The organism is Streptomyces sp. NPDC020958 (assembly GCF_055562175.1).
In genome coordinates this window covers 1-113829 of sequence record NZ_JBVHFU010000006.1, presented here as the reverse complement: position 1 = coordinate 113829, position 113829 = coordinate 1, and the positions used below count along the sequence as shown (strand labels likewise).

The window sequence follows — 113829 nt, the reverse complement described above, 5'->3', positions numbered from 1 at the left end:
GCCCTGCTGGCGGGCAAGCGCTTCGTCGTGCTCGACCGGCCGAACCCGGTGACCGGCCGCACCGCCCAGGGCCCGGTGCTGCACGAGGAGTTCGCCAGTTTCGTCGGCAGGAAGCCGATCGCGCAGGCGCACGGCATGACGGTCGGCGAGCTCGCGCTGCTGTTCAACGCACGGTTCCTGGACCAGCCGGTCACCCTGGACGTGGTACCGATGACCGGCTGGCACCGCGACCGCTTCTACGACGCCTGCGGCCTGCCCTGGGTGCCGCCGAGCCCCAACATGCCGACCCCGGACACGGCGCTGGTGTACTCCGGAACCTGTCTCTTCGAGGGCACGAACCTCTCCGAGGGGCGGGGCACCACCCGCCCCTTCGAACTCCTCGGCGCCGAGGGCCTCGACGCCCGCTGGGCCGCCGCGGCGGGCGAACTCGTGCTGCCCGGCGTGCGGTTCAGGGAGGCGTACTTCGCGCCGACGTTCTCGAAGTTCCAGGGCAGGACCGTCGGCGGGGTGCAGATCCACGTGCACGACCGGGCCGCCTACGACCCCGTGCGCACCGGTGTCGCGCTGCTGGTCACCGCCAGGAAGGTGTGGAGCGGCTTCGCCTGGCGCGCCGACCACTGGATCGACACGCTCACCGGATCCACGACGGTCCGCACGATGGTCGACGCGGGTGCGGGTCCCGACGAGATCGTCGGGGCCTGGCAGGACGAACTGGCCGCCTTCCGCCGGGTGCGAAAGGATTTTCTCCTCTACAGGTGAGGCGCGGCGTATGGCCAATGATGCCCGGGAGCGGGACGATGCGCGCACATCGCACCGGTTCGGGCGGCGAGGAGCCTGTCATGGCTGACCCTGGGACGAGCGTGGCTCCCTACTGGGAGCTGACCTTCGACGCTGACGGCGATCCGGACGGCGCCGAACGCGACCGGCTGCTGGCCGAGGTCACCGGCCACGGCGTCCGTGACCTGATCGTCTTCGCGCACGGCTGGAACAACGACCGGTCCGGCGCGACCGCCCTGTACCGGCACTTCTTCGCCCCGGTGCCGGGGCTCGCCCCGAAGGCGAGGCTCGGGTACGCGGGGGTGATCTGGCCGTCGATGCGGTTCTGCGACGAGCCGATCCCGGACTTCCCGAAGTCGGTGGTGGCCGCGGAGGCCGAGGAGTCCCCGACCCCGGCCCTCGACAAGGACACCCGGCGCGCGCTCCTGGAGACGTTCCCGGGGCGGGCCACGGTGGTCGACCAGCTCGCCCGGATGCTGGACCAGCGGCCGGCCGGTGAGCTGGAGGAGTTCGGTCGCCTGGTGCGACTGCTGGTCGAGGTCCTGCCGGGCGGCCCGCAGCCGCTGTTCGCGGCGGACACGATCGCGGAGGGTGTCCCGCAGAGCGAGCCGGTGCTGTTCAGCGGGGAGGCGACGCGGCTGTGCGCGGAGTTCGCGGGGGCCGTCGCGTCCCTGCGGGAGGGCGGCAGCGCGGCCGGGTTCGCACTGCCGAACCCGTGGGACGGGGCGAAGGAGTTGCTGCGGCAGGCGACCTACTACGCGATGAAGAGGCGAGCGGGCACCGTCGGGGAGCGCGGCCTCGGGCGGGTGGTCGGGCAGTTGGCGCAGGCGGCGCCCGGCGTGCGGGTGCATCTGGTCGGGCACAGCTTCGGCGGCCGGCTGGTGTCCTTCGCGCTGCGCGGGCTGCCGGACGGGGTGCGCACGGTGAAGTCCGTGACCCTGCTGCAAGGTGCCTTCTCGCACTACGCGTTCGCCGCCCGGCTGCCCCAGGACCCGCGCACGAGCGGGGTGCTGCACGGCCGGCAGAACCGGATCGACGGCCCGCTGGTGTGCTGCTACTCCCACTTCGACGAGGCGCTCGGCACGCTGTACCCGCTGGCCTCCCGGATGGCGGACGACTGCGAGTCGGCCCTGGGCGCGGACGTGGCGCGGCTGCTGGGCGAGCGGTGGGGCGCGATGGGCCACGACGGCGTCCAGGCGGTGCCGGGCACCGGGTCGCTGGACCTGGCGGCGGCGCTGCGCGGACCGCTCGCCGCGTCGGGTTGTGTGAACGTCGACGCGGCGGCGGTGGTGAACCGGGGCGGTCCGCCGACCGGGGCGCACAGTGACATCGTGCACCCCGAGCTGGCGCGGTTGGTGCTGGCGGCGGGGCGCATCGGGTGACCCCGCCGCCGTGCGGGTGTCACCGGTGCGAGGTGTACTCCACCACCTGCTGGAAGGTGGGCCGGTTCTGCCAGCTGATGTTGTAGTGCTTGATGCCGCCCAGGGTGCGCTGGACGATCGAGTCGGCACACCACTGGTCGCCCGCCGAGCACAGCGAGTCCCCCGGGTAGACGGTGGACGCGCTGGTGCCGGCCGCCGTCTTCAGGGTGCTGATCAGGATGTCCCGGCAGGAGCTGAGGCTGCCGCCGCCGCAGTACTGCTCGGCCAGCGGCCCGGACACGCTCTGCCCGAGCACCGAGCGGATGTCCTTGTCGACATAGCTCCACCAGCCGTACTGGTAGGAGCTGCCGGCGTGTGAGCCGGTGGGTCCGTGTGCGGCCCACGGGGCTTCGTCGATGGGCAGGTTGGCGGTGAACGCGGTGTACAGGCCGGAACCGAGGCCGGGCTGGAACTCGGCCTTCACCAGCAGCGGCCACCAGGCGTCCAGGATCCGGATGGCGTCGGAGTTGGCGTAGGTCTTGGAGCCCGCCGACGTCTCCGTGCGCTTGCCGCCCGCGGCGAGCCAGGTCTGGATCTTGCTGACGGCCGCGGCTGCCGTGGAGTCGGTGACCGTACTGCTGTTGATCACCTTCAGCAGATCCGGCACCACGTCCTCGGCCCGCAGGTCCGTGAGTGACGCGTCTGCCATGGCCTTGACAAGCGAGGAGCGGGTGACGCCCCCGGCGGCCACGAGTTTCTTCACCCGGTCGTCGAGGAGGTTGCCTCGGTGGACCGAGCCGTCGCCCCAGCTGGCGGTCGTGTAGTCGAGGGCCTGCTTGTTGTTCCAGGAGACGTAGTAGTCCTGGTCGATGGACTGGGGGTGCTGCGAGGCCGGGGTGTAGTCGGCCGTGTTGGTGGTCGGGTCCCAGTTCTGCCACTCGTAGGCGGCCTGGCCCCAGACCGGGAACTCCGGGTCGACACCGCTCGCGCGCACCGGGTTGTCGCCGCTGTTGTAGTACGCGGTGTGCGAGGAGTCGGCGTAGAACCAGTTGAAGGTGTAGTTGATGTGCTGCACCGCGCCCTGGAAGGTCTGGGGGCTGTTCACGTAGCTCGGGTCGTTGAGCATCTGGAAGCCGATGATCGAGTCGGCCTCGTGCATGTAGGAGGAGCGCAGGGTGGTGTAGGCGACCTTCTTCCCGCCGACGGTGGCCCGGTATTCGACGGGCCCGTACTTCGTCTTCCAGACCCGCATGGTGTACGAGCCGGCTGCCGTGCCGTCGGCCGTGGTCGGCTTCCAGGAGTTCGTCTGCTCGACCTTGTCCATGGCCGTGCAGGTGCCGTGGTAGAGGTAGTGGTAGTCGTCCTGGCAGAGTTCGACCGCGAAGCTGTCGATGATGTCCTGGCCGGAGGTCGTGGCGGACCACGAGTAGTCCTGACCCCGGCCCAGTTCGACGTACATGCTCAGGCCGGCGAACGAGGCGCCGCGGGCGCTGATGCCCGGCCCCTGGATCTCCTGGAGCATGAGCAGCTGCGGGGCGAAGTAGCCGGTCTGCGGCCCGAAGACGGCGATCGGGTGGCCGCTCGCGGTGTACTTGCCGCTGACCACCAGTGCGTTGGACATGCCGCGCTTGGCCGAGCTGAGCGCGGTCGCGGTCGCCGCGGCGGAGGCGGCACCGGCGCTCTGGTCGGCTCCGGTGCCCGTGGCGTTGTAGACCAGCGGTTCGGTGGTCACCGATCCGGCGTCCGGCAGCGCCTCCCCCTGCGGGCTGGCGGGCTTGGTGCCGTACGGGAAGCTCTTGCCGTCGTGGACGGTGAGCACGGCCTCGGGGTCGTTGCGCTCGCGGAACGACTCCCAGACCTTGGTGCCCTCGGTCACCCCGTACTGCTCCTGGGCGGCCAGCAGGGAGATGGCGTTGTTGACCTCGCCCCCGCCGCCGGAGCCGAACAGCGTGCCGATCACGGAGGCCAGCGCCACCAGGTCGGTGATCTTGAAGTGGTCGATCGTGCCGGCGTTGGTGATCGAGTCCTTGTGGCCGGTCAGCACGTACTCGCCGGGGAAGTAACGGCCCTTGTCGGAGGCGTCGATGTAGGAGTTGATGCCGTCGAGGTAGGCGTTGGCGTCCGCGAGCGCCTGCTGGCCGCGGGCGCCGTTGGTCGCGACGGCGTTGTCTATCTGCGCCTGGAGGTCGGCCTCGGTGTAGGGCGCGTTGCGGTAGAACTCCTGCTCCAGGCCCTGGTTGGAGGCGACACCGCCGGCGAAGGAGGTGAGCTGGCCGCGCCCGACGTGCCGGAACACGTCCATGAGCCACAGCCGGTCCTCAGCGGCGGCATAACCGGCGCCGAACTCGGTGCCGTATCGGGTGGTACCGGTGATGTGGGGCACCCCGGTCGCCTTGTCGCGGACGATGGTCACGTCGCTGCGGCCGGCCGGGGTCTCGGTGGAGGCGACCTGACTCGACGCGACCCCGAACGACGCGTCGTTGAAGAAGGTGTTGATCTTCGCGTCGGTGAGGGTGGAGTAGCCGGTGGCCAGGTTGGCGTAGGGGCCGAGCTGGTCCTCGGCGTGGCTCGGCTGGGTGCCGAAGGCCTGGTTGAGCAGGATCTGGGCAAGAGTGGCGTTGCCGTTCTCGCCGGGCGGCAGGATGTCGGAACACTGCCCGCCGCAGTAGTCGTTGGAGGCCGCCGCGGCGGCGGGGGTCTGGGCGAGCGGGGAGAGCAGCCCGGCGATCAGCGCGCATACCGATGCGGCTTTCAGGAACCCGGGGAGCCTGTGGGGAGTTCTCAGTTTGTCGAACAACGCGTGATGTCTGGTGCGCCGTGGCATGGCGGCTCCTCAACGACGGGGGTGGGCCGGACGTTACCGCCGGTATCCCCGGGATTGAAGATGAACATGCGTCAAGTTTTCAACATGTCGCACGCGTCGGCGGTGCCACCGGCCGCCGGTCAAGACGGGCGGCCTTATGGGCGGCATCGGAAATCGGATGGAGCCGATTCGAGTGTCGATACGTCTATACGGCAACGTCGCGCGAAGCCCGTGCGGCGACGCCGAAGTGACCGAAGTGCAGGTACAGGTGTGACGGAGGTGCAGGGCGATGGCCGGTTTCCGGAGTATGGCGAGACAGGTGCGAGACCCACGGTGCGATCTGGCGCTGCGGCGTTATTCGCTGCGCAAGTGCCTGGAGCGGTTCGCTCCGTACGGGCACCGCGCGACCTGGGACCATCTGTGTGCGCGGGCCGGGTTCGGTCCTGAGGACCGGTCCCCCGATCCGGTGCGTCTCGTGGGCGCGCTGGACGAGTTGGAGGAGGCGCGGGCGGTCTGGCTCGCCTACGAGGTCGACTTCGCCTCCCGCCGCAAGAAGGAGAAGCACGACGGGCTGCGCCGCCCGGGCAGCGTGGACGACTGGCACCGGCTGACCTGGGGCGGATTCGGCGTGGCCTGGTGCGACGACCCGCGGGTCCATCCCGACGAACCGCTCGCCGAGGTGCTGCGACGGCTGATCGCCGCGCTGGAGCGCGAACCGGGCACGGTCTGCCCGGTGTGCGAAGGGGAGCGCCTCGTCTGGAAGTACGACCTGGACCACGAGCCCTCCGCCGGACCGGTCTGCGCGGACTGCGGGATCCTGGTGCCGCGTCCGGTGCTCACCGCCGAGGCCCTGGCCTACGCCAGGCGCGGGCGGCTGCTCATGTCGGCCTGACCACCGGGGGTGCGCCGGGGATGCCGCACCCCCCTACCGCCCCTCCTCCCGCGCTACGCCCTCTCCTCCGGCAGCAGGCGGGAGCCCGCCCGCCGTGCCCCGAAGGCATCGTGCGGGTTGGACAGGACGCATGTGGCCAGCGACAGGCAGCCGCAGCCGATGCAGTCGGTCAGGTGGTCGCGCAGCCGGTTGAGCTGCCGGATGCGTTCGTCGAGTTCCGCGCGCCACGCCCGCGAGAGACGGGCCCAGTCCTCCCTGGTCGGGGTGCGCTCCTCGGGGAGTTCCGCGAGCGCCTCGCGGATGGTGGCCAGCGGGATGCCGACGCGTTGCGCCGCCCTGACGAAGGCCACGCGGCGGAGTGTGTCGCGGGTGTAGCGGCGCTGGTTGCCGACGGTCCGCCGACTGCTGATGAGCCCCTTGGCCTCGTAGAAGTGCAGTGCGGAGACCGCGGCGCCGCTGCGCGCGGACAACTGGCCGACGCTCAGCTCGTGGATCTCCTCGGGAATCTGCGGCACCCGGCAGAGACTACCCATCGGACGCGGGCCGCGGTCCGTTGACAGCGGCCCCGCGGCCGACCATACTAAGCAGTTGCTTAGACACAGTGAGTGTGACCCGTGCGCGCGAGAGGGCCGGCAACATGGCAGAACCGAGGATCTTCGCTTCCCCCGACGAGCTGAAGGCGGCCGTGGGCGAGCAACTGGGCTTCACCGACTGGGTGGAGGTCGACCAGAAGCGGATCGACCTGTTCGCGGACGCGACGGGCGACCACCAGTGGATCCACGTCGACCCGGAGAAGGCGGCCGCGGGCCCGTTCGGCACGACCATCGCGCACGGCTACCTGACCCTGTCGCTGCTCCCGCTCTTCGGCCCCCAGCTGATCAAGGTCGAGGGCGTCACGATGGGCGTCAACTACGGCACCAACAAGGTCCGTTTCCCCGCCCCCGTGCCGGTCGGCTCGCGCCTGCGCGCCACCGCGACGATCACCGGCGCCGAGGAGGTCACCGGCGGTGTCCAGGTGACCGTCGCGTTCACCGTGGAGCGCGAGGGCGGCGACAAGCCGGTCTGCGTCGCGGAGTCGGTGTCCCGGTACTACGTCTGAGCGGCCCCGCGGCCAGGGCCTGTCTGACCATTCCCGTCGTCGCCCGGAGGGCGGCCTCGCGGCGTCAGGTGCGGCGAGAGTACGTGCATGGCGTCGCGAGGCAGGCGGGAATTTGACGACAGGGCCTAGTGGGCCCCGACCATCCGCAGCACGAGGTCGGCGTAGAGCGCGCCGACCTCCTCGGGGGTCCGGTGGCCGTTCACGTTGAACCAGCGGGCCACGTCGATGCACAGCGACAGCACCGCGAGGGTGGTGCCGTGGACGTCGATCACGTCGAACTCGCCGGCCGCGACGCCCTCCTTGATGATCCCGCGCACCTCCGCGTCCACCTGGCGGCGCAGCGCGAGGATCTCGGCGCGGGCGTCGGGGCCGAGGGCGTCCAGCTCGTACTGCACGACCCGGGCGGTGGTGCGCCGGCCGGCGTGCCAGCGGACGAAGGAGCTGACGGCGTCGGCGAGCCGCTCGGCGGCGGTGCCCTCGCGCCGGGCGGCCGTCCGCAGGATGTCCAGGGCCTTGTCGTGACCGATGCGGCTGATCCGGTGGAGCAGCTCTTCCTTGGTCTTGTAGTGGATGTAGAGCGCGGCCGGGCTCATACCGGCGCGGCCCGCGATGTCACGGGTGGTGGTGGCGTGGTAGCCGCGCTCGGCGAAGGCCTCCACGGCGGCGACCAGCAGGCGCCGGGCCGCGTCAGGGGTGACCTCTTCCCACGGCTCGATCTCGCCGCCGGTCGTGTCCTCCGCCGTACTCATCGCTCGCTCGCCCCTCTCGGTACCGGAGCTCCACCATACCGCCGAAGCTGAGCGAGCGCTTAGCGTGCCCGCTCAGAGCCGTGCGCCGCCCTCGGGGAGGTCAGAGCTTCTCGAAGGGGTCGTGTTCGGCGAGCAGCTTCTCCAGCCGCGCCTGGTCGACCCGGCTGACGATCTGGCCGGCCTCCTGGCGGTCCCGGACGACCTTCGCGAGCGTGAAGGCGGAGGTGACGAGGTAGAGGACGGCGATGCCGAGGAAGCCGCGCACCCAGGCGTCGGCGTGCAGCCTGAGGATGCCGATGAGGGTGGCCGCCATGGCGATGCCGAAGGAGGCGACGGCCTGGCCGTAGAAGGCGGCCGTGTTCTGGTTTCTGACCGGTGTGTCACTCATGGGACGAGCATCGGCGAACGTGGGCCGCGCCACATCCGCCGGGATACTCAGGACGTACTCAGAACGCCGAGACGCCCGTCAGCGCCCGCCCGATGAGCAGTTTCTGGATCTGGCTGGTGCCCTCGTAGAGGGTCATCACCCGGGCGTCGCGCAGGAGTTTGCCCACCGGATACTCGTCGATGTAGCCGTAGCCGCCGAAGACCTGGAGGGCGTTGTTGGCGGCGCGCACGGCGGCCTCCGAGGCGAACAGCTTGGCCTTGGAGGACTCGGTGGCGAACGGCAGCCCGCGGTCGACCAGGTCGGCGACGCGCCAGGTCAGCAGCCGGGCCGCGTCCACGTCGACGGCGATGTCGCTGATGAGTTCCTGGACCAGCTGGTGCCCGGCGATCGGCGTGCCGAACTGCTCCCGCTCCCCCGCGTGGCGCACGGCGGCGTCGAGCGCGGCCTGCGCTATGCCGACGCAGCCCGCGGCCACCGACATCCGCCCCTTGGCGAGCGCGGACATGGCGACCGAGAAACCCTTGCCCTCCGGGCCGAGCATCGCGGCGGCGGGCACCCGGACGTCCTGAAGGACCAGTTCGGCGGTGGCCTGGCCACGCAGACCGAGCTTGCCGTGGACGGCGCGGCGGGTGAGGCCGGGGGTGTCGGCCGGCACCAGGAAGGCGGAGACGCCCCGGTGTCCGGGGGCGTCGGTGGAGCGGGCGAAGAGCAGGACGACGTCGGCCCAGGTGCCGTTGGTGATGAACATCTTGGTGCCGTTGACCACGTAGTGGTCGCCTTCGCGAACGGCACGGGTGGTGAGGTTGCCCGCGTCGGAGCCGGTACCGGGTTCGGTGAGGCCGAAGCAGCCGAGGTGCGCACCGGAGGTCAGCCCCGGCAGCCAGCGCCGCTTCTGCTCCTCGTCGCCCCAGGCGGCGATCGACTTGGCGACGAGCCCGAGGGAGACGGAGACGATCCCGCGGACCGAGGAGTCGCCACGCCCCAGCTCCTCCGTCACCAGGCAGTACGACAGGTGGTCGCCGCCCGAGCCGCCGTACTCCTCGTCGATCGTCAGCCCGAGGAACCCGACCTCGCCGAGCTTCTTCACGATGCCCCGGTCGACCTCCTCGGCCCGGTCCCAGGCGACCACGTGCGGGGCGATCTCGCGCTCGACGAAGTCCCGGGCGAGCCGCCGTACGGCGGTCTGCTCCTCGCCGAGTCCCAGGTTCACCATGCGACCACCCTTTTAGTCATCATTTAATTAGCACTGCTAGTTTATTCGACCGGCCCTACTATGTGCGCCATGGCCCGACCACGCAAGCCCCTCCTCAGCACCGACCGGATCGTCCGGACGGCCCGGGAACTCGTGGACGCGGAGGGGCTGGCCGCCGTGTCCACCCGGCGGCTGGCCGCCGAACTGGGAGTGAGCGGGCCCTCGCTCTACAACCACTTCCGCACCAAGGACGAGATCCTGGAGGCGGTCGCGGACTCGGTCAGCGCACAGGTCGACCTGTCGATGTTCGAGCCCGGCGACGGCCGGGACTGGCGCACGGCCCTGCACGACTGGGCGGTGTCGTACCGGGCCGCGCTGCGCGACCACCCGAACATCGTCCCGGTGCTGGCCCGCGGGCCGGGCCGGCGCCCGGCCGGACTCCGGGTCGCCGACGCGGTGTACGGCGCGATGGTGGACGCGGGGTGGCCGGCGGCGCAGGCGACGTCGATCGGCGCGCTGATGCGGTACTTCGTCATGGGCTCGGCGCTGGGGTCGTTCGCCGGGGGGTTCGTGGACGACGCGAGCGCGTACGATCCGGCCGACTATCCGCATCTGGGCCAGGCCCATCTGCTGGCGGATCAGCAGGAGAAGATCGACGAGCGGGCGTTCGAGACGGGGTTGCGGGCGCTGCTGGACGGGTTGGGCGAGCAGTTCGCGCGGGGGAAGGGCACGACGGGATAGGGGCGGTCCGGCCCGGTCGGCGCCGGCTGCGGGCCGGCACCGAACCGGCCGCTCAGAACACCACCAGCGCCCGGCCGCCCTTGCCGGCGAGCATGTTCTCGAAGGCGTCCGGGATGTCCTCCAGGGTGATCCGTTCCGTGACCAGCGCGCCCAGGTCCAGGCGGCCCGCCCGGACGTGCTCGGCGAGCACCGGCAGATCGCGGGCGGGATCGGAGTTGCCGTAGACGCAGCCGGAGAGGGTGCGGCCCCAGTGGAAGAGCTCCAGGGCGTTGAAGGTGACCTGTTCCGTCCTGCCGCCGATGCCGACCACGGTCGTACGGCCGCCCCGGCGGGTGGACTCCCAGGCCGCGCGGATGCTGACCGCGCGGCCGGCGCACTCCACGGCGACGTCGACGCCCTGTTTCCCGGTGAGGGCGCGGATCGCGCGGGGCGTGGTGTCGGAGGCGACCACGTAGTCCGTGGCGCCCGCCGCCCGCGCCAGGTCCTCCTTCGCCGCCGACACGTCCACGGCGACGATCCTGGACGCGCCCGCGATCCGGGCCGCCTGGACGGTGGCCAGGCCGACCCCGCCGACGCCGAAGACGGCGACGGTCTCGCCCTCGCGCACGCGCGCCGCGTTGTGGACGGCGCCGTAGCCCGTGAGGACCGCGCAGCCGAGGAGGGCCGCGTCGGTGAGCGGGACGCCGGCCGGCAGCGGGAGGACACAGGACTCGGCGACCACGGTCTCCTCGGCGAAGGCCGCCACGTTCAGGCCGGGGTGCAGGTCGGTGCCGTCCGCCGTACGGGCGTGGATGTCGGCGGAGCCGTTCAGGGCGTTGGCGCAGAGCCAGACCTCGCCGAGCGTGCAGGCGTGGCAGCTCCCGCAGGAGGGCGCCCAGTTGAGGACGACGGGGTCGCCGGGTGCCAGCCGGGTGACACCCTCGCCCACGGCGGCCACGGTGCCCGCGCCCTCGTGGCCGAGGACCGCCGGGACCGGCACCCGCATGGTGCCGTCGGAGAGGGAGAGGTCGGAGTGGCAGACACCGGCGGCGGCGAGCCGGACGCGGACCTGTCCGGGGCCGGGGTCCGGGAGCTCGATCCCGGTGACCGTCAGCGGAGCGCCCACGGCGGGCAGTACGGCGGCGCGGACCTGGGAAGCCATCGGTGCGATCTCCTCAGAACTGCAGGGACTTGGTCTGGAGGTACTCGGTGAGACCGTGCGCGCCGAGTTCGCGGCCGACACCCGACTGCTTGTAACCGCCGAACGGGGCGAGGGGGTTGAACCGCCCGCCGTTGATGTCGACCTGCCCGGTCTCCATCCGCCGGGCGAAGGCCACCGCCTCCTCCTCGTCCCCGGCCCAGACCGCGCCCGCGAGGCCGTAGACCGTACCGTTGGCGATGCGCAGGGCGTCCTCCTCGTTCTCGTAGCGCAGGATCGACAGGACCGGGCCGAAGATCTCCTCCTGCGCGATCGTCATCTCGGGCGTGACGTCGGCGAAGACCGTCGGTTGCACGAAGTAACCCTGCTCGCGGGGGGATTCGGGGCCGCCCGCCACCAGCCGGGCGCCCTCCGCGATGCCCTTCTCGATGTAACCGCGCACCCGCGCCCGCTGCTCGGCACTGACGACGGGACCGATCCGCTCCCCGTAGGTGGTGGCGGCGGCCGCGGCCAGCTGCACCGCCTCGTCGTACTGTCCGGAGTGCACCAGCATCCGCGTCCAGGCGCTGCACGTCTGGCCCGAGTTGGACATCACGTTGGCCACCCCGACGTTGACGGCCCTGGCCAGGTCGGCGCTCGGGAGGATGACGTTCGCGGACTTGCCGCCCAGTTCCAGGGCCACCTTCTTGACCGCGGCCCCGGCGGTCGCGCCGATCCGCCTGCCGACGGCCGTGGAGCCGGTGAAGGAGACCAGGTCGACGCCGGGGTGCTCGGCGAGCGCCTGACCGGCGACCGGGCCGAGGCCGGTGACCAGGTTGAACACACCGGCGGGGAAGCCCGCTTCGTGCACCGCCTCCGCGAACAGCTGGGCGGTGAGCGGGGTGTTCTCGGCGGGCTTGAGGACGACCGTGCAGCCGGCGGCGAGCGCCGGGGCCGCCTTCGCGACGATCTGGTGCAGCGGGTAGTTCCAGGGGGTGATCGCGCCGACCACCCCGACCGGCTCCTGGTAGACGGTCGAGTTGCCGACCTTCTCCTCGAAGGTATGGGTGGCGGCCAGTTCGGCGTAGGAGCCCGCGACCGCGATCGGCACGGCCGCGTGCACGGCCCGGGAGAACTTCGGCGGCGCGCCCAGCTCCGCGCCGACCGTCTCGGCGATCTCGTCCTTGCGGGCCGCCAGGACGTCGCGCAGCGCTGCGAGCCGGGCGGCCCGGTCGGCGGGCGGGGTGGCGGCCCAGGCCGGCAGGGCGGCGCGGGCGGCGCGCACGGCGGTGTCGACGTCGAGCACACCACCCGCCGGGACCCGGCCGATGACCTGCTCGTCGGCCGGGTTGACGACCTCGATCACGTCCCGGCTCTCGGCGGCGCGCCACGCGCCGTCGATGTACAGGCCGTCGTGTGCCTTCATGCTGCTTCCTCCTGGCGGGCCGGATCTCCGCCTCACAAACTAGCGGCGATAGTTTTAGCGCGCCAGACATGGCCCGCGCAGACATGGCCCGGGCCGGGGCGGACGGCGTCAGAAGTCGACCCGGGCGTGGGCGTCCACCCTGCCCACGCTCTCCTGCGCGAAGGTCTTCTCGTAGGCCCGCCGGATCTCCTCGATCTTCCGGTCGCCGTCCTTCGCCGCCGACTCGGGATACAGCAGGATCAGTTCGTACGACCGTTCCTTCTCGATGGTCCCGTGCGCGTCCCGCCATTGTCCGCGCCCGTTCTGCACGGTGAGACCGTCGGGGAAGTCCGGGGTGACCTCCTTGTCGACGAAGGCGGTGAACTGCCGGTCGGTGACGGCCGGTCCACCGTCGGGGCGGGCGGTGCCGAAGAACAGCCGGGTCTCCAGGTACGGCTCGCCGCGCGCGGGCGCGGCGGCGGGGCGGCCGTCGGCCAGTGCCGTGTAGGCGGTGGGGGCGCCGGCGAGCAGCAGCCCGGCCAGGGCGAGGGCCGACCGGTCACGGAGAGGTTGCGTGCGCATCTCCCCTTCTTAGGGGGTTCGGTCGGCCCTGCCACCGGTTTCCCGCCGGGTTCACTCGTGGGGGCCCGTACCGCGTGGTCATTCCGTCGCGGTCAGGTGGGCGAAGACCACCACGTTGCTGGTGTAGCCGGTCCGGCGGCTGAAGAGGCCACCGCAGGTGATCACGCGGAGTTCCGGGCGGCGGGTCGGGCCGTACACCTCCTTGTCGGGGAACCCGGCCTTGTCGTAGACCTTCACCCGGTCCACCGTGTAGACGGCGGTCCGCCCGTCCGCGCGGCTGGCCTCGATCCGTTTGCCGGGCTGCACCTGGGCGAGCGCCGCGAAGACCGCGGGTCCGGTTCTGGTGTCGCGGTGGCCGACGGCGACCGCGAGGCCGGACTCGCCCGGCGTGGCGCCCCCCTGGTACCAGCCGATCAGCTTCGGCTTGTCGACGGGCGGGGTCTCCAGCTGCCGCCCCCTGTCGAGCCGGACGCCGGTGACCGGTGCGTCGACGCCCAGGGACGGGATGCGCATCGACGTCGGCCGGGACCTGGGCAGCGGGCGGGGCGGCGGCAGCGGCCTGGCCGCCGTGCGGGCCCCGTCGGACTGCGCGCCCGCCACGGCGTCCCGGCCGCCCGATCCGTCGTCGTGCCCCCCGCACCGGACCAGCGTCACCAAAGCCATCACCAACAGGGCCGTCCTGGCGAGGCGGTAGGCGCGGGTCCGGTACCAGGGCCTGCGTCTGCGCCTACGCGGCGCCATTGGGCCGACGGCGGATCAGCCGGACGTACGCCACGCCACTGGCCGCGACCAGACCCACGGCCGCGGCCGCGGCCACGGGCGAGAACGCGGCCGCCGTGTCGACGAGACCGCCGCCGCCGGCGTGCACACCGCCCTGCGGGCCGTTGTGGTCGTCGCCCTTGCCCCAGCTCGCGTCGTTGTGCTGGTTGTCCTCGATCTGGCCGTTGTGGCCGTTCTGATCGTTCTGACCGTTCTGCCCGTTGGGGCCGTTCTGCCCGTTGGGGCCGTTCTGGCCCGGCGCCCCGTCCTCCTTGCCGTCGTGGCAGTTGAGCCGGAAGACCTTCTCCTTCAACGCGCCGGCCACCACCCAGGTGAGCCGGTACTGCCCGTCCGCCAGCCCCAGCGGATCGGTGTGACCGGCGCCTCCGGCGAGCTGGATGGTGCCCGCGACGGTGGCGGCGGTGGGCAGTGGCGGCTGCGGGGTGATGGTGTAGGCGATGGCGGGCAGGACGTCGAAGTTGACGGCGTCGAGGTAGAACCGGCAGACCACCGGGTCGTCCTTGGAGACGCCGAAGGGCACGCCCACCCGGTGGATCCTGATGTCGCCGTTCTCCCCTTGGGCCACCGCGTTCGGCGCCGCCACCCAGGACGCGCCCGCCGCGGCGAGGGCGGTGAGGACGACGGTGGCACCCGCACGGGAACCGGCGGAGCGTGGAAGTGTGAGGGTGGGCATGCAAGCTCCTCCAAGTTAGACGATTTTCATACAAATCGACCTTTCGCCTGGACTATCACTCACCCACCCCGCGGCCCACGCCATCGAGGCCCGACGCGCCGTCAGATATCGCCCGGGCGGCGCAACACCGGGCGCCCGCGCGTCGTGCGCGGCATCGCACCCTCCTCCCCGGACGGCCCCACGGCTCCCGGAGAGCGCACCGCCACTCCCGCCGACAACAGCAGCAACGCCCCCAGCATCAGGAACGGCGCGGCCGCCCCCGTGACCCCCGCCACCAGACCCGCCGCGGCCGGCGCCGCCACCTGCCCCAGCCGGTTCCCGGTCAGCCGCAGGGCCAGCGCCGTGGACCGGGCACCGTCCGGCGCCGCCTGCACGACCGTCGTCATCGACAGCGGCTGCCCGACACCCAGGCAGAACCCGAGCACGCCGAGCATCAGCCCGAGCACCCACAACGGCACCGGCAGCGCGATCCCCGCACACAGCACCGCCGCCAGGAGACACGTCACGCTCAGCAGCACCGGCCGGCCCAGCCACCTCAGCAGCGGCGTGAGAACCAGCCGGCAGGCGATCGTGGCCCCGGCCCGCACGCTCAGCAGGGCGCCGATCACCGCCGGAGCGATCCCCCGGTGCTCGCCGACCACCGGGAGGTACGCCGTGAGGATGTCGGTCGCGGACAGCACCGAGAGACTGATCAGCATGCCCGCCGGGACCCCCCGGGCGCGCAGGATGCGGCCGACCGCGACGCGCTCGCCGCGCTCCGTACGGGAGGTGACCGCCGTACGGTCCTCGATGCGCCACAGCGACGTCAGCGCGACGGCCGCGCCCGCGCCCGCCACCACGAGTGCGAGCGCGCTGCTGCCCGCCATGTCGGGGGCGCCGATCAGCGCACCGGCCGCGATCGGGCCGACCAGCTGGCCGAGCGACGCCCCGATGGTGAAGTGACCGAAGTTGCGGTCCTGTTCGTGCGCGGCGGACTGGCGGGCCACCAGCGACTGGGCACCGATCACGAAACAGAGGTGGCCGAGGCCCATCACCCCGCTCCACAGGGCCATCGCCCCGAGGGAGCCGGCGAGGCCGCTGAGCGCACAGCCGCCGGATATCAGCACCACGCCGGCCGGCAGCAGGGGCGCGCAGCGGCCGAGGTCGGTACGGCGGCCGAGCGGCACGGCGGCGAACAGCGGGAGCAGCGCGTAGACACCCGCGATGACGCCGACCGCCCGCTCGTCGGCGCCGAGCGCGAGGGCCCGGTAGGAGACGGCGGGCCGGGCCATCGACACCGCCCCCTGCGCGAAGCCGAAGGCGATGACGAGACGGAGCAGCCAGCCGCGGTTCCTGCCAGGCGCCATGGTGAAGTCCTCCCGCCCTGGGTTGCCCGGGTGGCTCAGACGATTCCGAACAGGATCCCTGCCCCGAGCACCACCAGGGATGTCAGGGCGGCCCACTTCACGACGAAGCGGGTGTGGTCCCCGAACTCGACCTTGGCCATGCCGACCAGGACGTAGACGGCGGGGACGAGCGGGCTGGACATGTGCAGCGGCTGGCCGACGATCGAGGCGCGGGCGATCTCCACGGCGGGGACCCCGTGGGCCTGCCCGGCCTCGGCGAGGACCGGGAGGATGCCGAAGTAGAAGCCGTCGTTGGACATGAAGTAGGTCAGCGGGATGCTCAGCACGCCCGTGACGAGGGCCATGTGCGGGCCCATGCCGTCGGGGATGTTGCCGACCAGCCACTCGGCCATGTGGTCGACCATGCCGGTGCCCTGGAGGACGCCGGTGAAGACGGCGGCGGCGAAGACCATGCCGGAGACGTTGAGGACGTTCTCGGCGTGGGCGGCGATCCGGGCCTTCTGGTCCGGCATCTGCGGGAAGTTGACGGTCAGCGCCAGCGCGGCGCCGAGCAGGAACAGCACCGGGATCGGCAGCCACTCCATGATCATGGCGGTGAGCAGGACGACGGTGAGCGCCGCGTTGAACCAGTACAGCCGGGGGCGCAGCGTGTCGCGGTGCGGGTCCAGGCCCTGGAAGGCCTCGTCCTCCCCGGGCGGCTCCGCGTCGGTGCCGGAACCCGAACCGCCCCCGAGCGCCGGGGACTTCCCGGTGCCGGTCCCGGCGCCGACCAGCACGGTCTCCGTCTCCCGCTCCGCCACCAGCGCCTCGTCCAGGGTCAGCACGCCGAGCCGGTTGCGCTCGCGGCGGCCCAGGACGTAGGCGAGGGCGACGACGAAGAGCAGGCCGACGGCGAGCGCCGGGATCATCGGGACGAAGATGTCGCTCGCGTCCAGCTTCAGCGCGGTCGCGGCGCGGGCGGTGGGGCCGCCCCAGGGCAGGGTGTTCATCACGCCGTTGGCCATGGCGGCGACACCGGTCATCACGACCAGGCTCATCTTCAGCCGCTTGTACAGCGGGTACATCGCCGAGACGGTGATCATGAAGGTCGTGGAGCCGTCGCCGTCGAGGGAGACGATCGCGGCGAGCAGGGCCGTGCCGACGACGATCCGCAGCGGGTCGGCCTTGCAGAACCTCAGGATTCCCCTGACGACCGGGTCGAAGAGGCCGACGTCGATCATCACACCGAAGTAGACGATCGCGAACATGAGCATCGCCGCGGTCGGCGCGAGGCTCGTGACGCCGTCGATGACGTAGTCGCCGAGCTTGGCCCCCTTGCCGACGAACACGCAGAACAGCGCGGGGATCAGCACGAGCGCCGCGATCGGCGACATCTTCTTCAGCATGATCAGGACCAGGAAGGTCGCGATCATGGCGAAGCCGAGGATGGTCAGCATGAGTGGAACACCTAACGTTCGCCCTTGAACTCCCACCAGGGCCGGCGGTGCGGACGACGTTAGGTCGCGTCAAACGTCGTTAACAAGACGTTGACATGCGAGCAATAAGCGCAGAATTCCAGGTCACGGCGTTGCGGTCACCTCGACGGGGATGCCGTTGAGCACGGCGTTGCCGGACAGCGGGTCGAGCAGGCTGCCGTCGAGGAGCTGGTTGACGTTGACGCCGGGGACGGTCGCGGCGTGGCCGAGCCGGGTGCCGGGGCGGTCGTGGCCCCAGCCGTGCGGGAGGCTGACGACGCCCTTGCGGACGCCGTCGGTGACCTCGGCGGGGGCGACCACCTCTCCCCCGGCGCCCTTGACGCGCACGTCGGCCCCGTCGCGCACGCCGAGCCGCTCGGCGTCCTCGGGGTGGATCTGCAGGGTGCAGCGGTTGGAGCCGCCGGTGAGGGCGGGCACGTTGTGCATCCAGCTGTTGTTGGAGCGCAGGTGCCGACGGCCGACGAGGACGAGTCCGGCGGGGCGGTCGCCGAGCGCCGCGCGCAGCCGGGGCAGGTCCTCGGCGATGGGCCGCGGCAGCAGTTCGATCCTGCCGCTCCTCGTCTTCAGCGGCTGCGGCAGGCGGGACGCGAGGGGGCCGAGGTCGATGCCGTGCGGGTGGGCCAGCAGCCGCTGGAGGGTGAGCCCGTCGGGCCGGGCGCCGAAGCCGTCGCCGTAGGGGCCGAGGCGCAGCATCATGTCCAGCCGGCGCTCGGGGCCGGTGTCCCCGGTGAGCAGGGCGGCGAGTTCCCCCGGGTCGCGGCCGTGCGCGGGTGAGTGGGCCTCGGTGACCGCCTTGCCCAGGGTCTGGCCGATGACCAGGCCGTCGACGGCGGACGGTTCGGCGCCGTGCATGCCGCCGGCCGCCAGGATCAGCCGGGCCAGGATCTCGGTCTCCGCCATCCGGCCGGGTTCCAGCGGCACGGCGGGGCGGCTGTAGCGGACCTGGTTGCGGACGGCGAGGGTGTTGAAGGCGAAGTCGTGGTGCGGGCTCTGCGAGGGCGGCGGCGGGGGCAGCACGACGTCGGCGTGGCGCGCGGTCTCGTTGAGGTAGGGATCGACGCTGACCATGAAGTCGAGGGAGTCGAGGGCCTTGTCGAGACGGATGCCGTCGGGCGCGGAGAGCACCGGGTTGGTCGCGACGGCGATCAGTGCCCGGATCGGCTCCCCTTCGGCGGTCTCGGTGTCGATCTCCTCGGCGAGCGCGGAGAGCGGCAACTCGCCCTTGGCTTCCGGGTGCCCGCTCACCCGGGAGCGCCAGCGCCCGAGCGCGAAGCCGCGGCCGGGCCCCGCCGGGCGGGGGGTGCGGTCGGTGGCGGCCTGCGGGAAGAGCGCGCCGCCGGGCCGGTCGAGGTTGCCGGTGAGGATGTTGAGGACGTCGACCAGCCAGCTGGCGAGGGTGCCGTGCGGGACGGTGCAGCTGCCGATGCGGCCGTACACGGCGGCGGTGGGGGCGGCGGCGAGTTCACGGGCGAGGACCCGGATCGTGCCGGCGTCCACGTCACAGGCCGGGGCGACCGCGTCAGGGGTGAAGTCGCCCAGGGCCGCGCGGAGTTCGTCGAGGCCTTCGGCGTGCGGGGCGAGGTCGCCGAGGTCCACCAGGCCCTCCGTGAAGAGGACCTGGGCCAGCGCGGCGAGCAACAGGGCGTCCGCGCCGGGCCGGATCGCGATGTGCCGGTCGGCGAGCCGGGCGGTGCGGGTACGGCGCGGGTCGATGACGGTGAGGGTGCCGCCGCGGGCCCTGAGCGCCTTCAGCTTGCCGGGGAAGTCGGGGGCGGTGCACAGACTCCCGTTGGACTCCAGGGGGTTGGCGCCGATGAGGAGGAGGTGGTCGGTGCGGTCCAGGTCGGGCACCGGTATCGCGTTGGCGTCGCCGAAGAGCAGGCCGCTGGAGACGTGCTTGGGCATCTGGTCGACCGTGGACGCGGTGAAGACGCTGCGGGTGCCGAGGGTGGCGAGCAGCACCTGGGGGTAGAGGGCGCCGGCCACGGTGTGCACGTTGGGGTTGCCGAGGACGACGCCGACGGAGTGGGCGCCGTACCGCTCGACGACGGGCCTGATTCCGGCGGCGACCGCGTCGAAGGCCTCCGCCCAGGTGGCCTCGCGCAGTTCGCCGTCCCTGCGGACGAGGGGGGTGCGCAGGCGGTCGGGGTCGGCGTCCACGGCGCCGAAGGAGGCGCCCTTCGGGCAGATGAAGCCCTTGCTGAAGACGTCGTCGCGGTCGCCTCGGGCGCTGGTGACGCGGGTGCCCTCGATGGTGAGGGTGAGGCCGCAGGTCGCCTCGCAGAGGGGGCAGATACGCAGGGCGGTGCGGGGCATGCGGGGCCTCCGGGAGGCTGCGGCGACGGGGGGCGGCCGTACTCGGGGCGAGCATACCGGGCGGTATGCCGATGAGGGAGGGGTGTTGCGCTTCGGGCGCGGGGCGTTCGTGGGGACCGTCAGTCCAGGACTCGGGCGAGGTACGCCCGCAGCAGCTCCCGGGTTTCCGCGATGATCGCCTCGTCGCCCTCCGGGGCCATCCGGAAGGACAGGTGGACCAGGGTGTCGGCCGTCTCCACCGCGACCAGGAACGTGCGGCGCAGCACGTCGTCCGGGGAGCGGCCCAGGTAGGCGGCGAGCAGGTCGGTCAGGCGGTCCGCGACCCTGTGGTTCGGTTCCGCGTGGCGGTCGCCGACCGGGATCTGGTTGCCGAAGTCGACGAGCGAGAAGCCCGGGGCGGTGCGCTTCATCGCCAGGTACTCGTCGAGCACCGCGTCCATCGCGGTGCGCCAGTCGCCCCTCGGCGCGTCCTTCAGCCGCTCCGTGACCCGCTCGGTGTAGCGCTCCAGGTTGCGCAGCGCGAGGGCGTCGGCCATCTGCCGCTTGTTGCCGAAGAAGCGGTACACCGAGCCGATGGGCACCCCGGCGCGCACCGCGACGGCCCGGGTGCTCAGCTCGTCGTAGCCCACCTCGTCGAGGAGGTCGGCGCAGGCGTCGAGGATCCTGGTCAGCCGTTCGGCGCTGCGGCGCTGAACGGGCGCTTTACGGAGCGGGGTCGCTGGGGGCACGGCTTCATGATGCCCTTCCGTAAGAATCAGGTGAAGCTCGCCCCCCGCAACGGCGGCGGAACGCGGGGACGCTCATCCCGTGGGGGCGCCGTTCGCCGTGGGGGTCCCCGCCGACGGGGTCGTCGTCTCGGCGCCGGACGCCGTGACGTCCGCCGTGCTCTCCACCGGCTTGCCCTGCACCGCCCACACCGTGCCGTCGTCCGCGTAGAGCCGGGCGGTGACGTGGTGGGTGCCGTGCGGGACGAGTCCGGCCGGGAGGTGGTACGCCGAGGTGCGCAGCCGGGTCACCAGGCCGCCGTCCACGAAGAGGTAGGCGAGGCCGTGCCCGGCCACCGCGGCCGCCCCGGCGCCGGCCGGGGAGAGCCGGAAGCGGTGCAGGTCGAGCCGGACGTCCCAGCCGCCGGCCGGGTCCGGGGTGACCTCGGTGTCCACCTGGGGCGCCTGCTTCCTGCCGATCTCCCGGTAGTGGCGCCCGCTCTCGTCCGTGTCGTCCAGGATCTTGCCCACCGGTGCGGGCGACCCCGTCCCCGGCCGCTGGTGCGCCTCCCCGATCCCGCACCCCGCCGCCGCGACCAGCAGCAACGCGGGGACCGCGAGTCCGCCCGGCAGTCCACGCTTCGACCACATGCCGGGGAGCGTAGAACAGCGGGCCGCCGGCCGGATCCCCCTGAAGTCGGGTTCCCACCCTCCTCGGGGATGATCCCGGACCCTCTTGCACGGAGCTCCGCGCAATCCTACGGTGATGCATAGGAATCGACGGCCGGCAGGTTGAGGGAGCGATCATGGGCGACGGGGTCACCTCCGGCGCGGACGGGTCCGGGCGCGCGGAGGCCCGGAAGACCGCCGAGCAACTGGCGTACCTCTCCGGGTTCGGCAACGAGCACTCCTCGGAGGCGGTGCCGGGCGCCCTGCCCGAGGGCCGCAACTCCCCGCAGCGCGCCCCGCTCGGCCTGTACGCGGAACAGCTCAGCGGTACGGCCTTCACCGAGCCGCGGGCCCACAACCGCCGCTCCTGGCTCTACCGGATCCACCCCTCGGCCGCCCACCCGGCGTTCACCCGGGTCGCCGACAACGGGGCGGTGCGCACCGCCCCGTTCACGGACCTCGCGGCCGACCCGAACCGGCTGCGCTGGAACCCCCTGCCCCCGCCCCCGGAGGGCACGGACTTCCTCGCCGGCCTGTGGACCCTGGGCGGCAACGGCGACGCGACCCAGCGCACCGGCATGGCCGTGCACCTCTACCACGCCGACGCCTCGATGGAGCGGGTCTTCTCCGACGCGGACGGCGAACTGCTGATCGTCCCGGAGCACGGCGGCCTGCTGCTGCACACGGAGTTCGGTCTCCTGCGGGTGGAACCGGCCCACGTGGCGCTGATCCCCCGGGGTGTCCGCTTCCGTGTGGAGCTGCTGGACGCTTCGGCCCGGGGCTACGTGTGCGAGAACTACGGCGCCCCCTTCCGGCTCCCCGACCTCGGCCCGATCGGCGCCAACGGCCTCGCCAACGCCCGGGACTTCCTGGCCCCCGTCGCCGCCTACGAGGACGCGCCGGGCCCGGTGGAGGTGGTCAACAAGTTCTGCGGGAACCTGTGGACCGCCACCTACGACCACTCCCCCCTGGACGTGGTCGCCTGGCACGGCACCCATGTGCCCTATGTCTACGACCTCCGCCGTTTCAACGTGCTCGGCAGCATCTCGTACGACCACCCCGACCCGTCGATCTTCACCGTGCTGACCTCCCCGTCCGACACCCCCGGCCTGGCGGGCGTCGACTTCGTGGTCTTCGCCCCGCGTTGGCTGGTGGGCGAGAACACCTTCCGGCCGCCGTACTTCCACCGGAACGTGATGAGCGAGTACATGGGCCTGATCGAGGGCGCCTACGACGCGAAGGCGGAGGGCTTCGTGCCGGGCGGTGGCTCGCTGCACAACATGATGTCGGCGCACGGCCCGGACCGGGAGACCTTCGACCGGGCGAGCACGGCCGAGCTGCGGCCCCAGAAGGTGGCGGACGGCCTGGCGTTCATGTTCGAGACCCGCTGGCCGCTGACCCTCACCCCGCAGGCGGCGACCGCCGAACACCTCCAGCGGCGCTACGACGACGTCTGGCAGGGCCTGGAACGCCACTTCCGCCCCTTGCACTGAAGATCCGCCGACGGTACGGATGGCCCGTGACCTCCTTCGCCCCGGACTCGATCGTCCTGAACCGCAAGCTGCCGCTCTGGTACCAGGTGTCGCAGTCGCTGCGCGCCTCGATACTCGGCCGCTCGCCCCGGGACCCGCTCCGGCTGCCCACCGAGGAGAGGCTGGCGGAGCACTACGGCGTGAGCGTGCTGACCATGCGGCAGGCGCTGAAGGAGCTGGAGGACGAGGGCCTGATCAGCCGGCACCGCCGCCGCGGCACGTTCATCGAACCGGACGCCCGGCGGGGCTCCCCGGTCCGGCTCCTCGGCTCGGTGGACGCGATCGTGGCCCAGCAGTCGGGCATGACGGCGGAGCTGCTGGACCACGGCACGGTGCCGGTGACCGGCGAACTCGCCGAGTTCTTCCCGGATCTCGCGGAGGTGACGGCCTACCACCGGCTGCGCAGCGACGAACAGACGGGTGAGCCGACCAACCACGCCCGCAACCACGTCCGCCCCGAACTCGCCGAGCGCATCGCCCCGGAGGACCTGGTCCGGTGGCCGATGACCAAGGTGCTCCGGGACGTCGTGGGCGCGGAGATCAGCCGCATCACGGACACGGTCGAGGCGCGGCTGGCCGACCCGGAGACGGCCCGGCTGCTCCGAGTACCGCTCCTCAGCCCGATCCTGCACTACACGGGCGTCATCTACGACACCGCCGACCGGGTCCTGGACCTGGCGGTCATCCAGTACCGGGGGGACCGTTTCTCCTTCACGGTCACGCTCGACGCCCCCTGAAGTCGTCGTACGATGCCGGGCGTGACGCGCGACGACGCTCCGCCGCTCGCGGACCTCATGCCGTGGTCCGTCGCACCACTACGGCTCGGCCGGGGGTGGCCGACGGCCCCGGACCCGGCAACCCTGAAGAGCCGCTGGGAGACCCTCCTCAGAGCCGACGGCCCCGAACGGGAGACCCTGTTCGAGCCGACGCGCGCCCGGACGGTCCGCTCGGCGGTGCCCCAGCTCCCCGGGCAGCCGACCGGCACGGAGAGGCTGGCACAGGCCGCGGACCCGTTCCCGGACCCGGTCCGCGTCCTGTCCGCCCCCTTCGACGAACAGTGGCTGATCCCGGACCACCGCCTGCTCGACACGGCCCGTCCGGAGCTGTGGCGGGTGGCCGACGACCACCAGGTCTTCGCGGTGGAGTCGGCGGAGTCGGCGGACGGCCTGCCCCTGCTGGCGACCTCCCTGCTGCCGACCCTGCGCGCGGGCCGCATCCGCCCGCTGTACCGGCGCCCCGGCGGCGCGGAACCCAACCTGGCCCCCGGCCTGCTGGACCACCTGACCGGCCGGCTGGGCCGCACCGCCACTCCCCCGGACCTCCTCGCCTGGACCCTGGCGACGGTCCGCGCCGACCTCACCGTCCCGCTCACCGAGGACCCCGGCCTCTGGTCCCACGGCGTGGAGCTGGGCCACCGCGCCCTCTGGCTGCTCCGCCGGCACGGCGAGCGCCCCAAGCTCCCCGGCGGCCGCCGCCCCTACGTCCGGGCCCCGCTGCCGTCCCGCCCCCTCACGATCCGCTACGACCCCGAAGAGGAGGCCCTCCACATCGACGAGGGCCGCATCTCGCCGGTCCCCCCGGAGGCCTGGGACTTCCGGACGGGCGAAACTCGTGTCCTTCAGGCGTGGTTCGCGGCGCGGACGGCGGAGCCGGGCGCCCCCGGGACGCTGGCGGCGATCGTACCGGCGGCCTGGTCCCAGTCCTGGACGTCGGAACTCCTGGAACTGATCACGGTCCTGGCCCTGCTGACGGACGTGCGGTCCCGGCGGGACGAGTTGGAGACCGGCGCGCCGATCACGGCGACGGAACTGAGGGCGGCGGGCGTGCTCCCGCCCCCGGACGCGTCCCGGGGACCGGCGTCGGTCCTGGAGCACCCCGAGGAGGGTCCGGCGGGTCAGCTGACGCTGCTCTGACCGGTCCCGGATTCCTTTGCCGTCACGGGCGCTGCTGACAGATCGGCCGGTCGCGGGACATGATCCGGGCCATGGACCGTCTCCCGCTGCCCCTGGAGGGCATCACCGTCGTCGCCGTCGAGCAGGCCGTGGCCGCGCCGTTCGCCACCCGGCAGCTCGCCGACCTCGGCGCCCGCGTCATCAAGGTGGAACGCGTCGACGGCGGCGACTTCGCGCGCGCCTACGACACCGCCGCGCGCGGGCTCGCCTCGCACTTCGTGTGGTGCAACCGGGGCAAGGAGTCCATCGCGGTGGACCTGAAGGACCCGCGCGGCGCGGACGTCGTGCGCCGGCTCGTCGCGGATGCCGACGTCTTCGTGCAGAACCTGGCGCACGGTGCCGCGGCCCGGCTCGGGCTGGACGCGGCCACGCTGTGCGCCGCCCACCCCCGTCTGGTCGCCGTCGACATCTCGGGGTACGGCGCGTCGGGGCCGTACGCGGGCAGACGCGCGTACGACATGCTCGTGCAGTGCGAGGCGGGGCTGGTGTCGGTGACCGGGACGCCGGAGCAGCCGGTCAAGGCGGGGATCCCGGCGGCGGACATCGCGGCGGCCATGTACGCCTTCTCGGGCGTCCTCGCGGCACTGGTGCGGCGCGGTACGACCGGGCGGGGCGGGCCGGTGGAGGTGTCGATGCTGGAGGCGCTGGCCGAGTGGCTGGGGCATCCGCTGCACCACACGATCCACGACGGGACACCACCGGAGCGCACCGGCCTCGCGCACGCGGTGATCGCGCCGTACGACGCCTATCCGACCGCGGACGGCGCCCGGGTGCTGGTGTCGGTGCAGAACGACCGGGAGTGGCGGCGGCTGGCCGAGCGGGTTCTGGGGCGGCCGGAGCTGGGGGAGGATCCGGGGTTCGCGACGAACGCGGCGCGGGTGGCGAACCGGGCGCGCACCGACGAACTGGTGGGCAGGGCCCTCGGGGCGCTCGGCGCCGAGGAGGCGCTGGCGCGGCTGGAGGCGGCGGGCATCGCGTGCGCGCGGCTGCGGGACCTGACGGAGCTGGCGGAGCATCCGCAACTGGCGGCCCGGGAGCGGTGGCGGGAAGTGGGGTCACCGGTCGGGCCGCTGCGCGCGCTGCTGCCGCCCATCACGCTGCCCGGCGGGGACGGGGCACGGATGGGTGACGTGCCCGCGCTCGGGCAGCACACCGAGGCGCTGCTGCGTGCCGTGGGGATGACGGACGCCGAGTCAGCAGCGCTGCGCCGGGACGGTGTGGTCGCCTGAGCGCGGGCCTTGCGGTCAGTGCCGGTTGCCGCCGAACAGCGAACGGCGCAGCCTGCGCAGCGGTGCGAAGAGCGAGACACGGCTGACCCGTGCGCCCCGGTCGCTGCGCTGTGCGGGTGCCCGCGCGGTCAGCTCACGCATCAGAGACGTCGCCTCGACCGCCTGCTGCTGCGGTATGGCGGGACCCGCCAGCACCGACAGATGGCGGTCGAGGCGCGAACTGGTCGCGCTGCTCCCGCAGGTGATCGCAGGGACCCTCGCCCTGCTGCGTGTTATCTGCTCCATGTCACTCCCCACCCGTACGAGTCCACCCGGCCCGGGCAGGGTAACCCTATCGCCCCGTTGGGGCACCCGTGTATCGCGGTCACAGGATTCACCTTCCCCGCAAGGGTGTTGACGACCCCTCTTCGATCACTCTCCGAATCCGACCGATTTCAGGGCGAGTTGGACAACTGGCTGGCTGGTGGGTTGCGCTGACCCACCGGCAGGCTCGACGGTCACGGCGAGTGACGTCGCGGATTTGACCAGACCCGTGGCCACCAGGGGCGTGTCGGCCTGGAAAAGGCCCAGGGAGCGCGGTTGCGCACGGGGGCGCATCAGCCAGAGTTGATGCACGCGCCCGTTCGGCAGCGCGCCGTATCCGCTGAGCGTGACGATCACCTGCCCCTCCGAAACGGACGCGACCGCTCCGATACTTCGGCCCTGCGCGTCCTCGGCGCCGACCGCGCGGGCGTCGGGCGCGCTCAGAACGTGGGCGATCTCACGCGACTGGGCACGCTCGGCGTCGAGCCGGTCCTGCGTCCGCCCGGCCTGCACCGCGAACAGCGAGGCGACGACCAGCGCGGCGGCGGCCGTGGCGGTGGCGAACGGCACGAACACGGGGCGCGGCCGCCGGCGCTTCGGCGGCGGCTGCACGCCCCAGACGTGCGGCGGCAGACTGGGGACGCGCTCCCGGCCCGGGGCCGGCTCCTGCGGGGTGGCGCGGACGGCGGCCAGCACCCGGTCGCGCATCGCGAGGGGCGGCGGGGCGGCCGTCGACCAGGCGAGCCGTACCGCGTCCTCGGTCAGCGCCTGCACCTCCTCGGCGCACCGGTCGCAGCCCTTGAGGTGCTTCTCGAAGCGGCGCCGCTCGCCGGGCTCCAGGGCGTCCAGGGCGTAGGGCGCCGCCAGGGAGTGCAGGTCCTCGCGGTGCAGCAGGCGGCCGACCAGGCTCACGCCACACCTCCGAGGCAGTCGCGCAGCCGGCTGAGTCCGTCGCGCATCCGGGTCTTGACCGTGCCCAGCGGCAGCTTGAGCCGCTCGGCGACCTCACGGTACGTGTAGCCGTCGTAGTAGGCGAGGGTCACGGACTGGCGCTGCAGGGCGGTGAGCCGGTCCAGGCAGCGGCGCACCCATTCGCGTTCCAGACCGGCCTCCACCGTTTCGGCGACCTGGTCGAAGGCGGTTTCGCCGGCGCGCAGGGCCTCGCGCTGTTCGCGTTCGCCGGCCGCGCGGGCGCTGCGCACCCGGTCGACGGCGCGGCGGTGGGCGAGGGTGAGGATCCAGGAGAGGGCACTGCCCCGACCGGGATCGAACTTGGGTGCCGAGCGCCAGAGTTCGAGGAGCACCTCCTGGGCCACCTCCTCCGACTGGGCGGGATCGCGGACCACGCGCCGTACGAGTCCGAACACCGGACCGGAGACCAGACCGTAGAGGTCCTCGAACGCCTTCTGGTCGCCACCGGCGACGAGCACCAGCAGTTGGTCCGCCTCCACCCCGTCCCTCCTCCTGTGGCCGCACCCGGCCCGTCCTCCCGTATCACGCATTCGCACCTGGACGCACCTCCGGCAGAGGTACGTAAGCGGGGGGCAAAAACGCGGGTCGAGCAGGAAGAAAAGATTTTTTTCTTTCGACCAATCCAAACGGCCCTCCGGGTCCGTATACCCGTCCGTCAAGCAAGTTGGGACCGAGGGACGGACGGCATGACACCTCAAATCTCCAGGAGCGGTGCGCGGCGCAAGGGCCTTGTCACCCTCATCTGTGGGGCACTGGCCACCGGCGGAATCACAGCCGCCAGCGTCGCCGCGCTGGAACCGGGGGTGGCCGCTGCCTCCTCCCACCGGGAAGCCCCCCTCATCTCGGGGACCCCGCAGTACGACAACACGGACCTGTACGCGTTCGTCAGCCCGGACAAGCCCGACACCACCACGATCGTGTCGGACTACATCCCCTTCGAGGAGCCGGCGGGCGGCCCGAACTTCTACCAGTTCGCGGACGACGCCCAGTACGACATCCACATCGACAACAACGGTGACGCGAAGGACGACCTGATCTTCCGTTACACCTTCAAGACACAGATCAAGAACAAGAAGACGTTCCTCTACAACACGGGTGTGGTCGACAACCTGACCGACCCGGACCTGAACGTCACGCAGTCGTACAACCTCGACCTCATCAAGCTCAAGAACGGCAAGCAGCAGTACACGTCGAGGATCGCCAGCGACATCCCGGCGGCCCCGTCGGACGTCGGCAAGGCGTCGATGCCGGACTACGCGAAGCTGCGCTCCCAGGCCATCTACAAGACCACCAACGGCGGCGCGACCTTCGCTGGCCAGGCCGACGACCCGTTCTTCGCCGACCTGCGCGTCTTCGACCTGCTGTACGGCGGCAACCTCTCCGAGGTCGGCAACGACACCCTCAAGGGCTACAACGTCAACACGATCGCCCTCCAGGTGCCGAACGACCTGATCCGGCAGTCGGCGTCACGTCCGACCGTCGGCATCTACGCGACGACCCAGCGCCGGAACGCCCAGGGCTACTACACGCAGGTCTCGCGCCTGGGCAACCCGCTGGTCAACGAGGTCGTCAACCCGCAGAAGGACAAGGACAAGTTCAACGCGTCCCAGCCCAAGGACGACGCGCAGTTCCTGAAGAACGTCACCAACCCGGAACTGCCCAAGCTCATCGAGGCGATCTACCACATCAAGGCGCCGAAGGAACCCCGCAACGACCTCGTCAGCGTGTTCCTCACGGGCGTCAAGGGCCTCAACACCCTCCAGCCGTACGCCACTCCGTCGGAGATGCTCCGCCTGAACACGTCCATCAAGCCCACCGCCAAGCCCAAGCGGCTCGGTGTGCTGGACGGTGACAACGCGGGCTTCCCGAACGGGCGCCGCCTCACCGACGACGTCATCGACGAGGCGCTCCAGGTCATGGAGGGCGAACTGGTCGGTTCCAAGAACGACCTGGGCGACGCGGTCGACAAGAACGACAAGAACTTCGAGAAGTACTTCCCGTACGTGGCCGAGCCGACCTCCGGGTCGCGCGGTCCGCTCGCCAAGGGCACCGGCAGCGGCAGCGGCAGCACCACGAAGAGCGCGCTCGGTGACGCCCTGCCCGGCTCCGGCGGCAGCAACACGACGCTGATCGCGGGATCGGCGGCCGCGGGTGCGGCGGGCGTGCTGCTGATCGGCACCGGGTTCGGCTGGTGGCGCCGCCGGATGCAGCGCCCGTACTAGGGGACGCTTCCCCACCTCACAGACTGGCGCGGCCCGCTCCCTCCCCACCCCCCACGGAAGCGGGCCGCGCCGCCCCATGCGACAGCTACTAGGAGAGGGCATGGCCCCGGGTACGAACGACAAGCAGCCCGCCGACGCGAAGGACACGCCGGACGGCAACGCCGACGAGCGTGTCACCGCCCTGCGCCGGTTCGCCGCCGCGGGGCGGAACTGGCGGCGGGCCCGGCTCGCGGGTTCCGCCGTGCTGCTGGCCGTGGCGCTGACCGGCGGCGCCATCGCCTTCGGAGCGTCCCGGGACAGCGGTGCGACGCCGGTCGCCGCGTCGAGTGCCGTGTCACCGGCGCTGCTCGCGAGCGGCAGCCTCGACGCGAGCATCGCCTCTCTCCAGGCCCACCTGCGCACCCAGCCGAAGGACTCCGACAGCTGGGCCACCCTCGGCCTCGCCTACGTCGAGCAGGCCCGTACCAAGGGCGACCCGTCCCGCTATCCGCAGGCCGACAAAGCCCTCAGGCGCGCCCTGGAGATCACCCCGGGCAACGACCAGGCGCTGGCCGGGCAGGCCGCGCTCGCCGCCGCCCGGCACCAGTTCGCCGACGCGCTCGCCTACGCGGACCGGGCGCTGAAGCAGAACCCGTACAACGCGGGCGCCCTGGCCTCCCGGATCGACGCCCTGGTCGAACTCGGCCGGTACGCCGACGCGGCCGAGGCGGCCGACCTCGCCGACCAGCGCAAGCCGGGCGTACCGGTGTTCACCCGGTACGCGTACGTGCGCGAGCTGCGGGGTGACGTGAAGACCGCCCGCCGGGTCCTGCAGCAGGCGCTGTCCACGGCCACCTCGAAGGGCGACATCGCGTACGTGGCCGCGCAGCTCGGCCTGCTCGCCTGGAACCAGGGCGACTACAAGAGTGCGCTCGACTACTACGCCCGCGCCCTGACCGCCGACGAGAACTACCTCCCCGCGCTGGAGGGCCGGGCCCGCGCCCAGGCGGCGAGCGGCGACCGCGCCGACGCCATCAAGGGCATGGAGCTGGTCGTCTCCCGCTATCCGCTGCCCCAGCCCCTGGTGGAACTCGGTGAGCTGTACGAGGACCGGGGCGCCAAGGGCGACAAGGAGAAGGCCGAGAACCAGTACTCCCTCGTCGAGGCCTGGATCGCGCTGGCCCGCGCCAACGGCGTCAACGCCGACCTGGACACCGCGCTCGCCGCCGCCGACCACGGCGACAAGGCCGAGGCGCTGAAGGCCGCCCGTGCCGAGTGGGCCCGCCGCCACACCGTCCACACGGCGGACGCGCTGGCCTGGGCCCTGCACGTCAACGGCCACGACGAGGAAGCGCTGCCGTACGCCCGCCAGGCCACCGCCACCGGCTACCGCAACGCCTCCTTCAGCTACCACCTGGGCATGATCGAGCTGGCCGACGGCGAGCGGGCGGCCGGCCGCGCGGCCCTCACCAAGGCCCTCGAACTCAACCCGGGTTTCTCCCCGCTCGGCGCCCGCGCCGCCCGTAAGGCGCTGGAGGCCTCGAAGTGAACCTCCGCCGCCGCGCCGCGGCCCTCCTCGTCGTCGTCTGCGGCCTCACCCTCCTCCCGGCCACGGCCGCGAGCGCGCACCCGCTCGGCAACTTCACCGTCAACAAGTACGACGGTCTGGTCGCCGCCCCCGGACAGCTCCGGGTCGACCACTTCGAGGACCTCGCCGAGATCCCGGCGACCCAGGCCAAACCGGACCTGAAGCGGCTGGGCACGGCCGCGTGGGCGCGGCAGCGCTGTACGACGGCGGCGGACGGCAGCAGGCTCACCGTCGACGGCACGTCCACGCCCCTGACCGTCACCACCAGTCACGCCCGGCTCCGGCCCGGCCAGGCGGGACTGAACACCCTGCGGGTGTCCTGCCGGTTCACCGCGCCGCTCCCGAAGGGCGCCGACGTCACGCTCGGCTTCCACAGCGCGGGCACCGACTCCGGCCCCGGCTGGCGGGAGATCACGGCCCGCGGTGACCGGATGACGCTGACGAGGACGGACGTGCCGAGGACCTCGCTCTCGCACGAACTCACCAGCTATCCCAAGGACCTGCTCTCCTCCCCCGCCGACATCACGACCGCCGCGGTCCGGGTCCGGCCGGGCGGCCCGGCGCTCGCCGCGGAACGGCAGGACGCCCCGGGCTCGGAGATCCTCCCCCGGGGCATCGACCGCTGGACCCAGGCCCTGACCGACCTGGTCGCACGCAACCACCTCACCTTCGGCTTCGCCACGCTCGCGCTGTTCATCGCGATCGCCCTCGGCGCGATGCACGCCCTCGCGCCGGGCCACGGCAAGACCCTGATGGCGGCGACGGCGGCGGCCCGCGGCGGCCGCGCCCGGCTCCGCGACGTCCTCCCGCTGGCCGCGTCGGTCACGGTCACCCACACCCTCGGCGTGGTCGCCCTGGGCGTGCTGGTCACGGCGGGTTCGGCGGCCACCCCGTCGGTGATCGCCTGGCTGGGCATCGCCAGCGGCCTCATGGTCCTGGCGGCAGGCCTGAACCTGACGCGTAGGGCCTGGCGCACCAGGGTCCACCAGCACGCCCGGCACCACGAGCACGCTCGCGCCCGCGAGTTGGCACTGGCCGCAACGGCGCACACCCACGCCGACGGACACCCCCACCCCGCCGGCCACCCCCAGGACGACGAGCACCAACACAGCCACGGGCACGACCACGGTCACGAGCACGACCACGACCACGACCACGACCACGGTCACGGTCGCGAGCACGACCACGGTCACGAGCACGACCACGACCACGACCACGACCACGGTCACGGTCGCGAGCACGACCACGGTCACGGTCACGACCACGACCACGGGCACACCCACGGCCACACCCACACGCACACCCACGGCGGCCACACCCACACCCACGAGACGGCCCCCACGCTGCGCGGCACCCTCCTCCTCGGCTTCGCCGGCGGACTGGTCCCCAGCCCGTCCGCCGTCGTCGTCCTCGTCGGTGCCGCCGCCCTCGGACAGGCCTGGTTCGGTCTGCTCCTCGTCGTCGCCTACGGCATCGGCCTCGCGCTGACTCTGACCGCCGCCGGGTTCGCCGTCGTCAAGCTGGGTACGGGAATGACTCGGGTGCTGGACGGACGCCCTCGCCTGACCACCCACCCCCTGGCCACCCTTATCCGCAGGACGACCCCGCTCGCCTCGGCGCTCGTGGTCGTGGCCCTGGGTGTCGGACTGGTCCTCAAGGGCGCCGCCTCCGCCCTGCTCTGAGTTACGTTTGTGATGAGTTCGCGCGAGCTGCCGTGGGGGGCACCCGTGACCGATGAGCCCGGCCGAGAGCGAGTGATCGCCGGCCGCTACCGACTGCTGTCGCCGCTGGGCGAGGGCGGTATGGGCACCGTGTGGCGGGCCCGTGACGAGGTGCTGGGCCGTGAGGTCGCCGTCAAGGAGGTGCGCGCGCCGGCCGGGCTGCCCGGCCCCGACGTGGAGCGGATGTACGCCCGGCTGGAGCGCGAGGCCTGGGCCGCCGCCCGGATCGCCAACCGCAACGTGGTCACGGTGTACGACGTCGCGATGGAGGGCGGACGGCCCTGGGTCGTCATGGAGTTGGTCCGAGGGGTGTCGCTGGCCGACGCGCTGGAGGCGGAGGGCCCGATGTCCCCGCAGCGGGCCGCGGGCATCGGCGCCGAGGTGCTGTCCGCGCTGCGGTCCGCGCACGCCGCCGGGGTGCTGCACCGGGACGTGAAGCCGGCCAACGTGCTGCTGTCGAACGACGGCCGGGTGGTGCTCACCGACTTCGGCATCGCGACCGTCGAGGGCAGCTCGGCGCTGACCATGACCGGTGAGGTCATCGGCTCGCCCGAGTACCTCGCCCCGGAGCGGGCGCTCGGACGCGCGTTCGGCCCCGAGTCCGACCTGTGGTCGCTCGGAGTGCTGCTGTACGCGGCGGTCGAGGGAGCCTCGCCGTTCCGGCAGGACACCCCGCTGAGCACCCTGCGTGCCGTGGTGGACGAGGAGTTGCCGCCGCCGTACCGGGCGGGGCCGCTCGGCCCGGTCGTCGAGGGCCTGCTCCGCAAGGACCCGGCCGCCCGGCTCCCCGCCGAACAGGCCGAGCGGGACCTGCGGCTGATCGCGGCCGGCGGCACCCCGGGCACCGCGGTGACCGTTCCGGTCCCGGCGCCGTACGAAGCCCCGACCCAGGTCGCCCACCAGCCCTACCGGAGCTCCCCCACGCCTCCGTTGCCCACCCCGACGGGCCCCCGGCCGCCGGAGGAGGACAACCGCGGCGGCAACCGCAACGCCGGTACCGTCCTGCTCGTCGGCCTGGTCCTGGTCGCCCTCGCACTGGGCGGGCTGGTGTACGCCCTGCTCCACCACGACAACGGGGGCGGGAACGGCGGCGACGCCGGGGCGGGTCAGTCGGCCGGCAGTCTCAGTTCGCCCGCACCGAGCCGGAGCAGCGTCACGAAGTCCGCGTCGCCGTCGGCGTCGGCGTCCGCGAGCAGCAGTGCGGCCGCGCAGAGCGTGCAGGTGAGCGTGGCGGGGTCCGGTACCGACTACTCGGGGAGCTGCCCGCCGTCGACGGCGCAGGCGCCCTCGTTCACGGCGACGTTCACGGTCGGCAGGGTGCCCGCGCAGGTCGAGTACCGGTGGGTGCTGAAGAAGGGGTCGCTCGACGACCAGGGGTGGAAGACGCTGTCCTTCCCGGACGGCGGCGGGAAGACCCGGCAGACCAAGGTGACCGTCACGACCTGGTCCGACAGCGGGACCCTGAACGACGCGATCGCGGTCGAGGTGCGCAGCCCGGTGCGGACCACGTCCGACGCGGTGCCGTTCTCGGTCACGTGCACCTCGACGACGGAGACCCCGAGCGCCGGGGCCTCCGATTCGCCGTCACCTTCCAGCTCGTGACCGGGGGCTGAGGGACCGCCGGCTCACGCGTTGCTGGTCAGGACCGGCAGATAGCCGCCGGAGTGGCCGCCCGCGGTGGGGTGGTACGACTCGGTGATGTCCAGCAGGTTGAGGCTGTGCAGCCACGAGCTGCCGGAGCAGATCTCGTGGGCGGAGAACGCGCCGCGCACGTCGCCGAAGGTGAAACCGTGGTCGGCGGCGCGCTTGGCGATGGCGGTGTCGATGTAGTCGGCGGCGTTGTTGATGGCGGAGCGCTTGGTCGCGGAGAGGCCGAGGCAGGCGGTGCCCAGCTGGTAGAAGCGCGGGTAGCCGAGGACGACGACCCTGGCGTTGGGCGCCTTGGCACGGATCGCGTCGTACACGGCGTCGAGCTTGCCGGGGAGGGTGGAGTCGACGTACGCCTCGGCGGTGCTGATCCGGGACAGGCAGGTGCTGTCCGAGTTGAGCACACAGGTCGTCATGACGTCGGCGAAGCCCGCGTCGTTGCCGCCGATGGTGAGGGAGACCAGGGCGGTCGAGGAGCTGAGCGTGCCGAGCTGGCCGGAGAGCACGTCGTCGGTGGTGGCGCCGGAGCAGGCGAGGAACGAGAACGAGGACGGGCTGTGGGCGGCGTTCCACAGGTACGGATAGGCGTTGGTGCTGCGGTCGCAGCTGCCGCTCGAACCGATGTAGCTGCCGGCGCCGACGCCGGAGGAGTACGAGTCGCCGAGCGCCACGTAGCCCCCGGTCGCGGCCTGCGCCTGCGTCGCGGCCGCCCCGGTGAGGGTGAGGCCGGTGGCGAGGAGGAGTGAAGTCACGTATGCCGTAAATCGGGAACGTCTCATGGAACCTCCCTTTAGCAGGATCTCTGCCACAACTTTCGTACCAACCGCGCGTGTTGACGGGAAGTGTCCATGCCAAATCTTTTTCTGTCGCAACCAGCCGCTTCCGTGGCGATCCCGGATCACCTGTGACATCAAGGAACGGTCATGTCCAAAGACCCGCTTGACGCCCCCCGTTCGACTGCGCGACATTGAAGCCCGGCATCCGGCGCCTTGGGGGGCAAAGTCGGCCATGCAGACCATACGGCTCAAGTCATCGTCAACAGCGGACGAACGGGCACGACCAGGACCGGGGAGGGACCTGGGACCCGTGCTCGCGGGAGCGGCGACGGCCGTCGGAGCGAGCGGCGCGCTGCTCGCTCTGACCGACTCCGGCTCACCGCTGCGGGCACCGCTCGCCCTGCTGTTCCTGCTCGCCGCGCCGGCCACGGCGATCACCCTGGGGCTGCGTGGCCTCGACCCGTTCACCCGGGTCCTCACCGCGCTCGCGGGTGCCGTCGCCCTGGACATGCTGGTCGCCCAGGGCATGCTCGCCACCCACCGCTGGTCGTGGCGCGGCGGGATCGTCGCCGTCGCCGTGATCAGCCTTCTCCTGCTGCTGCTGGTACGAATGCGACCGGTGGAGCGAATTCACGAACGGGCGAGGAAAATCCGTTCGAGTAAATGAACAGGGTCGGCCAAAGTTGCGTAACGGCCAAACCAACAAAAACGTGAGGCCTGCTTCCAGGTCTTGCCATACCGGTCCAATCATCAATACCGTCGTACATCTCACCCGGGGGGGTGCCGTGCTCGGTGAACGCAGACGCAACAGCTGTGACACCTGCCGTTTCCGAGTCGTGCCGCGCGACCGGCTGCCGTTTTCCGGCAGACCGGCCAGCTTTGCCAGCTCATCCGCCGATACGGAGATCCTTTTTCCGCGCCGCGGCTGAGAACCCCCCTTTCGAACCGGGCACATAAGCGGGCCGCCCAGGGGCGGGCGGTCCACCGGACGAGAGGGACAGGACTCGTGAGTTCCGTTCTGCGCCAGCCGGCGTCGGGCCAGGATCCGTCGATGGCTGCCGAATACCGACCGATCTCCACTCATCTGGCGATCACACCGCCGGTGAGCGTGGTGATCCCCGCCATGAACGAGGCGGAGAATCTCCCCTACGTCTTCAAGACACTTCCCGGCTGGATACACGAAGTGGTCCTCGTGGACGGCAATTCGACCGACGACACCGTCGACGTGGCACGGGAGTTGTGGCCGGGGGTGAAAGTCGTCGAGCAGCGGGGCAAGGGCAAGGGGGATGCCCTGATCACCGGATTCGAGGCGTGCACCGGCGACATCGTCGTCATGGTGGACGCGGACGGCTCGGCCGACGGCCACGAAATCGTGTCGTACGTGTCCGCCCTGGTCTCGGGCGCCGACTTCGCCAAGGGCTCGCGCTTCGCCAACGGCGGTGGCACCGACGACATGACCTTCATCCGCAAGCTCGGCAACTGGGCGTTGTGCACTGTCGTCAACCGCAAGTTCGGCGCCCGCTACACCGACCTGTGCTACGGGTACAACGCGTTCTGGCGGCACTGCCTCGACAAGATCGACCTCGACTGCACCGGTTTCGAGATCGAGACCCTGATCAACATCCGGGTCGTCAAGGCGGGCCTGAAGGTGCAGGAGATCCCGAGCTACGAGTACCTCCGCATCCACGGCACCAGCAACCTGCGCGCCGTACGCGACGGCCTGCGGGTGCTCAAGGTGATCCTCAAGGAGCGCTCCAACCGGCGTGACCTGCGCCGGCAGGTGCGGCACTCGCCGATGCTCAGCACGGGCCGGGGAGAGTCGTCTTGAGAGATCCCGGCATCTCCGTCGTGATCTGCGTGTACACCGAGGACCGCTGGGAGGACATCCTCGCGGCGGTCGCCTCGGTGCGCGCCCAGTCGTACCCGGCGCTGGAGACCCTGCTGGTCGTCGACCACAACCCGGCACTCCTGGAACGGCTCACGAAGGAGTACAAGGAGGCCGCGGAGGTGCGGGTGCTCGCCAACGCGGGCCCCCGCGGACTGTCCGCGGGCCGCAACACCGGCATCGCCGCCTCGTACGGCGAGGTGCTCGCCTTCCTCGACGACGACGCCGTGGCCGAGCGGGACTGGCTGCGCCGCTTCGCCGAGGCGTACACCGACCCGCGCGTGATGGCGGTCGGCGGCCGGACCGTGCCGGTCTGGGCCTCGGGCCGCCGCCCCGACTGGTTCCCGCAGGAGTTCGACTGGGTGGTCGGCTGCACCTACCGGGGGCTGCCCGCCGGACGGGTCCGGGTCCGCAACGTCCTCGGGGGAAACGCTTCTTTCCGGCGTACGGCCTTCGACGCGGCGGGCGGCTTCGCCACCGGCATCGGCCGCGACGGCGACAAGCGCCCGCTGGGCTGCGAGGAGACCGAGCTGTGCATCCGGCTCACCCGGGCCCGCCCGGACGCCGTGCTGCTCATCGACGATCGCGCGGTGATCCACCACCGGGTACCGGAGGTGCGCGAGCACTTCGGCTACTTCCGCACCCGCGCCTACGCCGAGGGCCTCTCCAAGGCCCTGGTCGCCCGGAGCGTGGGCGCCGGCAAGGGCCTGGAGTCCGAACGCCGGTACGCCACGCGCGTGCTGCCCGCCGGGATCGCTCGTGGCCTGCGGGACGCGCTGCTGGCCCGGCCGGGCGGCGCGGGCCGCGCGGGCGCGATCGTCGCCGGGGTGCTGACGGCGGCCACCGGCTACGTGGTGGGCAGCGCCCGGGCCCGGCGAGGCGGCGCGGCCTTCACCGTCGCCGGGATCCGGCGTGAGGAGGACCGGCGATGACCTCGGCAGCGGCAGGGGCGGCCGCCGCCGAGGCGCCGGTGCCGATCCTCATGTACCACTCGGTCGCGACCGCGCCGAACGACGCCACCCGCGCCCTGTCGGTGGCGCCGGAGGCGTTCGCCGAACAGCTGGCGCTCATCGGCGAACTGGACCTGACCCCCGTCAGCACCGCCGAGCTGGCCGCGGGCTGGCGCTCCGGCGGCCCGCTGCCCGAGCGGCCCGTCCTGATCACCTTCGACGACGGCTACGAGGGCGTGCACCGGCACGCCCTGCCCGTTCTCGCCGAGCACGGCTACCCGGCCACCCTGTTCGTCTCGACGGGCTGGATCAGGGGCGCCCACGACACCGGAGGCGGCCTGGACACCATGCTCGACTGGCACCAGGTACGCGAACTGGCGGACGCCGGCTGCGAGATCGGCGGGCACAGCCACACCCACCCGGAGCTCGACCAGCTCGACGACGACCGGCTCCGCGAGGAGCTGGTCCGCTGCAAGGAGATCGTCACCGACGAGACGGGCACCGAACCGACCTCGTTCGCCTACCCGTACGGCTACTCCAGCCGCCGGGTGCGGACAGCCGTGCGGGCGGCCGGGTTCACCCAGGCGCTCGCCGTCGAGAACGGTCTCGCCCGCCGCCGCCAGGGCCCGTACGCCCTGCACCGCGTCACCGTCCGCCGCAGCACGGACGCCGAGGAGTTCACCCGGCTGCTGGAAGGCCGGGCGATCACCCGCACCTTCGCCAGGGACCGTGCCCTCACCAAGGGGTACGCCGTTCTCCGCAGAGCCCGACAGGTCCGCCGGAAGGCCAGCCGTTCCCGTGTCTGACACGACCACCACAACCGAGGCCGCGACCGCCGAGACGCCGGCGCCCGAGCAGTCGGGGCGCCGTCTTCGCCTGCCCGGACGCAGCGGTCCGCCCGGCGGCAGCCCCCTGTTCCGCAACGCCTACGCCCTGATGCTGAACACCGGCATCTCCGCCGTGCTCGGTCTCGGCTTCTGGCTGGCGGCGGCCCGCTACTACTCGGAGTCGGCGGTCGGCCAGGGCTCCGCCGCGATCGCCGCCATGAAGCTCCTCGCGGGCCTGACCGCGGTCACCCTGACCGGTGCGCTGGCCCGCTTCATCCCGGTCGCCGGACGCCGGACCGGTGCGTTCATCTTCCGCACCTACGCGGGCAGTTCGCTGGTCGTGGCGCTGGCGGCCGGCGTCTTCCTGACGACCCTCGGGGTGTGGGGTCCCTCGTACCGCTTCCTGCACGGGCCGCTGCCCGGGGCCGGGTTCGTGCTGGCCGTCGTCGCCTGGAACCTGCTCACCCTCCAGGACGGGGTGCTGACCGGGCTGCGCAACGCGCCCTGGGTACCGGTCGGCAACACCGTGTTCTCGGCGGTCAAGCTGGCGCTGCTGGTGGCCTTCGCGGCGGCGATCCCGACGGCCGGTGTCTTCGTCTCCTGGGTCGCCGCGATCGCCACCTCGTTCGTGCCGCTGGGCTGGCTGGTGTTCCGGCGGCTGGTGCCCCGGCACGTCAAGGCCACCGAGGACCACGCGAAACCGCCCACGCTGAGGGAGACCGGCAGGTTCCTGGCCGGCGACTACACCGGCTCGCTGTTCTCTCTCGCCGTGGTCTACCTGGTCCCGGTGATCATCGCCTCGCAGGTCAGCTCCGAGGACAACGCGTACTTCTACATCACCACCACCATCGGCGGCACCGTCAACCTGCTCGCCATCAACATGGGCGCCTCGCTCACCGTCGAGGGCTCGCACGACCCGGCGCGGCTGGCCGCCAACGCCCGGGCCGCCCTCAGACGGATGGCCCGGATCATGATCCCGCTGTGCGCGCTGCTGTTCTTCGGGGCGCCCTGGATCCTCGGTGTGTTCGGGCCCGGTTACGCGGACGCGGCGACGCCGCTGCTGCGCTGGTTCGCGGTCGGCGCGCTGCTGCGGGTCGTGATGGAGACCTACTTCGCCGTGCTGCGCGCCCAGAGCCGGACCGCGGGACTGGCCTGGCTGCAGGGCCTGTTGTGCGTCCTGGTGCTCGGTCTGACCCTGCTGCTCCTGCCCCGGATGGGGCTGACCGGCGCGGGCGTGGCCGAGATCTCCAGCCTGGCGGTGATCGTGACCGTCGCGGCGCCCCGGCTGTGGCGGACGCTACGGGCGGCCCCGGCCGAGATCCCCGAGGGCACCGCACCGGACGGCGACCTCGCCGACCTGGGCACGCGCGAAGCCCCGTCCGCGTCGGCCGTGCCGCGCAGGCGACGTCCGGCGTGGGCGCTGGACAGCGACACCCTCGCCCTCGGCGTCCACGTCGACTTCGACCATGTGGAGCGCCGGCCCGACGTGCGGCCGGGACCGGGAACCCCGCCCACGGGTACGCCCGTCGTACGGCCGGACGACCGTCCGACGTGGGCGCTGCGGCAGCCCCGGAACCCGGCGCTGCCGGTGGAGGGACACGAGCCGGAGTCGGAGGCCTCGCTCGGGCCGGCCGAGGTCTCGCTGCTGAAGGAGGCCGAGGTCGTCGACGGGCCCTTCGAGGACGGGGTCGTGCCGGACACCGCGGCGGGGGCCGCGGCGGTGCCGGCCGAGGCGCCGGAGGAACCCGCCCGGTCGCTGCGGGAGCGGCTGACGCCCACCCGGCCGGGCGTCGTCCTCGGCTGTCTGCTGGTCGCCGCGCTGCTCCTGTACTGGGTGCCGGTGGCCCGGCTCGACGACGCCGGCCTGGACCGGACGGGCGGGCTCGGGCTGGTCTCGGTGCTGCCGCCGCCGACGCTCATCGGGGCGGCGCTGCTGGTCGCGGTGTTCGCCGCGCTGCTGTGGCGGCGCCGGGAGCACAAGGCGCTGCTGCTCGTCACGTTGCTGGCGACGGTCGTGTCGCTGCACGCGCTGCCCGCCGTGATCGAGACGGAGCCGCGTTTCCCGACCGCCTGGCAGCACCTCGGGTTCATCGACTACATCGACCGCACCGGCTCGGCCGTGCCCGACCTGGACGCCCGCTGGAGCTGGCCGGGCTTCTTCGCGGCGGCCGCGTTCATCGGCAGGGCCTGCGGGGTCAGGGACTTCACCGAGGTCATCCGCTGGTGGCCGACCTTCATCGAACTCGCCTACCTGGCACCGATGTTCCTGCTCGTACGGTCGCTGCGGGCGAGCTGGCGGGCGAAGTGGACCGGCATCTGGTTCTTCGTGCTGTGCGGCTGGGTCGGCCAGGACTACTTCTCCCCGCAGGGCTTCACGTATCTGCTGTACCTGGTGTTCGTGGCGATCCTGCTCGTCTGGTTCCGCGCCCCGCACGTCGTGTGGACGAGGTTCCGGCCCGGCGAGGCGGAGGCCGAGCCCGCCGACCGCCGGCAGCAGGCCGTGCTGCTCATGGTGCTGATCGGCCTGTACGCGGCGACGGTCCCGGCGCACCAGCTCACCCCGTTCGTGATGCTGGGCGTGCTGGCGGTGCTGGTGCTGGTCGGCCGGTCCGAACTGCGCGGTCTGCCGATCCTGTTCGGGGTGGTCGCGGCCGTCTGGCTGGGGTTCATGGCCGAGCCGTACTGGTCCGGTCACTTCGACGAGTTGTTCGGCGGGGTCGGCGGGATCGGCAGCAATGTGTCGACATCGGTCTCCGGCCGTATCCAGGGCGGCAGTTCGACCCACAAGCTGGTGCTGTACGTCCGGGTCCTGCTGGCCGGGAGCATGCTGACGTTCGCCGTCTGGGGCTGGTGGCGGCGCCGCTTCCACCGGTACCGCGAGCGGTCCCTGCTGGTGCTGACCTTCGTGCCGTTCCTGGGCTTCGGCATGCAGTCCTACGGCGGCGAGATGGCGCTGCGGGTCTTCATGTTCGCCGTGCCGGGCGCGGCCCTGCTCGCCGCGCTCGCCCTGTTCCCGCGCACCGGCGCCACGGCGAAGGAGCGCGAGAAGGACCGGGTCAGTCTGGCGCCGGTGGCCGCGCTGCTGGCGGGTCTGCTGCTCATGGGCGGCTTCCTGGTGGCCCGTTGGGGCAACGAGTCGTTCGAGCGGGTGCGGCCCGGCGAGGTCGCCGCCATGGACTACGTCTACGCCCACGACCGGCCGACGGTACGGCTGCTGTGGCTGAGCAACGACACGGTCGACGACGTGACCCCGGCGATCCCGTGGGGTGCCAGGGACATGGAACGGGTGGACTACGTGCCGACGCTCGCGCCCACCGACCCGGTGCTGGTGTCGAGCCTGGTCAAGGCGCTCAGGGACGCCGGTCCGAACTCGTACCTGATGGTCAACAGGGGTCAGGTCGCGTTCCTGCGGATGGACGCCGGCTACTCGGCGACCTGGGCGGGCCGGCTGATCCGGAACCTGGACCACCGGCAGGAGCTGAAGAAGGTCCTGGTCAACGACGACGTGACCATGTACGCGCTGCGTACCCGGCCGGCGGGCGCGGTGCCGGGGCCGGATCCGGGGCCGATCGGGCCGCGGATCACCTGGACGCCGTGGTCGGTGATCGGCGGCCTCGCGGCCGCCCTGCTGGTCCTGCTGCTGACGGCGCGTGAGCTGGTCCGGGTCGCGGTGCGGCCGGGGGTGCGGCAACTGCGTTTGCTCCAGGGCGGTTTCTGGTTCTCGATGCCGTTGCTCGCGGTGCTGCTGGCGTCGTTGGTACAGCGGTTCCTGACGCTCAAGTGAGGGGGTGCGCGTGGCTCACCTGGTGAGCCACGCGACCTCGTACGCCGTCAGGTCGAGCCGCTTCCCGTCCACCCGGGCGCTGACCGGGCGGTCGAGGGTGTTGACGACCAGGACGGTCCGGTCACTGGCGAGGACCCGGACGCCGGACGCCTCGTCCGTCGCGACGGACACGGTCTGGTACCTGGTTCCGGGTGGGAAGGCCCGGGAGAAGCGGGACACCAGGTCGTACATGGGCTCGGGCCGGCCGCCGTCGTCGCTGTCGGTCGTGGTCCACAGACAGCCGGCGCAGTCCCCGCCCTTCTCGTCCTCCGGGTTCCAGTAGAAGCCGGAGTCGGCGCCGCCCTCGACCAGGGCGATCATCCCGGTGGCCTGGACGGCGACCCGGTGCGCCTCGGTCCAGCCGTCGCGGGCGTCGGTGCCGTCGGCGGGTTCCACGTAGTACTCGGCCCACCACAGCGGCAGGTCGTGCGTCTGCGCGCGCACCCATGCACTGACGTACGTCAGCTTCCGGGTGGCCGCGAACTCGTCGGGCAGCAGGTCCTCGTCGTTGGTGTAGCTGGATCCGTCGACGACCACGAAGTCGGCGCCCGCCTTGTGGGCGTTCCAGTAGGCGAAGGCGTCGACGACCCGCTGGTCCAGGACGCCCCAGGGGCCCTTGAGGGTGGCGGAGGCGTTGTCGGTCTCCCGTGGGTCGAAGCTGTCCATGACGAGGTAGGGGCCGCCGACCATGATGTCCTTGTCCACGGCCTTCAGCGCCTTGTAGACGAGGTTGTAGAGCTGGGTGTAGCCCTCGTAGTCCCAGCGGTCCTTGGAGTTGTTCCAGAAGCCCTTGAACTCGTTCCAGACGATGAAGTGCCGGACGTCCGGGTAGCGTCGGGCGACGGTCGCGGCGAGGTCCGCGTAGTCCTGGTAGTGGTCGGGGGTCGGCGCGGTCTCCAGGGCGGCCTGGCTCCAGTCGGTGTTGTTCACACCGGCCCTGCCGCCCTTCATCCAGTCCGGCGAGCAGCACAGGGTGATCACCGGGGTGGCGCCGGACCTGCGCATGAAGTCGACCCGGCGGTCGAGGGCGCCGAAGTCGTAACGCCCCTTCACGGGCTCGGGGTTGTCGGCACCCCAGCCCATGAGGGCCTGGTTCTGCGGCAGCCCGGCGTCCCTGGCCAGCAGGTGCGCCACCCGGTCGGTGGCGGTCGCGCTGCCCTCGTCGGCGCTGTACTGGGTGTGGGTGAAGCCCCAGCCCACGTACGGCTCGGCCGGGTCCTCGGGGGTCGCGGGGGTGCCGTGCACCTTGTCGCCGTCCCGGGTGGTGCCCGTGGTGGCGCTCCCGCCGCCGGGAAGCGTGTGGAACAGGGTCACGATCAGGGCGAGAGCGACCGCGCCCACGCCGAGCAGAGCGGTGAGCCGCCACCGCCCAGCCCCCGAATTCCACCCATGACGTCCCATCAAGGACAACAGTAACGGCGGGAGTCGCCCCCGGGGGAAGGTATCGGCGATCGGCGGCCGTGCGGCAGGTCCACGGGAGCACTCGGGACACTCCGGAAGCTCGGGGCACTTCCGACACACGCCGCCCACTTCGGAAAACGGGTGCGCGCCGGGCCCCGGTGACGGATCATGGCGGCATGTCTGCCAAGCCGCACGAGACGCTGCCGATCCGGCTCAACGTCGACGACTCCGACTCCCCGTCCGATGTCGTCGACGCGCTGTTCCTCGGCCGCTTCGCGACCGGCGAGCAGCCGTACTCGCACGCGGCGAACATCGACCGGGTGCGCTCCGGGGCGACCCTGCTGCCGGATCAGGCGCGGGTGCTGCGGGTGGCCCGCGACGACGACCGCAGCGCGACCCTGGCGGAGGGCGACGGCTGGACGCTGCTGGTCTCCCGCTGGAACCGGGGCGCGGACGTCACCGTCACCGCGACCACCGCCGAACTGGCGGCGAAGGTGCTGAGCGAGGCCACGGACGGCGCGGCGGACGAGCCGGAACCGCAGCCGGAGAACGTGACGATGGGCTTCTGGTACGTCTCACCGCGCCGCGGTCCGCACCGCACCACCCGGCAGATCTCCGCCGGTACGTGGGAGGAGGTCCGCGCCAACTACACGGCTCCGGTGGCGGACGCGATGGACCGTCTGATGAAGACGACCCCGGAGGACATCGCCGGCCGGCTCCTGCTGCTGCACGGTCCGCCCGGCACCGGCAAGACCTCCGCGCTGCGCACCCTCGCCCGGTCCTGGCGGGACTGGTGCCAGGTGGACTGCGTCCTCGACCCCGAGCGGCTCTTCTCCGACGTCGGTTACCTGATGGACATCGCGATCGGCGAGGAGGACGGCGCCGGCAAGGGGCGCTGGCGGCTGCTCCTGCTGGAGGACTGCGACGAACTGATCCGTGGCGAGGCCAAGCACACGGCAGGTCAGGCGCTGTCGCGGCTGCTGAACCTGACCGACGGTCTGCTCGGCCAGGGCCGCAACGTCCTGGTCGGGGTCACCACCAACGAGGACCTGGAGCGGCTGCACCCCGCCGTGGTCCGTCCCGGCCGCTGCCTCGCCCGGATCGAGGTGGGACCGCTGACCCGGCCCGAGGCGGTGAACTGGCTCGGCACGGAGGAGGGCGTCGGCCGTGAGGGGGCCACCCTGGCGGAGCTGTACGCCCTGCGCAGGGGCACGGCGCCGACGTCGGTACCGGGGGCCCGGGAGGGCGCGGACGCGGGGCTGTACCTGTAGTGCTTTGATGGGGGTATGCCCCTGTTCATCGGGACCTCGGGCTGGCAGTACAAGGACTGGCGGGACGTCCTGTACCCGGCCGGCGTGCCCGTGCGTGCGTGGCTGGAGGAGTACGCGAGGCACTTCACGACGGTCGAGCTGAACAACGCGTTCTACCGCCTGCCCAGCCGGGAGAACTTCGAATCGTGGCGGGACCGGGTCCCCGGGGACTTCGTGATCGCGGTGAAGGCCAGTCGCTACCTCACCCACATCAAACGTCTGAAGGACCCCCGGGAGCCGGTCGACCGCCTGATGACCCACGCGGCGGGCCTCGGCGACCGGCTGGGTCCGGTCCTCCTCCAACTCCCGCCGACGCTCAGGGCCGACCCGCCGCTGCTGGACGCGTGCCTGTCCTGCTTCCCGCGCGGCACGCGGGTGGCGGTGGAACCCCGCCACGACTCCTGGTGGAGCCGGGAGACCCGCGAGGTCCTGGAGTCCCGGGGCGCCGCGCTGTGCTGGGCCGACATCCGGGCCCGCCCCATGAGCCCGCTGTGGCGCACCACCGACTGGGCCTACGTCCGGTTCCACCAGGGCCGGGCGACACCGTGGCCGCGCTACGGCCGCCGTTCCCTGGAGACCTGGGTCGACCGCATCGCCACGGCCTGTCCGGAGAAGGCCGACGTCTACGCGTACTTCAACAACGACCCGGGCGGAGCGGCGGTACGGGACGCGGCGCTCTTCGGGAGAGCGGCGGCACGGGCGGGCCTGACGGTGACGAGGACGCCGCAACTGACCACGAGCAGCTGACCGACGCCACAGGTCCTTTCACCCCGGCGCGACGGCGTCAGCCACGACGGGGGAATCCGGCGGTGCCGAGCCCTGCTCGGCCGAACCCGAAGTCCCCTACTCCCCGTAAGCCGCCCGCAGGGCGTCGCGCACCGCGGACAGCGCCTCCTCCTCGGCCAGCCCCAGCCGCCGGGCCCGGTCGGCGTAGGCCTGTGCGGCGGCCGACGCCTCGCGTTGCGCCGCCGACCCCGCCGCCGCGACGAACGTCCCGTTGCGCCCCCGGGTCTCGATCACCCCGTCCGTCTCCAGCGCCCGGTACGCCTTGGCCACCGTGTTCACCGCCAGCCCCAGCGACTCGGCCAGCCCACGCACCGTCGGCAGCCGGTACCCCACCGGCAGCACCCCGCCCCGCGCCTGCTCGGAAATCTGCGCCCGCACCTGCTCGTACGGCGGCGCGCTGTCATCGATGCGGATCTTCAAGGTCACGGCCCGATTCTCCCGCACCCGCCGGGAAAACAAGAGGCGCCCCGCACCCGTCCGGCATAGCGTGCGCCTCATGACAGTGATCGTGCGCGACCTGCGCCCCGACGTCCGCTCCGACGCCGAGGGCTTCGTCCGGGTCCGGCGTCTGGCCCTCCCCTTCATGCTGTTCACCCCCGAGTCCGTGGTCCACGACCTGACCCGCACGCACCCGGACGCCCGCTTCCGGCAGCTGCTCGCCGAGCAGGACGGCGAGATCATCGGCACGGCCCAGGTCGGCCTCGCCCACGAGAGCACGGAGCCCGGCCAGGGCTTCGCCAACGTCTACGTGCATCCGGAGCGCACCGGCCGGGGCGCCGGCACCCTCCTCGCCCGTACGGCGGAGGAACACCTGTCGGCGGCGGGCGCGACCACGTCGTACGCCTGGGTGCTGGACGCCCCGTCCCACTGCGCCTTCGCCGAGCGGCGCGGCTACACCCGGAGCCGCTCGGCGCACTTCCTCCGTCTCGACCTCGCGCACGGCGCGCTCCCCCCGCTGCGGACCCCGCCCCCGGGTGTCGAGCTGCGCACCGGCGCCGACTTCGCCGACGACCCGCGCCCGCTGTTCGACCTCGACGCGGAGACGATGCGGGACGAACCGAGCGACATCGGGACCGAGTTCACCGACTACGAGGCCTGGCTGGACGAGACCTGGCGGCACCCGCTGTTCAGCCGGGAGCTGACCTCGGTCGTCCTGGTGGACGGCCGCCCCGCGGCGTTCAGTGCGGCCCGCACCGACGGCGGCACCCGGTACGGCACCGTCATGACGGGTACGGCCCGGGCGTTCCGGGGCCGGGGCCTCGCCAAACTCGCCAAGAACGCCTCCCTGCACCGGGCCCGCGCGGCCGGCTGCACCGAGGCGTTCACGGGCAACGACAGCGGCAACGGGCCGATGCTGGCGATCAACAAGTGGTTCGGGTACGACATCTGCGCGACGGAGGTCAGGTATGTCAGGGAACTCGGCTGAGCCGACCGCGGTGGTGGACGTCGTGCTGGTCAAGGCGGGCCGCACGAAGATCCGTTATCCGGCGGAGCTGCTGCACGACGACGGCACCCGGATCACCGTGCGCGCCCCCTGGGCCGGTGACGTGGCCCGCGACTTCGGTTTCGTCCGCTTCGAGCAGGGCGACGTCTTCACCGAGTTCTACTGGCGGGACCGCTGGTACGCGGTGAAGGAGGTGCGCGCCGCCGACGGGGCGCTGAAGGGCTGGTACTGCGACGTGACCCGGCCGGCGACGCTCAGCGGCGGCCGGCTGGTCGTCGAGGACCTCGACCTGGACCTGTGGCGCTCCGCCGACGGCACGGACGTACGCCGCCTGGACGAGGACGAGTTCGCCGAGAGCGGGCTGACGGAGCGGGACCCGGCGGCCGCGTCGGCGGCCGCGGCCGCGCTCGACGCGCTGGAGGCCCTGGCACAGGGTCCGGACTTCACCGCCCTGCTGTCGCCGTAACCTGTCACACCGTCGCCACCACCGCGTACCGCTCGTCGCTCACCTCCTTGCCCCACAGGACCGTCGCCTCCGACAGCCGCTCCACACGTATGTCCGCGGCCAGCGGTGCGAGGAGGCCGGTGAGCCGGTCGGCGGGTATGCCGACCGGGGTCACCTTCCCCCACACGCCCTCCACCAGCACGAAGCGCCCCGCGGGGCGCAGCAGCGCACGCCAGTGCCGCAGGACGCGCGCGGGGTCGGGCAGTGCCCAGAGCACATGGCGTACGAGCACGGTGTCGAAGAGCCGCTCGCCCACCGGTGGTGCCGCGGCGTCACCCAGCAGGAACGCCGCGTCACGGCCGGCGAGCTTGGCGCGGGCCCGCGCCACCATCTCCGGGGAGCCGTCCACGCCGGTGACCCGGTGTCCCTGTTCGGCGGCGAGGAGGGAGAGGCTGCCGGTGCCGCAGCCGAGGTCGAGGACGTCGGCGGGACGCCCGGGCAGCCAGCTGCGCAGCCGCTCGGCCCAGGCCGCCCGCACCTCGGGCGCTCCCAGGCCGTGATCAGGCTCGTCGTCGAACCGGGCGGCTTCGGCATCCCAGTCGATACGCACAGCAAGGGTTCGGTCACTCTCGTTCGTCATGCCCCAAGAGTGACACCTGCCACTGACACTTGATCCGTGTGACAGCGACCACTGACAGACCGGCACCGATGAGGAACTCTCGCCAAAAGGGTCTACCTCCGTGACAACGCGGAACTCGGTAGGCGCTGAAGGAGGCAGTTATGCGCCGCACCACCGTGCAGAAGCCCCTGAAGAGGACGGACAGCCGCCGGATCCGCGAGGAGGCCGACGAGCGCCCCGCCGGACGCCCGGAGGTGCGGAAGGACATCGCACGCACCTGGTGGCCGGACGGCTGACCGCGCGTTTCCGCGCGCCCCCACTCCCCGACGACCTCGTACCCGTACGTCGGGTAGATCTCCCGGTTCTCCCCCATCATCGCGTTCGTGTAGAGCCTCACCTCGGGCAGGCCGAGCACACGCGCACGTGCGTCCACGAACTCCAGCAGCCGCCGCCGCTGGCGAGTCCGATCACCGGCTCCCCGACGACGAAGACACGGCCTTCACGGCGGGTACGTCGGCGGCCCGGGCGGGCCGGATGTCGTTGTTCGGCATGAGCTGAACGTTTACCACCTCAGCGGAGTCTGAGCACTCCCTTAAGGCGACCATAAGGATCTCCGTCACCCGCTCCCAGCAGGCGATTCCACGGTTTCCTGGGGTGGTTCCCCGATCGCCCACGACTCCGGGGCCTGACCGGCGGCTCAGGCCGGACAGGCCCCGGCGGGGTGCGGCCGGGCTGCGGCTCAGCTCAGCGCCGACGCGCAGGTGGTGGCGGTGGCGTGGGCCGGGTCGAGCGCGTTGGCCACCTCGTGGAAGGCGATCCGGTCGAAGAGGCCGATCGCCACGTGCTCGGAGAGGTCCAGCGGGCACAGGTCCTGGAGCAGGACGTTGGTGACGTCGGAGCCGCTCAGGTACTGGCTCTGCCAGGGCGTGGCCACCTCGTCGTACTTGGTGGCGATGACCGTGTAGTGCACCCCGGGGACGGTGTCGCCGCCCGCGTTGAGCTGGGTGAGGAAGGCGGAGCCGGGGATCTGGTCGGCGAGGCCGGGGGTGGTGGCCTTGACCAGGTCCGAGGCGCCGGGGAAGTACGGCAGCAGGTTGGTGAGGCCGCTGAGGGTGGCGCCGTGATTGTCGGGGGCGAGGCCGACGAGGGCGTTCACCTTGGCGGCGCCGCCGAGGAACCTCAGGTAGTAGCGGGGCATCAGGCCGCCCTGGGAGTGGCCGACGAGGTCGGCCTTGGCCGCGCCGGTGGCGGTGAGCACCTTGTCGACGAAGGCGGAGAGCTGCTGCGCCGACGCGGCGATGGGGCCGAGGCCGTAGAAGACGGGGACGCCGTTCAGTTGGCCGTAGTCGAGGGAGAAGACGCAGTAGCCGCGGTCCTCCAGGTACGGGGCGAGGGACAGCCAGTTGTCGACAGAGTTGCCGAGGGTGCCGTGGACCAGGATCACGGGCCGGGGATGGGCGGCCGACGGGTGGCACGAGTAGTCGTTCCAGCCGGTGCTGGGGGCGCTGGACGCATGGGCGGTGGCGGCGGGGACGGTGGCGACGGCGGCGGCGAGGAGCAGCGCGGTCAGGGGTCTGAGCACTCGCTTCCAGGGCAGCATCGTGTGATCTCCTTGCGGCTCAAGGGAGTTGCGACGGCCTTACGCCCTGTGATCCGGATCACGAGGATGCTGTTCATCCATCAAGTTACGGAGGAGTAGTGAAAGCGTGAAGTTACGTGTCAGTAAAACTTTCCAGTAACTTCAGCCAGGGTGCTGATCATGCGACATGGATCGCCGCCGCTCCTGCCGGTTGCACCGCCTCCGTACCGAACCGGTCTCGGGCGCGATCGGCGGCGGCCTCGATACGGCGGGCCTTCTCGTCGGCCGGCTCGAAGAGGAGTTGACGGGAGGCGCGTTCGGCGGCGATCAGGTTCTCCGCCCGCAGGGAGACGGTGCGCACGCGGGCACGCTGAAGAGCCAGTCGGTCGTGGAGGTCGTAGGCGAGTGCCGTCAGAGAGCGCGTGTGGGCAGTGGGTTCGTGCAGCTTGCGGGTGCGCGTCGTCGTCGAGCGGTCCGCGTAGCGGACGGTGAGCGTGAGGGCGCAGGCCACCTGGGACTCGCCGCGCAGTCGCAGGCCGAGACGGTCGGTGAGCGCCAGCAGGGCAGCACGCTGCCGGTCGCGGTCCAACTCGTCCTGAGCGAAGCGGTGTTCGACGCTCAGCGAGCGGGGCGGGGCCGAGGGGATCACCGGCGTCGGGTCGAGACCGCGGGCCGCGTCGTGGAGGTTGCGGCCGGCGGTGACGCCCAGGATGCGTTGCAGTGTGCCGAGTGGTGCGGCGGCGATCCTGCCGACGCTGTCCAGGCCGTACGAGGACAGGGTGCGGGCGGTCGCCGGTCCCACGCCTTGCAGGGCCGCGGTGGGTTTCGCCGCGAGGAAGTCGGTGACCGTGTCGATGTCGTCGGGCAGGGTGCGGACCGCCGAGGGCGGGCCGTCGGCCGCGACCATGCGGGCAAGGAGCGGGTTCGAGGCGACACCGACCGTCGAACGGAGTCCGTACAGCCCACCCGTGCGGGCGCGGATGCGCTCGGCCAGTGCCGTGGCGTCCGTGCCGAAGTAGCGCAGGCTGCCGGAGACATCGGCCAGTGCGGCATCCGGTGGCAGCGCCTGCACCAGGGGGGTGTACTCGGCCAGCAGGGCGAGCAGACGGCTGTGGAGCTGCTCGTCCCGCAGGTCGTGGAAGTGGATGTAGAGGATGCTCATCCTGCGCTCCCGGGGCTCTGGTGCCACAGCTTGCGGCTCTGTTTGACGGACTCGCCGGGCGGCTGCAGATCCGCCCAGGGGTGCAGTGCGTAACCGGTCTCCAGTCGGAGGCTGCGGCTGTCCGCGGCTCTGCCCGGTGGCGGATCGGCCTGGGTGAGCCGCTCCGTCACCGCTGACAGGCCGCCTTCGCGGCGCAGCTCGGCCAGTTCGCTGAGGTCCCAGGCGGCGGCGCCGGTCACCGACAGCGCCTTTCCGCCGCCTCCGCCACGGCGCTGCACCACTCCGCGCACGAGCAGCAGCCAGGAATGGAAGACGGTGCGCGCGCAGGCCTCGTGACTGTCCTCGAAGAACGCGCAGTCCACCAGGCCTGTCGTGTCGTCGAGCGTGGTGAAGATGACGCGCCTGCCGGAGCGGACCGGCGGGGTCTGAACGGCTCCTTTCGCCCCGGCGACCAGCACGACCTGGCCGTGCGGCAGGTCGTTCAGCCGCTTCGCGGGGATGACGCCGAGTTCTTCCAGCAACTCACGATGATCACCCATGAGATGGCGGGAGGTGTCCATGCCGAGCACTCCGAGCTCGGCTCCGAGCCGTTCGGCGTCGTCCAGGTCGGGCAGGCCGGCGGGGGCGACCGTACGGTGGTCCGCGTCGGCCTCCCCCAGTGTCAACTGGCCCTGTGCGGAGCCCCGTCGGCCGTGATGCAGCTCGGTGAGGTGCAGCAGCAGGTCGCGGCGGTTGCGGCCGAAGACGTCCAACGCGCCGACCTGGGCGAGCCGTTCGGCGACAGGCCGGGACGGCCGGGCCCGGGAGGCGAAGTCCTGGAGCGAGCTGTAGGGGCGCCCTGCGACGATCCGCGCCGCCTCGCCCTCACTGATCCCCCGCACGTCACACAGGGCGAGCCGGATCCCATGGACGGGCCGATCACCCTCCCCATCAGACACCAGTTCGATTCGATAACCGGCATCCGACGCGTTCACATCGAGCGGCAGGATCGGCACGCCGCGCCGTCGGGCATCCGCGAGCAGCAGCCGCTTCGGATACATCCCCGGGTCATGGGTGAGAAGCCCCGCATAGAAGGCGGCGGGATGATGAGCCTTCAGCCACGCGGACTGATACGAGGGCACCGCGAAGGCCACCGCGTGCGCCTTGCAGAAGCCGTACGCTCCGAACGCCTCGACGATCTCCCAGGTCCGCTCCACGACCTCCGCCTCGTATCCCCGCCTGCGGGCCTCCTGCGCGAACCACGCCCGTACCCGTCCGACCTGGTCCCCGTCGGACAGCGCCCGCCGCGTGTAGTCGCCGAAGGCCAGGGTGCAGCCGGTCATGACCGACAGGATCCGGATGATCTGTTCATGGAAGACCACCACGCCGTACGTCTCCCGCAGCGCGGGCTCCAGGTCGGGGTGCGGACAGCGGGGTGCCTGGCGCCCGTGTCTGGCCTTGATGAACGGATCGACCATGTTGGCCGCGACAGGTCCTGGCCTGAAAAGCGAGATGTCGACCACGAGGTCGTGGAAGGTCTCGGGCTGCAACCGGGCGATGAGGTCGCGCTGACCAGGTGATTCGGTCTGGAAGCAGCCCAGCGTCTGCGAGGACTTGATCAGCTGGAACGTCTTCGGGTCGTCCGGTGGCACCTGGGCGGCGTCGTCCAGGTCGATACGGTGCCCGGTGGTCCGCTCGATCTCGGCGACGGCGTGCGCCATGGCCGACTGCATCCGCACGCCCAGCACATCCAGCTTGAGCAGCCCGAGGTCCTCCACGTCCTCCTTGTCGAACTGCGACATGGGGAAGCCCTCGCCGCTGGTCGGCATCACCGGGGTGCGGTGCAGCAGCGTCGCGTCGGAGAGCAGGACACCGCACGGGTGCATGGCGATACCGCGCGGCAGCGCGTCCAGAGCCTCGACCAGGTCCCACATGTGCGGGCCGTACGCCTCCGGGTCGATACCACGCAGTTCCGGCAACTCCTGCAGAGCGGCACGGGCATCCCGGGCCCGGATGTGAGGGAACGATTTTGCAAGGCGGTCGACCTCGGCCGGATCCAGACCGAGGGCAAGACCGACATCGCGTACGGCGTGCCGCACCCGGTAGGTCTCCGGCATGGACACGGTGGCCACCCGTTCCGGGCCGAAGCGGCCGATGATCGCCCGGTAGACCTCAAGGCGGCGGGCGGACTCCACGTCGATGTCGATGTCGGGCAGCTCCGCGCGCCGGTCGGACAGGAAGCGCTCCATGAGCAGGCCGTGCTCGACGGGATCGGCGGTGGCGATCCCGAGGAGATGATTGACCAGGGAACCGGCGCCGGAGCCGCGGGCGGCGACCCGGATGCCGAGTTCACGGGTGTCGGCGACGACCTGGGCGACGGTCAGGAAGTACGAGGCGTATCCCAGTCTCTCGATCAGGCGCAGTTCGTCCTCGAGGCGCTCCCAGCGGCGGCGGTCACGGTCGTAACGGTGCAGCAGCATGGCGGCGGCGCACTTCGAACGCAGCACCCGCTCGGGCGTGCGCCGGTGGCCGCCGACGAGTTCCGGCTCGGGGAAGTGCACGCGGCCCAGTCCCAGGTCGTCCTCGGGGTCGACACGGCATGCGGCGGCCGTCTCCTCGGTGACCTCAAGCAGCCGACGGGCCGTGTTCGCGCGGTATCCGGCGGCTTCAGCGACCTGCTCGGCGATGCGCGCCATGTCTGTTGCCGGCTTCAGCCACCGCTCGCCACCGTCGCGCTCGCCGCGTGGGTCGATCGGCACCAGGCGACGGGCGGAATCCAGGACATCCGCGACCGGGCCCTGGCCGGGGTCGGCGTAGCGTACGGCATTGCTCAGGACAGGCGTGATCCTCTGATCCGCGGCGAAGCCGAGGGCGCGGGCCGCGAGCCGGAGCGAGCCGGTGCCCGTACCGCTACGGCCGTGAGAGACGACCTCGATGCGCAGCGCCGCGTCCCCGTACCGCTCCCGCCAGGGCGTGAGCAGCTGGGCGGCGCGGTCCGGCCGCCCCGCGGCCAGCGCGCGGCCGACGTCCGAGGTGGGGCCGAGCAGCACAGTGAGGTGGTCACCGCCCAGCGCTTCCCAGGGCAGCAGGGGGCGCCGGTCTCCCACGGTGTCCGCATGCGCCGCACTCACCAGCCGGCACAGCTCGGCCCAGCCTCGGGCCCCGTCCCGGGCAAGGAAAACCACCCGCTGGGCCGACTCGTCGACATAGGCGCCGCCGCGAGCCGGTGCCCGTCGCCGCTCCGTGCGTCCAGCGGTTTCGCGGGGCGCCGCCACCGCGAGATCCACTCCGAACAGGGGCCGGATACCGGCCTGGCCTGCAGCCTTGGCGAAACGGACGGCACCGCCGAGGGTGTCCCGGTCTGTCAGGGCGACCGCGTCCATCCCCCGCTCGGCCGCCCGCTCCGCAAGCTGCTCGGGGTGCGAGGCGCCGTACCGCAGGGAGAACCCGGAGACGGCGTGCAGATGCGTAAATCCGCGCACCTGGACCACCTCGCCACTGACTGCCCCCTGCCTTCACGTCGCCACTCCGGCACATCCGGGGTGATGACACCACCCTAGACCAGCATCGAACGTTTATGCGATTCGAGGAGTGTGCCGCGGCAGGGCTGTCAGGCGAACACGGACAGCAGGAGCGCCATCCCGAGGCCGAGCACGCTCACCAGGGTCTGCACCACGGTCTGTGTCTTCGTGGCCTGGGTGAGATCCATGCCGAAGGATTCCTTGACCAGCCAGAAGCCGGCGTGGTTCACGTAGTTCAGGCCGAGGGAGCCTGCCCCGATGGCCACCACGAGCAGCGACGCCTCCAGGCCGCCTCCGCTGACCATGGGGGCGATGATGCCGGTGGCGGAGACGATGCCGACGGTGGCGGAACCGGTGGTCAGCGACAGCAGGAGTGCGATCAGCCAGCCCAGCACGATGACGTTCAGATGCGCCCCCTTGGCGGCGGAGGCGATCGCGTCGCCGATGCCGGAGTCCTGGAGAACCTGCTTGAACGCGCCACCGCCACCGATGATGAGCAGGATGGCGGCGATGGACTTCAGGCTGTCCGTCAGGGATGCGCGGACCTCCTCGCCGGAGCGGCCCGTGCCCAGAGCGGTCACGCCGAGAGCGAAGAGCAGCCCGGCGAGCATCGCCACGACGGGCTCGCCCAGGAAGGTCAGCGCGGAACCCAGGGTGCTCGTCTCGTCGAGCACCGTTTCGGCGAGGGTACGCAGCAGCATGAGGGCGACAGGGACGAGCACCGCGGCGACGGCCAGCCCGGTCGGTATCCCGGAACGGGACGTGACGTCCGTATCCCCCGACGACACGTTCGAAGCGCCGGCCGTCACGCTGACAGGCGACGTCGCTCGGACGGACTGCGACGCACCCGTGAACTGCGCGACAAGAGCCTCGTCCGGGCGGACCTCGGCAAGGCGCGGCGCGATCCACCGGGCGTAGACGGGGCCGGCCAGGATCACGGTGGGGACGGCGCAGACGAAGCCGACGACCATGGTGAGGCCCAGGTCGGCGTGGAGGCCGGTCATGGCGGTGAGCGGCCCCGGGTGCGGCGGCAGCATGCCGTGCAGGGTGGACAGCGCGGCGATGGCCGGTACGCCGAGCAGGACGTACGGGGAGCCCTTCGTGCCGCCCTGGGCCTCCAGCCTGCGCGCCACGCTGAAGATCAGCGGCAGCAGCACGATCAGGCCGACCTCGAAGAACATCGGGATGCCGATCACGAACGCCGCGGCCGTGACCAGCCAGGGCAGCCCGCGGGTGCCGGAGCGGTCGATCAGGGCGTGGGCGAGGGCGTCGGTGGCGCCCGAGTCGGACAGCAGGCGCCCGAGCATGGCGCCCAGGGCCAGTGTGATGCCCACGTCCCCGAGGGTGCCGCCGGCGCCGTCCTCGAGGGACCCCAGCAGTTTGGCGACGGGCTCACCGGCGGCGAGGCCGGTGCCGACCGCGACGACGATGAGCGCGACGAACGGATGGATGCGCAAGCGGGAGTTGATGAGGTAGATCAGGGCCGTGACCGCGATGGTGAGGATGAGCAGCAACCACCAGGTGTGCGTGGTCATGCGGGTGCCTTTCGATGGACGGGTGAGGGGCATGGCGAAGTGAGCCGCAGCGCAGCAGGGTGGTGGTGCGGCTCGTGTCAGCAGGGGCGGGCGGCAGCCCGGTCAGTCCAGTCCGAGATCCCTGACGAGACGGGCCACTGATGTGTCCTGTTGGGACAGGTACGCGGCGAAGGCGTCGCCGGTGGTGAACGCGTCGGTCCAGCCATGGCGGCGGAGTTCCGCTTTCCATTGCCGGGACCGGTGCATCGCTGTCAGCGCTTCGATCCACCGCTTCCGGTCGGCGCCTTTGATGCCGGGCGGCGCCACGACTCCCCGCCAGTTGCTGAAGACCAGGTCGATGCCGGACGCCTTGAGGGTCGGTACTCCGGGGAGTGCGTCGATCGGTCGTGGGCTGGTCACCGCCAGGACCCTGAGCTGACTGGCGTCGATCTGGTCGAGGAACTCGCCGAAGCCGGTGGTGGCGAAGTCGACCTTGCCGTCGAGGAGAGCGGGCAGCAGGTCGCCGCCACCGCCGTCGTAGGCAACGTAGCCGACCCGGTGCGGGCCGATACCGACGGCCTTGGCCAACTCCATGGCCAGCAGGTGGTCCGGTCCGCCGAGTGAGGATCCGCCCCCGACCTTCAGGCGCGCGGGGTTCCTTCTCCAGGCGGCGATCAGATCGTCGATCGACCGGTAGGGCGAGTCACGGCGCACGACCACCGCACCGGCCTCCTCGACCAGCCGGGCCAGCGCAGTGGTCCCGGTGACGGACGCCTTCGCGTGTGCCACGTGCGACGCCCCGATCACGCCGAGACCCATCTGCAGGACGAGCCTGCCGTTGCCCCGCTCGTTCACGATGCGCTGCAGGCCGACCGTGCCGCCGGCTCCCGGCAGGTTGAAGACCTGCACGCCGGAGTCCACGCCGGTCTCCTGCAGCACGCGGGCCACTGTGCGGGCCGTGGTGTCGTATCCGCCACCGGGGGTGTTCGGAACCATGATCCGCAGCCCGGTGTCGGCCGGTTCCCCGCCGGGCAGCACCTGGCACCCGGTGACGAGAGACAGGGACAGGGCGAGGAGGGCGCCGCGAACGGCGTGCGAGCGACCTCTCATGGCACCTCTCTTCCGCAGCCGTCGCGATCGACGTCATGATTGTGCGGCCCGTGGTGCGAGCCGCCCAGTTTGTGTCAGCAGTAGAGATTGAGTTCGTTGTGGTCACCAGTTTTCGGCGTCATACCCTCGCGGGCGAGATGCTGGCGCTGCAGCTCGCCATCGTGGTGGTCGTGCTGCTGGCGGTCGCGGCGCTCTCGCTCGCCCAGTCGGAGGCCACCTTCAGCCGGGTCGAGGGCCGCCGCGTGAGTGCGCTGGCCGAGCAGTTGGCTGCCAATCCACTGGTGCGGGGCCAGCTCCCGCGTCCGGCGCCGGAGGAGACGCTGGCCCCGCTGACGCATTCCACGCTGGTGCAGTCCGGGGTCACCTCCGTGACGATCGCCGACTCCTCCGGGCGCATCGTCAGTTCGACCAACCCGACGGTCATCGGTGACCGGCTGCGGCTCGGACCGGGGGTGGCCCGTGGACGAGGCTGGTCCGGCTCGCTCACCTGGGACGGCAGCCGCGAACTGGTGGCGCAGGTGCCGGTGCTCGGCGCGGCGAGCGGGGACCTGGGGCGGACCCTGGGCATCGTCATGATCGGGGAGGCCTCCCCGACGGTGTGGCAGCGGCTCAGTGGTGCGTCTTCCTATCTCCTCGCCTACCTGGGCATCGCCAGCGGGCTCGGTCTGGCCGGCTCCTGGCTGCTGGCCCGCCGGGTCAAACGGCAGACGCTCGGCCTGGAGCCGCGCGAGATCACCGGGCTCGCCGAGCACCGCGAGGCCATGCTGTACGGGATCGCCGAGGGCGTGGTCGCCCTGGATCCCCAGCGGCGCCTCACCCTGGTGAACGAGGTGGGCAGACGGCTGCTCGACCTGCCCGAGGAGTGCGTGGGCCGGACGCTGGACGACCTCGGCATCGACGGCCGTCTGCACGACGTGCTCACCGGCACCCGGCCCGAAGCGGAGCACGGACCCGACGAAGTGGTCATACGGCACGGCCGCGTACTGGTGATGAACAGGATGACCGTCACGAAGAACGACCGCCCGCTCGGCTCGGTCACCACGCTGCGGGACCGCACCGAACTGGCGCGGCTGGAACGCGAGATCGGCTCCTTCCGCAGCACGTCCGAGCTGCTACGGGCCCAGACGCACGAGTTCGCCAACCAGCTGCACACCATCTCCGGACTCATCCAGATCGGCGAGCAGGACGAGGTCGTACGCTACGTCCGTGCGCTCACCCGGCGCCGCCAGTCCCTGGACATGACCATCGGCCGCCGCATCCACGATCCCGCCGTCGCCGCCCTCCTCATGGCGAAGGACTCCCTCGCGGCCGAACGCAGGATCACCCTGAGGATCTCGGACGTCACCTCCCTCGGCCGGCTCGCCCCGGAGGACGCCGCCGACGTGGCGACCGTGGTCGGCAACCTGGTCGACAACGCCATCGACGCCGCGGCCGGAAGCGACCTCGACGACCGGGAACCCTGGATCGAGGTCGAACTCCGGCAGGACGCGTCCAGCGTGGAGATCGTGGTGTGCGACTCGGGCCCGGGCGTGGCTCCCGAACTCGCCCAGGAGGTCTTCCACCACGGTTTCACCACCAAGGCCGCCGCGGAGGGCGAGCGCGGCATCGGCCTCGCACTCACCCGGCTCGTCTGTGAACGACGTGGCGGGGAGATCAGGGTGACCAACACCGCCGAAGGCGCCCGGTTCACCGCGCGCATGTCCGTGAGCCACTCGACGGAAGCGCTCGAGGAAGGAGCAGCACGTTGACGGACGCCTCCGGCACGATCGACGTTCTCGTCGTCGACGACGACTTCATGGTGGCCCGGGTCCACCGCACCTTCGTCGAGAGGGTGCCTCCGTTCAGGGTCGTCGGCACCGCGGGCACGGGTGAGCAGGCCATCACCGCGGTCGACGAACTGCGCCCGGATCTGGTTCTCCTCGATCTCTATCTGCCCGATGTCTTCGGCCTGGACGTCATCCCGCGGCTGCGCACCGCGGGACACGACTGCGACATCATGGTCATCAGTGCCGCGCGCGAGGCCGACACCGTGCGCGGCGCGGTCCGCCACGGTGTCGTGGACTACCTGCTCAAACCCTTCGACTACGAGGACATGAAGCCCCGCCTGGACCGGTACGCCGCACGGCGCGGCCGGCTTCTCACCACGGTGGTGCGCGGCCAGGCCGACATCGACCGGGCGCTGTCCGCAGGGTCGGTCCCCGCTGTCGTCGCCAGACTCCCGAAGGGGCTCAGCGTGGAGACCGCCGACCTCGTCCAAAGCGCGCTCCGCGCCGCGGACGGCACCCTGTCGGCCGCCGAATGCGCGGCCGCCACCGGTATCTCCCGTGTCAGCGCCCGCCGTTACCTGGAGCACTTCCACACCACCGGCACGGCGGACGTCTCCCTGCGTTACGGCGCCGCCGGCCGGCCCGAGCGGCGCTACGGCTGGCGAGACTGAGAGAGGGGTGCAGCTCGTCGGCGCTCAAGAGGGAGCCCCCGTACACGGTCGCGTACGGGGGCCCGGTGCCGGGAGCCGATCCGGGTGGATCGTCAGCCGATGCTCACGCCGTAGTAGCTCAGCGCCTCGGTGACCGGCTGGAAGAAGGTCGTACCGCCGGAGGTGCAGTCGCCGCTGCCGCCGGAGGTCAGGCCGTAGGCCACGGAACCGCCGTAGAGCGGGCCGCCGCTGTCGCCGCCCTCGGCGCAGACCGTGGTCTGGATCAGACCGGAGACAATGTCACCGCTGCCGTAGTTGACGGTGGCGTTGAGCGCGGTGACGCGGCCGCTGTGCGTGCCGGTGGTCGAACCGCGGCGGTACACCGTGGTCCCGACGCTCGGCGTGGCGGCGCTGGAGATGGTCTGGCTGCCGACCGTGCTCGGGTGCGCGATCGAGCTGTTGGTGTACCTCACCAGCGCGAAGTCGTTGCCCGGGAAGCTGTAACCGACGTTGGTGCCCAGGACCGTGCTGTGACTGGAGTTGCTGTACCAGGTGGAGGCCACCTCACCGCAGTGCCCGGCGGTCAGGAAGTAGTACGTGCTGCCGCTGTGCACGTTGAAGCCGAGCGAGCAGCGGTAGGAGCCGCCGTAGATGGCGTCGCCGCCGCTGATCAGCTTCTTGAAGGTGCCGGGGGTGCGCTTGATGGTGAGCGCGCCGGAGTTCGCACCCGCCTGCCGCTTGATCTTGGCGATCTCGGCGTTGGAGACCGTGGAGTCGGCGGTGACGACGACACGGCCGGTCTTGCTGTCGACGGACCAGGCGGTGCCGGGCACGTCGGCCTTCAGGACTGAGCTGTTCACGGCCTTCAACTGGGTTGCGCTGAAGGTGTGGACGTCACTCGCGCTCGCGGTGGGGACGGCGAACGCTGCCGCGGCCAGGAAGCCGGTGCCCACGGCGATCAGCCGGGTCCGTCTCGAGATACCGCTGCGGGGGGTCGTGCGCTTGATCCTCACTTGTCGTTCCCTCCCAGGGGACGTCGGGGGCCCGCGTGGGGTCGGGGCCCGTGAGGCGCAGCCAGGGGGATGACCGGATTCCGGACACGCAATGCCCCTGACAAGCGCTGTGGGGGAGTATTCGGGCGATCGACCGCCAGCCGCAAGGGCGCCTTTCGGCCGTGCGACCGCGAGTGAACTGTGGTGCGTTTGGGCGACCTTGCCCCGGTCGGCCCCCGCAGTCTCCCTCAGCCCAGCCGGCGCTCCCCCGCCTCGACGGCGACGCCCAGGGTGTTCCCCGGGGGCGGGAAGGGGCAGATGAAGTGGTCCGCGAAGGCGCACGGCGGCAGTTGGGCCCGGTTGAGGTCGACGGTGGTGGAGCCGTCGGCGGCCGGGGCGGCCGAATAGAGGAACCTGAACCGGAAACTGCTGTGGCCGCTGGTGCGGTCGGCGAACACCGCCCACAGCCGCCCGTCGGCCTGTTCGGCGACCTGGAGCGTCAATTCCTCACCCCCCAGGGTGAAGGCGAGTTCCCCGGCGAGCACCAGTGCGCGCTCCCGTCCGTCCGCGTTGCCGACCCGGACGGAGCGCCGGTCGTCGTACGGCGTGAAGCGGCCGGGGACCGACCAGCGCGGGTCGTAGGGGGTAGCGTCGATGCCCCGGAACGCACGGCGCGCCTCGGCGGCCGGGTCGTAGTCCCGGATCCCCCAGACGTCTTCGCGGACCAGCACCACCAGGTGGCGCTCGCCGAGCGTGACCCGGGCCGCCGGTTCGCGGTCGGCGGCGAGCCTGATCTCCCCGGTGAAGGGCTCGTCGTCCAGGGCGAGGCCGTCGTCCTCGGCCGCGGTGAGGACCACTCCGTCACCGTCGGCCCTCCAGATCCCGGGAACGTTCGGAAGGCGCCCGTCCGGATGGTCCTCGATCCAGTGCGTGCCGACGAGGGCGAGCGGCCCGTAGGGCGCCGACACCTGCTCCACGCGCTGCTCGTGCCAGCGCTTCCAGTCCCCGGACGCGTCGTCAGTGGTCATATCTGCCATATCCGTCATATGAAGAGCCCTTTCACTTCGGTGGCCATGCTTCGGGCGAGGCCCAGGTGCTCGCGCAGGGTGCTGCCCGGATAGAAGGTGCGGAACAGACCGCGGTGCTGGAGGAGGGCCACGGTGCCGTTGACCAGGCGCTCCAGGTCCCGGCGGGGTTCGGCGGGGACGAGGTGGAAGCCGTCGGTGGCGTCCTCGCCGTGCCAGCTCGCGATCAGCTCCGCCAGGTCCACCGGACCGCCCCGGTACAGCGGACCCTGCACGGTCTGCCGGGGGCCGCCGCCGCCGTGCCCCGGCTCGGCCGCCCGCTCCCCGTCCCCCAGATCCACCATGAGACTCACCAGCACCCGCAGCGCTTCCGGGTCCCGCCCGAACTCCTGTGCCCGGGAGCGCAGTTCGTCTCGTACGAGGGCGGCCTGCGCGGAGCTCGCGGCCCGCACCAGGGCCACATCGGCGTACCGGGCGGCCGGGCGCCGGGCGGCCTCCTCGGTGGCGTCGGCCACCCGCACCGGGAACGCCCCGGCGGGTCCCGGCTCCGGCTGCTCGCTCCACCAGCCGGCCCGGCCCCCGCTCACCCGGTCGAGGTCGGCAGCGGCCCCCGGCGGGGCGGTCACCAGGGGCACCAGCCCGATCCGCCGGGTGGCCGGGGCCACCCGCGACAGCACGGTCACCGGGTCGCCCTCCGCCCACCCGAACCTGCCGTCGAGCGTCACGAAGTCCAGCCCGCCGCTCTCGGCCAGCCGCACCAGCTCGACGTAACGCTCGGCGTCGAACACGCCGACCTGGTCCACGGCGGCGGCCAGATGCAGCAGCCCCCGCCCGTACGAGCCGGTCACAGGACACCAACTTCTCCGAGAACCACGAAAACTCCTCCTTCTCGCCGGACGGCGGGACGTCGCAACGGGCTCTACGCGGCGGCCTGTTCGGACAGGCCGCGCAGGAAGGCCAGGGCCGCGCGGGCCGTGGCGTCGTTCTGCCGGAACGCGGGCCCTCCGGTACGGGGCCGGGTGAAGGCGCCGGGGGTGCGGCTGTCGGTGAAGGGGCCGAGGGCGAACCGCCGGGGATGCGGTCGCCCGTCCCCGTCGAGGATCCGCCCGTCGGCGGGGTCGACCGCGAGCAGTCCGCCGGGCGTCTCCACGGCGCCGTCGGCGTGCAGGGTGCGCAGCAGCGGGTCCCGGGCGCGGCCGAGGGTGGGTTCGGGCAGCCGTGCCTCGACGAGCGCCCGTGCCTCGACGGTGAAACCGGGCACGGTGTCGGCGGCGGCCCGGAACACCTGGTCCGCCGCGGTCACCGTCATCCCGGCGCCGAGGAACCTCAGCACGCCCGCCCGGGACAGCGCGAGCATCTGCCGCAGCCGGGGTCCGGGCGGCCCGGAGGCGAGGTAGCTGAAGAACCCGTGCCACCAGGAACCGATGTTCCCGAGCTGCGTCAACTGCCCGTAGACGGACAGCAGTCCGAGGAACACGGCGAGGTCGGGGCTGTACGCCGGGTCGTGCCGGCGGTCCAGGTCCGCCTCGATGTATCCACGCAGCCCGTCCTGGAACTCCTCGTGCGACCCGTAGCGCACCCCGTCCAGCGGATGGTCGAGCGCCGTCAGGTCGAGCCGGTCGGCGGGGTCCGGTACGGCGGCGGCGACCAGCGCCCGTATCTCGGCGTCCTCGTCGGCGGCGGCGTACTTCTCCTCGAAGTCCGGCCAGGCGACCGCCGTCCGCTCGGGGTGGACGGTGAAGAGACGGTGGTAGTGCGCGAACCCCAGCTCCTTGGCCACCAGCGGCCACACGTCCCGCCGGAAGTCGAAGCCGGCCGGCCGGGCGAGCAGTTCGGCGATCTCGGCGGGCCCGAGGAAGCGCGGCAGCGGCGGGCGTTCGCCGGTCCAGTCGTAGCCGATCTTCGAGTGGTACGGCACTCCGCGCCGCGATCCCACGTAGAGGACCGGTTCCTGCCCGGAGGGCAGGTAGGTGTCCCCGTCGTAGCGGCCGCCCCGTCCCTCGGTGAGCAGCACCATGAGGTCGACGAAGGCGAGCCCGAACCCGCGCACCAGCACCGGCTCGCCGGGCCGCAGTGCGGACAGGTCGCTGTCGGCGGTGAAGTCGGGCGGCAGGTGGACCAGGTGGTGGGCGTCGGCGTACGCGGCCAACTCCGCCTGTTCCTCGTCCAGTTCCGCATCGAGGTGGCCGAGGGCGAGGACGACGAGGTCGGCCGCCAGGGGGCGCGGGCGGCCCTCCAGCCACACCTGCTGGCGGCCCTCGCGCGGCCCGCTCACCCGCAGGGCCCGGCGACAGTGGTGGTGGACGGTCACGCCGTCGGGCAGGCCGGCGACGGCTTGGTCGTGGACGTGGCGCAGGTAGCGGCCCTGGATCTGCCGGTCGGCGAAGGTACGGCCGTCCAGGCCCGCCCACTCGTGCAGGGTGGGCCCCTCCATCACCGGGCCGGTCATCCGCACCGTCTCGTCGGTGAACATGGTGACGTCCTCGGCATGCGAGTTCATCCACAGCAGCGGCGACTGGGCGGCCCGCCAGATGCGGCCCGCGCCCGGCGGGTGCGGGTCGACCAGATGGATGTCGAGGCCCGAACCGGCGTACAGCTCCGGCGCGTTGGCGGCGATGCGTTCCAGGAGACCGGTCCCCCGCGGCCCGGCCCCCACGATCACGAGCTGGGGTCTCATCGGGCCGCTCCCGTGCGGCGCGCGGGGCGCTCGGGTGTGCGGGGGCCGGCAGGGGCGTGCGACAGAGAGTCGTATGGCATGGGAAGGCTCCGTGACGGACAGCGAGAACACGGTGATTGCCTTCACACGGGAACACCGCTGTGCGGTGCCCTACGGCCGAACCCCTCAGCAGGGCCGTCCGTCGACTCTACGGCGGTGTTTCCCCTCGCTGTCAAGGCTGTCCAGAGTGTGGGCGTCGCGTCTCACGTCAGTTGACGGAAAACCGGAGACCTGTTCCACTTGGCCCATGCATCCGCAGCAGTGGCTGGTCACCCGCTCCCACATCGACTTCGGTCGCGTGTGGTCCTGTTCCTGTTGAGCTGACCCACTGCGCGCCCCGCCGTCGGCGGGGATCCCGCGTTCTCTTTCGCGTACCGCCCTTCGCCTTCACACGCGCACCCCTCCCCTCGCGTTCCCCGCCCCTGCCGACCCCAGGAGACCGCCGCTGCCCGTCACCCGGTCCACCAGTCGTCCAGCACATCCCGGACCGGGACGACCGGCCTGCTCAGCAACCGTCGCACGGACAGCAGCAGTCGCACCCGTCACAGCCGTCGCACCCGTCACAGCCGTCGCAGCCGTCGCACGGGCAGTCGCAGTCCCGGCAGCAGCCCTCGCGCTTCTTGCGCGACCAGGGCCCCTCGTACTCCTCCGCGCAGCACATCTGGCAGGTGCAGCACAGCAGCGCGAACATCCCGCAGCCCGCGAGGAGGTCCCGTTTCTCCGGCGGGGCCTTCGGCTCCGGCCCGTGGGCCGAGCAGGCCGACACGGTCCCGAACGCCCGGTCCACCGAACGCCCCAGTTCGTGCACGAGCAGCAGATGGGCCAGCCCGCCGTCGGCGAACTGCGCGTCCCGCAGCGCCAGCCGGATCCCGTGCAGCGCGTCGTCGGCGAGCCGCCGCGCCTCGGGCAGGGGGGTGCCGGTCGCGGCGAGCGGGTTCCAGGCGCCCGTCGCGGCGTCGGCCGCCCGGTCCTCGACGGCGTCCAACAGATGCGCGAGCCGTCCGAAGAGCCGGCCGGCCTCGGCGAGCGGTGCGGCGTTGCCCGGCCGGCCGGCCAGGACGGCGGTGTGCGCGAAGGCCGCGGCGGTGGCGGTCTCGGTCGGTTCGGTGACCGTCAGCAGCGGCGTGCCCGGCCCGGCGAGCGCCTCGACGGCGAGTTGCCGGTCGACGGCGTCGACCAGGATCCCGGTGTCGAACCCGACGGCCGCGCCGCTCCGGGCCCCGGCCCGTCCCCAGTCGGCGGCGACCCGGCGGGCGACCGCCGCGACCGGCCGGCGGGCCAGCAGCCCGTCCCGGTCGGCGACATGGTCGCGCACCTTGGCCGAGGCGAGCACCAGGGAGACCGCGGCGGCGAGCCGCGCACCCTCGCCGCGCGCCACCGAGGCGGTCCGCATCCCGCGCAGCGGGCACGGTCCCGCCGTGCGCCGGCCGTCGGCCGGCCGCTCGGCCTGAGCCTCCGTCAGAACGGATATCAGCAGCCCGTCGTAGTTCGTGACGACGCGTGCGAGCTGTCCGTGGTCGCCGCGGAGCGCGAGACACAGCCCGCACAGGTGCGCCAGCCACTGCGCGCGGAACCTGTCCCCGAGTCGATGACCACATGGTCTGACCATCCCGAACATGCGCGAATTCCCCCCGTGCCCCTTCACCCTGACGCACTGTTCATCACCCGTACGCCGTGAACAATCATATTTCACTCTCAGTCAGCAGAGGTGTGAGTCAGGGCCCTTGGGGCACCTGGGCTCTCGACGGATCGGCTCTGCACCAGTACCGTCACAAACCCCCCGTGCGGCGTCTATCCACTTGGCGCACCATCCGCATCATGGACGACCATAGGGATGCGGAAGCAAGCAAGACCGCTGTGAGAGGAGGCGTCCATGGGATCGGTACGCAAGGCGAGTGCCTGGCTTGGCCTCGTCGACGACAACGATGACGAGCGCTACTACGACGACGACTACTCCGAAGGGACCGAGCAGCCCGGGGACGCCTGGGTCACCGACCCCCGGGTCAAGGTGGCCTCGGACACCGCCGAGGAGAAGGGCCGCCGGATCGGCACGGTCACCCCGGACAGCTTCCGGGACGCCCGCGCGATCGGCGAGCTGTTCCGTGAGGGCGTGCCGGTCATCGTGAACCTCACGGCCATGGAGTCCGGCGACGCCAAGCGGGTCGTCGACTTCGCGGCCGGGCTGATCTTCGGCCTGCGCGGCTCGATCGAGCGGGTCTCCAACCGGGTCTTCCTGCTGACCCCCGCCCACACGGAGATCGTCAGCGGCGAGCCGGCCGCGCGCCGCGAGGACGGCTTCTACAACCAGAGCTGAGGCAGGGCCGTTCACCGGCCCTGCCCCCGCGCGGGGTTCACCGGAAGGCGTCGAGTCCGGTGAGCGCCTTGCCCAGCACCAGCTGGTGCATCTCGACCGTGCCCTCGTAGGTGAGCACGGACTCCAGGTTGGTCGCGTGCCGCATCACGGGATATTCCAGCGAGATCCCGTTCGCCCCGAGAATCGTCCGCGCCGTACGGCAGATCTCGATCGCCTCCCGTACGTTGAGTTTGCCGAAGCTGACCTGCTCGGGACGCAGGCGGCCGGCATCCATCCGCCGCCCCAGATGATGGGCGAGCAGGATCCCCTTGTGCAGTTCGACCGCCATGTCGGCGAGCTTGGCCTGGGTGAGCTGGAAGCCGCCGATGGGCCGGCCGAACTGCTCCCGCGACCTCGCGTAGCCGAGGGCGGCCTCGAAGCAGCTGCGCGCCGCACCCATGGCTCCCCACACGATCCCGTACCGGGCGTGCGACAGGCAGCTGAGCGGTCCCTTGAGCCCGGTGACCTCCGGCAGCACCGCGTCCGCCGGCAGCCGTACGTCGTCGAGGACCAGCTCACTGGTGACACTGGCCCGCAGCGACCACTTGTGCTTGATCTCGGGCGCCGAGAACCCGGGCGTGTCCGTGGGCACGACGAACCCCCGGATCCCGTGGTCGCTCTGCGCCCATACGACGGCCACCCCGGCCACCGACCCGTTGGTGATCCACATCTTGCGGCCGCTCAGCACCCAGTCGCCGCCCGCGTCGCGCTTGGCGTACGTCCGCATGGCGGCCGGGTCGGACCCGTGATCCGGCTCGGTGAGCCCGAAGCAGCCGATGACCTCGCCCGCCGCCATGCCCGGCAGCCACCGCTGCTTCTGCGCCTCGCTCCCGAACCGGTGGACGGCGTACATGGCGAGCGAACCCTGCACGGACACCAGCGAGCGGATCCCCGAGTCGGCGGCCTCCAGCTCCAGACAGGCGAGCCCGTACTGCACGGCGGAGGCGCCGGCACAGCCGTATCCGCTGAGCGACATCCCGAGCGCCCCGATGGACCCCAGCTCCCTGGCGAGCTCCCTGATCCCGGGCAGTTCCCCGCTCTCGTACCACTCGGCGACGAAGGGCAGCACCCGATCCGCCGCCCACCTGCGCACCGTCTCCCGCACGGCGAGATCCTCCGGCTCCAGAAGATCGTCGAGCCCGAGCGGATCCCCGGCGTCGAACGGAGGCGACTTCACGGACGCGGACATGAGAACCCTCCCGAAAACTAGCACCGCTAGTTGCGACAGACTACCCCGCCGCCCGCCTCGCGGGCGGTGCGCTACGCCGAGACGCGCGAGCGGGCCGGCTCCCTGGGGGCCGGGACCTCCACCGGATTCTGCTCGCACTGCATGACCCGGGGCAGCCGCAGTGCCATCACCGCGCCCAGGAGCAGCAGGCCCGCGCTGACCAGGAGGGTCGCGTGCAGCCCGTGCACGAAGGAGTCACGGGCCGCCCGGCGCAGGGCCGCGCCCGCCGGTCCGCCGAGGCGCCCGGCGACGTCGTACGCCTCGCCCAGCGAATGCCCCGCCGCGGCCGAGGCCGACTCCGGTACGCCCGGCACCCCGGCGAGGCCGGGCGCGTACGCCGCGTTCATCACACTGCCGAGGAGCGCGATCCCGATACCCGCGCCCAGCTGGTACGACGTCTCGCCGATCGCCGCCGCGCCGCCCGCCTGGGCGGCCGGAGCCTCGCTCAGCATCGACTCGTACGCGCCGAAGAGCGTGGTCTCCAGGCCGAAGCCGAGGAGCACGAATCCGAGCAGCAGCAGGCCGGCGTTGTCGACCCCGCCCATCGCCGTCAGCGTCAGCACCGCGGCCGCGGTCAGGAAGAACCCGAAGCACACCATCCGGCGCGGCCCGAAGCGCCGCAGCATCCGCGCCCCGGCCAGGCCCGCCGCCATCGCGGCGAGCGTCAGCGGCAGCAGGCGCAGTCCCGTCCGCAGCGGGGACAGGCCGAGGACCAGTTGCAGGTACTGCGCGGCGATGAGCTCGAGGCCCACCAGCGCGAGCATCGCCAGCACGATGCAGCACACGGCCGTACTGAACGCGGGCCGCGCGAACATCTTCAGGTCCACCAGCGGGTAGGCGCGGCGCCGCTGCCGTCGTACGAAGAGGGCCAGCAGGAGCGCGCCGAGCAGGAGCGGCGCCAGCGTGAGCCCGCTGCCCGCCGGTTCGCCGCCGCCCAGGCGCTTGACCGAGAACACCACGCCGAACAGGCCGACCGCCGCCATCAGGGCGCCGATCACGTCCCAGGGGCCGTCGCGGTCGCCGCGGGACTCCGGGAGCAGGATGCGTCCCACCGGGAGGCTGACCAGCATCAACGGGATGTTGACCAGGAAGACGGAGCCCCACCAGAAGTGTTCGAGGAGGAAGCCGCCGAGGAGCGGGCCGACGGCCGCGCCGACCGCCGCCACCGCGCTCCAGACGCCGATGGCCAGGGCCCGTTCCCGGCGGTCCGGGAAGACCTGCCGGAGGATCGACAGCGTCGCGGGCATGATCATCGCGCCGCCCGCGCCGAGCAGCGCCCGCGCGAGGATCAGGGTCCCGGCGCTCGGCGCCAGGGCCGCCGCCGCGGAGGCGACGCCGAACAGGGCGTATCCGAGGAGGAGCACGCGGCGCCGGCCCACGCGGTCGCCCAGCGTGCCGAACAGGATCAGCAGCGAGGCGCAGACCAGCGGGTAGACGTCGACGATCCAGAGCAGCTGCATCGCACCGGGCTTGAGGTCCTCGGTGACGGCGGGTACCGCGACGTGCAGCACGGTCGCGTCGAGCGCGACGAGCAGCAGACTCACGCACAGGACGACGAGGACGACCCAACGGTTGGCGCCGGCCACGGATCCGGGCGCCCGCCGGCGCGGCCGTACGGCAGCCGTGGTCGTCCCGGACATGTACGTACCTCCCAGATGGTCCCTCGCGGGCGGCGGATCGGCGGGGCGGGGACTCCCCGTCGTACGGCCGGAGAGGAGCGGGGTCTCCGGCCCGCGCGGACGAACGCGAGTGACACGTCAGCGTACGCGAGTTCGTTCCCCGGGCACGTGGCGGACCTCTCACACTCCGCGCCCAACTGTGTGGCGTACGCCACTGGCCGTGCCGCCCACCACGCCCCGCCGGGCCCTGCGGTTGCCCGACCCGTCGATAATCGAGTCCGTGACCGATCTTGAGAGGCCCGTGGCGGCACCGCGCGTCCCGGGCCTGCGCCGGGCGGCCCCCGCCCTGCTCGGGTACGCGGCCGTGCGCGCCCTGGGCCTGCTCACGCTGGCCGTGTGGAGCGCGGCGCGCGGCAAGAACGCGTACACGTTGTTGACTGCGCGCTGGGACTCGCTGTGGTACGCGCGGGTCGCCGAACGGGGGTACGGCTACGAGGTGCGGCTGCCGAACGGCGACGTCCACTCGAACCTGGCGTTCTTCCCGCTGCTGCCCTGGCTGGAGCGGGTGCTGCACGCGCTCACCCCTCTCTCGTACGCCGGCGCGGGCTTCGCGGTCAGCCTGCTCGCCTCGGTCGCGGCGGCCTGGGGGATCTTCGCGGTGGCCGACCTGGTGCACGGACGCCGGGTGGGGGTCTGCGCGGTGCTGCTGTGGGCGGTGCTGCCCGTCGGGATCGTGCAGTCGATGGCGTACAGCGAGTCGCTGTTCACGGCCCTGGCGGCGTGGTCGCTGTACGCCGTGCTGACCGGCCGCTGGCTGACCGCGGGCGTCCTGGCCGCGCTGGCGGGGCTGACCCGGCCGGTGGGGCTCGCCGTGGTGGCGGCGGTGTGGACGGTGGGGGTGGTCTCGTTCGTGCGGGATCGGAGCGGGGGCGCGCGGGACCAGGGCGTGGGAGGTACGGACGGCGTGCAGGAGGGTGAACGCGCCCCCGAGGTGCCCAGCGCCGCGCACGCCCGGCGCGTTGCGCTGACAACGGGCGCCCCTCCCTGGCGCCGCGCCCTCGGCATGCTCCTCGCTCCCCTCGGCGCCGCCTCCTATGTCCTGTGGGTGGGCCGTCGCACCGGCAGGGGCCCGCTCGGCTACCTGGACGTCCAGGCGGGCTGGCGCAACGGGTTCGACGGCGGCTATGCGTTCGCCCGCTTCGTGGCAGACAAGTTCACGTCAATTACGTCCGCTCCGGCGGGAGTGGGTCTGGCCGTCGGCGTCTGCCTGCTGCTGTGGCTGTACCTGACCGGCGTCCGCCAGCGACAGCCGCTCGCACTGCTGGTCTACACGGGTGTCGTCCTCGCGCTGGCGCTGTGCGCCTCGAGCTACTTCGGGTCCAAACCGCGGCTGCTGATGCCGGCCTTTCCGCTGCTGCTGCCGCTCGCCCGGTCCCTCGCGCGGCTGCCTACCGGCAGATCGTCCCTGGTCACGACCGGTGTCGCGGTGGCCGCGGCGGTGTATGGCGCGTTCTGGCTGAACGGCTCGGGACCTCCATGATCATTTCATGCGGCCCGATGAGCAGCCGGAGAATTCCACCCCATGCTTCGGTTAACGAATTCATAAGTGCCATAAAACGGCGACCTGAAATGATCAAAGGAATTGAAGGGCGGACCCGCCGAGATTTACGTAATCCTTAGAATTCGGAGGCCTCCTGAGAGGTTTCCCACATCACATCGTCATCACAAAGCCGCTGTTTCGACCGGGAACAGAGCTCACTCGCTGTAACGTCGATTGGGTGCGTACCGAACGAAACCTCACCCGTCTGGACCGGGTGTTCGCCAGGCTGGACCGTGAGCCGGAACGGCCGGCCCACATTGATGTGCCGAAGATGAGCCGGCACCGGGTCGTGTTGTTCACCGCGACCCTGGCCTTCTACCTGGCGATCGTGTGGGCCGTCGTGATCACCTCGTGGCTGGTCCGGCTCGACTGGCAGGTCATGTTCTTCCGGCCGTACCAGCAGTGGGCGGCCATCCACTGGTTCGTCGACTACTACGTGGTCCTCGGCCAGCGCGGACCCACCGCCGTGATGGTCGCGGCCTGGCTCGGCTGGCGCTCCTGGCGGCAGCACACGATCCGCCCGCTGCTGACCCTCGGCGCCTCACTGCTGCTGCTCAACATCACGGTGGGCGCCGCCAAGCTCGGCATGGGGCGCCTCGGTCCGCACTACGCGACCGTCATCGGCTCGAACGAGATGGGCCTGGGCGGCGATATATTTCCCAGCGGCCACACCGCCAACGCGGTGGTGACGTGGGGAATCCTGGCGTATCTGGCCTCCACCCCGAGAGCCCGCCGCTGGCTTTCCGCGGCCTCCGCGGTGACCTCCCTCGGCGTCGGCATGTCCACCGTCTACCTCGGTACGCACTGGCTGAGCGACGTGTTGCTGGGCTGGGCCGCCGGACTGCTGATCCTGCTGGCGCTGCCGTGGTGCGAGCCGTTCATCGCCCGCGCGGAGACCTGGATCCTCGACCTGCGCGACCGCTGGCGCTCCCGCCGCGGCGTCCCGGCACCCGCGCCCGTCCCGGTCCCCGTGGTCCTCAAGCCGCGTCCGGTGCCCGTCGAGCAGACGGCACCGGAGCGCGAGCCGGTTGCCTCGGCCCGCGCGCCCAGGAGCCCGATCCACCTGGCGCCGGGCCCGCACACGGCCCGCTCGGAGCGCACCCCGGTGACGCCGGCGGGCAGCCGCCGCCCGCAGCACCCCGAGCGCCCGGCGCGCGGCACCGCGGCCCAGACGGCCCGCCCGCTGACGGGCGGCTGACCACCCGGCGAGCGGGGGCCCGGTACGCACAGCCCCGCCCCCGTCGTACGGTCAGCCCTTCCAGGCGCGCGTCACGACCCCGTCCCGCACCTCGAAGTTGAGCCGTCCCGCCCGGTACTCCATGGTGATGATCGCGCCGGGCGGGAGCGAGCGCACCGTGGACCAGCCCCGCCGCCGGGCTCGCTGTTCCGCTTCGCCCGCGTCGAGGCCTAGGTACTCCTCCGGGCTGTCCTGGGGCTCCTCGCTCGGAGCGGGATTCGGTGCCATGCGGCCACGCTATCCCGTGTCCGGGGCCGGTCACACTTCTGTCACAGAATCACGCCACGCGTTTGTGTCGTACCGGGTCACCCGTACGAGGGGTTCCGTACCTCTTCCTGGCGGATTCGAACGCAATTCCCTCCCGTCCGCGAGGTCTTACGAAAAACCGCCGGAAAGGACCGGGACCGAGGATCAGGGGTCTCCCGGGGTCCAATTCCGTGCGAATCCACGGGCCGCCGGGGCAGCTGACACCGCATAAGAGTTTCACCCCTCCGACACAGAACCCCCCTACGGGGACGGCCGTTTTGGAACATGCCCATGTCGCCTCCGGAACGCGCCTCGCCCCGCCCGGTGCGGACCGGGCGGGGCGAGGCGTGCGAGGCGGGGCGGGCGTCAGAGCGCGAGGCGCTGCCCGGGCACGATGAGGTTCGGGTCGTCGCCGATGACGGCCTTGTTGGCGGCGTAGAGGCGCTGCCAGGTGGTGCCGTGCCGCTCGGCGATCCGGCTCAGGGTGTCGCCCGCGCGGACGGTGTAGTCGCCGCCGGCCGAGCTGCCGCCGCCGTGGCCCGTCGAGCGCTGCGGGGCCTTGGCCGCGGGGGCCTGCTTCCAGGTGGGCTTCGACGTGTGCACGGGCGTCGACCTCGTCGCCGACTCCGTGCCGCTCCGCGTGGTCGCCGAGGCGTTCTCGGGCGCCGAGCCGCTCGCACCGGCCCGTCCCGAGCAGACCGGCCACGCGCCCCAGCCCTGGGCGTGCTGGACCTTGGTGGCGACGGCGATCTGCGCATCCCTGGAGGCCTGGTCGGCCGTCGACGCGTAGGCGGTGCCGCCGTACGCGCGCCAGGTGGAGGCGGAGAACTGGAGTCCGCCGTAGTAGCCGTTGCCGGTGTTGATGTGCCAGTTGCCGCCGCTCTCGCACTGCGCGATGCGGTCCCACACTCCGTTGTCCGCCGCCGCGGCGTTGCCGGTCGCCGCCAGCAGGCCCAGCGGGGCCAGCAGCGCCGCTCCGGCCAGGGTGGCGGTCGTACGGCCCTTGCGGGAGCCGTTCTTCGCGACGGTCTCACGGGTGGTATCGGCACACTCGGACATGTATTTCCCTCTCCACGTACCCGGGCTCCCCCCGGGCGAGGCACGGTCCCCGCGCGATTACGCGGTTCCCGCACTCGCCCCGTCCGCCGCGGCCGGTGCTGCGGTGGTGCTCTGCCTGCTTCGGCCGGCGGACGTACCCGAGCGGTGCTCGTTGCACACGGCGGAGGAATCTAGAGACGGGGAACGCCCGAAATCAACCAACTCCCCGTTGGGCCAGGCCAGTTCGGCGTTACCACAGGTAGCGGCGATTTTCGGCCACCCACTACATTCCTTGATTTCGTGATTTGTCGACCACGGGTTCGACGGATCTGTGATTCAGTTCACCGCCTCAAACCCCTTTGGCTTGCGAAGAGTTGACTTTGAGTAGGCCATTCCGGACGAAGGGTGACCGTGCGCAGTGGTTGGTTCGATCCCGATCCCTCTGATGCGTGACCCCCACCACAGATCACCCGTTGTCTTCTTCATGAGCCCGCAACCCCGAGGGGCTCACGGACCGGGAGCCACCCGGCCCTTCACGCACCGCATCCCGAGGGAGCCACCGTGCCGCGCATGCTCGACGTCAGCAACGAGGTACGCGCCGAGATCGGCGACGAAGAAGCCGACCGGCTGCTCGCCGGAGACAACGCCCCTGGCAGTTACGACTGCACGTCCTGCCGCACCCCGGGCGACTCCGAACAGGAGCGCACCAGCACCGTCCTGTTCGTCGGGGACGAGACCGCCGTCCTCGCCTTCGCCCACGCCACCTGCCTGCCCTCGCAGGTCGTCCAGGTCACCGAGGAGCAGTTGCAGGGCGCGGTCCGCTCCATCAGCGGTGACAGCGCGCCCGGCGGGCAGCAGAAGTCGGCGCCCGAGCAGGCGGTGCTCGGGGTGACCAGCGGGCTCGTGCTGATCGCCGGAGAACTGCACCCCGCGCTCGTCGTCGAGCCGACCTCGCCGATCGTCCGGCCCGGCACGGACGGGGTGGGCGACGACTTCCTGCCGCTGCTCATCGAGCAGGGCTTCATGCCGGTGCCGCAGCTCACCGCGGTGCCGCCGGTGCTGCACGGATGGTCGGTGCTGCTGGCGGTGGGTCAGCTGCACGCGGTGCTCCAGCCGGGGGCGAACGGCGGGCAGCCGGTGGCCTGGTGGCAGGCGCATCAGCCGTTGCAGGTGACGGACGGGTGGCGCGCGGCGGCCAACAAGCACCAGCAGGTGCTGATGTTCGCGGCGCCGGTGGGGTCGATCGGGCGGCAGCCCCGGGAGGACCTGCTGCGCGACGCGATCGACAAGGCCGCGGCGAACGGGAAGCTGGTGGCGGCCGCGCTGCCGCTCGCGGGGGTCTGAGGGCCGCCCGCAGCGAAGACGAGCCGCATCTCTTCGCTCATCCGGTCGTTTGGACATACGTGCACGCATACGACCTTCCGCCTCGCCGGCCGTCCTTCGCCACCGTTCCGTCCGCCCGGGTGGCTCAGGAGGCCTCACGCGGGCTCTCGGCCACGCCGATCTACGACTCTCTCTACGCGGAGTGGGTCAAGAGCTTCCGCACGCTGCCGGGTGACCGCAGCGGGGAGGAGGCGATGGGGTTCACCGCCTTCGGGACCGCCCCGTTCAGCACCGGCACCCACGCCCCGGGGCTGTACCAGGCGAACTCGTACGGCGCGTACAGCGCGGGTGCCTACAGCGCCCGGCACGGCGTCGACCAGCCGCCGCAGCCACCGCAGTGGCAGCGGATCGGGCCGCTCGGCCGCTCCCAGAACCCCGGGATGACACCGGTGCCGGCGGCGCTTCCACCGGGCCCGCGCCGGGGCATGTGACCCACGCGTGAGGGGCGGTCACCGTCACCGGTGACCGCCCCTCAGGCATGTCCCTACTTCTTCTTCGCGCCGCGCTTCTCGCGCACCCGCACGGAGATGTGGATCGGCGTGCCCTCGAAGCCGAACTCCTCGCGCAGCCTGCGTTCGATGAAGCGGCGGTAGCCCGCCTCGATGAAGCCGGAGGCGAACAGGACGAACCGCGGCGGCTTGGTGCCGGCCTGGGTGCCGAACAGGATGCGCGGCTGCTTGCCACCCCGCACCGGGTGCGGGTGGGCGGAGACCAGCTCGCCGAGGAAGGCGTTGAGGCGGCCGGTCGGCACGCGGGTCTCCCAGCCGGCGAGGGCGGTCTCGATCGCGGGGACCAACTTCTCCATGTGGCGGCCGGTGCGCGCGGAGACGTTGACGCGGGGCGCCCAGGCGACCTGGCCGAGCTCGGTCTCGATCTCGCGCTCCAGGTAGTAGCGGCGCTCCTCGTCGAGGGTGTCCCACTTGTTGAAGGCGAGGACGACCGCGCGGCCCGCCTCGACGGCCATGGTGACGATGCGCTGGTCCTGCACCGAGATGGACTCGGAGGCGTCGATCAGGATGACCGCGAGCTCGGCCTTCTCCACCGCCGCCGCGGTGCGCAGCGAGGCGTAGTAGTCGGCGCCCTGCTGGAGGTGCACGCGCTTGCGGATACCGGCGGTGTCGACGAACTTCCAGGTGACTCCGCCGAGTTCGATCAGCTCGTCGACGGGGTCGCGGGTGGTGCCGGCGAGTTCGTTGACGACGACGCGCTCCTCGCCCGCCACCTTGTTGAGGAGGGAGGACTTGCCGACGTTCGGGCGGCCGATGAGGGCGATCCGGCGGGGACCGCCGATCCCGGCCCCGCCGAAGGTCTGCTCGGGGGCCTCGGGCAGCGCCTCCAGGACGGCGTCCAGCATGTCGCCGGTGCCACGGCCGTGCAGCGCGGAGACCGGGTGGGGTTCGCCGAGGCCCAGGGACCAGAGGTGGGCCGCGTCGGCCTCGCCGCTCGGGCCGTCGACCTTGTTGGCGGCCAGCACGACGGGCTTGCCGGCCTTGCGCAGCAGGCGTACGACCGCCTCGTCGGTGTCGGTGGCGCCGACCTTGGCGTCGACGACGAACACGACCGCGTCGGCCGCCTCGATCGCGTACTCCGCCTGGGCCGCCACGGAGGCGTCGATGCCGAGGACGTCCTGCTCCCAGCCGCCGGTGTCGACGACCTTGAAGCGGCGGCCCGCCCACTCGGCCTCGTAGGTCACCCGGTCGCGGGTGACGCCGGGCTTGTCCTCGACGACGGCCTCACGGCGGCCGATGATGCGGTTCACGAGCGTCGACTTGCCGACGTTCGGGCGGCCGACGACGGCGAGGACGGGCAGCGGGCCGTGGCCCGCCGCCTCGATGGCGCCCTCGACGTCCTCGATGTCGAAGCCCTCTTCGGCGGCGAGCTCCATGAACTCCGCGTACTCGGCGTCGCCGAGCGCCCCGTGGTCGTACTCGTGCGCAGCCGAGTCGCCGGGCTGGCTGTGGTCGTTCATGAAGTCCGTACCTCGTCGTTCATCGTGGTGATCGGTGGAACAGCCCCTATCGGGCGGATCCACTACTCAGTGTCGCCCGGCGTCCGGTCAGACGCCTGGCGTTTTCCAGGTGGCCGGTGAGCTGCCTCTGGATGCGCTCGGTGGCCTCGTCCAGGGCCTTGCGGGTGCGGCGGCCGGTGCCGTCGCCCGCCTCGAACGGGTCGCCGAAGACGACGTCGACGCGGGAGCGCAGCGGCGGCAGCCCCTTTATCAACCGTCCGTGCCGCTCGGAACTTCCCAGGACGGCCACCGGCACGATGGGCGCCCCGGAGCGCACCGCGAAGTAGGCGAGGCCCGCGCGCAGCGCGGCGAAGTCGCCGTCGCCCCGGCTGCCCTCGGGGAAGATCCCGAGCACTCCCCCGGCCTCCAGGACGCCGAGCGCCCGGGTGACCGCCGTGCGGTCGGTGGACCGGCGGTCCACCTTCAGCTGGCCGATCCGGGTCAGGAACGGGTCGAGCGGGCCGACGAACGCCTCCTGCTTGATGAGGAAGTGCGTCGGCCGTGGCGACACGCCCATCACCATCGGCCCGTCGATGTTGTGCGAGTGGTTCACGGCGAGGATCGCCGGGCCCTGCGCCGGCAGCTTCCAGGCGCCGAGCACGCGCGGCTTCCACAGCCCGTACATGAGGCCGACCCCGATGCGCCGCCCGGTCTCGGCGCCCCGCTGCGACGGAAGGCTCACTTCCCGGCCCGCTTCTCCTCGACGAGGGTGACGACACACTCTATGACCTGGGCCAGCGTCAGCTCGGTGGTGTCCACCTCGACCGCGTCGCCCGCCTTGGCGAGCGGCGAGGTCTTGCGGGTCGAGTCGGCCGCGTCCCGCTGGATCAGCGCCTCACGGGTGGCGTTGACGTCGGCGCCCTTCAGCTCGCCGCTGCGGCGGGCGGCACGCGCCTCGGCGGAGGCGGTGAGGAAGACCTTCAGGTCGGCGTCGGGCAGCACCGTGGTGCCGATGTCCCGGCCCTCGACGACGATCCCGGCCTCGGCGGAGGAGGCCAGGGAGCGCTGCAGCTCGGTGATCCGGGTGCGCACCTCGGGCACCGCGCTGACCGCGCTCACCTTGGAGGTGACGTCCTGGGTGCGGATCGGGCCGGAGACGTCGACGCCGTCGACCGTGATCGTCGGGTGCGCCGGGTCGGTACCGGAGACGATCTCCGGCTTGCCGGCCACCGCGGCGATCGCCGTGGGGTCGGTGAGGTCGATGCCGTTGTTCACCATCCACCAGGTGATCGCCCGGTACTGGGCGCCGGTGTCCAGGTAGCTGAGGCCCAGCTGCGCGGCCACGGCCTTGGACGTGCTCGACTTGCCGGTGCCCGAGGGGCCGTCGATCGCGACAATCACGGGCTTTGCGGCGCCGTTTTCCACGGGGGGACACCTTCCGGGTGCAGGTGGTGGGTGGTGTGCGGGACGCCAGTGCGCCCCGCACAAGGTTACCGGCCCCCGGGACCGCCGGATTCAGGCCTACTGCCGCAGCGCCCAGCCGCGGTCCCGCAGTGCCGACGTGAGGACGGGCACCGCCTTCGGCTCCACCCACAGCTGGACGTGACCGGCCTGCTGACCGGTCGCGTGCTCGATCCGCACGTCCTCGACGTTGACCCCGGCCGCGCCGGCGTCCGCGAAGATCCGGGCCAGCTGGCCGGGCTGGTCGTCGATGAGCACCGCCACGACCTCGTAGGCCCGCGGCGCCGAGCCGTGCTTGCCGGGCACCCGGACCTGGCCCGCGTTGCCGCGGCGCAGCACGTCCTCGATGCCGGCGCCGCCCTCGCGCCGCTTGGACTCGTCCGAGGACTGCAGGGCGCGCAGCGCGCGGACCGTCTCGTCGAGGTCGGCGGAGACGTCGGCGAGCAGGTCGGCGACCGGGCCGGGGTTCGCGGAGAGGATGTCGATCCACATCCGGGGATCGGAGGCGGCGATCCGGGTCACGTCCCGGATGCCCTGCCCGCACAGGCGTACGGCCGCTTCCTCGGCGTGCTCCAGACGGGCGGCGACCATGCTGGAGACCAGGTGGGGCATGTGGGAGACCAGGGCCACGGCGCGGTCGTGGGCGTCGGCGTCCATGACGACCGGGACGGCGCGGCAGTGCGAGACCAGCTCCAGGGCGAGGTTCAGCACCTCGGTGTCGGTGTCCCGGGTCGGGGTGAGCACCCAGGGGCGGCCTTCGAAGAGGTCGGCGGTGGCCGCCAGCGGGCCGGACTTCTCCCGGCCGGACATGGGGTGCGTGCCGATGTACGACGAGAGGCCCAGGCCGAGTGCCTCCAGCTCGCGGCGCGGGCCGCCCTTGACGCTGGCCACGTCGATGTAGCCGCGGGCCACGCCCCTGCCCATGGCGTCCGCGAGGACGGCCGCCACATGGGCGGGCGGGGCGGCGACGATCGCCAGGTCGACGGGGCCGACGGGCGCCTCGTCGGTGCCCGCCCCGAGCGCGGCCGCGGTGCGGGCCTGTTCGGGGTCGTGGTCGGAGAGGTGGACGACGACGCCCCGCTGGGCGAGGGCGAGCGCGGCGGAGGTACCGATCAGCCCGGTACCGATGACGAGCGCGGTTCTCACTGGGCGATGTCCTTGCGCAGGGCGGCCGCGGCCCCGAGGTAGACGTGGTTGATCTCGGCGCGGGGCCGCTCGGACTCGACGTGCGCGAGGATCCGTACGACCCTGGGCATGGCGCCCGCGATGTCCAGCTCCTGGGCGCAGATCAGGGGTACGTCGACGATGCCGAGCTTGCGCGCGGCGGCCGCCGGGAAGTCGCTGTGCAGGTCGGGAGTGGCCGTGAACCAGATGCTGATCAGGTCGTCGGCGGTCAGGCCGTTCCGCTCAAGGATGGCCGTGAGCAGTGCTCCGACCTGCTCGTCCATGTGGCCGGCCTCGTCCCGCTCCAGCTGGACGGCCCCCCGGACCGCTCGTACCGCCACGGTGCTGCTCCTGTTCTGACGTCGCCCTCTTGCTCCGTCCAGCGTAGTCAGACCGCCACCGGACGCGTGCGCCGTGCCCGCCCGCTGAGACGTCCTAGTCCTGCTGCGCGGCCGGAGCGGACTTCGCGAGGGTTTCCAGGAGCCCGCCGAGCGAGCCGCCCTGGCCGTGGCTCATCGCGCCGATCAGCGTGGTCAGCATCCCGGCGCCCTCGCCGTCGTCGCCCAGGAGGCTGCCGAGTATGTTTTCGAGGTCATCGCCTGCCATGGCCCCAATGTCACGCGTACGACCCAATTCCGCTACTCGGGGTGAACCGCTCCTGTGCGCCTCTGCACGCCGGGCCCGCCCGTCCGCTCTCATGGCAGACAGACCCGTCTCGGGAAGGTCCGCCATGAAACGCCCCGGTCCGTTGCTGACCCTGCTCGCGGGTCTGCTGCTCGGCCTGCTCACGCTGACGCTCGATGCGACGGCGGGGACGAGGAGTCTCTCCTCCCCGGCCCAGTCGCCGCCGAAGATCGCCGACGTCCCTTTCGGCCGCACCGACGACGGATCGGGCCTGTACCGGGTCACGGCGACCGTGCGCGGGGCGAAGGTCGACGACGGCTGGATCGTACTCGCCGGCATCCGGCCGTGACCCGAGGGAGCCGACCATGACCGTCGACCCGAACGCCGCCGCCCAGGGCTGGCCGCCGCCCGAGCCGCACCGCCACGGCCCGCACCCCGTCCGCTACCTCGTCCCCGTCCTGGTGGCCGGCGCGGTCGCGGTCGCCCTCGGCGTGTACGGCAGCGTCCACCACCCGACGGGGCGCGTCTTCGGCCTCGGCGCCTTCAGCAGCACGTTCGCGGGGAAGTCGTGGCTGGCCTCGATCGCGGTCTTCTTCGCACTCGTCCAGCTGGTCTCCGCGCTGATGCTGTACGGCAGGCTGCCGGGACCGCAGTGGGCCTCGGGGCTGCACCGCTGGTCGGGGCGGATCGCGTTCCTGGTCGCCGTCCCCGTGGCGGTGCACTGCCTGTACGCGTTGGGCTATCAGACGTACGAAACCCGCGTTTTGTGGCACTCCATCCTGGGTTGCTTCTTCTTCGGTGTTTTCAGTGCCAAGATGCTGCTGCTCCGCTGGGAGCGACTCCCTGGCTGGCTGCTGCCGATCGTCGGTGGGCTGGTGTTCGCCGTGCTCACGCTCGTCTGGCTGACGTCCGCATTCTGGTTCTTCCGCACGTTCGGGGTGACGACATGACAGACGGCTCCACTCGACGCACCGTGCTCACGACGGGTACCGCGGCGCTCGCCGCGACCTGCGTGGGCTGCGGCGGCAACAAGGGCAACGGCTCCTCCAGCTCGTCCGGGACGCCGACCTCGTCCGGGACGCCCGCCTCCCCCGCGTCACCCACCGCCGGGTCGTCCGCCTCCGGGTCGGCGAGCGCGGCCTCCGGGAAGGCGCTGGCGCAGACGAGTGACATTCCCGAGGGCGGCGGCACGATCTTCAAGGACCACAAGATCGTGGTGACCCAGCCGACGAAGGGCGAGTTCAAGGCCTTCTCGGCGATCTGTACCCACATGGGCTGCACCGTGGACAAGGTGGCGGACGGCACCATCGACTGCCCCTGCCACGGCAGCAAGTACCACATCGCCGACGGCTCGGTCGCCCACGGCCCGGCGACCAGGGCGCTGCCGGCCGAGTCGATCATGGTGAGCGGAAATTCGATCACCCTGGGCTGACTCGGCCACGTACGCTCCCCGGCATGCAGCCCGAGGACCTGGTACGCGACCACACGATCTACGCCTGTGTCATGGGGTCGCGGGCCTTCGGTCTGGCCACCGGGGACAGCGACACCGACCGCCGCGGGGTGTTCCTCGCCCCCACTCCCCTGTTCTGGGGCTTCGAGAAGCCGCCCACGCACGTCGAGGGGCCGGGCGAGGAGCGGTTCTCCTGGGAGCTGGAGCGGTTCTGCGAGCTGGCGCTGCGCGGCAACCCGAACATCCTGGAGTGCCTGCACTCGCCCCTGGTCGAACACGTCGACGACACGGGCCGCGAACTGCTCGCGCTGCGCGGCGCCTTCCTCTCCCGGCGCGCCTACGACACCTTCACCCGCTACGCCCTCGGCCAGCGCCGCAAGCTCGACGCGGACGTCCGGACGCACGGCGCCCCGCGCTGGAAGCACGCGATGCACCTGCTGCGGCTGCTGACGAGCGCCCGCGACCTGCTGCGCACCGGCGAGCTGACGATCGAGGTCGGTGAGCGGCGTGCGGAGTTCCTGGCGGTGAAGCGGGGTGAGGTCTCCTGGACGGAGATCGAGTCCCGGATGGCCCGGCTGGCCGCGGAGACCGAGCGGGCCCTGCACTCCAGCCCGCTCCCGGCGGAACCCGACCACGCGCGCGTGGCCGACTTCCTGTTCCGGGCGCGCCGGGACTCAGCCCTCCAGACGTACGCGGACCACCAGGTCGTGCAGGGCGTCGTGCGCACGGGGCACGTCGGGCAGCGCTGAGCCGTTCTGCGCCTCGTCGAGCAGGACGTGCAGCCGCTCCACGTCGGCCTCCACGCGCGCGTGGTCCACAGCGGCCTTGCCGTGCTCCTGCTCGGCCTTGGCGGCGATCAGCTCGGGCAGGTGGGCGGGGGCCTCCGGCACCTCCTCGAGGAGCGTGGGCAGATGGGCCTGCACCTCGCCGCTGCGCATCAGATGGATGCCGGTGAGCAGCACCCGGAACGTGTAGAGCAGCGGCTTGAGCTCGCCGGTCTTCTCGAACAGCCGCCACTGGGTGACGGCGAACCCGCGATAGTGGTGGGCGTGGTGGCGGGTGAGCACGCCGGGGGGCGAGCGCGGCCAGCTCGCGATGCGTGTCGCCGGTGTGCACGACGAGCGGCGACAGGAGCTGCTCCAGCACATAGCCGTTGCGGCGCAGCATCAGCCGGGCGAACTTGCGCAGGTCGTGGGTGACGAGCTCCGGTCGGCGGCGGGCAGCAGGTGGACGCCTCGCAGGTCCAGGTCGGAGTCCCGGGACGGGAAGCCGTACAGGTGCGCGCCGGAGACGGTCGCGAACAGCAGGGGGTCGGGCTGCTCGGCGACGACGGGCGCCGGGTCGAGGTCCGGGTCGAGGTCGTCGATCATGCCCTCACGCGTCCCAGAGGGCGCCCAGGGTCATCAGGTCGCCCCGGTACTCGACGCGGTCGGCCCACTCCGTCGGCCAGGCGTCCTCGCCCAGCCACGCCCCCGCGAACGCCCCGGTGAGGCAGGCGATCGAGTCCGAGTCGCCGGAGGAGCAGGCGGCCCGGCGCAGGGCGGCCAACGGCTCCTCGGGGAAGAGCAGGAAGCACAGCAGGCCGGTCGCCAGGGCCTCCTCGGCGATCCAGCCGGCGCCGGTGGCCAGGCAGGGGTCGTCCTCCGGGGAGACGGTGGCCACGGCGTCCCGGAGGCGGTCGAGGATCTCCAGGCACTCGTCCCAGCCGCGCGCGATGAACGCCTCGGGGCTCGCGTCGTGGCCGCGCGTCCAGAGGTCGCCGAGCCAGGTGTGGTGGTAGCGGGTGCGGTTGTCCACGGCGTACGACCGCAGCCGTCCGACGAGGTCCACCGGATCGGTTCCCTGTGCGAGCAGCAGCACGGCGCGCGCGGTGAGGTCCGAGGCGGCCAGGGCGGTGGGGTGGCCGTGGGTGAGGGCGGACTGCAACTGCGCGGCACCGGCCCGCTGTTCGTCGCTCAGACCGGGTGCGAGGCCGATGGGCGCGACCCGCATGTTGGCGCCGCATCCCTTGGAGTCGATCTGGCCGGCGTCCTGCCAGATCCGGCCCTCCTCCTTCAGGAGGGCGCAGGCCCGCAGGCAGGTGCGGCCGGGTGCGCGGTTGTTCTCCGGCGACTGGTACCAGTTCACGAACTCCTCGCGCAGCGGCCGCTCCAGCCGCTTGGGCCCGAGCACCCCGCGGTCCATGGCGGTGCGCAGCGCGTGCCCGACGGCCAGGGTCATCTGGGTGTCGTCGGAGACGAAGGCGCGCTTCGGCAGCTCCATCCGCCGCCAGGGCCCGCACTTGGCGAGGATGCCGGGTACGTCGTCGAACTCGGTCGGGAAGCCCAGTGCGTCCCCGAGGGCGAGACCGATGAGGGAGCCGGTGGCGGCGCGTTTGTGGGCGGTGAAGGTCATGCGGGGCGTCCTTCCCGGGACGGGCGGAGCAGGGGCGGGCGGAGTGTCGTGGCGGGGCCCGCGCGGTAGAGCGCGGCCGGTTTGCCGCGCCCGCCGGTCAGCCGGGCGGCTCCGGGGACGGGTTCGACGAAGCCGGGCGTGGCGAGGACCTTGCGGCGGAAGTTGGGGCGGTCCAGGGTGACGCCCCACACGGTCTCGTAGACGTTCTGCAGCTCGCCGAGCGTGAACTCGGGCGGGCAGAAGGCGGTGGCGAGACAGCTGTGCTCCAGTTGCGCGCCGACGCGGTCGTGGGCGTCGGCGAGGATCCGGTCGTGGTCGAAGGCGAGCGGCCGGGCGGGGTCGTACGGCAGCCAGCGCGCCTGGGCCGCGTCGCCGCCGCCGTGCGGCTCGGGCGGATGGGGCAGCAGCGCGGTGAAGGCGACGGAGACGACCCGCATCCTCGGGTCGCGGTCCGGCTCGCTGTAGGTGCGCAGCTGCTCCAGGCGCAGCCCCGACACGTCGGTCAGGCCGGTCTCCTCGGCGAGTTCCCGCCGGGCCGCCGTCTCGGCCGACTCCCGGGGCAGCACGAAGCCGCCGGGCAGCGCCCACCGGCCGGCGTACGGTTCCAGTCCGCGCTCGACGAGCAGCACGTGCAGGGCGCCCGCGCGCAGGGTGAGGACGGCGAGGTCCACGGTGACGGCGAAGGGTTCGTAGGCGTACTTGTCGTAGCCCTGCACGGTCTCTTCACCCCCTCCCATTAATAGTCTTCGTGACTATAAAGCCTCGTCCGATCACCGCGCAAGCCCTCCATGCCCGCTGGCCCCCCGTGCACGGGAACGACGACGGCCGGTCCCGGTGGACCCGGGACCGGCCGTCAGAGGGGCGCACAGGCGCTCTAGAGGTCGACTTCCTTCATCAGCATCCCGACCTCGGTGTTGGACAGGCGGCGCAGCCAGCCCGACTTCTGGTCGCCGAGGGTGATCGGGCCGAAGGCGACCCGCACCAGCTTGTCGACCGGGAAGCCGGCCTCGGCCAGCATCCGGCGCACGATGTGCTTGCGGCCCTCGTGCAGGGTGACCTCGACCAGGTAGTTCTTGCCGGTCTGCTCGACGACCCGGAAGTGGTCCGCGCGCGCGTAGCCGTCCTCCAGCTGGATGCCGTCCTTGAGCTTCTTGCCCAGGTCGCGCGGGATCGGGCCCACGATGTGCGCGAGATACGTCTTCTTCACGCCGTACTTGGGGTGGGTCAGCCGGTGCGCCAGCTCGCCGTGGTTGGTGAGCAGGATGACGCCCTCGGTCTCGGTGTCCAGGCGCCCCACGTGGAAGAGGCGGGTCTCCCGGTTGGTGACGTAGTCGCCGAGGCACTGCCGGCCGTCCGGGTCCTCCATGGTGGAGACCACACCGGCCGGCTTGTTCAGCGAGAAGAACTGGTACGACTGCGTGGCGACGGTCAGCCCGTCGACGCGGACCTCGTCCTTCTCCGGGTCGACCCGCTTGCCCTGCTCCAGCACGATCTCGCCGTTGACCTCGACACGGGCCTGCTCGATCAGCTCCTCGCAGGCACGCCGGGAGCCGTAGCCCGCGCGGGCGAGGACCTTCTGCAGCCGCTCGCCCTCCTGCTCGGCGCCCGGGAAGGTCTTCGGGAGCTTCACGTCCTTCTTGCCCGCGTACCGCTCGCGGTTGCGCTCCTCGGCACGGGCGTCGTACTCACGGGAACTCGCCGGAGCGGTACGGCCGCGCCCGGTGCTCTGACCCTGCCTCGGGCCGCCCTTGGCGCCGCCGCGCGCCGAGGCGCCGCGGCCCGACTTCGGGCCGTCCTGGGTGGCGCCGGGGCCCACGTCGTAGCGCCGCTCCTCCGGGCGCGGCTTCTTCGGCCGGCCGCCCTGCTTGTCGTCGCGGGCGTTGCCGGCGCCGCGGTAGTTACCGCGGCCACCGCTGCTCCCGCCGCGGCCGCCGCTGTTGCCACCACGGCTCCCGCCGTTGTTTCCGCTGCTGTTCCTGCCGCTGCTGCTTCGCATCAAAGTTCCGTCTTGTCGTCTGCGTCCTCGGAATCCGGAGCGTCCGGATCGAACGACGGCACACCCTCCTGGGTCTCGGCCTCGATCGCCTCGGCCTCCGGGAGGAAGGGCGCGAGTTCCGGGAGCTCGTCCAGGCCGCGCAGGCCCATCCGCTCCAGGAAGTAGTTCGTCGTCCTGTACAGGATCGCACCTGTTTCGGGTTCCGCGCCCACCTCCTCGACCAGACCGCGCTGGAGCAGGGTGCGCATCACACCGTCGCAGTTGACCCCTCGTACGGCCGAGACCCGGCTGCGGCTCACCGGCTGGCGGTACGCGACGACCGCGAGGGTCTCCAGCGCGGCCTGGGTGAGCCGTGCCGTCTGCCCCTCCAGGACCAGCCGCTCCACGGCGGGCGCGTACGCGCCGCGCGTGTAGAAGCGCCAGCCGCCCGCGACGAACCGCAGCTCGAAGCCGCGGCCCTGCGCGGTGTACTCGTCGGCCAGCGCCCGCAGCGCCTTCGTGATCGTCTGCCGGGGCCGTTCCAGGATCCGGGACAGGTGCTCGGCCGTGGCGGGCTCGTCCACGACCATCAGGACCGCCTCCAGGGCCGGCTTGAGGTCGAGGTCGGCGACGGGACGCAGTCCCCCCGGCAGGTCCGTGGTGTCCTCGCTCACGGTTTCTCCTCCTTGGGCGGCTCGGGCGGCCGGTCGAACTCGTCGGTCACCGTGGGCTGGGTCCCCGCGTCCCCGCCGGTCCACCGCACGATCAGATCCCCGAGGGCGGTCTCCTGGTCGAGGGCGACGGCCTTCTCCCGGTACAGCTCCAGGAGTGCCAGGAAACGAGCCACGACGGTGAGCGTGTTGTCGGTGTCCGCGACGAGCACCCGGAAGCTGGCCTCCCCCAGCTCCCGCAGCCGCGCCACCACGATCCCGGCCTGCTCCTGCACGCTGACCAGCGGGGCGTGGATGTGGTCGACGTACACCTGCGGCTTGGGCCTGGGCTGCATCGCCTTGACCGCGAGCTTCGCGAACCCCTCCGCCCCGATGCTGATGACGACCTCGGGCAGCAGCTCGGCGAGGTGCGGTTCGAGGCCGACGGTACGGGGCCAGCGGCGGGCCTCGTCGTCCAGGCGCCGGTTGAAGATGTCGGCGATCTGTTTGTACGCCCGGTACTGCAGCAGCCGCGCGAACAGCAGGTCCCGCGCCTCCAGCAACGCCAGGTCGGCCTCGTCCTCCACTTCGGCGGCGGGCAGCAGCCGCGCGGCCTTCAGGTCGAGCAGGGTGGCGGCGACGACGAGGAACTCGGTCGTCTGGTCCAGGTCCCAGTCCGGTCCCATGGCCCGGATGTGCGCCATGAACTCGTCGGTGACCTTGGACAGCGCGACCTCGGTGACGTCCAGTTTGTGCTTGGAGATCAGCTGGAGGAGGAGGTCGAAGGGCCCCTCGAAGTTGGCGAGCCGCACCGTGAAGACCCCGTCGGGAACGGGTCCCGCCGCGCCCGCTTCGGCCGCCCCGGCGCCCCCCTCCGGCGCGACACCCCCGGGGCCCGGCGCCGCGGCGTCCGGCTCGCGTGCATCGGTGCCGGGCTCCGGTGCGGTGGCTTCCGGGGCGGGATCCGGTCCACCGGCTTCGGGCACGGGAGCCGGTGTGGCAGCTTCTGGCGCGGGGGTCGGCCGCCGTGCCTCGGCGGGGTCCGGCGGGGCGGCCGTCGGTCGAGGCGCCGTCCCCGGGCCTCGGCCCAGGGCGCGTCGGCGGCCGCCGGAGGGGCCGGGAGCGGGGGCGTCGGTCGAGGTCATGGCCCCCGCAGGCTACCTCTACCGGCCCCGCAGCCGTCGTACGAGGATGCTCGCGTCTCCGCGAGACTCCAGGTCCGCCAGCACCACGGCGACCGCCTCGCGGACGATCCGGCCCCGGTCGACGGCGAGTCCGTGCTCGCCGCGGAGCACGAGGCGGGCGTGCTCCAGGTCCATCAGCTCCTCGGCGGAGACGTACACGGTGATCTTCTCGTCGTGCCGCTCGCGCCCGCTGGGCCGCCGGGCGGGCGCCCTGCCACCGCGCTGCTTGCGGGACGCGGCCTGGGCGTCGGCGCCAGAACCTTCCTGCACCGGCTGCCGCCGCGCACCCGAGGGGGCCACGGTGGCGGAGACCCCACGGTTGCGGGACTCCCCGGACTCGGCCGGTTCCGCCTCCGCCGCCACGTGCTCCGCGCCCTCGCCGTCGCCGGCCTGCGCGGGCACCGCGTGCGGCGCGTCCTCGGCGGGTTCGGCCGCCGCCTCGTCGTTCTCCCCCGCGGGAGTCGCGGGGGACGGCACCCGGGCCTCGCCGTTGGCCGGGCGCCTGGGGCTGGACGGCTGCAGCGCCATCCCCCCGGTCGTACGGAACAGTTCGTCGGCCCCCGGCAGACTCACTCGGCGTGACACCGGGCGAGCACCTCCCTGGCGAGCTGGCGGTAGGCGGCGGCACCGACGGAGTTGGAGGCGTACGTGGTGATCGGCTCACCGGCGACCGTGGTCTCCGGGAAGCGGACCGTGCGGCCGATCACCGTGTGGTAGACGTGGTCGTCGAAGGCCTCGACCACACGGGCCAGCACCTCACGGCTGTGCACGGTGCGGGAGTCGTACATGGTGGCGAGGATGCCGTCGAGCTCCAGCTCCGGGTTGAGCCGCTCCTGGACCTTCTCGATGGTCTCGGTCAGCAGGGCGACACCACGCAGCGCGAAGAACTCGCACTCCAGCGGCACGATCACCTTGTGGGCGGCCGTCAGCGCGTTGACCGTGAGCAGGCCGAGCGAGGGCTGACAGTCGATCACGATGTAGTCGTAGTCGGGCAGCAGCGGCTTGAGGGCGCGCTGCAGCGTCGACTCGCGGGCGACCTCGGAGACCAGCTGGACCTCGGCGGCCGACAGGTCGATGTTGGAGGGCAGCAGGTCCATGTTGGGGACCGCGGTCTTCAGGAGGACCTCGTCGGCCGCCATGCCCCGCTCCATGAGCAGGTTGTAGACGGTGAGGTCGAGCTCCATCGGGTTGACGCCGAGGCCCACCGACAGCGCGCCCTGCGGGTCGAAGTCCACGAGCAGCACCCGCCGGCCGTACTCCGCGAGCGCGGCACCCAGGTTGATGGTCGACGTGGTCTTGCCGACGCCGCCCTTCTGGTTGCACATCGCGATGATCGTCGCGGGGCCGTGACTGGTCACCGGGCCCGGGATCGGGAAGTACGGCAGCGGGCGTCCGGTCGGGCCGACGCGCTCGCGGCGCTGGCGGGCCGCGTCGGGCGCCAGCGTGGCCGCGTACTCCGGATCGGGCTCGTACTCGGCGTCGGGGTCGTAGAAGTGCCCGTCGGGCAGTTCGTCGTAGTCGGCGAAGTGGTTGTGGGGCGCGCCACTTCCGTCGCCGGCCCTGGCGTTCACGTGATGGCCATCCATGCTCTGGTGTGCTGTCCGCGTGGTCAGCGGACTCCGGGCTGCTGTGAAGGTGCGCACCGCGACGGAGCCGACAGCCTCGAACCCCGCGGGACCCTGGTCCCGTACCGGCATTCCTGGTTGACCACCCCCGGGAGAAAATGTCGACTCATTCACAAGTCGTCTTACCTCCTTGGTGACCAGGAAACTTCTAGACAGGTCAGCGTGGCACCATGCCGACGGTTGGCGACTCTATGGCGTGTCGGGCGTCCGCAGCAACACAATCCGCCGGACCCGGCACGATGTGTCGGCAATGAAACATGTCGCTGTCAAGGGCGTACGGCCGTCGCACAGCAGGTTTCACCGGTGTGCGAATCGGTCGAAGGGTTACGTTCGAGGCGAGTTGACCGAGAGCCGCAAAGTGACCATACACACATCCGGCCGGACCTTGTCGGGCAAGGTCCGGCCGGACGCGAGTGATTGACGCGGCTTGTTGACGTATCGCCTTTACGAAAAGGTGACTTAGCGGCCGCCCGCCGTTCCGGCTCAGCCGATCAGCGTGTCGAGGTCCACGTGGTCCAGGCCGTGCGCCTCGGCGACCTCCTTGTAAACGACCTTGCCGTCATGGGTGTTGAGGCCCTTGGCCAGCGCGGCGTCCCGGCGCAACGCCTCCGCCCAGCCGTTGTTCGCGAGCGACACGATGTACGGCAGCGTGGCGTTGGTGAGCGCGTAGGTGGAGGTGTTGGGCACCGCGCCGGGCATGTTGGCGACGCAGTAGAAGACCGACTCGTGGACCCGGAAGGTCGGCTCGGCGTGGGTGGTGGGCCGGGAGTCCTCGAAGCAGCCGCCCTGGTCGATCGCGATGTCGACAAGGACACTTCCCGGCTTCATCCGGGAGACCAGCTCGTTGGTGACGAGCTTCGGGGCCTTGGCGCCGGGGATGAGCACCGCGCCGATCACGAGGTCGGCCTCCAGGCAGGCCTTCTCCAGCTCGAAGGAGTTGGAGACCACCGTCTGGATCTTGGTGCCGAAGACCTTGTCGGCCTCCTTGAGCTTGTTGATGTCCTTGTCCAGCAGGGTCACGTGGAAGCCCATGCCGATGGCGATCTGGGCGGCGTTCCAGCCGGAGACCCCGCCGCCGATGACGACGGCCCTGGCCGCGAGCACGCCGGGGACACCGCCGGGGAGCACCCCGCGACCGCCGTTGGCGCGCATCAGGTGGTAGGCGCCGACCTGCGGGGCGAGCCGGCCGGCGACCTCGGACATGGGCGCGAGCAGCGGCAGCGCGCGGCTCGGCAGCTCGACGGTCTCGTAGGCGATGGCCGTGGTGCCGGACTCCAGGAGCGCGTCGGTGCACTCCCTGGACGCGGCCAGGTGCAGGTAGGTGAAGAGGGTCTGGTCCTTGCGCAGCCGGTGGTACTCCTCCGCGACGGGCTCCTTGACCTTCAGCAGCAGGTCGGCGGTGGCCCACACCTCGTCGGCGGTGTCCAGGATCGTGGCGCCGGCGGCGGTGTACTCGTCGTCCGGGATCGACGAGCCGACCCCGGCGCCGCGCTCGATGACGACCTGGTGGCCGTGGCGCACCAGCTCGTGGACGCCGGCCGGGGTGATGGCCACCCGGAACTCGTTGTTCTTGACCTCGCGGGGGATGCCGACCTTCACGTCGATCACGGTCCTTGGCTCAGAGGGTGTGGGGGCATGACTGCACATACCCGGCATACGGGGTACACCAGGAGACACCGCAGGAGAACCGGCGGCAGAGCCAGTTTAATGAAGGTGTTCCGCGTGTCTAGCCTTTCATTGCATCAATCTTTTAGTGACCCAGTACGGATTTCGTAGGTGTTAGCACCCTGTTCCGGCTCGGAGTCGGAGTCCGAGGGGGCCGCGGCCCCCTCACCCAGCATGCGCTCGGCCGCCGCCCGGTGCAGGCTCGCGGCGGTGGAGTCGCCGAGCCGCTCCAGCGTGTCGGCCAGCCGGAGCTGGAGCGCCGCCTGGAGCCGGGTGTCCTCGGCACGGCGGGCCCACTCCACCGCCTCCTGGCAGGTGCGCAGCGATTCCTCCGGGCGTCCGGCGTACTCCTGCACCCGGGCGAGTTCGCTCAACGCCCGTGCCTGTGCGGCCACATCGCCGTTCTTGCGGTGGCCGGAAACAGCCGCCCGCCAGGCCCTGAGCGCCTCGCCGTAACGGCCCGCGTAGGTGTGCGCGCCGGCGATACGGCCGTAGAGCCGGGCGGCCTCGGGGCGCTCGTCACGGGCCAGGCGCTGGGCGAGGGCGCGGCCGAACCAGTCGGCGGCCCGGTCGTAGTCGCCCAGCTCCTGATGCGCACCACCTACGGATTCCATCGCGCGACCGGTGGCGTACGGGTCATGGGCTCTGCGTCCGGCGTCCAGAGCAGACCGATAGCGCACCAGCGCATCCCTGGTACGCCCGGTCTGGGCGTCCAGGTCGCCCAGGTTCAGCAGGGCCGCGGCCTGCTCGCGGGGCAGGTCCCGGCGCTCGGCGACGTCGAGGACGAGCCGGTGGATGCCGTACAGGTCGGGGGCCGCGGCCCGGGTGCCGAAGTGCGCCACCATGGCCTTGACCAGCTGGGCCATCAGGCGGCGGGCGAGGGTGTCCAGTTCGCCGTCGGCGACCGCGGCGCGGGCCGCGGCCAGCAGGGCGGGGCGCCGGGCGCGCAGCCAGTCGGCGGCGGCCCGGGGGGTGGGGAAGCGCAGCTCGTGAGGGAGCGCCTGGAGCTTCTCGCGGGCCTGCGGGTTGTCGGTCTCGGTGATCGCCCGGCAGGACTGCAGCAGCCGTACCGTGCGCTCCAGCATGCGGGCGCGGGCCAGCTGGAGCTCGCCGGTCCGCTCCTGGGCCTCGGCCATGGCCCGGATCAGCGGGTGCAGGCAGCCCGGGACCTCGTACTGGGGCAGCGGGGAGGCCGCGACGTGCAGAAGGCCGAGGCGGGCCAGTTCGTCCAGGGTGGTGCGGGCGGTGTCGACCGAGCAGCCGGCCAGGGCCGAGGCGGTGTGCGGGTCGACCAGGCCGGCCGGGGCCAGACTGAGCAGTCGCAGTATCCGGGCGGGCTGGGCGGGCAGCTGGCCGTGCACGAAGCGGAAGACCCGGGCCAGGGCGCTGCTGTCGTCGGCGTCGGCGTGCAGGCGTTTGGCGAGGTCGGCGACGGCCGCCTGGGGGCGGGCGGCCAGCCAGCCGCCGGCCAGGGTGAGCGCGGCGGGGTGCGCCTGGCACACCTCCACCAGCGCCTCGGCGGACCGCGGGTCGACGGTGATGCGGACCGAGCCGGTGTAGCGGGCGAGCAGCTCCACGGCCGACTTGGTGTCGAGGCCGCCCAGGGTGCACGGGCGGACGTCCGAGATCCCGGTGAGCGGGCCGCCGGAGACGGCGACGACCAGGCAGTCGGGGGTGTCCGGGAGCAGCGCGTCCACCTCTTCGGCGCCCGGGGCGTCGTCCAGCAGGAGCAGCATCCGGCGGTCGGCGAGGGCGGTGCGCAGGGCGTGCGTGAGGTCGTCCTCGGCGGCGCCGGGCGGGGTGGGCAGTCCGAGCGCGGTGAGCAGGTCGCGGGCGGTGCGCTCGACGGGGACCGGGGTGCCGTCGGGTTCGGCGAGGCGGGCGCGCAGCACACCGTCGGGGTAGTCGGCGGCGACCCTGCGGACCAGTTCCGCGGCGAGGGCGGTGCGTCCGGATCCGGGCCGGCCCGCGATCAGCAGGACGCGGGCACGGGGGGCCTTGCGGCCCGCGATGGTGTCCAGGCCCGCGCGCTCGATGTCGGCGCGCAGTTCCTTCAACTCCCTTGTGCGGCCCAGGAACTGGTCGTCCGGGGCCGCGGGCGCCGCCAGTCGTGCGCCGCCTGTGTCCACCGCCTGATCCGTCACGGGCCACACTCCCGTCCCACCGCACACGCAAGCCCGCCGGGACTCCGGTTCGGGCGTTTCGGCTCACTCGCGTCGAGCCTAGTTCACGTGCGCGGACGTTCCCGGCGGAGCGCGGCGGGCGCATCGCCCGATCGGATCAGGCGATGGTCACACCGGTACGGCCAAAGGGAGGATTCCGGCCCGGGAGCACGAGTCCAGGGGCGGGTTCAGGCCTCGAAGGGGCGGGCCGGCCAGGGCGCGTCGGCCGGGCGCAGGGCGTCGAGACCGTCGCCCGCGCGGGCGGCGACCAGGGAGAGGACGCCCGTCACGAGGCAGGTGTTGTGCAGGTCGCCGGCGAGCACCAGGCGGACCAGCTCGTCGACCGGCACGCGCGCGTACTCCAGGTCGGTCTCCTCGTGCTCCGACTCGAAGCGGTCCCCCTCGGCCTCGGCGAGATCACGGGCGAGGAAGACCCGTACGGCCTCGTCGCAGCCGCCGGGGGTGGTGTAGAGGTCGGTGAGCACCCGCCAGTCCTCGGCCTTGACGTGGGCCTCCTCGTACAGCTCGCGCTGGGCGGCGTGCAGCGGGTTCTCGCCGGGGACGTCGAGCAGGCCGGCCGGGATCTCCCAGAGCTTCTGCCGGACCGGGTGCCGGTACTGCCGGATGAGCAGGACGCGGTCCTCCTCGTCGAGGGCGAGGACGGCGACGGAGCCGGGGTGGACCTGGTAGTCGCGGCGGACCACCGTGCCGTCGGGCATGACCACCTCGTCCGTACGGACGGAGGTCTTGTTGCCCACGAAGGGGGTCTCCGTCGCCCGGATCTCCCACTCCTCGGGGGTGTCCTTGATCGTCATGCCGTGTCGCCCTTCCACGCGCCTGCCACCTGCAGAGAAGAAAACCGGGGTGCCCACCTGTGACGGTGTGCGCCCCGGCCACCGTACAACCGGTGTGTTACTTCGCATTCCCCTGCTCGTCGGCGCCCTGCCGGCGCGCGACCGCGGCCTTCACCAGGCCCGCGAACAGCGGGTGCGGGCGGGTCGGGCGGGAGCGCAGCTCCGGGTGGGCCTGGGTGGCGACCAGGTAGGGGTGGACGTCGCGCGGGTACTCGACGTACTCGACGAGCTTGCCGTCCGGGGAGGTGCCGGAGAACAGGATGCCGGCCTTCTTCTCCAGTTCGGCGCGGTAGGCGTTGTTGACCTCGTAGCGGTGCCGGTGCCGCTCCTCGACGTACTCCTTGCCGTCGTACACCTCGCGCACGATGGAACCCTCGGCCAGCTTCGCCGGGTACATGCCCAGCCGCATGGTGCCGCCCATGTCGCCCTCGCCCGCGACGATGTCCAGTTGCTCGGCCATGGTGGAGATGACCGGGTGGCCGGTGGCGGAGTCGAACTCGGTGGAGTTGGCGTCCGGGATGTCGGCCAGGTTGCGGGCGGCCTCGATCACGATGCACTGCAGGCCCAGGCAGAGGCCGAGCAGCGGGATCCGGTTCTCGCGGGCGTAGCGGATGGCGCCGACCTTGCCGAGCACGCCGCGGTCGCCGAAACCGCCGGGGATGCAGATGCCGTCCACGTCGGACAGCTGGGCGGCGGCACCGGCCGGGGTCCTGCAGTCGTCCGAGGTCACCCACTTGATCTTCACGCGGGCCCGGTTGGCGAAGCCGCCGGCGCGCAGCGCCTCGGTGACCGACAGGTAGGCGTCGGGCAGGTCGATGTACTTGCCGACCAGCGCGAGGGTGATCTCGTGGTCGGGGTTGTGGACGCGGTCGAGCAGGTCGTCCCAGGTCCGCCAGTCCACGTCGCGGAACGGCAGGTCCAGCTTGCGGACGACGTAGGCGTCCAGGCCCTCGCCGTGCACGGTCTTCGGGATGTCGTAGATCGAGCGGGCGTCCGGGCAGGCGACGACCGCGGCCTCGTCGACGTCGCACATCAGCGAGATCTTGCGCTTGATGGCGGTCGGCACCTCGCGGTCGCAGCGCAGCACGATCGCGTCCGGCTGGATGCCGATGTTGCGCAGCGCGGCCACCGAGTGCTGGGTGGGCTTGGTCTTCAGCTCGCCGGACGGGCCGATGTAGGGCAGGAGCGAGATGTGGACCACGAAGACGTTGTCCCGGCCGACCTCGTGCCGGACCTGGCGGACGGTCTCCAGGAACGGCAGCGACTCGATGTCGCCGACCGTGCCGCCGACCTCCGTGATGACGACGTCGACCTCGTCGGTCGCCATGCGCCGGATGCGGTGCTTGATCTCGTTGGTGATGTGCGGGATGACCTGGACGGTGTCGCCCAGGTACTCGCCGCGCCGCTCCTTGGCGATCACCGTGGAGTAGACCTGACCCGTGGTGACGTTGGCGGAGCCGTCCAGGTCGCGGTCGAGGAAGCGCTCGTAGTGGCCGATGTCCAGGTCGGTCTCGGCGCCGTCGTTGGTGACGAACACCTCACCGTGCTGGAAGGGGTTCATCGTGCCGGGGTCGACGTTCAGGTACGGGTCGAGCTTCTGCATCACGACGCGCAGGCCCCGTGCCTTGAGCAGCATGCCCAGGCTGGAGGCCGTCAGGCCCTTGCCGAGCGAGGAGGCGACACCCCCGGTGACGAAGATGTGCTTGGTCGTCGTGGCTGTGCTGTTTCGGAAAGCATGCGGCGGCATGGCCAAGAGGGGGCTCCCGTGGTCGCGGTCTGTCGTGCGGTACGGCGGCCGTCCGGGCGTTTCCGGGGGTGGTGCCGTCGCTGCGGTTCGGGGGTTTCGCGCCCACCGGTCCACGGGCTACCAGGGTATCAGCGCCTCGGGGAGATGGCTTCCGGCCACGGTCCGTACACATGTCGGCACGGATAGGGGGTCCTGCTTACCGGCTTTTCACTCAGCGCTCACCCGTTCGGCCCACACGGGTTGCCCGGAGCAGCACGCAGATCATCTACGTGCGTCGTATCCTGCTCGGACACTCGCTGCCGAGCCCGTCCGGAAAAAAACGGCACACCCCCGCCCGTACTCCCGGAACAACGAGAGCCTGGCAGTTCGTTGAGCTATGACTGTCGTTTTGCCTCAGGGCATGGCGGGCTGCTTTGCTTCACCGCTCAACGACGTACAACAACAACCCCCCTTGACCGCACTAGCGACAGCCCCCCGTCTGCCCGGGGGGTGACGTGGCCGTTCGACTGGAGTTGCACGTGGCCGGGCGCATCGAAGACTACGCACTCATCGGAGACATGCAGACCGCTGCCCTGGTCTGCCGGGACGGCACAGTCGACTGGCTGTGCCTGCCCCGCTTCGACTCGCATGCCATCTTCGCCGGTCTGCTCGGCACCGAGGAACACGGTTTCTGGCGGCTCGGCCCGGCGCACGCGGCCGACTCCGAGCCGCCGGCCGCGGCCCGCCGCACCTACCGCGGCGACTCGCTGATCCTGGAGTCGGAGTGGGACACCCCGCGCGGCACGGTCCGGGTCACCGACTTCATGCCGCCGCGTGACGGCGCGCCCCAGCTGATCCGCATCGTCGAGGGCGTCACCGGCCGGGTGCCGATGCGCTCCGTCCTGCGGATGCGGTTCTCCTACGGCCGGGTGGTGCCCTGGGTGCACAAGCACGACGGCCGCACGGTGGCCGTCGCGGGCCCCGACTCGGTGTGGTTCGACACCTCGGCGGAGACCTACGGCAAGGCGCTGACCACGTACGCCGACTTCACGGTGGCCCCGGGTGACCGGATCGCGTTCACGATCTCCTGGGAGCCCTCGCACAAGCAGCCGCCCGCGCTGCCGGAGCCGGAGCAGTCGCTGCAGGCGACCGAGGACTTCTGGCGCGACTGGGTCGAGCACTGTACGTACCACGGCCCCTACCGGGAGGCCGTGATCCGGTCGCTGATCACGCTGAAGGCGCTCACGTACGCCCCCACCGGCGGCATCGTCGCCGCGCCGACGACCTCCCTGCCCGAGGACATCGGCGGCGTCCGCAACTGGGACTACCGCTACACCTGGCTGCGCGACGCGGCGATCACCCTGTCCTCGCTGCTGCGCACCGGCTACCGCGAGGAGGCCCGCGCCTGGCGCGAGTGGCTGCTGCGCGCGGTCGCCGGCGACCCCGAGAACCTGCAGATCATGTACGGCATCGCGGGCGAGCGCGAGCTGGGCGAGGCCGAGCTGGACTGGCTGCCCGGCTACGAGAACTCCGCGCCGGTCCGGGTGGGCAACGGCGCGGCGCACCAGCTCCAGCTGGACGTCTACGGCGAGGTCACCGAGGCCCTGCACCTGGCCCACATGACCGGCCTCGCCCGCAACGACTACGCCTCGCTGCTCCAGCTCAAGCTCATCCGGTACCTGGAGGACCACTGGGACGAGCCGGACGAGGGCATCTGGGAGGTGCGCGGCCCGCGCCGGCACTTCGTGCACTCCAAGGTGATGGCCTGGGTCGCCGTGGACCGGACGATCAAGCTGATCGAGTCCGGGGACGCGGACGGCCCGCTGGAGCGCTGGAAGGAGCTGCGCGACGACATCCACCGGGACGTCTGCGAGCGCGGCTACGACAAGGAACGCAACACCTTCACGCAGTCGTACGGCTCGCAGGAGCTGGACGCGTCGCTGCTGCTGATCCCCCAGATGGGGTTCCTGCCGCCGGACGACAAGCGGGTCATCGGCACCATCGAGGCGATCCAGCGCGAGCTGTCCACCTCGGACGGCTTCATCCTGCGCTACCCGACCTCGGGCGGCGACGAGGGCGTCGACGGACTCCCCGGTGACGAGGGCGCCTTCCTGGCCTGCTCGTTCTGGATGGCCGACGACCTCGCGATGATCGGCCGCGTCGACGAGGCCCGCAAGCTCTTCGAGAAGCTCCTCGCCCTGCGCAACGACCTCGGGCTGCTCGCCGAGGAGTGGGACCCGCGGCTGAAGCGGCAGGTGGGGAACTTCCCGCAGGCGTTCAGCCACGTGCCGCTGATCGACACGGCACTGCGGCTGACCGCGTCCGGGGCGTACGGCGGGTAGCCGCCGCGCGGCGGGCGGGCGCCGTCGGCCGCGGGATCCGAAGGTGCCGTGGAGGCGTTCGCCCAGGTAGCGTCCGCCCCATGGACAGCGGGACGGGGAGCGGATTCGACACCCAGGGCGGCGGGATCACCGTGCAGCAGGCGCTTGAGCTGCCCGGGCTGCGCAGCGGGCTCCCGGAGATCCTGGCCTGCGCGGACCGGCTGGGCCGGACGGTGCGCTGGGTGCACGCGGGCGAGGTGCCGAACATCGCCTCGCTGCTGAAGGGCGGTGAGCTGCTGCTCACCACCGGCTACGGCCTGGGCACCCGGCCCACCGACCAGCGGGCGTTCGTGCGCACCCTCGCCGAGCGAGGCATCGCCGCCCTGGTGGTGGAGCTGGGCCCGCGTTTCTCCCGGCTGCCCGCCACGCTCGTCGACACCGCCCGGGCCACCGGGCTGCCGCTCGTCGTGCTGCACCGCGAGGTGCCCTTCGTGACGGTGACGGAGGAGATCCACACCGAGATCGTCAACCACCACTACACGCTCCTCCAGCGCGCCGAGGAGGTGCACCGCCGCTGCACCGAGGCCTTGCTGGGCGGCGGCGGGGTGCCGCAGGTGCTGGCCATCCTGGCCGACTTCAGCGGCAACCCGGTCTTCCTGGAGACCACCGACGGCCAGTTGCTGTACGCCGCCGGGTCGGGGCCCGAGGGCGCGGATCCGCTCCAGGTGTGGGAGGGGCTGCGCGGGCAGCACCGGGACGCGCCGCCGCCGACCGGGTCCGTCCTGGTGGACGTGCCGGGCGGTGGACCCGGCACGGGCTCGGTGCGCGCCCGGCTGGTCCTGCTGCCGGTGCGCGGCCCCCTCGCTCCCGTCCATCGCATCGCCGCCGAACGCGCCGCCGGGATCGTGGCCGTCGTGCTGATGCAGGCCCGCCAGGAGGAGGAGCTGGCGGCCCGCGGGCGCGGCGACTTCCTGACCGACCTCGCCGAGGGCCGCATCACCGCGGCGGACGCCCCGGCCCAGGCCCGGGTGCTCGGCTTCAAGCCGGGCGGCAGCCCGCTGCTGCCCGTGGTCATGCGGATCGCCGACTCCCTCTCGCCGGGCTCCCCGGGCGGCGGCTGGGCCGTGCTGGCCCGGGCGGTCGGCGAGGAGCTGGCGGCGGTGGGCGTCCCGGTCCTGCTGGGCGTACGGCCGGTGGAGGGGCGGGTGCCGCTGCTGCTCGGCCTGCGCTCGGAGGCGGAGCGGACGACGGTCGCGGACCGGGTCGCGGCGGCGCTGCGGGCGGGCGTGGAGCGCGCCGGGATGCGGCGTCCCGGGGCCGCCGCGCCGGTCGTGGTGGTCGGGGCCGCCGGCGGCTGGGCGGCGGCCTCGGCGGGGCTGCGGCACGCGGCGGAGACGGCGACGGCCGCCCAGGGCCTCTCCGACCGCCCCTGGTACGACGCCCGCCGTCTGGACATCGACCTGCTGCTGTGGCGGCTGCGCGACCACCCCGACCTCGCCGCGTTCGTGGACCGTGCGATCGGCCCGCTCCGCGAGCACGACCACCGCTCCAGGCCGCCGCTGCTGCCCACCCTGGAGACCTATCTGGCACACGCCGGCCGCAAGGCGGAGACGGCCCGCGAACTGCACCTCAACCGGCAGACCCTCTACAACCGCCTCGCCAGGATCGGGGAGTTGCTGGGCACCGACCTCGACGACCCGCAGGTGGTCCTCGCGTTGAGCCTGGCGCTCAGAGCCCGCAGACACGTCTCCTGAGGGCCCTAAACCCTGTCGTCACATTCCCGCCTGCCCCGCGACGCCATGCACGCTCCCCCAGCCTCCGGCCGGGGGGACCCCCAGAGCACGCACCTGACGCCGCAGGGCCGCCCTCCGGGCGACGACGGGAATGTGACGACAGGGCCTAGAGCGGCCGGGGCTGGGTCAACTCGTCGTACACGCTGAGGACCTGGGCCACCGTCTCGTCCTCGGTCGGCCAGCTCGCCGCCTGCCGGGTGCCCTTCTCGCGCAGTTCCGCGCACCGTTCGGGGGCGCCGAGCAGGCGTACGACGGCGGCGGCGAGGGCCGGCGCGTCGCCGTACGGGACGAGTTCGGCCGCGTCCCCGACCAGGTCGGGGGTACCGCCGACGGCGGTCGCGACCAGGGGCACGCGCGCGTGCAGGGCCTCCTGCGCGAGGACCGAGCGGGACTCCCAACGGCTGGGCAGCAGCGCGAGATCGGCGGCGGCGAGCAGTTCGGTGGCGTCGTCACGGCGGCCGAGGAGCCGGACGGGCAGTTCCTCCGCCTCGATCCGCCGCTGCAACTCCGCACGCAGCGGGCCCTCCCCGGCGACGACGAGCAGCGGTACCGGGTCGAGCCGCCGCCAGGCGTGGGCCGCGTCCAGCAGGACGTCGTAGCCGCGATGCCGGTCGAGGGAGCCGACGGCCATGAGCAACGGCCGCCCCATGGCGCCGAGTTCGGCACGGACCTTGGGCCGCAGCCCCTCCGGGTCGTCCGGCTTCGCGAGCCGCGGTCCGGGCAGCGCCACGGCGGCGAGCCGGGCGTCCCGGGCTCCGGTGCGACGGGCGCGGTCCACCAGGTCGGACGTGGTCCCGAGGACCACCGTGGCGGCCCGCGCCACGCGCCGCTCCAGCATCCGCAGCAGATGCGCCCGGGCACCCTCGGCGTGCGCCCGGTTGTGCCAGGTGACGACGAGCGGGGTGCTGCGGCCGCTCAGTGCCAGCGCCGCACGGAAGGAGGCGTGCAGGCCGTGGGCGTGCACCAGGTCCGCGCCGGTGCAGGCCGCACGGAGCGCGGCGACCGACCCCGGGTCGCTGCTGCGCGGCACGCGCACGTGGTCGGCGCCGGCGTCCGAGAAGCCGTAGGCGCGATCGGCCTCCACGGGGGCGCACACCGTGACCCGCACGCCCCGCGCGACGAGGCCGGCGGTCAGCGAACGCACGTGCGCGCTGCTGCCGGCGTTGCCGCCGCCCAGCACCTGCACGGTGCGCAGCGGCGACTGGCCGAGCGGTGCGTTGCTGCTCACGGGGCTCACGCGGCCGTGCTCCTGGTTCGGCGTGGGGCGGTCACGAGGGAACGTACAGAAGGTATCGGGCCGAAGGGGTCGCCGTGCGCCCTCCCCCGGACACCCCGTCCCCGTCAAGGATGCCAGCACACGAGGGGGTTCCGCGTAACCCAGGGCGGCACATACCGAGGCGGGCCGGGGCAATGCGCCGGAGCGTGTCACCCGGGAGAGTGAAGAAAGGGGCCCGCCGAGGCGGGCGCGGGACGGCGCGCCGCCGCGCCGCCCCGTGTTCTGTCAGCGGTCCGCGCGGGCCGTCGCGAGCAGTTCCTCCGCGTGCGCCCGGGCCGTCTCCGAGTCCTCCTGGCCGGCCAGCATCCGGGACAGCTCCCGGACCCGCTCCTCGCCCTCCAGGACCTTCACGCCGGAGCGGGTGACCGTGCCGTCGTTGGTCTTCTCGACCAGCAACTGGCGGTCGGCGAAGGCGGCCACCTGGGGAAGGTGGGTGACCACGACGACCTGCGCGGACCTGGCGAGCTTCGCGAGGCGCCGGCCGATCTCGACCGCCGCCTTGCCGCCCACGCCCGCGTCGACCTCGTCGAAGAGGTACGTCGGGACCGGGTCGGTGCCCGCGAAGACGACCTCCACCGCGAGCATCACCCGGGACAGCTCACCGCCGGAGGCGCCCTTGGCGATCGGGCGCGGCGGGGCGCCGGGGTGCGGGGCGAGGAGCAGCTCGACCTCGTCGGCGCCCGCCGGACCGTAGGCCACCGGACGGCCGCCGACCTCCACGCCCTCGGGGTCCTCGGTCTGCCGGATCGCGAAGGACACGCGCGCGTGCGGCATCGCCAGGGAGCCCAGCTCGGCGGTGACGGCCGCGGCGAACCGCTCGGCGGCCTCCGTCCGCGCGTCGGTCAACGCCTGTGCGAGTCCGCCCAGTTCGGCACGGAGCGCGTCCCGCTCCGCGGTCAGCTCGTCGATCCGCTCGTCGTCGCCGTCGAGTTCACCGAGTCGCGCGGCACCCTGCTCGGCCCAGGCCAGCACCGTGCCGACGTCCTCGCCGTACTTCCGGGTCAGCGCGGTGAGCGCGGCCCGCCGCTCCTCCACGGCCGCCAGCCGCAGCGGGTCGGCGTCCAGGTCGTCGGCGTACCCGGCCAGCTCCCCGGCCACGTCGCCCAGCAGGATCCCGATCTCACCGATCCGGTCGGCGAGCGCGGCGAGCGCCGGGTCGTGCGACCGTACGGCCTCCAGGGCCCGGTGGGCGCCCGCGACCAGGGTGGCCGCGTCGATGCCCTCGGGGTCCTCGGGGTTGCCCGCGAGCGCGGAGTGCGCGGCGGTCGCGGCCGACGACAGCGCCTCGGCGTGCCCGAGCCGCTCGGCCTCCTCGGCGAGCTCCACGTCCTCGCCGGGCCGCGGCTCCACCGCCGCGATCTCCTCCAGCCCGTACCGCAGCATGTCGGCTTCCTGGGCCCGCTCACGCGCCCGGGTGACGATCTCGTCCAGTTCCACCGTCACGGCCCGCAGCCGCCGGTACGCCTCGCCGTACTTGGCGAGCGGCACGGCGACGCCGTCGCCCGCGTACCGGTCGAGGGCCTGGCGCTGCCGGGACAGCTTCAGCAGGCCCTGCTGGTCGGTCTGCCCGTGCACGGCCACCAGGTCGTCGGCGAGCTCGGCGAGCAGCCCCACGGGCACGCTCCGGCCGCCCAGGTGCGCCCGGGAACGCCCCTCGGCGGAAACGGTACGGCTGATCAGCAGCGCCCCGTCGTCCAGCTCGGCACCGGCCTCCTCGGCCCGTACGCCCGCGGAGGCGCCCGCGGGCACGGTGACGCGCCCCTCGACGACCGCCTTCTCGGACCCGATCCGCACGAGCGCCGGATCCGCCCGCCCGCCGAGCAGCAGCCCGAGGCTGGTGACCACCATGGTCTTGCCCGCACCGGTCTCACCGGTGACGGCGGTGAACCCCGGCGACAGCTCGACGACGGCGTCGTCGATGACTCCGAGGGACCGTATCCGCATCTCTTCCAGCACGAAGAAGACCTTACGAGGTCGGGGCCGAGAAGTGCGAGGTGCCCTTGTCACTCGGGCGAGTGTCCCTGCCTGAGGGGCGCGGGGAACTGCGCGACAAGCCACGAATCACCCGCACTCGCCGACGCCCCCCGCCGCCCCCCTCGAACCGCTAGTGCGGCGCCCCCCGCCAGCCGGAGACGGGCAGCGCGAACTTCGCGACCAGCCGGTCCGTGAACGAAGCGTGGTGCAGCCGCGCCAGCCGCACCGGCACCGCGCCCCGCCGCACCTCCACCCGCGCTCCCGGCGGCAGCTCCACCGTCCGCCGTCCGTCGCACCACAGCACCCCCGGCTGGATGTGCGGCAGCACCTCCACCGCGAGCACCGAGTCCGGCGACGTCACCAGCGGCTTCGCGAACAGCGCGTGCGCGGAGATCGGCACCATCAGCAGCGCCTCGACCTCCGGCCACACCACCGGCCCGCCGGCGGAGAAGGCGTAGGCGGTGGACCCGGTCGGCGTCGACAGCACGATGCCGTCGCACCCGAACCCCGTCACCGGCCGTCCGTCGATCTCCAGCACGACTTCCAGGAGCTTCTCGGCGCCCGCCTTCTGCACGGCCGCCTCGTTCAGCGCCCAGTCGGTGTGCACGATGTCCCCGTTGCGGTGCACGACGACGTCGACCGTCATCCGCTCCTCGACCTCGTACGCCCGGCTCACCACCCGGTCGACGACCTTGTCCAGGTCGTCCCGCTCGGCCTCCGCGAGGAACCCGACGCTCCCGAGGTTGACGCCGAGCATCGGCACCCCGGAGGCACGCGCGAACTCGGCGCCGCGCAGCAGCGTCCCGTCACCGCCGAGCACGATCAGCAGCTCACAGCCGTCGAGGCTGTGCGGCGACGCCTCCTCGACGAGTTCCACCTCGTCGGGCAACGGCAGGTCCCGGGCCTCGAAATCCAGTACCCGTACACCGACTCCCGCCGCCAGCAGCCCCTTCACCACCAGCTCGGCGCTGCGGATCGCCGCGGGCCGCCCGGTGTGGGCGAGGAGGAAAACAGTACGAGCTCGGTTCTGTGTCAACGCGGCCCCTCCGCCACTGCACGGTCAACATCGGCCGGATCCAACTGGGGTGCGCCGGCCCGCAGCCACAGAAAGTACTCGACGTTGCCCGACGGACCGGGCAGCGGACTGGCGGTGACACCGTTCACCCCGAGCCCCAGCTCCCACGCCTTGTCGGCAACCCCCCGCACGGCCTCCGCCCGCAGCTGCGGACTGCGTACGACTCCCCCGCTGCCCAGTCGCTCCTTGCCCACCTCGAACTGCGGCTTGACCATCATCACCAGGTCGGCGTCCGGCTTCACACACCGCGCCAGGGCCGGCAGCACCAGCCCGAGCGGGATGAAGGACAGATCACCCACGACTAGATCCACAGGCTCCCCATCGATCGCTTCAAGCGTCAACTCGCGTACGTTCGTACGGTCCTTGACGGTGACGCGTTCATCGCTCTGCAGAGACCAGGCGAGTTGGCCGTACCCGACGTCGACGGCGACGACGTGCGCGGCGCCCGCCCGCAGCAGCACATCGGTGAACCCGCCGGTCGACGCCCCGGCGTCCAACGCCCGCCGCCCGGCCACCACGAGCCCCCGCGGTACGAACGCCTGGAGCGCGCCCGCGAGCTTGTGGCCGCCCCGGGACACGTACTCGGGATCGCTGTCGTCGCTCTGCACGACGATCGCCGCGGCGGTCTCCACCTGCGTGGCCGGCTTGGTCGCGACGGTCTTGCCGACGGACACCCGCCCGGCGGCGATCAGCTGGCTGGCGTGCTCGCGCGAGCGCGCCAGCTTCCGGCGGACCAGCTCCGCGTCTAGACGGCGACGTGCGACTCCTGCCACGGTGGGTTCAGCTCCTGCTCTGGTGGTACGACGGTGCGGGCACCGGGGGCCCCGGAGGTCCCGGGCGGGTGTCGAGCGCCGTGAGCGCGTCGCGCAGTCCCCGGTGTACATCCTCGTACACCTCCAGATGCCCGTCGGTGCCGAGGTGGTCGGCGTCGCCCAGCCGGTCGAGCAGGGCGTCGACCTCGGTGTTGCCGGTGGGGGTGCGGGGGATGTCCAGCGGGGCGGGGGCGGCGGGGTCGTACTCGGGTTCGGCGGGTACCGCGACCGGGTTCGTCTCCGCCGCCTCCGCCACCGGGCCCTCGGGCACAGAGTCGGTCATGCCCCGACGCTACCCCGAACCGCTGGGGTACCGTCGATCGCGATGGCCACGATCGAGGAGTGCCGCGCCGCACTCGAGAAGCTCTCGCACAACATGGGTGGCGCCGAGGGCGACGTCCGGGCGGCCGCCGCCATGGACCGCACGGTCAGCTGCCACATCACCGACCTGGACGTCACCTTCGCCGGACGGCTCACCGGCGGCCGGATCGACGTGGCGGAGACGTTCCCCGGGCCGCCGCGCGAGAAGGCGCAGATCAGGCTCGCCATGGCCGGCGACGACCTGGTGGCCCTGGTGGACGGCGAGCTGAACTTCGCCGGGGCCTGGGGCTCGGGCCGGGTGAAGCTGGAGGCCCACCTGCTGGACCTGTTCCGGCTCAGGAAGTTGCTGTGACCCCGCTCGCCGCGGCCCCCCGCGTGCCGGCCCTCGCCTTCCGGGCCGCCGGCACCACCAGCGGGGTCCCCGTCTCCGGGTCGTCGATCACCTGACAGGCCAGCCCGAACACCTCCTCGACCAGTGCGGCGGTGACGATGTCGTTCGGGGCGCCCTCCGCGACGACCCGGCCACCCTTGAGCGCGATCAGATGGGTGGCGTAGCGGGCCGCGTGGTTGAGGTCGTGCAGGACCGCGACCAGGGTCCGACCCTGTTCCTCGTGGAGTTCCGCGCACAGGTCGAGGACGTCGATCTGGTGCTGGATGTCCAGGTAGGTGGTCGGCTCGTCGAGGAGCAGCAGCGGGGTCTGCTGGGCGAGCGCCATGGCGATCCAGACGCGCTGGCGCTGCCCGCCGGAGAGTTCGTCGACGTAGCGGTCGGCAAGCTCGGCGACCCCGGTCTGAGCCATCGCCTCCTGGACCACCCGTTCGTCCTCGGCCGACCACTGGCGCAGCAGGCCCTGGTGCGGGTAGCGGCCCCGGCCGACCAGGTCGGCGACGGTGATGCCGTCGGGCGCGACGGACGACTGCGGGAGCAGGCCGAGGGTGCGGGCGACCTTCTTGGCCGGCATCGACTGGATGACCTGGCCGTCCAGGAGTACCCGGCCCTGGCTGGGCCTGAGCATCCGGGACAGGGCGCGCAGCAGCGTCGACTTGCCGCAGGCGTTCGGACCGACGATCACCGTGAAGGAGTGGTCGGGGATCTCCACCGACAACTGCTCGGCGATGACCCGCCGGTCGTAGGCGAGGGTGACGTTCTCGGCGGACAGGCGGTTCACAGTGCTCCTCGGGTCGTTCGTCCCGCCGGTGGGGATCGGGCTCATATCCGGCCCGCCCTGCGCTCGGTGACAAGGAGCCAGAGCAGGTAGACACCGCCGAGGACGCCGGTGACCACGCCCACGGGCAGCTGGTCGGCGCCGAACGCGCGCTGGGACGCCCAGTCCGCGGTGACGAGCAGGGCGGCACCCATGCACAGGGAGGCCACCAGGTTGGGTCCCGGTGAGCGGGTCAGGCGGCGGGCGAGCTGCGGAGCGGTGAGCGCCACGAAGCTCACCGGACCGGCCGCGGCGGTGGCGGCCGCGGTCAGCAGCACCGCGGACACCATGAGCAGCATCCGCACCCGCTCCACCCGCACCCCCAGGGCGTACGACACGTCGTCGCCCATCTCCGTCATGCGCAGGCCCCGGGCGTTGGCGAGGACCAGCGGGACGAGGACCGCGCACAGCGCGAGCAGCGGCCAGACCTGGCTCCAGTCACGGCCGTCGAGGGAACCGGTCATCCAGACGACCGCGCGGGTGGCGTCCACCAGGTCGGCCTTGGTGAGCAGATAGCCGTTGACCGCGGTGACGATCGCGGAGACACCGATACCGACCAGGACCAGACGGTAGCCGTGCACACCCTGCTTCCAGGCGAGCAGATAGATGCCAAGACCGGTCAGCAGGCCGCCGATCAGCGCACCGACGGTGACCTGGGTCGCGCTGCCGGACAGCAGCACGATCACGACGAGGGCGCCGGACGTGGCGCCCTGGGTCAGGCCCAGGACGTCCGGGCTGCCCAGCGGGTTGCGGGAGATCGACTGGAACAGCGCGCCGCCGAGCCCCAGCGAGGCACCGACCAGCAGACCGACCAGGACCCGGGGCAGCCGCAGTTCGTCGACGACGAACTCCTGCCCGGCGGTGCCGTCGCCGGCCAGCGTCCTGAGCACGTCACCGAAGGAGATCGGGAAGTCGCCGGTGCCGATCAGCACGACACTCGCGGCAGCCGCGGCCAGCAGCAGCGCCACCACGACGACCAGCGCGCGCACGTCCGCCCGCACGGAGAGCCCGCCGGGGGTGCGCAGGGTACGCGTGTTCCTCACAGCTGGGCCGTCCTCCGCCGTCGTACGAGAAGAATGAAGACCGGCCCGCCGATGACCGCGGTGACGATGCCGACCTGAAGCTCCGAGGGACGGGCGACGACCCGGCCGACGACGTCGGCACCGAGCAGCAGCACCGGCGACAGGACCGTCGCGTAGGGCAGGATCCAGCGCAGGTCCGGGCCGGTGAAGGAGCGCACCACGTGCGGCACCATCAGGCCGACGAAGGCGATCGGACCGCAGGCCGCGGTGGCCGCGCCGCACAGCACGGTGGCGGCGAGCATGGCGAGGGCCCGGGTACGGCCCAGGTTCGCGCCGAGGGCACGGGCGGTGTCGTCGCCCATCGCCACCGCGTTCAGCGGCCGGGCCAGGCCCAGGGCGAGCAGGGTGCCCGCCGCGAGGAACGGCAGCACCTGCACGATCGTCGCGTCGCTCGCCGAGGCCAGCGAACCCACCGTCCAGAAGCGCAGCTTGTTGAGCGCCGCGCCGTCCGTGATCATCACGGCCTGGAGATAGCCGTAGAGCGCGGCGCTGATCGCGGTGCCCGCGAGGGCGAGCCGTACCGGGGTGGCGCCCCGGCTGCCGCCCAGGAACCACACCAGCGCACCCACCACGGCCGCGCCGGCGAACGCGAACCACACATAGCCGCGCAGCGTGGTGACGCCGAAGAAGGTGATGGCGGTGACCACGGCGGCCGAGGCGCCCGCGTTGATGCCGAGCAGCCCGGGGTCGGCCAGCGGGTTGCGGGTGAGCGCCTGGAGCACCGCCCCGGACAGGCCGAGGGCGGCACCGGCCAGCAGGCCGAGGACGGTCCGCGACAGCCGCTCGTCGACGACCACGTCCCCGTACGTCCCGGTGTCGTGGAACAGACCGTGCCAGACCTGCTCCAACGGCAGCTCCTTGGCGCCGATCGCGATGCTCGCCAGGGCGACGAGCACCAGGATCCCGACGGAACCGAGAAGACCAAGGGACCGTATCGCCCGGTGGGTTGGGGGCGCGGGGGCGGTGACCGCGCGCTGCTCGGGGAGACTGTCGACCAACACGTAGTTAGGTTAGCCTACCCTCGCAAGAATGCGGTGTCCGGTGCCGCCGACGCACGCCGCCCGCGCGGGCGCGGAGCCCTCGGGCCGTCAGAGACCGAGCCGCGCCAGCGCCTTGCCCCCGTCCAGCCCGCAGGATCCCTCCCCGGCCGCCGTCCAGGCCGCCGCGCACAACGCCCGCAGCCCGTCGAGCGCCTCCCCGTCACCCGACAGCTCCAGCTCCTCCGCTCCGGCCGTGGCGGTCCACCCCCCGCACCGGAACCCGTCACCCTCGGCGCTCACGTCCGGCTGCCCGGTGAGCAGCCCCCGCAGATCGGCGTCCACGTACGTCGGCCGGTGCTGCGGCGGCGCGGCCAGCAGCCCGGGCCCGTCGGTGACGCCGGTCAGCACGAGCAGCGAGTCGACCCCGCCGTTGAACGCGCCCTCGATGTCGGTGTCCAGCCGGTCCCCGACCACCAACGGCCGCTTCGCGCCCGTCCGCAGGATCGTCTCCCGGTGCATCGGCGGCAGCGGCTTGCCCGCCACCTGCGGCTCCGCACCCGTCGCGATCCGCACCACCTCCACCGCCGCGCCGTTGCCCGGCGCGATCCCGCGCCCACTGGGGATCGTCAGATCCGTGTTGGACGCGAACCACGGCACCCCGCGCGCCACCGCGTACGACGCCTCGGCGAACCGGCCCCACGGCAGATCCGGCCCGCCGAACCCCTGCACCACGGCAGCCGGATCGTCGTCGGCGGACTCCACCGGCTCCAGCCCCCGCTCCCGCAGCGCGACCCGCAGCCCCTCACCCCCGATCACCAGCACCCGCGCCCCGGCCGGCACCTGCTCACTGATCAGCCGCGCCACCGCCTGTGCCGAGGTGATGACGTCGGCGGCCTCCGTCGGGATCCCCAGCTCCGTGAGATGCCCGGCCACCGCGTCCGGCGTCCGCAGCGCGTTGTTGGTGACGTACGCCAGACGCATGCCGCCCGAGCGGGCCCTCTCCAACGACTCCACGGCGTGCGCGATCGCGCTGCCACCCGCGTACACCACCCCGTCCAGATCGAGCAGCGCCGTGTCGTACGCCGTGCTCAGGGCCTGTCCGCTGCCCTCGGGACCAGTCCTGGTGCCCTGGCTCATTCCCCATCGCTCCTTGTCACTCTCGCTCGACCCGCCTTCCCCACCGATCATCCCGCACGCATCGACACACGTACGATGCCGGGATGAACACTGCAGGTCACTCGGAAGCAACGGAGCGCCGAGGCCTGGAACTCACCCCGTTCCGAGGCCTTCGCTACGACCCCGACCGGGTCGGCAGTCTGGCGGCCGTCACCTCCCCGCCGTACGACGTCGTCGTACGCCCCGACGGAGTCCACCACCTCCAGTCCGCGGACCCGCACAACATCGTCCGCCTCATCCTTCCCCAGGCCGGCACCCCCAGCGCCCGCACCGGACAGGCGGCGGACACCCTGCGCCGCTGGCAGGCCGAGGGCATCCTCGCCCTGGACCCGGAACCCGGCCTGTACGTCTACGAACAGCGCGACGACAACGGCCTGCTCCAGCGGGGGGTCATCGGCGCCCTGCGCGTCTCGGAGCCGTCCGAGGGCGTGGTGCTGCCGCACGAGGAGGTCATGCCCCCGGTCGTCGCCGACCGGGCGGCCCTGATGCGCGCCACCTCCGCCAACCTGGAACCCCTGCTGCTCACCTACCGGGGCGACGGCACCGCCGCCGAGGTCGTCGAGGCCACGACCGGACGGCCCCCGCTGCTCGCGACCACCACGGAGGACGGCTTCCACCACCGCCTCTGGTCGGTCACCGACCCTGCCGAGGTGGCCCGTATCCAGTCCGATCTGGCCCACCACCAGGCCCTGATCGCCGACGGCCACCACCGCTGGGCCACCTACCTGCGGCTGCGCGCGGAGCACGCCTCCCCCAGCCCCTGGGACTACGGCCTGGTGCTCCTCGTGGACACCGCCCGCTACCCGCTGCGCGTCCGCGCCATCCACCGCCTGCTGCACGGCCTGCCGGTCGCGGACGCCCTGACGGCCGTCGAGGGCCACTTCCGGGTACGCCGGCTCGAGGTGACCCTGCCGAAAGCACAGGAGGCGCTCGCGGACGCGGCCTGCGCCGGCAACGCGTTCCTGCTGGCCGGCGACGGCACGTTCCATCTCCTCGACCGTCCCGACCCGGACCTGCTGGCCCGCACCGTCCCGGCCGACCGCCCGGCCGCCTGGCGCACCCTGGACGCCACCGTCCTGCACACCACGCTCCTCGAACACGTCTGGCACATCCCCGAGGACTCCCCCGCCCACATCGCCTACATCCACGACGCGGCGGCGACGGTCACCAAGGCCGAACAGGACGGCAGTACGGCCGTCCTCATGCACCCGGTCCGCGAGGAGGTCGTCCGTGACCTCGCCCGCCAGGGTGTGACGATGCCCCGCAAGTCGACGTCCTTCGGTCCGAAGCCGGCCTCGGGGCTGGTGCTGCGGGCGCTCGACGTCTGAACGCCCTGGGGAAGGCGGAACGCGGAAGGGGCAGGCCCCGGATCGGAGCCTGCCCCTTCTGCTGTGTCACGCCGGTAGCCGCTATGTCACGCGCCCGGGATCAGTCCCGCTCGGTGTCGTCGTGGCTGCCGTCGTCGGCGCCGTCGTCGGTGTCGGGCTCGTGGGCCGTCCCATCGGCCGCGGACTCGGACCTGCCGGACTCGGACCTGCCGGACTCGGAGCTGCCGGACTCGGAGCTGCCGTCGGCCGTGACCGTGACCTCGGTCTTGTCGTCCGCGTCGTCCCCGTCCTCGTCCTCGTCCTCGTCCTCGTCCTCGTCCTCGTCCAGGGCGTCGACGAACTCGACCCCGTCCAGTTCGGCCAGCCGGTCGGAGGCGTCCGTGCTGCCGTCCCGGTCGGCCTCCACGGCCTTGGCGAACCACTCGCGTGCCTCGTCGACCCGGCCGGCGGCCAGCAGGGCGTCGGCGTAGGCGTACCGCAGCCGCGCGGTCCACGGCTGGACGGAGTTGGACGCCAGCTCGGGGCTCTGCAGGGTCACGATCGCCGCGTCCAGCTGCCCCATGTCACGCCGGGCACCGGCGGCGACGAGCCGCATCTCGACCTGGCCGGCCTTGTCGAGCTTGTGCACCTCGGGGGCGCCGGCCATGTCGAGCGCCTTCTCCGGCCGCCCGAGTCCACGCTCGCAGTCGGCCATCACCGGCCACAGGTCCACGTTGCCGGTCATGCGTCGAGCCGCCCGGAACTCGGCGAGCGCCTCGGAGTACTTCTGGTTCGCGTACGCGGCGAACCCGGCCGCCTCACGTACGGCGGCGACACGGGACGCCAGCCGCAGGGCCACCCTGGAGTAGCCGTAGGCGCCCTCAGGGTCCTCGTCGATGAGCCGCGCGACCATCACCAGGTTCCTGGCGACGTCGTCCGCGAGCGTCTTGGGCAGGCTCAGCAGCTCCTGGCGTACGTCCTTGTCGATCTCGTCGCCGGTGACGTCCTCCGGGATCGGCAGCCTCTTGATCGGCTCCCGGTCGCGGTCGCGGTCCCGGTCACGGTCGTCGCGGCCACGGAAGCCACCTCCGCGCCGGTCGTCACGACGGTCGTCCCGGCGATCGTCCCTGCGGAAGCCACCGCCGCGGTTGTCGTCGCGGCGGGGGCCGCGGTCGTCACGGCGGTCGTCACGGCGGTCGTCGCGGCGGGGGTAGCCGCTGCCGCCACGGCTGTCGTCGCGGCGGGGGTAGCCACCGCCACCGCGGCTGTCGTCACGGCGGGGACCGCGGTCGTCACGGCGGTCGTCGCGCCGGTCGTCACGGCGGCCGTAGCCACCGCCGCCACCGCGGTTGTCGTCGCGACGGCCGTAGCCGCCACCGCCGCCACGGCTGTCGTCACGCCGGTCGTCCCGACGGAACCCACCGCGGTCGTCACGGTCGTCACGCCGGAAGGAGGGCCGGTCATCACGGCGATCATCGCGGCGGTCGTCACGGCGGAACGCGGGACGGTCACCGCGGTCGTCACGACGCGGACCACGGTCACCACGGTCATCACGACGACCGTAACCACCACTGCCACCACGGCTGTCGTCACGACGACCGTAACCACCACTGCCACCACGGCTGTCGTCACGGCGGCCGTAGCCACCGCCGCCACCGCGGTTGTCGTCGCGACGGCCGTAGCCGCCACCGCCGCCACCGCGGTTGTCGTCGCGACGGCCGTAGCCGCCACCGCCGCCACGGCTGTCGTCACGCCGGTCGTCCCGACGGAACCCACCGCGGTCATCACGGTCGTCACGCCGGAAGGAGGGCCGGTCATCACGGCGATCATCGCGGCGGTCGTCACGGCGGAACGCGGGACGGTCACCGCGGTCGTCACGACGCGGACCACGGTCACCACGGTCATCACGACGACCGTAACCACCACTGCCACCACGGCTGTCGTCACGGCGGTCATCACGCTGGAACCCCGGACGGGAACCGCGGTTGTCGTCGCGACGGCCGTAACCACCGCCGCCACCACCACGGTTGTCGTCGCGGCGGAATCCACCACGATCGTCACCACGCCGGTCGTCACGCCGGTCGTCACGTCGGCCGTAACCGCCGCCACCGCCACCGCGGCTGTCGTCACGACGAACATCGCGCCGGCCGTAACCACCGCGGTCCCCACGGTCGTTACGGTCACCACTGTCCCGTCGCCGCTGGTCGCGCTCCGGTCGGTCGTCGGGAGAGTTGGTGGACATGGTGACTCCTGTCTTAGGTACCGCAAGCATTGTAAAAACAAAAGGACCCCTGGTCCCAGCTGAACGCTGGGACCAGGGGTCCTCCAAAGATTGTTCGGCGGCGTCCTACTCTCCCACAGGGTCCCCCCTGCAGTACCATCGGCGCTGTGAGGCTTAGCTTCCGGGTTCGGAATGTAACCGGGCGT

102 protein-coding genes, 1 rRNA gene and 2 pseudogenes (1 of these 105 only partly in view) are annotated in these 113829 nt (G+C 72.2%); 38 read left to right on the top strand and 67 right to left on the bottom strand.

From position 1 onward, the window contains the following. Both ACZ3KP_RS19755 and ACZ3KP_RS19750 read left to right on the top strand, forming a co-directional pair. Positions 1–759, top strand: the 3' portion of a protein-coding gene (locus ACZ3KP_RS19755) for an exo-beta-N-acetylmuramidase NamZ family protein (protein WP_467501056.1). 477 nt of this gene lie to the left of the window's left edge; 759 of the gene's 1236 nt are visible here — the last part of the coding sequence; its start codon lies off the left edge, out of view; its stop codon occupies positions 757–759. A gap of 80 nt (positions 760–839) precedes the next feature. Then, the gene (locus ACZ3KP_RS19750) at positions 840–2159 is read left to right on the top strand and encodes a serine-threonine protein kinase (protein WP_467501055.1); all 1320 of its coding nucleotides are present in this window, start codon (positions 840–842) and stop codon (positions 2157–2159) included. A 19-nt stretch (positions 2160–2178) separates the two neighbouring features. On the opposite strand, the gene ACZ3KP_RS19745 is transcribed toward ACZ3KP_RS19750, so the two are convergent. Then, positions 2179–4962: a penicillin acylase family protein gene (locus ACZ3KP_RS19745; protein ID WP_467501054.1), complete on the bottom strand. Its 2784-nt coding sequence runs from the start codon at positions 4960–4962 to the stop codon at positions 2179–2181. Between the two features lie 268 nt (positions 4963–5230). Between ACZ3KP_RS19745 and ACZ3KP_RS19740 the strand changes: the two genes are divergently transcribed. Then, on the top strand, positions 5231–5833 hold the full coding sequence (locus ACZ3KP_RS19740) for a hypothetical protein (RefSeq protein WP_467501053.1): 603 nt from the start codon (positions 5231–5233) through the stop codon (positions 5831–5833). 53 nt (positions 5834–5886) lie between these two features. Here the strand turns inward: ACZ3KP_RS19740 and soxR are convergent, their stop codons facing one another. Beyond that, positions 5887–6348 (bottom strand): redox-sensitive transcriptional activator SoxR, encoded by a 462-nt coding sequence (gene soxR, locus ACZ3KP_RS19735; protein WP_358977484.1) that lies wholly within the window; start codon positions 6346–6348, stop codon positions 5887–5889. A 122-nt stretch (positions 6349–6470) separates the two neighbouring features. On the opposite strand from soxR, the gene ACZ3KP_RS19730 reads away from it, so the two are divergent. Continuing rightward, the gene (locus ACZ3KP_RS19730) at positions 6471–6932 is read left to right on the top strand and encodes a MaoC family dehydratase (RefSeq protein WP_467501052.1); all 462 of its coding nucleotides are present in this window, start codon (positions 6471–6473) and stop codon (positions 6930–6932) included. Between the two features lie 125 nt (positions 6933–7057). Here the strand turns inward: ACZ3KP_RS19730 and ACZ3KP_RS19725 are convergent, their stop codons facing one another. The 3 genes from ACZ3KP_RS19725 to ACZ3KP_RS19715 all read right to left on the bottom strand — a co-directional run bounded on the left by ACZ3KP_RS19725 (position 7058) and on the right by ACZ3KP_RS19715 (position 9279). Further along, complete coding sequence (locus tag ACZ3KP_RS19725) at positions 7058–7681, bottom strand: TetR/AcrR family transcriptional regulator (RefSeq protein ID WP_467501051.1); 624 nt, start codon at positions 7679–7681, stop codon at positions 7058–7060. Between the two features lie 100 nt (positions 7682–7781). Further along, positions 7782–8069: a YiaA/YiaB family inner membrane protein gene (locus ACZ3KP_RS19720; RefSeq protein ID WP_358977479.1), complete on the bottom strand. Its 288-nt coding sequence runs from the start codon at positions 8067–8069 to the stop codon at positions 7782–7784. Positions 8070–8127: 58 nt separating this feature from the next. Beyond that, positions 8128–9279, bottom strand: coding sequence for an acyl-CoA dehydrogenase family protein (locus ACZ3KP_RS19715; protein ID WP_467501278.1), 1152 nt, complete (start codon positions 9277–9279; stop codon positions 8128–8130). 72 nt (positions 9280–9351) lie between these two features. On the opposite strand from ACZ3KP_RS19715, the gene ACZ3KP_RS19710 reads away from it, so the two are divergent. Next, positions 9352–10002, top strand: coding sequence for a TetR/AcrR family transcriptional regulator (locus ACZ3KP_RS19710; protein ID WP_358977477.1), 651 nt, complete (start codon positions 9352–9354; stop codon positions 10000–10002). 52 nt (positions 10003–10054) lie between these two features. On the opposite strand, the gene ACZ3KP_RS19705 is transcribed toward ACZ3KP_RS19710, so the two are convergent. From ACZ3KP_RS19705 to ACZ3KP_RS19660, 10 genes are all read right to left on the bottom strand, one after another. Next, the gene (locus ACZ3KP_RS19705; protein ID WP_467501050.1) at positions 10055–11143 is read right to left on the bottom strand and encodes a Zn-dependent alcohol dehydrogenase; all 1089 of its coding nucleotides are present in this window, start codon (positions 11141–11143) and stop codon (positions 10055–10057) included. Positions 11144–11156: 13 nt separating this feature from the next. Continuing rightward, a complete protein-coding gene (locus tag ACZ3KP_RS19700; protein WP_467501049.1) occupies positions 11157–12545 on the bottom strand; it encodes an aldehyde dehydrogenase family protein in 1389 nt (462 codons plus the stop codon). A 108-nt stretch (positions 12546–12653) separates the two neighbouring features. After that, complete coding sequence (locus ACZ3KP_RS19695; protein ID WP_467501048.1) at positions 12654–13106, bottom strand: DUF3574 domain-containing protein; 453 nt, start codon at positions 13104–13106, stop codon at positions 12654–12656. A 78-nt stretch (positions 13107–13184) separates the two neighbouring features. Further along, positions 13185–13847 carry a class F sortase gene (locus ACZ3KP_RS19690; protein ID WP_467501047.1) on the bottom strand — a complete coding sequence of 221 codons (663 nt, stop codon included), beginning with the start codon at positions 13845–13847 and terminating at the stop codon, positions 13185–13187. Next, positions 13834–14559 (bottom strand): hypothetical protein, encoded by a 726-nt coding sequence (locus ACZ3KP_RS19685; protein ID WP_467501046.1) that lies wholly within the window; start codon positions 14557–14559, stop codon positions 13834–13836. The genes ACZ3KP_RS19690 and ACZ3KP_RS19685 overlap by 14 nt, the downstream gene beginning before the upstream one ends. A 101-nt stretch (positions 14560–14660) precedes the next feature. Beyond that, positions 14661–15905, bottom strand: a complete 1245-nt coding sequence (locus ACZ3KP_RS19680) for an MFS transporter (RefSeq protein ID WP_467501045.1) — start codon at positions 15903–15905, stop codon at positions 14661–14663. A gap of 35 nt (positions 15906–15940) precedes the next feature. Further along, the gene (locus tag ACZ3KP_RS19675; protein WP_467501044.1) at positions 15941–17377 is read right to left on the bottom strand and encodes a CitMHS family transporter; all 1437 of its coding nucleotides are present in this window, start codon (positions 17375–17377) and stop codon (positions 15941–15943) included. Positions 17378–17464: 87 nt separating this feature from the next. Beyond that, a complete protein-coding gene (locus ACZ3KP_RS19670; RefSeq protein ID WP_467501043.1) occupies positions 17465–19696 on the bottom strand; it encodes a molybdopterin oxidoreductase family protein in 2232 nt (743 codons plus the stop codon). A gap of 119 nt (positions 19697–19815) precedes the next feature. Continuing rightward, a complete protein-coding gene (locus tag ACZ3KP_RS19665) occupies positions 19816–20424 on the bottom strand; it encodes a TetR/AcrR family transcriptional regulator (RefSeq protein WP_467501042.1) in 609 nt (202 codons plus the stop codon). 72 nt (positions 20425–20496) lie between these two features. Then, the gene (locus ACZ3KP_RS19660; protein ID WP_467501041.1) at positions 20497–21051 is read right to left on the bottom strand and encodes a hypothetical protein; all 555 of its coding nucleotides are present in this window, start codon (positions 21049–21051) and stop codon (positions 20497–20499) included. Between the two features lie 155 nt (positions 21052–21206). Here ACZ3KP_RS19660 and hmgA point away from each other — a divergent pair, with 155 nt between their 5' ends. From hmgA to ACZ3KP_RS19640, 4 genes are all read left to right on the top strand, one after another. Next, positions 21207–22562: a homogentisate 1,2-dioxygenase gene (hmgA, locus tag ACZ3KP_RS19655; RefSeq protein WP_467501040.1), complete on the top strand. Its 1356-nt coding sequence runs from the start codon at positions 21207–21209 to the stop codon at positions 22560–22562. A 26-nt stretch (positions 22563–22588) separates the two neighbouring features. Next, on the top strand, positions 22589–23338 hold the full coding sequence (locus ACZ3KP_RS19650; RefSeq protein ID WP_358977453.1) for a GntR family transcriptional regulator: 750 nt from the start codon (positions 22589–22591) through the stop codon (positions 23336–23338). Between the two features lie 12 nt (positions 23339–23350). Further along, positions 23351–24514 carry a type ISP restriction/modification enzyme gene (locus ACZ3KP_RS19645; RefSeq protein WP_467501039.1) on the top strand — a complete coding sequence of 388 codons (1164 nt, stop codon included), beginning with the start codon at positions 23351–23353 and terminating at the stop codon, positions 24512–24514. 71 nt (positions 24515–24585) lie between these two features. Continuing rightward, positions 24586–25782, top strand: coding sequence for a CaiB/BaiF CoA transferase family protein (locus ACZ3KP_RS19640; protein ID WP_467501038.1), 1197 nt, complete (start codon positions 24586–24588; stop codon positions 25780–25782). A 15-nt stretch (positions 25783–25797) separates the two neighbouring features. Here the strand turns inward: ACZ3KP_RS19640 and ACZ3KP_RS19635 are convergent, their stop codons facing one another. The 3 genes from ACZ3KP_RS19635 to ACZ3KP_RS19625 all read right to left on the bottom strand — a co-directional run bounded on the left by ACZ3KP_RS19635 (position 25798) and on the right by ACZ3KP_RS19625 (position 27536). Then, positions 25798–26067 carry a hypothetical protein gene (locus ACZ3KP_RS19635; protein ID WP_467501037.1) on the bottom strand — a complete coding sequence of 90 codons (270 nt, stop codon included), beginning with the start codon at positions 26065–26067 and terminating at the stop codon, positions 25798–25800. 126 nt (positions 26068–26193) lie between these two features. After that, complete coding sequence (locus ACZ3KP_RS19630) at positions 26194–26997, bottom strand: anti-sigma factor (protein WP_467501036.1); 804 nt, start codon at positions 26995–26997, stop codon at positions 26194–26196. Continuing rightward, positions 26994–27536: a sigma-70 family RNA polymerase sigma factor gene (locus ACZ3KP_RS19625; RefSeq protein ID WP_358977444.1), complete on the bottom strand. Its 543-nt coding sequence runs from the start codon at positions 27534–27536 to the stop codon at positions 26994–26996. Before ACZ3KP_RS19625 ends, ACZ3KP_RS19630 begins: the two co-directional genes overlap by 4 nt. Positions 27537–27743: 207 nt before the next feature. On the opposite strand from ACZ3KP_RS19625, the gene ACZ3KP_RS19620 reads away from it, so the two are divergent. The 4 genes from ACZ3KP_RS19620 (at position 27744) to ACZ3KP_RS19605 (ending at position 34169) form a co-directional block, all read left to right on the top strand. Continuing rightward, entirely contained in the window at positions 27744–29279 is a 1536-nt protein-coding gene (locus tag ACZ3KP_RS19620; RefSeq protein WP_467501035.1) for a DUF4331 domain-containing protein, read from the top strand. 76 nt (positions 29280–29355) lie between these two features. Continuing rightward, positions 29356–30807 carry a tetratricopeptide repeat protein gene (locus ACZ3KP_RS19615; protein ID WP_467501034.1) on the top strand — a complete coding sequence of 484 codons (1452 nt, stop codon included), beginning with the start codon at positions 29356–29358 and terminating at the stop codon, positions 30805–30807. Continuing rightward, entirely contained in the window at positions 30804–32528 is a 1725-nt protein-coding gene (locus ACZ3KP_RS19610; RefSeq protein ID WP_467501033.1) for a nickel transporter, read from the top strand. Before ACZ3KP_RS19615 ends, ACZ3KP_RS19610 begins: the two co-directional genes overlap by 4 nt. Positions 32529–32540: 12 nt before the next feature. Next, positions 32541–34169, top strand: a complete 1629-nt coding sequence (locus ACZ3KP_RS19605; protein WP_467501032.1) for a serine/threonine-protein kinase — start codon at positions 32541–32543, stop codon at positions 34167–34169. A gap of 23 nt (positions 34170–34192) precedes the next feature. Here the strand turns inward: ACZ3KP_RS19605 and ACZ3KP_RS19600 are convergent, their stop codons facing one another. Then, positions 34193–34993 carry an SGNH/GDSL hydrolase family protein gene (locus tag ACZ3KP_RS19600; protein ID WP_467501031.1) on the bottom strand — a complete coding sequence of 267 codons (801 nt, stop codon included), beginning with the start codon at positions 34991–34993 and terminating at the stop codon, positions 34193–34195. 307 nt (positions 34994–35300) lie between these two features. Between ACZ3KP_RS19600 and ACZ3KP_RS19595 the strand changes: the two genes are divergently transcribed. From ACZ3KP_RS19595 to ACZ3KP_RS19575, 5 genes are all read left to right on the top strand, one after another. Beyond that, positions 35301–35657 carry a hypothetical protein gene (locus tag ACZ3KP_RS19595; protein ID WP_467501030.1) on the top strand — a complete coding sequence of 119 codons (357 nt, stop codon included), beginning with the start codon at positions 35301–35303 and terminating at the stop codon, positions 35655–35657. A 339-nt stretch (positions 35658–35996) separates the two neighbouring features. Beyond that, entirely contained in the window at positions 35997–36818 is an 822-nt protein-coding gene (locus ACZ3KP_RS19590) for a glycosyltransferase family 2 protein (RefSeq protein WP_467501029.1), read from the top strand. Next, positions 36815–37807, top strand: a complete 993-nt coding sequence (locus tag ACZ3KP_RS19585; RefSeq protein ID WP_467501028.1) for a glycosyltransferase family 2 protein — start codon at positions 36815–36817, stop codon at positions 37805–37807. The genes ACZ3KP_RS19590 and ACZ3KP_RS19585 overlap by 4 nt, the downstream gene beginning before the upstream one ends. Continuing rightward, positions 37804–38631, top strand: coding sequence for a polysaccharide deacetylase family protein (locus ACZ3KP_RS19580; RefSeq protein WP_467501027.1), 828 nt, complete (start codon positions 37804–37806; stop codon positions 38629–38631). Before ACZ3KP_RS19585 ends, ACZ3KP_RS19580 begins: the two co-directional genes overlap by 4 nt. Then, positions 38624–42436, top strand: a complete 3813-nt coding sequence (locus ACZ3KP_RS19575) for a lipopolysaccharide biosynthesis protein (protein ID WP_467501026.1) — start codon at positions 38624–38626, stop codon at positions 42434–42436. The genes ACZ3KP_RS19580 and ACZ3KP_RS19575 overlap by 8 nt, the downstream gene beginning before the upstream one ends. Positions 42437–42451: 15 nt before the next feature. Here the strand turns inward: ACZ3KP_RS19575 and ACZ3KP_RS19570 are convergent, their stop codons facing one another. Then, entirely contained in the window at positions 42452–43876 is a 1425-nt protein-coding gene (locus ACZ3KP_RS19570; protein ID WP_467501025.1) for a GH39 family glycosyl hydrolase, read from the bottom strand. Positions 43877–44052: 176 nt separating this feature from the next. Here ACZ3KP_RS19570 and ACZ3KP_RS19565 point away from each other — a divergent pair, with 176 nt between their 5' ends. Then, complete coding sequence (locus tag ACZ3KP_RS19565; RefSeq protein WP_132889048.1) at positions 44053–45147, top strand: DUF5925 domain-containing protein; 1095 nt, start codon at positions 44053–44055, stop codon at positions 45145–45147. 15 nt (positions 45148–45162) lie between these two features. Continuing rightward, positions 45163–45933, top strand: a complete 771-nt coding sequence (locus tag ACZ3KP_RS19560; protein ID WP_467501024.1) for a DUF72 domain-containing protein — start codon at positions 45163–45165, stop codon at positions 45931–45933. 96 nt (positions 45934–46029) lie between these two features. Here the strand turns inward: ACZ3KP_RS19560 and ACZ3KP_RS19555 are convergent, their stop codons facing one another. Further along, a complete protein-coding gene (locus ACZ3KP_RS19555; RefSeq protein WP_358977417.1) occupies positions 46030–46398 on the bottom strand; it encodes a GntR family transcriptional regulator in 369 nt (122 codons plus the stop codon). Between the two features lie 70 nt (positions 46399–46468). Between ACZ3KP_RS19555 and ACZ3KP_RS19550 the strand changes: the two genes are divergently transcribed. Further along, on the top strand, positions 46469–47398 hold the full coding sequence (locus tag ACZ3KP_RS19550; RefSeq protein WP_358977415.1) for a GNAT family N-acetyltransferase: 930 nt from the start codon (positions 46469–46471) through the stop codon (positions 47396–47398). Beyond that, on the top strand, positions 47379–47882 hold the full coding sequence (locus ACZ3KP_RS19545) for a ribonuclease FAU-1 family protein (protein ID WP_467501023.1): 504 nt from the start codon (positions 47379–47381) through the stop codon (positions 47880–47882). Before ACZ3KP_RS19550 ends, ACZ3KP_RS19545 begins: the two co-directional genes overlap by 20 nt. A 4-nt stretch (positions 47883–47886) precedes the next feature. Here ACZ3KP_RS19545 and ACZ3KP_RS19540 read toward each other — a convergent pair whose 3' ends face one another. Further along, positions 47887–48501 (bottom strand): class I SAM-dependent methyltransferase, encoded by a 615-nt coding sequence (locus ACZ3KP_RS19540; RefSeq protein WP_467501022.1) that lies wholly within the window; start codon positions 48499–48501, stop codon positions 47887–47889. Positions 48502–48641: 140 nt separating this feature from the next. Here ACZ3KP_RS19540 and ACZ3KP_RS19535 point away from each other — a divergent pair, with 140 nt between their 5' ends. Further along, positions 48642–48776, top strand: coding sequence for a hypothetical protein (locus ACZ3KP_RS19535; protein WP_089102986.1), 135 nt, complete (start codon positions 48642–48644; stop codon positions 48774–48776). 29 nt (positions 48777–48805) lie between these two features. Here the strand turns inward: ACZ3KP_RS19535 and ACZ3KP_RS19530 are convergent. The 6 genes and pseudogenes from ACZ3KP_RS19530 to ACZ3KP_RS19505 all read right to left on the bottom strand — a co-directional run. After that, positions 48806–48931: pseudogene (locus tag ACZ3KP_RS19530) on the bottom strand (GNAT family N-acetyltransferase); the annotation flags it as partial. A gap of 288 nt (positions 48932–49219) precedes the next feature. Further along, positions 49220–50080 (bottom strand): esterase/lipase family protein, encoded by an 861-nt coding sequence (locus ACZ3KP_RS19525; RefSeq protein ID WP_467501021.1) that lies wholly within the window; start codon positions 50078–50080, stop codon positions 49220–49222. A 157-nt stretch (positions 50081–50237) separates the two neighbouring features. Beyond that, positions 50238–51221 (bottom strand): DNA polymerase Y family protein, encoded by a 984-nt coding sequence (locus ACZ3KP_RS19520; protein WP_467501020.1) that lies wholly within the window; start codon positions 51219–51221, stop codon positions 50238–50240. After that, a complete protein-coding gene (locus ACZ3KP_RS19515; protein WP_467501019.1) occupies positions 51218–54682 on the bottom strand; it encodes a DNA polymerase III subunit alpha in 3465 nt (1154 codons plus the stop codon). Before ACZ3KP_RS19515 ends, ACZ3KP_RS19520 begins: the two co-directional genes overlap by 4 nt. Positions 54683–54810: 128 nt before the next feature. Next, positions 54811–56256 carry a GntP family permease gene (locus ACZ3KP_RS19510; RefSeq protein WP_467501018.1) on the bottom strand — a complete coding sequence of 482 codons (1446 nt, stop codon included), beginning with the start codon at positions 56254–56256 and terminating at the stop codon, positions 54811–54813. Positions 56257–56358: 102 nt separating this feature from the next. Then, positions 56359–57345, bottom strand: a complete 987-nt coding sequence (locus ACZ3KP_RS19505) for a Bug family tripartite tricarboxylate transporter substrate binding protein (protein ID WP_467501017.1) — start codon at positions 57343–57345, stop codon at positions 56359–56361. Between the two features lie 98 nt (positions 57346–57443). Between ACZ3KP_RS19505 and ACZ3KP_RS19500 the strand changes: the two genes are divergently transcribed. Together ACZ3KP_RS19500 and ACZ3KP_RS19495 are read left to right on the top strand one after the other, a co-directional pair. Further along, positions 57444–59093 carry a sensor histidine kinase gene (locus tag ACZ3KP_RS19500; RefSeq protein ID WP_467501016.1) on the top strand — a complete coding sequence of 550 codons (1650 nt, stop codon included), beginning with the start codon at positions 57444–57446 and terminating at the stop codon, positions 59091–59093. After that, a complete protein-coding gene (locus tag ACZ3KP_RS19495) occupies positions 59090–59782 on the top strand; it encodes a response regulator (protein ID WP_467501015.1) in 693 nt (230 codons plus the stop codon). The genes ACZ3KP_RS19500 and ACZ3KP_RS19495 overlap by 4 nt, the downstream gene beginning before the upstream one ends. Before the next feature lie 92 nt (positions 59783–59874). Here ACZ3KP_RS19495 and ACZ3KP_RS19490 read toward each other — a convergent pair whose 3' ends face one another. From ACZ3KP_RS19490 to ACZ3KP_RS19470, 5 genes are all read right to left on the bottom strand, one after another. Then, positions 59875–60774, bottom strand: a complete 900-nt coding sequence (locus ACZ3KP_RS19490) for a S1 family peptidase (protein ID WP_467501014.1) — start codon at positions 60772–60774, stop codon at positions 59875–59877. Positions 60775–61001: 227 nt separating this feature from the next. Further along, positions 61002–61781 (bottom strand): DUF1684 domain-containing protein, encoded by a 780-nt coding sequence (locus tag ACZ3KP_RS19485; RefSeq protein WP_467501013.1) that lies wholly within the window; start codon positions 61779–61781, stop codon positions 61002–61004. A 14-nt stretch (positions 61782–61795) separates the two neighbouring features. After that, positions 61796–62626 (bottom strand): LLM class flavin-dependent oxidoreductase, encoded by an 831-nt coding sequence (locus ACZ3KP_RS19480; RefSeq protein ID WP_467501012.1) that lies wholly within the window; start codon positions 62624–62626, stop codon positions 61796–61798. 71 nt (positions 62627–62697) lie between these two features. Next, positions 62698–64455: an FAD/NAD(P)-binding protein gene (locus ACZ3KP_RS19475; RefSeq protein ID WP_467501011.1), complete on the bottom strand. Its 1758-nt coding sequence runs from the start codon at positions 64453–64455 to the stop codon at positions 62698–62700. 544 nt (positions 64456–64999) lie between these two features. Beyond that, positions 65000–66112 (bottom strand): DUF5685 family protein, encoded by a 1113-nt coding sequence (locus ACZ3KP_RS19470; protein ID WP_467501010.1) that lies wholly within the window; start codon positions 66110–66112, stop codon positions 65000–65002. 255 nt (positions 66113–66367) lie between these two features. Here ACZ3KP_RS19470 and ACZ3KP_RS19465 point away from each other — a divergent pair, with 255 nt between their 5' ends. Further along, positions 66368–66808, top strand: a complete 441-nt coding sequence (locus ACZ3KP_RS19465; RefSeq protein ID WP_046728992.1) for a cell division protein SepF — start codon at positions 66368–66370, stop codon at positions 66806–66808. Positions 66809–66845: 37 nt separating this feature from the next. On the opposite strand, the gene ACZ3KP_RS19460 is transcribed toward ACZ3KP_RS19465, so the two are convergent. Together ACZ3KP_RS19460 and ACZ3KP_RS19455 are read right to left on the bottom strand one after the other, a co-directional pair. Continuing rightward, entirely contained in the window at positions 66846–68036 is a 1191-nt protein-coding gene (locus ACZ3KP_RS19460) for an acyl-CoA dehydrogenase family protein (protein ID WP_467501009.1), read from the bottom strand. A 71-nt stretch (positions 68037–68107) separates the two neighbouring features. Continuing rightward, the gene (locus tag ACZ3KP_RS19455) at positions 68108–69715 is read right to left on the bottom strand and encodes an MFS transporter (RefSeq protein ID WP_467501008.1); all 1608 of its coding nucleotides are present in this window, start codon (positions 69713–69715) and stop codon (positions 68108–68110) included. 259 nt (positions 69716–69974) lie between these two features. Between ACZ3KP_RS19455 and ACZ3KP_RS19450 the strand changes: the two genes are divergently transcribed. Together ACZ3KP_RS19450 and ACZ3KP_RS19445 are read left to right on the top strand one after the other, a co-directional pair. Next, the gene (locus ACZ3KP_RS19450; RefSeq protein WP_467501007.1) at positions 69975–71234 is read left to right on the top strand and encodes a mannosyltransferase family protein; all 1260 of its coding nucleotides are present in this window, start codon (positions 69975–69977) and stop codon (positions 71232–71234) included. A 238-nt stretch (positions 71235–71472) separates the two neighbouring features. Continuing rightward, the gene (locus ACZ3KP_RS19445; protein ID WP_467501006.1) at positions 71473–72492 is read left to right on the top strand and encodes a phosphatase PAP2 family protein; all 1020 of its coding nucleotides are present in this window, start codon (positions 71473–71475) and stop codon (positions 72490–72492) included. Positions 72493–72543: 51 nt separating this feature from the next. On the opposite strand, the gene ACZ3KP_RS19440 is transcribed toward ACZ3KP_RS19445, so the two are convergent. Together ACZ3KP_RS19440 and ACZ3KP_RS19435 are read right to left on the bottom strand one after the other, a co-directional pair. Continuing rightward, the gene (locus tag ACZ3KP_RS19440; protein ID WP_467501005.1) at positions 72544–72759 is read right to left on the bottom strand and encodes an I78 family peptidase inhibitor; all 216 of its coding nucleotides are present in this window, start codon (positions 72757–72759) and stop codon (positions 72544–72546) included. A 384-nt stretch (positions 72760–73143) separates the two neighbouring features. Then, on the bottom strand, positions 73144–73836 hold the full coding sequence (locus ACZ3KP_RS19435; RefSeq protein ID WP_467501004.1) for a transglycosylase family protein: 693 nt from the start codon (positions 73834–73836) through the stop codon (positions 73144–73146). Positions 73837–74376: 540 nt separating this feature from the next. Between ACZ3KP_RS19435 and ACZ3KP_RS19430 the strand changes: the two genes are divergently transcribed. Together ACZ3KP_RS19430 and ACZ3KP_RS19425 are read left to right on the top strand one after the other, a co-directional pair. After that, a complete protein-coding gene (locus tag ACZ3KP_RS19430) occupies positions 74377–75159 on the top strand; it encodes a hypothetical protein (RefSeq protein ID WP_467501003.1) in 783 nt (260 codons plus the stop codon). 59 nt (positions 75160–75218) lie between these two features. Next, entirely contained in the window at positions 75219–75629 is a 411-nt protein-coding gene (locus ACZ3KP_RS19425) for a hypothetical protein (RefSeq protein ID WP_467501002.1), read from the top strand. Between the two features lie 53 nt (positions 75630–75682). On the opposite strand, the gene der is transcribed toward ACZ3KP_RS19425, so the two are convergent. The 6 genes from der to ACZ3KP_RS19395 form a co-directional block, all read right to left on the bottom strand. Further along, a complete protein-coding gene (gene der / locus ACZ3KP_RS19420; RefSeq protein WP_467501001.1) occupies positions 75683–77167 on the bottom strand; it encodes a ribosome biogenesis GTPase Der in 1485 nt (494 codons plus the stop codon). 46 nt (positions 77168–77213) lie between these two features. Continuing rightward, entirely contained in the window at positions 77214–77831 is a 618-nt protein-coding gene (locus ACZ3KP_RS19415) for a lysophospholipid acyltransferase family protein (RefSeq protein ID WP_467501277.1), read from the bottom strand. A gap of 53 nt (positions 77832–77884) precedes the next feature. After that, positions 77885–78571 (bottom strand): (d)CMP kinase, encoded by a 687-nt coding sequence (gene cmk / locus ACZ3KP_RS19410; RefSeq protein ID WP_132889026.1) that lies wholly within the window; start codon positions 78569–78571, stop codon positions 77885–77887. 96 nt (positions 78572–78667) lie between these two features. After that, positions 78668–79753, bottom strand: a complete 1086-nt coding sequence (locus ACZ3KP_RS19405; RefSeq protein WP_467501000.1) for a prephenate dehydrogenase — start codon at positions 79751–79753, stop codon at positions 78668–78670. Next, on the bottom strand, positions 79750–80112 hold the full coding sequence (gene aroH / locus ACZ3KP_RS19400) for a chorismate mutase (RefSeq protein ID WP_358977371.1): 363 nt from the start codon (positions 80110–80112) through the stop codon (positions 79750–79752). The genes ACZ3KP_RS19405 and aroH overlap by 4 nt, the downstream gene beginning before the upstream one ends. A gap of 94 nt (positions 80113–80206) precedes the next feature. Next, positions 80207–80377 carry a hypothetical protein gene (locus ACZ3KP_RS19395; protein ID WP_467500999.1) on the bottom strand — a complete coding sequence of 57 codons (171 nt, stop codon included), beginning with the start codon at positions 80375–80377 and terminating at the stop codon, positions 80207–80209. Between the two features lie 124 nt (positions 80378–80501). Between ACZ3KP_RS19395 and ACZ3KP_RS19390 the strand changes: the two genes are divergently transcribed. Genes ACZ3KP_RS19390 through ACZ3KP_RS19375 form a run of 4 tightly spaced genes read left to right on the top strand, consistent with a single transcriptional unit; the run spans position 80502 to position 82594 of the window. After that, positions 80502–80744: a hypothetical protein gene (locus ACZ3KP_RS19390; protein WP_467500998.1), complete on the top strand. Its 243-nt coding sequence runs from the start codon at positions 80502–80504 to the stop codon at positions 80742–80744. Positions 80745–80760: 16 nt separating this feature from the next. After that, positions 80761–81345 carry a DUF6529 family protein gene (locus ACZ3KP_RS19385; RefSeq protein WP_467500997.1) on the top strand — a complete coding sequence of 195 codons (585 nt, stop codon included), beginning with the start codon at positions 80761–80763 and terminating at the stop codon, positions 81343–81345. Next, positions 81342–81827 (top strand): Rieske (2Fe-2S) protein, encoded by a 486-nt coding sequence (locus ACZ3KP_RS19380; RefSeq protein ID WP_467500996.1) that lies wholly within the window; start codon positions 81342–81344, stop codon positions 81825–81827. Before ACZ3KP_RS19385 ends, ACZ3KP_RS19380 begins: the two co-directional genes overlap by 4 nt. Before the next feature lie 23 nt (positions 81828–81850). Then, positions 81851–82594 carry a nucleotidyltransferase domain-containing protein gene (locus tag ACZ3KP_RS19375; protein WP_467500995.1) on the top strand — a complete coding sequence of 248 codons (744 nt, stop codon included), beginning with the start codon at positions 81851–81853 and terminating at the stop codon, positions 82592–82594. Here ACZ3KP_RS19375 and ACZ3KP_RS19370 read toward each other — a convergent pair. The 12 genes and pseudogenes from ACZ3KP_RS19370 to ACZ3KP_RS19315 all read right to left on the bottom strand — a co-directional run bounded on the left by ACZ3KP_RS19370 (position 82520) and on the right by ACZ3KP_RS19315 (position 96101). After that, a pseudogene (locus ACZ3KP_RS19370) lies at positions 82520–83215 on the bottom strand (nucleotidyltransferase domain-containing protein). The gene ACZ3KP_RS19375 and the pseudogene ACZ3KP_RS19370 overlap by 75 nt on opposite strands. Positions 83216–83219: 4 nt before the next feature. Beyond that, entirely contained in the window at positions 83220–84239 is a 1020-nt protein-coding gene (locus ACZ3KP_RS19365; RefSeq protein WP_467500994.1) for an ADP-ribosylglycohydrolase family protein, read from the bottom strand. After that, positions 84236–84976, bottom strand: coding sequence for an NUDIX hydrolase (locus tag ACZ3KP_RS19360; protein WP_467500993.1), 741 nt, complete (start codon positions 84974–84976; stop codon positions 84236–84238). The genes ACZ3KP_RS19365 and ACZ3KP_RS19360 overlap by 4 nt, the downstream gene beginning before the upstream one ends. Before the next feature lie 137 nt (positions 84977–85113). Further along, entirely contained in the window at positions 85114–86235 is a 1122-nt protein-coding gene (locus ACZ3KP_RS19355) for a pseudouridine synthase (RefSeq protein ID WP_132889019.1), read from the bottom strand. Beyond that, a complete protein-coding gene (gene scpB / locus ACZ3KP_RS19350) occupies positions 86235–86888 on the bottom strand; it encodes an SMC-Scp complex subunit ScpB (protein ID WP_467500992.1) in 654 nt (217 codons plus the stop codon). Before scpB ends, ACZ3KP_RS19355 begins: the two co-directional genes overlap by 1 nt. Then, complete coding sequence (locus tag ACZ3KP_RS19345; RefSeq protein WP_467500991.1) at positions 86885–88009, bottom strand: segregation and condensation protein A; 1125 nt, start codon at positions 88007–88009, stop codon at positions 86885–86887. Before ACZ3KP_RS19345 ends, scpB begins: the two co-directional genes overlap by 4 nt. 18 nt (positions 88010–88027) lie before the next feature. Then, positions 88028–88633 carry a hypothetical protein gene (locus ACZ3KP_RS19340; protein WP_467500990.1) on the bottom strand — a complete coding sequence of 202 codons (606 nt, stop codon included), beginning with the start codon at positions 88631–88633 and terminating at the stop codon, positions 88028–88030. After that, positions 88618–89745, bottom strand: a complete 1128-nt coding sequence (locus ACZ3KP_RS19335; RefSeq protein ID WP_132889015.1) for a ParA family protein — start codon at positions 89743–89745, stop codon at positions 88618–88620. The genes ACZ3KP_RS19340 and ACZ3KP_RS19335 overlap by 16 nt, the downstream gene beginning before the upstream one ends. Positions 89746–90156: 411 nt before the next feature. After that, the gene (ald, locus tag ACZ3KP_RS19330; RefSeq protein ID WP_358977707.1) at positions 90157–91272 is read right to left on the bottom strand and encodes an alanine dehydrogenase; all 1116 of its coding nucleotides are present in this window, start codon (positions 91270–91272) and stop codon (positions 90157–90159) included. Positions 91273–91415: 143 nt separating this feature from the next. Next, on the bottom strand, positions 91416–93482 hold the full coding sequence (locus tag ACZ3KP_RS19325; protein WP_467500989.1) for a tetratricopeptide repeat protein: 2067 nt from the start codon (positions 93480–93482) through the stop codon (positions 91416–91418). A gap of 206 nt (positions 93483–93688) precedes the next feature. Next, complete coding sequence (locus ACZ3KP_RS19320; protein ID WP_358977354.1) at positions 93689–94315, bottom strand: NUDIX hydrolase; 627 nt, start codon at positions 94313–94315, stop codon at positions 93689–93691. 97 nt (positions 94316–94412) lie between these two features. Then, positions 94413–96101, bottom strand: a complete 1689-nt coding sequence (locus tag ACZ3KP_RS19315) for a CTP synthase (protein ID WP_358977352.1) — start codon at positions 96099–96101, stop codon at positions 94413–94415. 518 nt (positions 96102–96619) lie between these two features. On the opposite strand from ACZ3KP_RS19315, the gene ACZ3KP_RS19310 reads away from it, so the two are divergent. Beyond that, positions 96620–98422, top strand: a complete 1803-nt coding sequence (locus ACZ3KP_RS19310; protein ID WP_358977706.1) for a glycoside hydrolase family 15 protein — start codon at positions 96620–96622, stop codon at positions 98420–98422. An 80-nt stretch (positions 98423–98502) separates the two neighbouring features. After that, complete coding sequence (locus tag ACZ3KP_RS19305) at positions 98503–100155, top strand: PucR family transcriptional regulator (protein ID WP_467500988.1); 1653 nt, start codon at positions 98503–98505, stop codon at positions 100153–100155. A gap of 145 nt (positions 100156–100300) precedes the next feature. Here the strand turns inward: ACZ3KP_RS19305 and ACZ3KP_RS19300 are convergent, their stop codons facing one another. From ACZ3KP_RS19300 to ACZ3KP_RS19280, 5 genes are all read right to left on the bottom strand, one after another. After that, positions 100301–101431: a glycosyltransferase family 4 protein gene (locus ACZ3KP_RS19300; protein WP_467500987.1), complete on the bottom strand. Its 1131-nt coding sequence runs from the start codon at positions 101429–101431 to the stop codon at positions 100301–100303. Positions 101432–101695: 264 nt separating this feature from the next. Further along, positions 101696–103414 carry a DNA repair protein RecN gene (recN, locus tag ACZ3KP_RS19295; RefSeq protein WP_467501276.1) on the bottom strand — a complete coding sequence of 573 codons (1719 nt, stop codon included), beginning with the start codon at positions 103412–103414 and terminating at the stop codon, positions 101696–101698. Positions 103415–103574: 160 nt separating this feature from the next. Continuing rightward, positions 103575–104480 (bottom strand): NAD kinase, encoded by a 906-nt coding sequence (locus ACZ3KP_RS19290; protein WP_132889008.1) that lies wholly within the window; start codon positions 104478–104480, stop codon positions 103575–103577. Then, complete coding sequence (locus tag ACZ3KP_RS19285) at positions 104477–105292, bottom strand: TlyA family RNA methyltransferase (RefSeq protein WP_358987750.1); 816 nt, start codon at positions 105290–105292, stop codon at positions 104477–104479. The genes ACZ3KP_RS19290 and ACZ3KP_RS19285 overlap by 4 nt, the downstream gene beginning before the upstream one ends. A gap of 7 nt (positions 105293–105299) precedes the next feature. Next, complete coding sequence (locus ACZ3KP_RS19280; protein ID WP_467500986.1) at positions 105300–105614, bottom strand: hypothetical protein; 315 nt, start codon at positions 105612–105614, stop codon at positions 105300–105302. A 42-nt stretch (positions 105615–105656) separates the two neighbouring features. Here ACZ3KP_RS19280 and ACZ3KP_RS19275 point away from each other — a divergent pair, with 42 nt between their 5' ends. After that, positions 105657–106004, top strand: a complete 348-nt coding sequence (locus tag ACZ3KP_RS19275) for an SCP2 sterol-binding domain-containing protein (protein ID WP_467500985.1) — start codon at positions 105657–105659, stop codon at positions 106002–106004. Here ACZ3KP_RS19275 and ACZ3KP_RS19270 read toward each other — a convergent pair. The 4 genes from ACZ3KP_RS19270 to ACZ3KP_RS19255 all read right to left on the bottom strand — a co-directional run bounded on the left by ACZ3KP_RS19270 (position 105988) and on the right by ACZ3KP_RS19255 (position 110056). Then, positions 105988–106866, bottom strand: coding sequence for an ABC transporter ATP-binding protein (locus tag ACZ3KP_RS19270; protein WP_467500984.1), 879 nt, complete (start codon positions 106864–106866; stop codon positions 105988–105990). The genes ACZ3KP_RS19275 and ACZ3KP_RS19270 overlap by 17 nt on opposite strands. Beyond that, positions 106863–107900, bottom strand: coding sequence for a FecCD family ABC transporter permease (locus ACZ3KP_RS19265; RefSeq protein WP_467500983.1), 1038 nt, complete (start codon positions 107898–107900; stop codon positions 106863–106865). The genes ACZ3KP_RS19270 and ACZ3KP_RS19265 overlap by 4 nt, the downstream gene beginning before the upstream one ends. Further along, positions 107897–108940: a FecCD family ABC transporter permease gene (locus ACZ3KP_RS19260; protein ID WP_467500982.1), complete on the bottom strand. Its 1044-nt coding sequence runs from the start codon at positions 108938–108940 to the stop codon at positions 107897–107899. The genes ACZ3KP_RS19265 and ACZ3KP_RS19260 overlap by 4 nt, the downstream gene beginning before the upstream one ends. An 87-nt stretch (positions 108941–109027) precedes the next feature. After that, on the bottom strand, positions 109028–110056 hold the full coding sequence (locus ACZ3KP_RS19255; protein WP_467500981.1) for an HAD-IIA family hydrolase: 1029 nt from the start codon (positions 110054–110056) through the stop codon (positions 109028–109030). Between the two features lie 83 nt (positions 110057–110139). On the opposite strand from ACZ3KP_RS19255, the gene ACZ3KP_RS19250 reads away from it, so the two are divergent. After that, entirely contained in the window at positions 110140–111423 is a 1284-nt protein-coding gene (locus tag ACZ3KP_RS19250) for a DUF1015 domain-containing protein (RefSeq protein ID WP_467500980.1), read from the top strand. Between the two features lie 100 nt (positions 111424–111523). Here the strand turns inward: ACZ3KP_RS19250 and ACZ3KP_RS19245 are convergent, their stop codons facing one another. The 3 genes from ACZ3KP_RS19245 to rrf form a co-directional block, all read right to left on the bottom strand. Next, positions 111524–112423 (bottom strand): tetratricopeptide repeat protein, encoded by a 900-nt coding sequence (locus tag ACZ3KP_RS19245; protein ID WP_467501275.1) that lies wholly within the window; start codon positions 112421–112423, stop codon positions 111524–111526. After that, positions 112360–113586, bottom strand: a complete 1227-nt coding sequence (locus ACZ3KP_RS19240; RefSeq protein WP_467501274.1) for a hypothetical protein — start codon at positions 113584–113586, stop codon at positions 112360–112362. Before ACZ3KP_RS19240 ends, ACZ3KP_RS19245 begins: the two co-directional genes overlap by 64 nt. A 150-nt stretch (positions 113587–113736) precedes the next feature. Beyond that, a 5S ribosomal RNA gene (gene rrf, locus ACZ3KP_RS19235) occupies positions 113737–113829 on the bottom strand; the annotation flags it as partial.

Coding starts and splice junctions, on each gene's coding strand:
- ACZ3KP_RS19525 (WP_467501021.1), bottom strand. CDS start 50,080: ATGCTGCCCTGGAAGCGAGTGCTCAGACCCCTGACCGCGCTGCTCCTC.
- ACZ3KP_RS19390 (WP_467500998.1), top strand. CDS start 80,502: ATGAAACGCCCCGGTCCGTTGCTGACCCTGCTCGCGGGTCTGCTGCTC.
- ACZ3KP_RS19455 (WP_467501008.1), bottom strand. CDS start 69,715: ATGTCCGGGACGACCACGGCTGCCGTACGGCCGCGCCGGCGGGCGCCC.
- ACZ3KP_RS19640 (WP_467501038.1), top strand. CDS start 24,586: ATGGACCGTCTCCCGCTGCCCCTGGAGGGCATCACCGTCGTCGCCGTC.
- ACZ3KP_RS19740 (WP_467501053.1), top strand. CDS start 5,231: ATGGCCGGTTTCCGGAGTATGGCGAGACAGGTGCGAGACCCACGGTGC.
- ACZ3KP_RS19315 (WP_358977352.1), bottom strand. CDS start 96,101: ATGCCGCCGCATGCTTTCCGAAACAGCACAGCCACGACGACCAAGCAC.
- ACZ3KP_RS19600 (WP_467501031.1), bottom strand. CDS start 34,993: ATGAGACGTTCCCGATTTACGGCATACGTGACTTCACTCCTCCTCGCC.
- ACZ3KP_RS19670 (WP_467501043.1), bottom strand. CDS start 19,696: ATGCCCCGCACCGCCCTGCGTATCTGCCCCCTCTGCGAGGCGACCTGC.
- ACZ3KP_RS19705 (WP_467501050.1), bottom strand. CDS start 11,143: ATGGCTTCCCAGGTCCGCGCCGCCGTACTGCCCGCCGTGGGCGCTCCG.
- ACZ3KP_RS19695 (WP_467501048.1), bottom strand. CDS start 13,106: ATGCGCACGCAACCTCTCCGTGACCGGTCGGCCCTCGCCCTGGCCGGG.
- hmgA (WP_467501040.1), top strand. CDS start 21,207: ATGGGCGACGGGGTCACCTCCGGCGCGGACGGGTCCGGGCGCGCGGAG.
- ACZ3KP_RS19460 (WP_467501009.1), bottom strand. CDS start 68,036: ATGTCCGCGTCCGTGAAGTCGCCTCCGTTCGACGCCGGGGATCCGCTC.
- ACZ3KP_RS19565 (WP_132889048.1), top strand. CDS start 44,053: ATGTCTGCCAAGCCGCACGAGACGCTGCCGATCCGGCTCAACGTCGAC.
- ACZ3KP_RS19745 (WP_467501054.1), bottom strand. CDS start 4,962: ATGCCACGGCGCACCAGACATCACGCGTTGTTCGACAAACTGAGAACT.
- ACZ3KP_RS19660 (WP_467501041.1), bottom strand. CDS start 21,051: ATGTGGTCGAAGCGTGGACTGCCGGGCGGACTCGCGGTCCCCGCGTTG.
- ACZ3KP_RS19465 (WP_046728992.1), top strand. CDS start 66,368: ATGGGATCGGTACGCAAGGCGAGTGCCTGGCTTGGCCTCGTCGACGAC.
- ACZ3KP_RS19375 (WP_467500995.1), top strand. CDS start 81,851: ATGCAGCCCGAGGACCTGGTACGCGACCACACGATCTACGCCTGTGTC.
- ACZ3KP_RS19275 (WP_467500985.1), top strand. CDS start 105,657: ATGGCCACGATCGAGGAGTGCCGCGCCGCACTCGAGAAGCTCTCGCAC.
- ACZ3KP_RS19470 (WP_467501010.1), bottom strand. CDS start 66,112: ATGTTCGGGATGGTCAGACCATGTGGTCATCGACTCGGGGACAGGTTC.
- ACZ3KP_RS19355 (WP_132889019.1), bottom strand. CDS start 86,235: ATGCGAAGCAGCAGCGGCAGGAACAGCAGCGGAAACAACGGCGGGAGC.
- ACZ3KP_RS19505 (WP_467501017.1), bottom strand. CDS start 57,345: ATGAGAGGTCGCTCGCACGCCGTTCGCGGCGCCCTCCTCGCCCTGTCC.
- ACZ3KP_RS19720 (WP_358977479.1), bottom strand. CDS start 8,069: ATGAGTGACACACCGGTCAGAAACCAGAACACGGCCGCCTTCTACGGC.
- ACZ3KP_RS19475 (WP_467501011.1), bottom strand. CDS start 64,455: ATGAGACCCCAGCTCGTGATCGTGGGGGCCGGGCCGCGGGGGACCGGT.
- ACZ3KP_RS19540 (WP_467501022.1), bottom strand. CDS start 48,501: ATGACGAACGAGAGTGACCGAACCCTTGCTGTGCGTATCGACTGGGAT.
- ACZ3KP_RS19520 (WP_467501020.1), bottom strand. CDS start 51,221: ATGAGCATCCTCTACATCCACTTCCACGACCTGCGGGACGAGCAGCTC.
- ACZ3KP_RS19690 (WP_467501047.1), bottom strand. CDS start 13,847: ATGGCGCCGCGTAGGCGCAGACGCAGGCCCTGGTACCGGACCCGCGCC.
- ACZ3KP_RS19255 (WP_467500981.1), bottom strand. CDS start 110,056: ATGAGCCAGGGCACCAGGACTGGTCCCGAGGGCAGCGGACAGGCCCTG.
- ACZ3KP_RS19685 (WP_467501046.1), bottom strand. CDS start 14,559: ATGCCCACCCTCACACTTCCACGCTCCGCCGGTTCCCGTGCGGGTGCC.
- ACZ3KP_RS19635 (WP_467501037.1), bottom strand. CDS start 26,067: ATGGAGCAGATAACACGCAGCAGGGCGAGGGTCCCTGCGATCACCTGC.
- ACZ3KP_RS19545 (WP_467501023.1), top strand. CDS start 47,379: ATGTCAGGGAACTCGGCTGAGCCGACCGCGGTGGTGGACGTCGTGCTG.
- ACZ3KP_RS19320 (WP_358977354.1), bottom strand. CDS start 94,315: ATGACGATCAAGGACACCCCCGAGGAGTGGGAGATCCGGGCGACGGAG.
- ACZ3KP_RS19395 (WP_467500999.1), bottom strand. CDS start 80,377: ATGGCAGGCGATGACCTCGAAAACATACTCGGCAGCCTCCTGGGCGAC.
- ACZ3KP_RS19485 (WP_467501013.1), bottom strand. CDS start 61,781: ATGACCACTGACGACGCGTCCGGGGACTGGAAGCGCTGGCACGAGCAG.
- ACZ3KP_RS19385 (WP_467500997.1), top strand. CDS start 80,761: ATGACCGTCGACCCGAACGCCGCCGCCCAGGGCTGGCCGCCGCCCGAG.
- ACZ3KP_RS19580 (WP_467501027.1), top strand. CDS start 37,804: ATGACCTCGGCAGCGGCAGGGGCGGCCGCCGCCGAGGCGCCGGTGCCG.
- ACZ3KP_RS19380 (WP_467500996.1), top strand. CDS start 81,342: ATGACAGACGGCTCCACTCGACGCACCGTGCTCACGACGGGTACCGCG.
- ACZ3KP_RS19725 (WP_467501051.1), bottom strand. CDS start 7,681: ATGAGTACGGCGGAGGACACGACCGGCGGCGAGATCGAGCCGTGGGAA.
- ACZ3KP_RS19510 (WP_467501018.1), bottom strand. CDS start 56,256: ATGACCACGCACACCTGGTGGTTGCTGCTCATCCTCACCATCGCGGTC.
- ACZ3KP_RS19440 (WP_467501005.1), bottom strand. CDS start 72,759: ATGGCACCGAATCCCGCTCCGAGCGAGGAGCCCCAGGACAGCCCGGAG.
- ACZ3KP_RS19700 (WP_467501049.1), bottom strand. CDS start 12,545: ATGAAGGCACACGACGGCCTGTACATCGACGGCGCGTGGCGCGCCGCC.
- ACZ3KP_RS19750 (WP_467501055.1), top strand. CDS start 840: ATGGCTGACCCTGGGACGAGCGTGGCTCCCTACTGGGAGCTGACCTTC.
- ACZ3KP_RS19680 (WP_467501045.1), bottom strand. CDS start 15,905: ATGGCGCCTGGCAGGAACCGCGGCTGGCTGCTCCGTCTCGTCATCGCC.
- ACZ3KP_RS19435 (WP_467501004.1), bottom strand. CDS start 73,836: ATGTCCGAGTGTGCCGATACCACCCGTGAGACCGTCGCGAAGAACGGC.
- ACZ3KP_RS19605 (WP_467501032.1), top strand. CDS start 32,541: ATGAGTTCGCGCGAGCTGCCGTGGGGGGCACCCGTGACCGATGAGCCC.
- ACZ3KP_RS19270 (WP_467500984.1), bottom strand. CDS start 106,866: ATGAGCCCGATCCCCACCGGCGGGACGAACGACCCGAGGAGCACTGTG.
- ACZ3KP_RS19560 (WP_467501024.1), top strand. CDS start 45,163: ATGCCCCTGTTCATCGGGACCTCGGGCTGGCAGTACAAGGACTGGCGG.
- ACZ3KP_RS19730 (WP_467501052.1), top strand. CDS start 6,471: ATGGCAGAACCGAGGATCTTCGCTTCCCCCGACGAGCTGAAGGCGGCC.
- ACZ3KP_RS19550 (WP_358977415.1), top strand. CDS start 46,469: ATGACAGTGATCGTGCGCGACCTGCGCCCCGACGTCCGCTCCGACGCC.
- ACZ3KP_RS19615 (WP_467501034.1), top strand. CDS start 29,356: ATGCGACAGCTACTAGGAGAGGGCATGGCCCCGGGTACGAACGACAAG.
- ACZ3KP_RS19280 (WP_467500986.1), bottom strand. CDS start 105,614: ATGACCGACTCTGTGCCCGAGGGCCCGGTGGCGGAGGCGGCGGAGACG.
- der (WP_467501001.1), bottom strand. CDS start 77,167: ATGAACGACCACAGCCAGCCCGGCGACTCGGCTGCGCACGAGTACGAC.
- ACZ3KP_RS19360 (WP_467500993.1), bottom strand. CDS start 84,976: ATGGGAGGGGGTGAAGAGACCGTGCAGGGCTACGACAAGTACGCCTAC.
- ACZ3KP_RS19570 (WP_467501025.1), bottom strand. CDS start 43,876: ATGGGACGTCATGGGTGGAATTCGGGGGCTGGGCGGTGGCGGCTCACC.
- ACZ3KP_RS19645 (WP_467501039.1), top strand. CDS start 23,351: ATGCCGGGCGTGACGCGCGACGACGCTCCGCCGCTCGCGGACCTCATG.
- ACZ3KP_RS19415 (WP_467501277.1), bottom strand. CDS start 77,831: ATGTACGGGCTGTGGAAGCCGCGCGTGCTCGGCGCCTGGAAGCTGCCG.
- ACZ3KP_RS19305 (WP_467500988.1), top strand. CDS start 98,503: ATGGACAGCGGGACGGGGAGCGGATTCGACACCCAGGGCGGCGGGATC.
- ACZ3KP_RS19710 (WP_358977477.1), top strand. CDS start 9,352: ATGGCCCGACCACGCAAGCCCCTCCTCAGCACCGACCGGATCGTCCGG.
- ACZ3KP_RS19365 (WP_467500994.1), bottom strand. CDS start 84,239: ATGACCTTCACCGCCCACAAACGCGCCGCCACCGGCTCCCTCATCGGT.
- ACZ3KP_RS19345 (WP_467500991.1), bottom strand. CDS start 88,009: ATGACCTCGACCGACGCCCCCGCTCCCGGCCCCTCCGGCGGCCGCCGA.
- ACZ3KP_RS19535 (WP_089102986.1), top strand. CDS start 48,642: ATGCGCCGCACCACCGTGCAGAAGCCCCTGAAGAGGACGGACAGCCGC.
- ACZ3KP_RS19250 (WP_467500980.1), top strand. CDS start 110,140: ATGAACACTGCAGGTCACTCGGAAGCAACGGAGCGCCGAGGCCTGGAA.
- ACZ3KP_RS19335 (WP_132889015.1), bottom strand. CDS start 89,745: ATGCCGGTACGGGACCAGGGTCCCGCGGGGTTCGAGGCTGTCGGCTCC.
- ACZ3KP_RS19620 (WP_467501035.1), top strand. CDS start 27,744: ATGACACCTCAAATCTCCAGGAGCGGTGCGCGGCGCAAGGGCCTTGTC.
- recN (WP_467501276.1), bottom strand. CDS start 103,414: ATGCGGATACGGTCCCTCGGAGTCATCGACGACGCCGTCGTCGAGCTG.